The organism is Candidatus Villigracilis vicinus, from assembly GCF_016702885.1.
GTDB lineage: Bacteria > Chloroflexota > Anaerolineae > Anaerolineales > Villigracilaceae > Villigracilis > Villigracilis vicinus.
This window is the reverse complement of the sequence record NZ_JADJDD010000001.1, coordinates 346,029-461,371: the sequence shown is the minus strand read 5'-3', so window position 1 is coordinate 461,371 and position 115,343 is coordinate 346,029. Positions and strand designations below refer to the sequence as shown.

At 49.4% G+C, this 115,343-nt stretch carries 106 protein-coding genes, 2 tRNA genes and 3 pseudogenes (2 of these 111 cut by a window edge); 58 read left to right on the top strand and 53 right to left on the bottom strand.

Features of this window, described 5'->3' with window-relative positions:
* From IPG80_RS02285 to IPG80_RS02235, 11 genes are all read left to right on the top strand, one after another.
* Positions 1–862: the 3' portion of an amidase gene (locus tag IPG80_RS02285; RefSeq protein ID WP_345102235.1), read on the top strand. It extends 821 nt beyond the left edge of the window; 862 of the gene's 1,683 nt are visible here — the last part of the coding sequence; the start codon falls outside the window, past its left edge; it ends in the stop codon at positions 860–862.
* A 76-nt stretch (positions 863–938) separates the two neighbouring features.
* On the top strand, positions 939–1,367 hold the full coding sequence (locus IPG80_RS02280; protein ID WP_345102232.1) for a DUF1801 domain-containing protein: 429 nt from the start codon (positions 939–941) through the stop codon (positions 1,365–1,367).
* A gap of 32 nt (positions 1,368–1,399) precedes the next feature.
* A complete protein-coding gene (locus IPG80_RS02275) occupies positions 1,400–1,825 on the top strand; it encodes a DUF1801 domain-containing protein (RefSeq protein WP_345102230.1) in 426 nt (141 codons plus the stop codon).
* On the top strand, positions 1,825–2,121 hold the full coding sequence (locus IPG80_RS02270) for a class I SAM-dependent methyltransferase (RefSeq protein ID WP_345102228.1): 297 nt from the start codon (positions 1,825–1,827) through the stop codon (positions 2,119–2,121). Before IPG80_RS02275 ends, IPG80_RS02270 begins: the two co-directional genes overlap by 1 nt.
* 18 nt (positions 2,122–2,139) lie before the next feature.
* Complete coding sequence (locus tag IPG80_RS02265; protein ID WP_345102226.1) at positions 2,140–2,565, top strand: hypothetical protein; 426 nt, start codon at positions 2,140–2,142, stop codon at positions 2,563–2,565.
* A gap of 52 nt (positions 2,566–2,617) precedes the next feature.
* Positions 2,618–3,226 (top strand): SH3 domain-containing protein, encoded by a 609-nt coding sequence (locus tag IPG80_RS02260; protein WP_345102223.1) that lies wholly within the window; start codon positions 2,618–2,620, stop codon positions 3,224–3,226.
* 115 nt (positions 3,227–3,341) lie between these two features.
* Positions 3,342–4,667 carry a C69 family dipeptidase gene (locus tag IPG80_RS02255; protein WP_345102221.1) on the top strand — a complete coding sequence of 442 codons (1,326 nt, stop codon included), beginning with the start codon at positions 3,342–3,344 and terminating at the stop codon, positions 4,665–4,667.
* 261 nt (positions 4,668–4,928) lie between these two features.
* Positions 4,929–6,542, top strand: a complete 1,614-nt coding sequence (locus tag IPG80_RS02250) for a hypothetical protein (protein ID WP_345102219.1) — start codon at positions 4,929–4,931, stop codon at positions 6,540–6,542.
* A 30-nt stretch (positions 6,543–6,572) separates the two neighbouring features.
* Positions 6,573–7,412, top strand: a complete 840-nt coding sequence (locus IPG80_RS02245) for a pirin family protein (protein ID WP_345102217.1) — start codon at positions 6,573–6,575, stop codon at positions 7,410–7,412.
* A 55-nt stretch (positions 7,413–7,467) separates the two neighbouring features.
* The gene (locus tag IPG80_RS02240) at positions 7,468–7,932 is read left to right on the top strand and encodes an NUDIX domain-containing protein (protein ID WP_345102215.1); all 465 of its coding nucleotides are present in this window, start codon (positions 7,468–7,470) and stop codon (positions 7,930–7,932) included.
* An 86-nt stretch (positions 7,933–8,018) separates the two neighbouring features.
* On the top strand, positions 8,019–8,579 hold the full coding sequence (locus IPG80_RS02235; protein WP_345102212.1) for a hypothetical protein: 561 nt from the start codon (positions 8,019–8,021) through the stop codon (positions 8,577–8,579).
* Positions 8,580–8,625: 46 nt separating this feature from the next.
* On the opposite strand, the gene IPG80_RS02230 is transcribed toward IPG80_RS02235, so the two are convergent.
* Positions 8,626–9,318 (bottom strand): class I SAM-dependent methyltransferase, encoded by a 693-nt coding sequence (locus IPG80_RS02230; protein ID WP_345102209.1) that lies wholly within the window; start codon positions 9,316–9,318, stop codon positions 8,626–8,628.
* Positions 9,319–9,427: 109 nt separating this feature from the next.
* Between IPG80_RS02230 and IPG80_RS02225 the strand changes: the two genes are divergently transcribed.
* From IPG80_RS02225 to IPG80_RS02195, 7 genes are all read left to right on the top strand, one after another.
* Positions 9,428–9,904: a YbaK/EbsC family protein gene (locus IPG80_RS02225; protein WP_345102206.1), complete on the top strand. Its 477-nt coding sequence runs from the start codon at positions 9,428–9,430 to the stop codon at positions 9,902–9,904.
* Between the two features lie 25 nt (positions 9,905–9,929).
* Complete coding sequence (locus tag IPG80_RS02220; RefSeq protein ID WP_345102204.1) at positions 9,930–10,427, top strand: DUF3592 domain-containing protein; 498 nt, start codon at positions 9,930–9,932, stop codon at positions 10,425–10,427.
* A 24-nt stretch (positions 10,428–10,451) separates the two neighbouring features.
* Positions 10,452–11,195 carry a TIGR02206 family membrane protein gene (locus IPG80_RS02215; RefSeq protein ID WP_345102201.1) on the top strand — a complete coding sequence of 248 codons (744 nt, stop codon included), beginning with the start codon at positions 10,452–10,454 and terminating at the stop codon, positions 11,193–11,195.
* A 199-nt stretch (positions 11,196–11,394) separates the two neighbouring features.
* The gene (locus IPG80_RS02210) at positions 11,395–12,267 is read left to right on the top strand and encodes a hypothetical protein (protein ID WP_345102198.1); all 873 of its coding nucleotides are present in this window, start codon (positions 11,395–11,397) and stop codon (positions 12,265–12,267) included.
* Between the two features lie 25 nt (positions 12,268–12,292).
* Positions 12,293–13,162, top strand: coding sequence for a hypothetical protein (locus tag IPG80_RS02205; protein ID WP_345102196.1), 870 nt, complete (start codon positions 12,293–12,295; stop codon positions 13,160–13,162).
* A gap of 75 nt (positions 13,163–13,237) precedes the next feature.
* Positions 13,238–14,113 carry a hypothetical protein gene (locus IPG80_RS02200; protein ID WP_345102193.1) on the top strand — a complete coding sequence of 292 codons (876 nt, stop codon included), beginning with the start codon at positions 13,238–13,240 and terminating at the stop codon, positions 14,111–14,113.
* A gap of 36 nt (positions 14,114–14,149) precedes the next feature.
* Positions 14,150–14,860, top strand: coding sequence for an SH3 domain-containing protein (locus IPG80_RS02195; protein WP_345102190.1), 711 nt, complete (start codon positions 14,150–14,152; stop codon positions 14,858–14,860).
* A gap of 48 nt (positions 14,861–14,908) precedes the next feature.
* Here the strand turns inward: IPG80_RS02195 and typA are convergent, their stop codons facing one another.
* From typA to IPG80_RS02160, 7 genes are all read right to left on the bottom strand, one after another.
* The gene (typA, locus tag IPG80_RS02190; RefSeq protein ID WP_345102187.1) at positions 14,909–16,768 is read right to left on the bottom strand and encodes a translational GTPase TypA; all 1,860 of its coding nucleotides are present in this window, start codon (positions 16,766–16,768) and stop codon (positions 14,909–14,911) included.
* 149 nt (positions 16,769–16,917) lie between these two features.
* Positions 16,918–17,697 (bottom strand): hypothetical protein, encoded by a 780-nt coding sequence (locus tag IPG80_RS02185; RefSeq protein WP_345102184.1) that lies wholly within the window; start codon positions 17,695–17,697, stop codon positions 16,918–16,920.
* Positions 17,698–17,745: 48 nt separating this feature from the next.
* The gene (locus IPG80_RS02180; RefSeq protein WP_345102181.1) at positions 17,746–20,535 is read right to left on the bottom strand and encodes a hypothetical protein; all 2,790 of its coding nucleotides are present in this window, start codon (positions 20,533–20,535) and stop codon (positions 17,746–17,748) included.
* A 79-nt stretch (positions 20,536–20,614) separates the two neighbouring features.
* Positions 20,615–21,355 (bottom strand): polyprenol monophosphomannose synthase, encoded by a 741-nt coding sequence (locus tag IPG80_RS02175; RefSeq protein ID WP_345102178.1) that lies wholly within the window; start codon positions 21,353–21,355, stop codon positions 20,615–20,617.
* Positions 21,356–21,364: 9 nt separating this feature from the next.
* Positions 21,365–22,219, bottom strand: a complete 855-nt coding sequence (locus tag IPG80_RS02170) for a response regulator (RefSeq protein WP_345102174.1) — start codon at positions 22,217–22,219, stop codon at positions 21,365–21,367.
* A gap of 15 nt (positions 22,220–22,234) precedes the next feature.
* The gene (locus tag IPG80_RS02165) at positions 22,235–22,870 is read right to left on the bottom strand and encodes a 4-vinyl reductase (protein ID WP_345102171.1); all 636 of its coding nucleotides are present in this window, start codon (positions 22,868–22,870) and stop codon (positions 22,235–22,237) included.
* Between the two features lie 10 nt (positions 22,871–22,880).
* Positions 22,881–23,228, bottom strand: a complete 348-nt coding sequence (locus IPG80_RS02160; protein WP_345102350.1) for a roadblock/LC7 domain-containing protein — start codon at positions 23,226–23,228, stop codon at positions 22,881–22,883.
* Positions 23,229–23,516: 288 nt separating this feature from the next.
* On the opposite strand from IPG80_RS02160, the gene IPG80_RS02155 reads away from it, so the two are divergent.
* Positions 23,517–23,590 (top strand) — tRNA-Asp (locus IPG80_RS02155).
* 248 nt (positions 23,591–23,838) lie between these two features.
* Here the strand turns inward: IPG80_RS02155 and IPG80_RS02150 are convergent.
* From IPG80_RS02150 to IPG80_RS02080, 15 genes are all read right to left on the bottom strand, one after another.
* Positions 23,839–24,153, bottom strand: coding sequence for a DUF4190 domain-containing protein (locus IPG80_RS02150; protein WP_345102168.1), 315 nt, complete (start codon positions 24,151–24,153; stop codon positions 23,839–23,841).
* 9 nt (positions 24,154–24,162) lie between these two features.
* Positions 24,163–25,956: a DUF2779 domain-containing protein gene (locus IPG80_RS02145; protein ID WP_345102165.1), complete on the bottom strand. Its 1,794-nt coding sequence runs from the start codon at positions 25,954–25,956 to the stop codon at positions 24,163–24,165.
* A gap of 13 nt (positions 25,957–25,969) precedes the next feature.
* On the bottom strand, positions 25,970–26,674 hold the full coding sequence (locus tag IPG80_RS02140) for a DUF429 domain-containing protein (protein WP_345102162.1): 705 nt from the start codon (positions 26,672–26,674) through the stop codon (positions 25,970–25,972).
* A 475-nt stretch (positions 26,675–27,149) separates the two neighbouring features.
* Complete coding sequence (locus IPG80_RS02135; RefSeq protein WP_345102159.1) at positions 27,150–27,329, bottom strand: hypothetical protein; 180 nt, start codon at positions 27,327–27,329, stop codon at positions 27,150–27,152.
* 123 nt (positions 27,330–27,452) lie between these two features.
* Complete coding sequence (locus IPG80_RS02130) at positions 27,453–27,761, bottom strand: restriction endonuclease subunit S (RefSeq protein WP_345102156.1); 309 nt, start codon at positions 27,759–27,761, stop codon at positions 27,453–27,455.
* 47 nt (positions 27,762–27,808) lie between these two features.
* A complete protein-coding gene (locus tag IPG80_RS02125) occupies positions 27,809–28,411 on the bottom strand; it encodes a hypothetical protein (RefSeq protein ID WP_345102153.1) in 603 nt (200 codons plus the stop codon).
* A gap of 108 nt (positions 28,412–28,519) precedes the next feature.
* Complete coding sequence (locus IPG80_RS02120) at positions 28,520–29,047, bottom strand: N-6 DNA methylase (RefSeq protein WP_345102150.1); 528 nt, start codon at positions 29,045–29,047, stop codon at positions 28,520–28,522.
* Positions 29,034–29,345 (bottom strand): N-6 DNA methylase, encoded by a 312-nt coding sequence (locus IPG80_RS02115; RefSeq protein ID WP_345102148.1) that lies wholly within the window; start codon positions 29,343–29,345, stop codon positions 29,034–29,036. The genes IPG80_RS02120 and IPG80_RS02115 overlap by 14 nt, the downstream gene beginning before the upstream one ends.
* Positions 29,248–29,745: an N-6 DNA methylase gene (locus tag IPG80_RS02110; RefSeq protein ID WP_345102145.1), complete on the bottom strand. Its 498-nt coding sequence runs from the start codon at positions 29,743–29,745 to the stop codon at positions 29,248–29,250. The genes IPG80_RS02115 and IPG80_RS02110 overlap by 98 nt, the downstream gene beginning before the upstream one ends.
* Positions 29,742–29,981 (bottom strand): type I restriction-modification system subunit M N-terminal domain-containing protein, encoded by a 240-nt coding sequence (locus IPG80_RS02105; protein WP_345102142.1) that lies wholly within the window; start codon positions 29,979–29,981, stop codon positions 29,742–29,744. The genes IPG80_RS02110 and IPG80_RS02105 overlap by 4 nt, the downstream gene beginning before the upstream one ends.
* Positions 29,982–30,605: 624 nt before the next feature.
* Entirely contained in the window at positions 30,606–33,725 is a 3,120-nt protein-coding gene (gene hsdR, locus IPG80_RS02100; protein WP_345102139.1) for a type I restriction-modification system endonuclease, read from the bottom strand.
* 352 nt (positions 33,726–34,077) lie between these two features.
* Positions 34,078–34,833 carry an MBL fold metallo-hydrolase gene (locus IPG80_RS02095; RefSeq protein WP_345102136.1) on the bottom strand — a complete coding sequence of 252 codons (756 nt, stop codon included), beginning with the start codon at positions 34,831–34,833 and terminating at the stop codon, positions 34,078–34,080.
* Between the two features lie 107 nt (positions 34,834–34,940).
* Entirely contained in the window at positions 34,941–35,207 is a 267-nt protein-coding gene (locus IPG80_RS02090) for a hypothetical protein (protein ID WP_345102133.1), read from the bottom strand.
* A complete protein-coding gene (locus tag IPG80_RS02085) occupies positions 35,192–35,779 on the bottom strand; it encodes a hypothetical protein (protein ID WP_345102130.1) in 588 nt (195 codons plus the stop codon). Before IPG80_RS02085 ends, IPG80_RS02090 begins: the two co-directional genes overlap by 16 nt.
* A 288-nt stretch (positions 35,780–36,067) precedes the next feature.
* Complete coding sequence (locus tag IPG80_RS02080) at positions 36,068–36,529, bottom strand: hypothetical protein (protein ID WP_345102127.1); 462 nt, start codon at positions 36,527–36,529, stop codon at positions 36,068–36,070.
* A gap of 644 nt (positions 36,530–37,173) precedes the next feature.
* On the opposite strand from IPG80_RS02080, the gene IPG80_RS02075 reads away from it, so the two are divergent.
* Both IPG80_RS02075 and IPG80_RS02070 read left to right on the top strand, forming a co-directional pair.
* A complete protein-coding gene (locus IPG80_RS02075) occupies positions 37,174–38,727 on the top strand; it encodes a PD-(D/E)XK nuclease family protein (protein WP_345102125.1) in 1,554 nt (517 codons plus the stop codon).
* A 32-nt stretch (positions 38,728–38,759) separates the two neighbouring features.
* On the top strand, positions 38,760–39,578 hold the full coding sequence (locus IPG80_RS02070) for a helicase C-terminal domain-containing protein (RefSeq protein ID WP_345102123.1): 819 nt from the start codon (positions 38,760–38,762) through the stop codon (positions 39,576–39,578).
* 161 nt (positions 39,579–39,739) lie between these two features.
* Here the strand turns inward: IPG80_RS02070 and IPG80_RS02065 are convergent, their stop codons facing one another.
* Positions 39,740–40,141, bottom strand: a complete 402-nt coding sequence (locus tag IPG80_RS02065; RefSeq protein WP_345102121.1) for a hypothetical protein — start codon at positions 40,139–40,141, stop codon at positions 39,740–39,742.
* Positions 40,142–40,245: 104 nt separating this feature from the next.
* Here IPG80_RS02065 and IPG80_RS02060 point away from each other — a divergent pair, with 104 nt between their 5' ends.
* The 4 genes from IPG80_RS02060 to greA all read left to right on the top strand — a co-directional run bounded on the left by IPG80_RS02060 (position 40,246) and on the right by greA (position 44,292).
* Positions 40,246–42,369 (top strand): Tex family protein, encoded by a 2,124-nt coding sequence (locus IPG80_RS02060; RefSeq protein WP_345102119.1) that lies wholly within the window; start codon positions 40,246–40,248, stop codon positions 42,367–42,369.
* A gap of 70 nt (positions 42,370–42,439) precedes the next feature.
* Positions 42,440–42,523 (top strand) — tRNA-Leu (locus tag IPG80_RS02055).
* A gap of 65 nt (positions 42,524–42,588) precedes the next feature.
* Positions 42,589–43,740, top strand: coding sequence for a deoxyguanosinetriphosphate triphosphohydrolase (locus IPG80_RS02050; protein ID WP_345102117.1), 1,152 nt, complete (start codon positions 42,589–42,591; stop codon positions 43,738–43,740).
* Between the two features lie 90 nt (positions 43,741–43,830).
* Positions 43,831–44,292 carry a transcription elongation factor GreA gene (gene greA / locus IPG80_RS02045; RefSeq protein ID WP_345102115.1) on the top strand — a complete coding sequence of 154 codons (462 nt, stop codon included), beginning with the start codon at positions 43,831–43,833 and terminating at the stop codon, positions 44,290–44,292.
* Positions 44,293–44,335: 43 nt separating this feature from the next.
* Here the strand turns inward: greA and IPG80_RS02040 are convergent, their stop codons facing one another.
* The 8 genes from IPG80_RS02040 to ffh form a co-directional block, all read right to left on the bottom strand.
* Positions 44,336–45,334, bottom strand: a complete 999-nt coding sequence (locus tag IPG80_RS02040) for a hypothetical protein (protein ID WP_345102113.1) — start codon at positions 45,332–45,334, stop codon at positions 44,336–44,338.
* A 132-nt stretch (positions 45,335–45,466) separates the two neighbouring features.
* On the bottom strand, positions 45,467–47,755 hold the full coding sequence (topA, locus tag IPG80_RS02035) for a type I DNA topoisomerase (RefSeq protein ID WP_345102111.1): 2,289 nt from the start codon (positions 47,753–47,755) through the stop codon (positions 45,467–45,469).
* A gap of 204 nt (positions 47,756–47,959) precedes the next feature.
* A complete protein-coding gene (locus IPG80_RS02030; RefSeq protein ID WP_345102109.1) occupies positions 47,960–49,063 on the bottom strand; it encodes a mannose-1-phosphate guanylyltransferase in 1,104 nt (367 codons plus the stop codon).
* A 9-nt stretch (positions 49,064–49,072) separates the two neighbouring features.
* Positions 49,073–50,179, bottom strand: coding sequence for a DNA-processing protein DprA (dprA, locus tag IPG80_RS02025; RefSeq protein ID WP_345102107.1), 1,107 nt, complete (start codon positions 50,177–50,179; stop codon positions 49,073–49,075).
* Positions 50,180–50,221: 42 nt separating this feature from the next.
* A complete protein-coding gene (gene rimM, locus IPG80_RS02020) occupies positions 50,222–50,773 on the bottom strand; it encodes a ribosome maturation factor RimM (RefSeq protein ID WP_345102105.1) in 552 nt (183 codons plus the stop codon).
* Positions 50,773–51,006 (bottom strand): KH domain-containing protein, encoded by a 234-nt coding sequence (locus IPG80_RS02015; protein WP_345102103.1) that lies wholly within the window; start codon positions 51,004–51,006, stop codon positions 50,773–50,775. Before IPG80_RS02015 ends, rimM begins: the two co-directional genes overlap by 1 nt.
* Before the next feature lie 79 nt (positions 51,007–51,085).
* Positions 51,086–51,427, bottom strand: a complete 342-nt coding sequence (gene rpsP / locus IPG80_RS02010) for a 30S ribosomal protein S16 (RefSeq protein WP_345102101.1) — start codon at positions 51,425–51,427, stop codon at positions 51,086–51,088.
* Positions 51,428–51,531: 104 nt separating this feature from the next.
* Entirely contained in the window at positions 51,532–52,854 is a 1,323-nt protein-coding gene (gene ffh, locus IPG80_RS02005) for a signal recognition particle protein (RefSeq protein ID WP_345102098.1), read from the bottom strand.
* Positions 52,855–52,995: 141 nt separating this feature from the next.
* Between ffh and IPG80_RS02000 the strand changes: the two genes are divergently transcribed.
* Positions 52,996–54,423 carry an MFS transporter gene (locus IPG80_RS02000; RefSeq protein WP_345102096.1) on the top strand — a complete coding sequence of 476 codons (1,428 nt, stop codon included), beginning with the start codon at positions 52,996–52,998 and terminating at the stop codon, positions 54,421–54,423.
* A 56-nt stretch (positions 54,424–54,479) separates the two neighbouring features.
* Here IPG80_RS02000 and IPG80_RS01995 read toward each other — a convergent pair whose 3' ends face one another.
* The 3 genes from IPG80_RS01995 to IPG80_RS01985 all read right to left on the bottom strand — a co-directional run bounded on the left by IPG80_RS01995 (position 54,480) and on the right by IPG80_RS01985 (position 56,211).
* Positions 54,480–55,592, bottom strand: coding sequence for a hypothetical protein (locus IPG80_RS01995; protein ID WP_345102094.1), 1,113 nt, complete (start codon positions 55,590–55,592; stop codon positions 54,480–54,482).
* A 94-nt stretch (positions 55,593–55,686) separates the two neighbouring features.
* Entirely contained in the window at positions 55,687–55,902 is a 216-nt protein-coding gene (locus IPG80_RS01990) for a hypothetical protein (protein WP_345102092.1), read from the bottom strand.
* Between the two features lie 24 nt (positions 55,903–55,926).
* The gene (locus IPG80_RS01985) at positions 55,927–56,211 is read right to left on the bottom strand and encodes a hypothetical protein (protein WP_345102090.1); all 285 of its coding nucleotides are present in this window, start codon (positions 56,209–56,211) and stop codon (positions 55,927–55,929) included.
* 171 nt (positions 56,212–56,382) lie between these two features.
* Between IPG80_RS01985 and IPG80_RS01980 the strand changes: the two genes are divergently transcribed.
* Both IPG80_RS01980 and IPG80_RS01975 read left to right on the top strand, forming a co-directional pair.
* Positions 56,383–58,083: an aldehyde dehydrogenase family protein gene (locus tag IPG80_RS01980; RefSeq protein ID WP_345102088.1), complete on the top strand. Its 1,701-nt coding sequence runs from the start codon at positions 56,383–56,385 to the stop codon at positions 58,081–58,083.
* 266 nt (positions 58,084–58,349) lie between these two features.
* The gene (locus IPG80_RS01975) at positions 58,350–58,781 is read left to right on the top strand and encodes a hemerythrin family protein (protein ID WP_345102086.1); all 432 of its coding nucleotides are present in this window, start codon (positions 58,350–58,352) and stop codon (positions 58,779–58,781) included.
* A 50-nt stretch (positions 58,782–58,831) separates the two neighbouring features.
* On the opposite strand, the gene uvrB is transcribed toward IPG80_RS01975, so the two are convergent.
* On the bottom strand, positions 58,832–60,871 hold the full coding sequence (uvrB, locus tag IPG80_RS01970) for an excinuclease ABC subunit UvrB (protein ID WP_345102084.1): 2,040 nt from the start codon (positions 60,869–60,871) through the stop codon (positions 58,832–58,834).
* A gap of 160 nt (positions 60,872–61,031) precedes the next feature.
* Here uvrB and IPG80_RS01965 point away from each other — a divergent pair, with 160 nt between their 5' ends.
* Positions 61,032–63,092 carry a hypothetical protein gene (locus IPG80_RS01965; RefSeq protein ID WP_345102082.1) on the top strand — a complete coding sequence of 687 codons (2,061 nt, stop codon included), beginning with the start codon at positions 61,032–61,034 and terminating at the stop codon, positions 63,090–63,092.
* 6 nt (positions 63,093–63,098) lie between these two features.
* On the top strand, positions 63,099–63,542 hold the full coding sequence (locus IPG80_RS01960; protein WP_345102080.1) for a hypothetical protein: 444 nt from the start codon (positions 63,099–63,101) through the stop codon (positions 63,540–63,542).
* Positions 63,543–63,614: 72 nt separating this feature from the next.
* Here IPG80_RS01960 and IPG80_RS01955 read toward each other — a convergent pair whose 3' ends face one another.
* Genes IPG80_RS01955 through IPG80_RS01940 form a run of 4 tightly spaced genes read right to left on the bottom strand, consistent with a single transcriptional unit; the run spans position 63,615 to position 69,238 of the window.
* Complete coding sequence (locus IPG80_RS01955; protein ID WP_345102078.1) at positions 63,615–64,550, bottom strand: hypothetical protein; 936 nt, start codon at positions 64,548–64,550, stop codon at positions 63,615–63,617.
* Positions 64,551–64,590: 40 nt separating this feature from the next.
* Positions 64,591–67,986: a transcription-repair coupling factor gene (gene mfd / locus IPG80_RS01950; RefSeq protein WP_345102076.1), complete on the bottom strand. Its 3,396-nt coding sequence runs from the start codon at positions 67,984–67,986 to the stop codon at positions 64,591–64,593.
* 47 nt (positions 67,987–68,033) lie between these two features.
* Complete coding sequence (pth, locus tag IPG80_RS01945) at positions 68,034–68,615, bottom strand: aminoacyl-tRNA hydrolase (RefSeq protein ID WP_345102074.1); 582 nt, start codon at positions 68,613–68,615, stop codon at positions 68,034–68,036.
* 17 nt (positions 68,616–68,632) lie between these two features.
* Positions 68,633–69,238: a hypothetical protein gene (locus IPG80_RS01940; RefSeq protein ID WP_345102072.1), complete on the bottom strand. Its 606-nt coding sequence runs from the start codon at positions 69,236–69,238 to the stop codon at positions 68,633–68,635.
* A gap of 172 nt (positions 69,239–69,410) precedes the next feature.
* Between IPG80_RS01940 and IPG80_RS01935 the strand changes: the two genes are divergently transcribed.
* Entirely contained in the window at positions 69,411–69,785 is a 375-nt protein-coding gene (locus IPG80_RS01935) for a roadblock/LC7 domain-containing protein (RefSeq protein WP_345102070.1), read from the top strand.
* 127 nt (positions 69,786–69,912) lie between these two features.
* Complete coding sequence (locus IPG80_RS01930; RefSeq protein WP_345102068.1) at positions 69,913–71,523, top strand: CTP synthase; 1,611 nt, start codon at positions 69,913–69,915, stop codon at positions 71,521–71,523.
* Between the two features lie 58 nt (positions 71,524–71,581).
* Here the strand turns inward: IPG80_RS01930 and IPG80_RS01925 are convergent, their stop codons facing one another.
* On the bottom strand, positions 71,582–72,244 hold the full coding sequence (locus IPG80_RS01925; protein WP_345102066.1) for an NBR1-Ig-like domain-containing protein: 663 nt from the start codon (positions 72,242–72,244) through the stop codon (positions 71,582–71,584).
* A 207-nt stretch (positions 72,245–72,451) separates the two neighbouring features.
* Between IPG80_RS01925 and IPG80_RS01920 the strand changes: the two genes are divergently transcribed.
* Complete coding sequence (locus IPG80_RS01920) at positions 72,452–73,105, top strand: hypothetical protein (RefSeq protein WP_345102064.1); 654 nt, start codon at positions 72,452–72,454, stop codon at positions 73,103–73,105.
* Positions 73,106–73,210: 105 nt separating this feature from the next.
* On the opposite strand, the gene IPG80_RS01915 is transcribed toward IPG80_RS01920, so the two are convergent.
* Both IPG80_RS01915 and IPG80_RS01910 read right to left on the bottom strand, forming a co-directional pair.
* Entirely contained in the window at positions 73,211–73,711 is a 501-nt protein-coding gene (locus tag IPG80_RS01915) for a toll/interleukin-1 receptor domain-containing protein (RefSeq protein WP_345102062.1), read from the bottom strand.
* A gap of 45 nt (positions 73,712–73,756) precedes the next feature.
* Positions 73,757–74,437 carry a lysophospholipid acyltransferase family protein gene (locus IPG80_RS01910; RefSeq protein WP_345102060.1) on the bottom strand — a complete coding sequence of 227 codons (681 nt, stop codon included), beginning with the start codon at positions 74,435–74,437 and terminating at the stop codon, positions 73,757–73,759.
* 118 nt (positions 74,438–74,555) lie between these two features.
* Between IPG80_RS01910 and eno the strand changes: the two are divergent.
* The 18 genes and pseudogenes from eno (at position 74,556) to IPG80_RS01820 (ending at position 99,276) form a co-directional block, all read left to right on the top strand.
* Positions 74,556–75,855: pseudogene (eno, locus tag IPG80_RS01905) on the top strand (phosphopyruvate hydratase).
* 148 nt (positions 75,856–76,003) lie between these two features.
* Positions 76,004–77,239 carry an ROK family transcriptional regulator gene (locus IPG80_RS01900; protein ID WP_345102058.1) on the top strand — a complete coding sequence of 412 codons (1,236 nt, stop codon included), beginning with the start codon at positions 76,004–76,006 and terminating at the stop codon, positions 77,237–77,239.
* A 133-nt stretch (positions 77,240–77,372) separates the two neighbouring features.
* Positions 77,373–78,428, top strand: a pseudogene (locus IPG80_RS01895) (sugar-binding protein); the annotation flags it as partial.
* Positions 78,429–78,434: 6 nt separating this feature from the next.
* A pseudogene (locus IPG80_RS01890) lies at positions 78,435–79,451 on the top strand (sugar-binding protein); the annotation flags it as partial.
* A 135-nt stretch (positions 79,452–79,586) separates the two neighbouring features.
* Complete coding sequence (locus IPG80_RS01885) at positions 79,587–81,110, top strand: ATP-binding cassette domain-containing protein (RefSeq protein WP_345102056.1); 1,524 nt, start codon at positions 79,587–79,589, stop codon at positions 81,108–81,110.
* A 14-nt stretch (positions 81,111–81,124) separates the two neighbouring features.
* Positions 81,125–82,330, top strand: a complete 1,206-nt coding sequence (locus IPG80_RS01880; RefSeq protein ID WP_345102054.1) for a sugar ABC transporter permease — start codon at positions 81,125–81,127, stop codon at positions 82,328–82,330.
* 81 nt (positions 82,331–82,411) lie between these two features.
* The gene (locus IPG80_RS01875) at positions 82,412–83,578 is read left to right on the top strand and encodes an MFS transporter (protein WP_345102052.1); all 1,167 of its coding nucleotides are present in this window, start codon (positions 82,412–82,414) and stop codon (positions 83,576–83,578) included.
* A complete protein-coding gene (locus IPG80_RS01870; protein ID WP_345102050.1) occupies positions 83,562–84,545 on the top strand; it encodes a Gfo/Idh/MocA family oxidoreductase in 984 nt (327 codons plus the stop codon). The genes IPG80_RS01875 and IPG80_RS01870 overlap by 17 nt, the downstream gene beginning before the upstream one ends.
* A gap of 105 nt (positions 84,546–84,650) precedes the next feature.
* Complete coding sequence (gene ugpC, locus IPG80_RS01865) at positions 84,651–85,751, top strand: sn-glycerol-3-phosphate ABC transporter ATP-binding protein UgpC (RefSeq protein ID WP_345102048.1); 1,101 nt, start codon at positions 84,651–84,653, stop codon at positions 85,749–85,751.
* Positions 85,752–85,854: 103 nt separating this feature from the next.
* On the top strand, positions 85,855–87,150 hold the full coding sequence (locus IPG80_RS01860) for an extracellular solute-binding protein (protein WP_345102046.1): 1,296 nt from the start codon (positions 85,855–85,857) through the stop codon (positions 87,148–87,150).
* A 131-nt stretch (positions 87,151–87,281) separates the two neighbouring features.
* Positions 87,282–88,784 (top strand): sugar ABC transporter permease, encoded by a 1,503-nt coding sequence (locus tag IPG80_RS01855; RefSeq protein ID WP_345102044.1) that lies wholly within the window; start codon positions 87,282–87,284, stop codon positions 88,782–88,784.
* Between the two features lie 12 nt (positions 88,785–88,796).
* Positions 88,797–89,699: a sugar ABC transporter permease gene (locus IPG80_RS01850; RefSeq protein WP_345102042.1), complete on the top strand. Its 903-nt coding sequence runs from the start codon at positions 88,797–88,799 to the stop codon at positions 89,697–89,699.
* A gap of 213 nt (positions 89,700–89,912) precedes the next feature.
* Positions 89,913–91,415 carry an alpha-amylase family glycosyl hydrolase gene (locus IPG80_RS01845; protein WP_345102040.1) on the top strand — a complete coding sequence of 501 codons (1,503 nt, stop codon included), beginning with the start codon at positions 89,913–89,915 and terminating at the stop codon, positions 91,413–91,415.
* A 30-nt stretch (positions 91,416–91,445) separates the two neighbouring features.
* Positions 91,446–92,750: an alpha-amylase family glycosyl hydrolase gene (locus IPG80_RS01840; RefSeq protein ID WP_345102038.1), complete on the top strand. Its 1,305-nt coding sequence runs from the start codon at positions 91,446–91,448 to the stop codon at positions 92,748–92,750.
* A gap of 166 nt (positions 92,751–92,916) precedes the next feature.
* Positions 92,917–94,380 carry a glycoside hydrolase family 13 protein gene (locus IPG80_RS01835; protein WP_345102036.1) on the top strand — a complete coding sequence of 488 codons (1,464 nt, stop codon included), beginning with the start codon at positions 92,917–92,919 and terminating at the stop codon, positions 94,378–94,380.
* A gap of 51 nt (positions 94,381–94,431) precedes the next feature.
* Positions 94,432–95,241, top strand: a complete 810-nt coding sequence (locus IPG80_RS01830) for a hypothetical protein (RefSeq protein ID WP_345102034.1) — start codon at positions 94,432–94,434, stop codon at positions 95,239–95,241.
* 280 nt (positions 95,242–95,521) lie between these two features.
* A complete protein-coding gene (locus IPG80_RS01825) occupies positions 95,522–98,368 on the top strand; it encodes a hypothetical protein (RefSeq protein ID WP_345102032.1) in 2,847 nt (948 codons plus the stop codon).
* On the top strand, positions 98,326–99,276 hold the full coding sequence (locus IPG80_RS01820) for a hypothetical protein (protein WP_345102030.1): 951 nt from the start codon (positions 98,326–98,328) through the stop codon (positions 99,274–99,276). Before IPG80_RS01825 ends, IPG80_RS01820 begins: the two co-directional genes overlap by 43 nt.
* Before the next feature lie 120 nt (positions 99,277–99,396).
* Here the strand turns inward: IPG80_RS01820 and IPG80_RS01815 are convergent, their stop codons facing one another.
* The 6 genes from IPG80_RS01815 to IPG80_RS01790 all read right to left on the bottom strand — a co-directional run bounded on the left by IPG80_RS01815 (position 99,397) and on the right by IPG80_RS01790 (position 104,194).
* A complete protein-coding gene (locus IPG80_RS01815; RefSeq protein ID WP_345102028.1) occupies positions 99,397–100,179 on the bottom strand; it encodes an NAD-dependent deacylase in 783 nt (260 codons plus the stop codon).
* Positions 100,134–100,814, bottom strand: coding sequence for a hypothetical protein (locus tag IPG80_RS01810; protein ID WP_345102026.1), 681 nt, complete (start codon positions 100,812–100,814; stop codon positions 100,134–100,136). Before IPG80_RS01810 ends, IPG80_RS01815 begins: the two co-directional genes overlap by 46 nt.
* On the bottom strand, positions 100,811–101,533 hold the full coding sequence (locus IPG80_RS01805; RefSeq protein WP_345102024.1) for a hypothetical protein: 723 nt from the start codon (positions 101,531–101,533) through the stop codon (positions 100,811–100,813). Before IPG80_RS01805 ends, IPG80_RS01810 begins: the two co-directional genes overlap by 4 nt.
* Before the next feature lie 87 nt (positions 101,534–101,620).
* Positions 101,621–102,406, bottom strand: a complete 786-nt coding sequence (locus tag IPG80_RS01800; RefSeq protein WP_345102022.1) for an ABC-2 family transporter protein — start codon at positions 102,404–102,406, stop codon at positions 101,621–101,623.
* Position 102,407: 1 nt separating this feature from the next.
* Entirely contained in the window at positions 102,408–103,211 is an 804-nt protein-coding gene (locus tag IPG80_RS01795) for an ABC-2 family transporter protein (protein ID WP_345102020.1), read from the bottom strand.
* Positions 103,211–104,194, bottom strand: coding sequence for an ATP-binding cassette domain-containing protein (locus IPG80_RS01790; RefSeq protein ID WP_345102018.1), 984 nt, complete (start codon positions 104,192–104,194; stop codon positions 103,211–103,213). The genes IPG80_RS01795 and IPG80_RS01790 overlap by 1 nt, the downstream gene beginning before the upstream one ends.
* Positions 104,195–104,346: 152 nt before the next feature.
* On the opposite strand from IPG80_RS01790, the gene IPG80_RS01785 reads away from it, so the two are divergent.
* The 7 genes from IPG80_RS01785 to IPG80_RS01755 all read left to right on the top strand — a co-directional run bounded on the left by IPG80_RS01785 (position 104,347) and on the right by IPG80_RS01755 (position 112,151).
* Positions 104,347–104,850: a DinB family protein gene (locus IPG80_RS01785; protein WP_345102016.1), complete on the top strand. Its 504-nt coding sequence runs from the start codon at positions 104,347–104,349 to the stop codon at positions 104,848–104,850.
* A gap of 87 nt (positions 104,851–104,937) precedes the next feature.
* Positions 104,938–105,210 (top strand): 30S ribosomal protein S15, encoded by a 273-nt coding sequence (gene rpsO / locus IPG80_RS01780; protein WP_345102014.1) that lies wholly within the window; start codon positions 104,938–104,940, stop codon positions 105,208–105,210.
* Between the two features lie 175 nt (positions 105,211–105,385).
* On the top strand, positions 105,386–107,644 hold the full coding sequence (locus IPG80_RS01775; protein WP_345102012.1) for a polyribonucleotide nucleotidyltransferase: 2,259 nt from the start codon (positions 105,386–105,388) through the stop codon (positions 107,642–107,644).
* A 102-nt stretch (positions 107,645–107,746) separates the two neighbouring features.
* Complete coding sequence (locus IPG80_RS01770) at positions 107,747–109,351, top strand: peptide chain release factor 3 (protein WP_345102010.1); 1,605 nt, start codon at positions 107,747–107,749, stop codon at positions 109,349–109,351.
* 89 nt (positions 109,352–109,440) lie between these two features.
* Positions 109,441–109,815, top strand: a complete 375-nt coding sequence (locus IPG80_RS01765; RefSeq protein ID WP_345102008.1) for a hypothetical protein — start codon at positions 109,441–109,443, stop codon at positions 109,813–109,815.
* A 102-nt stretch (positions 109,816–109,917) separates the two neighbouring features.
* Entirely contained in the window at positions 109,918–110,847 is a 930-nt protein-coding gene (locus tag IPG80_RS01760; RefSeq protein ID WP_345102006.1) for an arginine deiminase-related protein, read from the top strand.
* A 32-nt stretch (positions 110,848–110,879) separates the two neighbouring features.
* Complete coding sequence (locus IPG80_RS01755) at positions 110,880–112,151, top strand: MFS transporter (protein ID WP_345102003.1); 1,272 nt, start codon at positions 110,880–110,882, stop codon at positions 112,149–112,151.
* Between the two features lie 42 nt (positions 112,152–112,193).
* Here the strand turns inward: IPG80_RS01755 and IPG80_RS01750 are convergent, their stop codons facing one another.
* The 4 genes from IPG80_RS01750 to atpE all read right to left on the bottom strand — a co-directional run.
* Positions 112,194–112,796: a GNAT family protein gene (locus IPG80_RS01750; RefSeq protein ID WP_345102001.1), complete on the bottom strand. Its 603-nt coding sequence runs from the start codon at positions 112,794–112,796 to the stop codon at positions 112,194–112,196.
* On the bottom strand, positions 112,793–114,364 hold the full coding sequence (locus IPG80_RS01745; protein ID WP_345101999.1) for a UDP-N-acetylmuramoyl-L-alanyl-D-glutamate--2,6-diaminopimelate ligase: 1,572 nt from the start codon (positions 114,362–114,364) through the stop codon (positions 112,793–112,795). The genes IPG80_RS01750 and IPG80_RS01745 overlap by 4 nt, the downstream gene beginning before the upstream one ends.
* Before the next feature lie 87 nt (positions 114,365–114,451).
* Positions 114,452–115,171: a F0F1 ATP synthase subunit B gene (atpF, locus tag IPG80_RS01740; RefSeq protein ID WP_345101997.1), complete on the bottom strand. Its 720-nt coding sequence runs from the start codon at positions 115,169–115,171 to the stop codon at positions 114,452–114,454.
* A gap of 18 nt (positions 115,172–115,189) precedes the next feature.
* Positions 115,190–115,343, bottom strand: the 3' portion of a protein-coding gene (atpE, locus tag IPG80_RS01735) for an ATP synthase F0 subunit C (RefSeq protein ID WP_345101994.1). 89 nt of this gene lie beyond the right edge of the window; the window shows 154 of its 243 coding nt (coding positions 90–243); its start codon lies off the right edge, out of view; its stop codon occupies positions 115,190–115,192.

The following is a 115,343-nucleotide window of genomic DNA, read 5'->3' as shown; positions in this document are numbered from 1 at the left end:
GGGATTTTGCGGCTTGGTCGGCTTGAAAGCCACGTACGGACGCGTCAGCGAATTCGGCGCATTCCCATTAGATTGGACCGTAGCGCATATCGGTCCGATTGCCGGGTCTGCAACAGATGCCGCCTTGACCTACGCCCTGATCGCAGGACCCGACCCCAAAGACGATATCTCGCTGCATCAACCGCTGCCATCGATTAAAGGTTGGGACGATACAAATCTCAAAGGTTTGCGCATCGGCATTTATCGTGAATGGTTCAACCATGCCGACAAAGAAGTGGTCGCCGCTTGTGAAGCCATGCTGAAACAATTTGAAGCGATGGGATGTGAAGTCAAAGAGATCGTCATCCCGAACCTTGAAGCCAATCGCATCGCACATACTGTGACCATCGTCAGTGAAATGGTGCAAGGTATGAGCCAGACCTATGATGAGCATCACAAAGAACATGGCTTGGACGTACGCATCAACCTCGCCCTCGGACGTCAATTCAGCGCCGACGATTACGTCAAAGCCCAACGCATTCGCACGCGGATGATCGCTCACTTCAACAAGGCGTTCAACGATGTGGATGTGATCCTGACCCCAACCACTGCGATTGCCGCGCCTGAGATCAAGAAAGGCGCTCTGCCCGACGGTGAGTCAGATTTGAGCGTGACGGTAGAGATCATGCGTTTCGCCACCGCCGCCAACCTGACCGGTCTGCCTGCTATCACCTTCCCTGCTGGATACACGCAAAAAGGCTTACCCATCGGCATGCAAGCCATGGGGCGCGCCTGGGATGAAGTCACTCTCTTGCGGTTGGCGTATGCAGCAGAAAAGGTTGTCGAACACAAAGCTCCGCAGGTGCATTTCAAGGTCTTGTAGAAAACGCTACTTTTATTTTTAGAACAAATAAGCTAAAATATCTCTACTTTAACCGTTCACCAAAAGGAGATATCCCATGGCAAAGAAAGCGGAACTGAAAACGAAAAAGAACGAAGCAAGCGTTGAAGATTTCATCGGTGCCATCAAGGAAGAAGCCCTGCGCGAAGATTGTTTGGAAATTGCGAAGTTGATGAAGCAAGTCACCAAAAGCGATGGCAAGATGTGGGGCTCGAGCATTATTGGATTTGGTGAGCAACATTTGATCTACGCCAGCGGACGTGAGTTGGATTGGATGTTGATGGGCTTCTCGCCACGCAAACAGAATATTACGCTGTATCTGCCGGGAGCCTTGGAGAGTTATAAGGGTCTGCTGGATAATCTTGGAAAGCACACCACCGGAAAAGGTTGTTTGTATATCAAAAAACTTGCAGATGTAGACAAGAAGGTCTTGAAAGAATTGGTCAGCACCTCTGCGAAAAATGCGCAAAAGGTCAAACACGTGTAACGTTGTTTCGGTAGCCAAGCGAGGAGTTTGTGATGGCGAAGAATGTGGAATTGAAAACCAAGTTAAACGACGCGAGCGTGGAAGATTTTATAAATGCTGTTGAAGATGAAACAATTCGCGCTGACTGTTTCGAGATCGCGAAGCTCATGAAGCAAGTCACCAAAGCGGAGCCTAAGATGTGGGGCTCCAGCATTGTCGGGTTTGGCAGTTACCACTACAAAGGCGCGAGCGGACGCGAAGGCGATTGGATGCTGGTGGGCTTCTCCCCTCGCAAACAAAACCTCACGCTGTACATCATGGCGGGGTTTGACGGTTATCCTGAATTGCTGAAAAAGCTTGGTAAGTTTTCCACGGGCAAGTCTTGTTTATATATCAAAAAATTGGCAGACGTGGATAAGAAAGTCTTGAAAGAGCTGGTCGGCGAATCCGTTCAGTACATGAAGAAGTTGAACAAGTAATGCCCCTACAAAAAGACCCTGAAAACATTGAACGCAAGACTTTACAGCGGTTGGTGGATTTTTCCAACGCGTGCGTCTTGGAAGTTGGTTGCGGTGAAGGGCGATTGACCTTCAAGTATGCCAACTCGGCAAAACAAGTTATCGCTTTCGACCCAGACCATGATGCCTTGCGGGTTGCAAAAGCCGATGCGCGCCTGAAGGGCATTTCAAAAATTCAATTCACTGAAGCCAGCGCAAGCCATATCCCCTTTTCTAAAGAAACATTTGATATCGCCATCCTCGCCTGGTCGCTCTGATGAATGGAGCATACGAGCATGGTGCATGCTCTCAGTGAAATTCACAGAACCCTCAAACCCAATGGGACTTTGCTTGATCTGCGTCCGTTAGAGGATTCGTGGTCAGTGGAGGTCGTTTCGTCGGCGGGCTGGCAGGCATCGGGTAGGTTGAGCGATATGCCCATAGGGGTGGCAGATGATGCGGCGGCGAATGAAGCCATGAGGGAAGTTGAATCTCGCGGGTGGTTCATCCAAAAAAAGATGGAGGAATTTCCGTTCTTTTATTATTGGGATACGCCTTCGGAGATGAAGGAATTTATGGAAGAGGAATGGGAGGATTTCGAAAAGTTGGAAGAGGATGTGTATCGCAAGACTGCTTCGCTTTGGGCATCGTCGGGTGCGGATGCGCGCGTGCGTGTACGTGTAAAGATGCTCTCAGTTGTTTGGGAAAAAAGAGGTATCTAGGTTTTATTGAAATGTCTGTAAAATATAGGTATTAATGAATTAGGAGAACCTCTTGTTTTCAAAAAACAAAAATTGGGTCGCTTCGATCCTGATGATCGTTCTGACGACTCTGGCTTGCAACCTACCGCAAGGCAACGCCGAATCGGCGAATACTCTTATACCTTCACCAACTTTATTAATTGCGTCTGATACGCCCACAGCAACAACAGCCCCTGCCATAGCAGATCCGAGTTCCTGCACACCTACAGTAACTGCCACAACACTTGTCAATATCCGCAACGGACCCGGGCAAGAGTACGCCATACTCGGCAACTTACAACAAGGCACGACAGCCAATGTCTCTGGAAAGAACCAGGATGGCAGTTGGTGGTATATTGAATTTCAAGGTAGCTATGCCTGGGTGTCTGCCGAAGTAACAACCCCTGCCTGTATTCCTGCCACGCTCGCGATCATCGTCTCTCCAGAAGTGGGAACTGCAGCTCCCACCAGCGCACAGGCGACTACGATTACTAATCCGCAGCCAATCGCCAGCGGATCAGTAACGCCAACGGTTTTCGTAGCAATCATTCCGCCTGGTGCTTTGAGGGGAAACCCAACCGCCACCCCGACCTATTTGATGGCTATCCCCCCGGGTGGGTTCCCCATCCTTCCTGGTCCATAATAAAATAGAGATATTTTTACAGCATTCCGCGCTATACTTGTTTCAAATAGCTACATCCAATACGATGAATTAATTACGATCTTCGCTTATCCGAGAAAATACTTCAGAGGTTTCAATGTGTGACACTCTCATCGCAACAAAACTCGCAACAACGAACGGGATCGCCGTTTTCGGAAAAAACTCAGACCGACCGCCAAACGAGGGGCAACACCTCGTTCACTTTCCAGCTGCGGACCATACTCCGGGTAGTAAAGTCAAATGCACATATATTGAAATACCACAAGCAGCACATACGCATGCAGTCTTTCTATCCAAGCCGTTTTGGATGTGGGGTGCAGAAATGGGCGCCAATGAACACGGGCTGGTGATCGGTAACGAAGCCATTTACTCCAAGGTTCCCGCCAACAAAGAACCAGCCCTGCTTGGTATGGACATGCTGCGTGCTGCCCTTGAACGCGCCATCACTCCCCGCGAGGCGATGCAGGTCATTATAGAATTGCTTGAACAATTCGGTCAGGGCGGCAATTGTGCTGCACATGGCGAAAGCATGTACTACCACAACAGTTTCCTTATCGCCAATGCCGACGATGCCTGGGTACTCGAAACGATCGACAAACAATGGGCAGCAAAACAGGTAAAAGATGTGTACACGATCTCAAACTGCCTGACCATTGGAAATCAATACGACCTTTCTTCAGAAAATCTGGTGGGGTTCGCCAAGCAAAAAGGGGTTTCAAAACCACAGAACGAACTTCACCTTGCCCGCGACTTTAACGATTTCCTCTACACAAATTTTGGTAAAGGGCTCACCCGCCGCGAAACTACCTTTAGCGCACTCGACAAGCAAAAAGGAAACGTCAGCATCGAAACCATGATGTCCACCCTGCGGCACCACAACGATGAGAATTTCGACCCGCGCACCAGTGTTGCAGATCAAGATGTTTGTATGCATGCGGGCTTTGGTCCGGTTCGCATCAGCCAGAGTACAGCCTCACTGGTGGCTTATATGGATAAGTCCAACCCGATCCTTTTCGCCACCGGGACCTCCGCCCCATGCACCAGTCTATTCAAACCCTTCTGGTTGGATTCCGCATCTTTCCTTACCGATGAGCCTGCCCCCACCAACCTGGCTGACTCCAACTCCCTGTTCTGGTCACATGAACGCTTGCATCGTGCCGTGCTCGATAATTATCACGAGCGACTTGCAGCCTACGCCCCCGAACGCGACGAAATGGAAAAGCGCTTCATCACCGGTGCGCTGAAGTTGCAGTCCGCTTCTGCACAGGAACGCGCAGAATTCAGCCGTGCATGTTTCGCCGAAGGACGCACCGCAGAAGCAGACTGGCTCAAGCGCGTTGAAGCGATCCCCGCCAGAAAATCCATCCTGCACTCGATGGCGTGGAATGGCTTCAGTCAAAAAGCTGGGCTGGCAGTTAAATAATCTCCAGTCGCATGTTTTATTAAATAACAAAATACCGGTCTTGTGACGTTCAATACAAGACCGGTATTTTGTTTGTATAGGTGATTACTAATTGGTTATCGTACATAAAAGGGAAAGCGGAATTCAGATAGTGATTTTTGTCAGTTGTAAAAACGCCATGAACATGCCAGAATAATATGAAATTTCAACAAAGAGGTTTTTAAAATCGAGAAGATGTTTACCTAATCATCGAGTATGCTGCCAACCAAAGGGAGAGTTTTTATGCATACAAAAGCTACAGTATCGGCTAATTCAGTCAATCAAGGAAATAGACACTATATTACAAAGGGCACCATCCTGATCATAGGGATGCTCCTTGTAATTCTTTTTACCCATCTGGTTTTTACTAATTCAATACCTGCCGGGCTTTATATTGATGAAACCTCTATTGGATACAATGCGGCACTGATCTCCTCCACAGGTGCTGATGAATATGGCAACAGACTCCCCATTTACTTTAAATCCGTCGGCGATTATAAAAACGCACCTTTCATATACGCTACAGCTATTATTTTCAAATTATTCGGGGTATCTGAATTCAACTTGCGCCTTACCAGCTTTATTTTCTTTGGTATCGCACTTGCATTTACATATATATTAACCATCCAAATATTTCCGAATAGCAATCCAATTAAAATATATCTTTTACTCTCGTTTGGGTTTCTTCCATCATTTTTCACCGTATCAAGAATCGCATTTGAGGTCATTACCCAACTTTCATGGATTTCAGGCTTTCTACTCCTCATTTGGAATAATTTTCATCAAGAAAATGCGTCCAAATACGAAAACCTAAAAGCAATAGCCTGCGGGATAGTCCTAGGGACCTCGATATACACTTATTCCACAGCACGGTTATTGACCTTTTTAACCTTCTTCGCAATGTGGGGAATATATATCAGTAAAAATAATCTCAGAAAATTGGTGCTGATCAGCTCTGCTTTCCTGGTTGGGCTGCTCCCTTTTATCATGTTTATCGTCAGGCAGCCGGGCGCAATCACTTCACGGTTCTCAAAACTAACATATGTGAACGCCCTTATTCCCATCCAGGAAAAATTTTCCATTTTCATTCAGAATTACCTTACATATCTTTCTCCAAATTATTTACTACTCCATGGAGACTCTAATTTTCGGCATGCAACCGGACATGGTGGTGCCATTTATTTTTCCGTTTCCGTTCTGTTTTTTGCAGGTCTGGCACAGGTAGCGTTCAAGGAAAAGTCAAGACAATTTTATTTTTTCCTTTTAATCAACCTGATCTTCTCGCCGATCGCCGCCTCCCTGACTTCAGAGGGGGTACCACACTCTTTGCGCAGCATCCTATTAGGGTATTATGTTTTATTAATCTCATGCTACGGTTTATATCGAATTTCTAAAATTCAACACCAAACGGTCCGTCGGTATTTATTAATTGGCATCACGATCCTTTTTGCAATTGAGGTAATTAATTATCAAATCGATTATTTTTTCAATTACCCAGCGAGAAGCATTGACGCAATGGCAAGTTTTGGTTTTAAAGAAAGTCTTCAATTTGCCCTTGACCAAAAACCAGATAAAATAATATTCTTAAATGAGCCCTACGTTACATACCCAAACATTCTGTTCTATTCCCTGTTAGTGAGCAACCCAAACAAGATACAGATCACGGCAAATGATGACCCGAAGTATGAGCCGGGAACATGCATTATTTACCACCAATCCAACGAGTCTCTCACCTTGCAGTCATCTTTCCCCTATACCGAATACAAATACATCAAAACAGACTCGGAACCAATTTGGGGACGAAAAGGAGCAGAATTACAGGGTGTTATAAAAGTTAAGTGTTACCACCCAAGGTAAGTCAGTTTGCTTTCACCTCGTCATTGTATTATGAAAACCCGAACCATATCTCACATTATCGAACCCAATCTTGTGATCGAGGGGGCAGGCGTTCTGTTGCGCCGTTCCTTTGGTCCACACGCCAGCAACAAATTTGACCCATTCCTGCTTTTCGACCATTTCGCTTTCAACAACCCGCTTGAAGGACCCATTCGCGGTTTTCCCACCCATCCGCACCGCGGTATCGAAACTGTCACGTATATGCTTGAGGGAACCGTCCGCCACAGAGACAGCCTGGGGAATATGGGCACGATCGCAGAAGGCGATGTGCAATGGATGACCAGTGGTCGTGGCATTCTACATGAAGAAATGCCACGGCGAAGTGCGAACGGCAACATATATGGATTTCAACTTTGGGTCAACCTGCCTGCCACGCAAAAGATGAGCGAACCCCGCTATCAGGAAGTGTTGTCGGGAGCCATTCCTGTCGTTGAAAAAGAAGGCGTCACAACACGCCTCGTCGCCGGTGAAATTGATGGTATCCGTGGTCCCGTGACCGAGATCGCCGCCTCACCTCTTTACATGGATGTGAAATTAGCACCCGGTTCCAGATTCGTTCATCCTGTTCCAACCGGTCACACCACGTTGATGTACGTCTTTGAAGGAATCGGTGAGTTTTCAGGTGAAGTTGTAGAATCTGTCAGCATGGCAGTATTCAATGATGATGGCGAGCAGGTCGAAGTCAAGAGTGAAGCGGGCGTCCGCTTTATGCTAATGACTGGCGCACCATTCAAAGAGCCGATCGTGCCATATGGCCCTTTTGTGATGAATACACGTGAAGAGATCGAACAAACGCTGCGCGACTTGAAAAACGGAACCTTTATCAAATAAAACAACGGCTGCGAAATTTTCGCAGCCGTTATAATTTACAGAAGGAAACTCAATAATGTCTCAAGTTCTTTTTGGACCCAGGCTCGGAAAGGAAGGCGTGCTGCGCGTTGGATGCAGTGCGGTTATATTCGACAAAGATCGCAGCAAAGTATTACTCACTCAACGCACAGACAATGGGCGTTGGTGCCTACCTGGCGGGCAAATGGAGGCTGGCGAAAGCGCCAGTGAAGCTTGCGAACGGGAAGTATGGGAAGAAACCGGGTTGAAGGTTCGCGCCACACGTTTACTCGGTGTATACAGCAATCCCGACCAACTGGTGATCTACAATGATGGAAGCAAGGCTTTTTTCGTGGTATTAAACTTTGAAGTAGAGGTTATTGAAGGCGAGTTGGGATTGAGCAATGAGACCACCGCTTTTGGATATTACTCTCTGGAAGAAATGGAATCCATGCCTATGCACGGAGAACATAAAAGCCGGGTGGAAGATTCACTACGCAACGGCGACACAGTGATGAAATAAGAAGCCCCCTACTAAAGTACGGGGCAAAACACGCTACCATTAACCGGGCGGCGTGTTTTCTTATTAACTTTACAAATGGAGGCTTTATGCTGCAAAATCTTTCAAATAAATTCTATCAATGGGCAAAAGGTTGGTTGGTACTTGTCCTGCTTCTTCTGGATGGTTTCTTTGGCGGGTTCCTGTTGCCGCTTATTCAAGGCATGATGCAAGGTGGTCAGGGTGGGATTATGCCTTTGGACCTAATGATATTCGCCACACCAGAAAAGGTCTTCGGCATGATCGAGCAATACGGCGAGTTTGGGCGCCCTTTTTATCGCAATGTAGAATTAACGGTGGATATTATTTATCCAATCGTATATTTATTCTTCTTTGGGCTGGCGATCTCCTGGTTATTCCAACGCGGATTTGCAACAAATAATGGTATACGAAAGCTCAACATCCTGCCGCTTGGCGCCTGGTTCTTCGACCTTCTGGAAAATATTGTGATTGTGATTCTGGTGTCGGTCTTCCCTGACACACCGATTGCACTTGCCTGGCTGCTGTTCCTGCTTACTACCATTAAATGGCTGTTCGCTGGTTCTAGTATTGCATTGATCCTGACAGGACTGGTGATGGCGCTAAAGAATGGCTTTAAGAAACAAGGTTAGACTAAAAGCATTAACAATAGACATTGGGCACACCCAATGTCTATTGTTAAATTTTCAACCACCACACGCCAGTGCATTCGGGCAGAATCATCCAGTTATTTTGCAGCACCTTATTCCCCAATTCATCACCAAAGAAAAAGCGGGAAAGTTCTTCGGCTTCTCCCAAAGATTCAAATTTATAATCGGTGCGGATCCATTTATTCTGAAAGCCGACTTCATCCAACCAGGGGTAGAAATTTTGCAAATGATCCAGCTTGATCGGTCTCTCGTTACCCGTTCCCAATGACTCAAACAGGACAATGTAACTACCCGGCTTCAACACTCGACGCATCTCGGCAAGCCACGCTTCCATTGCTTCCCGCCATGTATCAGGATTCCACACTGCGAGATAACTCACACTCCATCCAGAGACGACCAAGTCAGCAGATTGGTCAGGTACAGGCAATTTACGATGGTCAGCGATATCCACCTGCCAGTTCGAGAGTCCGCTTTTGCCGAATTTCTGTTTGCATACCCGTAACATCTCTTCTGAAATATCAAATGCATGGACGTTGCCTACATATGGAGCAAGCATGCAGGCCAATCGCCCAGTACCAGCCCCAAGGTCTAAAACGAGGCGGTTTTCAAGAGGTGTAATTTCGCGCAAGGTCTTGAGGATATTTCCCAGATGATCCTCCCGCGCGATCAGGGCTTCGTATTTATCCCCTTCGGTTTTGTATATTTCTTCTTGAGTTGTCATCCTGCAATTATACATACATCAGGTGTTGCCGATATCTCGATTTTGAATAACCTTTCAGGTATGTGAGGGAATGCACAACTTTAAGTCACGGGTATTTTATAATATTTGAATGTCCCCTCTTTCTTCATCTGCTCAAAAAATACAGAACATTCTCACAGAGTATGGCTACCCATATGAGGTAGTCGAACATACTGAATCAACGCGCACCGCGCAGGAAGCTGCAGATCAAGCCGGTTGTGCGCTGGGTCAAATCGTTAAATCGCTGATATTTCGCGGAAAAGCCAGCGGCAAACCGATCCTTGTGCTTGCCAGCGGTCCCAACCGGGTAAATGAAAAGCGGATCGGGGAATTTGCGGGTGAAGCCATCGGCAAAGCAGATGCTGATTTTGTCCGAGCAGTGACAGGTTTTGACATCGGCGGTGTGCCGCCTATCGGTCTTACTGAAAAAATGGAAACCTTCATTGACGAAGACTTCCAACAATATCCTTCAGTGTGGGCGGCGGCAGGCACACCCAACGCCATTTTTGAATTAAGAACAGAAGATCTGCAAAAAATGACCGGCGGAAGAATCGTATCAATCAAGTAACTTGTGCGTGCAACAAGGAGAATTTATGATCGGCAAACTAGACCCGGAAACCCTACGAGCAAACGAAACAAAGATGAATAAACGCGGAAAGCTCATCGGTGTCACAATGATGATCGGTTCCATAATATTGACGCTCGTCCTTGGAACAATCGCTTACTTCAGCACCATACAACGCCTCAATTGGCTGGAGACCAGCGGAAGAGTAACAAATTCATTTTTCACTAGAGATATCAACCGGAACGAAGAAAAATATTCTTATGATTATGAATATAGTGTGGACGGTATCACGTATTCCGGGAGCGACTCAGAAATAGGCGCACTGGTCAGCAAGTCACCAGCAGAGGGCGCATCCATCACCGTCTATTACGACCCAAACAACCCTGGCAAATCATTAACAGACACGAATAAAAGTGCCCCTCTCAGCGACTTTGTCGTTTGGACCGTTTGTTGCGGACCGATCTTCTTTGTATTTGGGGCAATTATTCTTTTCGTCTCTACACGTAAATCACAAATCGTTGGATAAAGAGCCAACAAACAGGGAGCGCACATGTTTGACGTGTTTTCAGTAGAGCCGACAATAACACAATTACAGATATTTGGTCCGAAACACTTGACCGTTATTGGGATCTTTGTGTTTATCTGGCTATCGTTTATTTACTTTCGAAACACTTGGGGAAAAACACAAAAGGACAACATACGAAAGGTACTTGCAATTGCACTAGCTCTCAACGAAATTGGTTTACATATCTGGTCGGCTTATTGGGGCATCTGGAATATTCAAACCATGCTGCCGCTTCACTTATGCAGTGTAATGGTCTGGGTTACCGTCTACACTGCATTGACCGATAATCGCAGTCTATATGATTTTACTTACTTCTTGGGTATCGGCGGTGCACTACAAGCGTTCCTTACACCCGCTGATGCCATTGTGTATGACATTCCGCATTACCGCATCATGCAGACTCTCATCGCGCATGGATTGATCATCACCATTCCGATCTTCATGACCGTTGTTGAAGGGTTACGCCCCACCCTGGCATCTTTCAAGCGTATCTTCATTTGGACGAATATCTATATGATATTTATTTTCTTTTTTAATTACGCCATTGGCAGTAATTACCTGTTCATAGCTCAAAAGCCGCCTTCGCCAACCCTCATGGATATTCTTTCACCCTGGCCTTGGTATATCCCTCAATTGGAATTGGTGGCATTTTTCATCTTCTTTATTTTATACATCCCATTCCTAATAAAAGACCGGCTGGAAAAATCGGCACAAATCAAAGTTATATAAATAAACCTCCAGTCTCAAAATTCAGGATATAACGCCTCGCCCACCCCGCCGCCTGCCCTACTTTCAGGTGGCGAATTTCACTCTCTCATTTATCTTCACCGAATACATCCAAATAGTATTTATGGGTCATGGGAGAACTCCTCTCAAGCAATTAAACTCAGTCTCAAATCAAATAAAGCTTTTCAACGGAGTTAATGCAATGAAAAAGGCAATCCCATGGTTAATTTTCGCGCTCATAGCAACAATGGCATGTGGGTTAAGTGCCCCCGCTACACAACCCTCTCAAACCAACCTTGAAACCGCAGTTGCTGAAACCGTACAAGCACTGACTGCGGCCGCACCTCTCAGCGCAGTTACCGAAATCCCTGCTACAGAAGCTGATGGGCAACTTACCCCTGACGGCACACCACTACAAACTGCCGAAATCTCTTTCCTCATTCCCAATAGTGTTGCCAACAATGCCACTTCATCCATGACCACCGAGGTTGAATACCCATACGTAAATCCCTCCCTCGGTGACATGCCACAGCACCTCAGCATCAAGTTCAACTTGTATGCCGTAAGTAACAGTGTATACACGCCCAGAATCATGATCTTTCGTGCCGACGAGTATTCTCAATACAGTGAAATGACCGCCAGTACTGTAAAAGTTCTTCAAACTACTCAATACATAGACGGGCAACCCTTACCTGATGAACTGGATACAAATTTCACCGTCCAAATCCATGCACTTGATTTCCAGAATGGGCATGGGGTGCGTTATCTGACCCAAGTCATGCAAAACTTCGGTCCGATCACCAATGACGCGCTGTTTTACTATTATCAAGGCGTAACATCAGACAATAAGTATTTTGTGCAAGCAATCCTGCCGATCAATGCTGCATTCCTGCCTGCGGATGGGAATATTGATACCCCTGTTCCAGCAGACGGAGTGCCATTCAACATGGATGATTTTCCAGGGTACCTGGATGCTGTAGCCCAAAAATTAAACTCCACCGAAACCTATAATTTCAACCCCTTCCTGGATGCCCTCGACGAGATGATCGCGTCCATGCAAGTTACAGGTTTTTAATTCTACGCATTAAATAGAGGAGAGAATGAAAAGAACATACTACATATCACTAGTGACCTTAATCTTCGTCACACTTGCCTGCGGTGGAACTGCCCCCGCCGGAGTCTCCGATCAGTCTGGGATTGAAACAATAGTGGCTGCCACGTTACAAGCGGTAACACAAACTGCAGAGAGCAAACAACCTTCCCAACCAACAGGAATAGAAATTACGTATCAAAATATCAGTTTTACTATTCCAGACGGGCTAGCCACTGGCGCGAAGAGTGAGACCGTTCCTTCCGTAGACGAATCGGGAGGTGGACCCTGGGGCGTCGCGCCAGAATATATCCAATTTACACTTGCAGACTACCCGGTAGTTTCTGAAGGTCTCTCACCCGTAATCCGCATTTATCCAGCGAAGGAATATGCTGACGTAAACCCGTGGGCAGCGAGCAGTTTAGAAAAATTACAGGCGATCCTCACAAATCCATCCACGCCATTGACGAATGAGAATCTTTCCAGCGTGCCTTTCAAGGGCGCAGCGGAACAACATTATGCAGCACAAGCAAAATTACTCATATTAAATAACGGCAATGGTGTCCGCATGCTCTCACAATATGGACAGTTCCCCGGTCGTGTAATTAATAATGCCAGTTTTTATCATTACGAAGGGCTTTCCAATGATGGGAAGTATATGATTACGATCGTCTTCCCCATCGTATTGCCGTTACAATCCACAGTAGAAAATCCTGAAGCAGACGGGGTGCCATATCCGAGTGACCCCATTCAGGATGAGACTGGCATAAACGCATACTATCAAGGCATCACGGATATCTTGAATGCCGCCAGCCCAGATTCTTTTCAGCCTAATCTGAACACTTTGGATATGCTTGTTCAATCTATCCAAATAAAATAGGAGCCGCATGACCAAAAAAGTGATTATTGAAGTTGCCTATAAGGACCCAAGCGAACAGGAAAGCGTTACATTGCTATGAGACGCACCTTTCGAAACGCAGCCATCCTATTGACCCTATCTATTCTCGTTGGGTGCAGACCTGCTCTGCCAACTGAAATTCCTTCTATACCAGAAGCCGAAGTACCAATCACAGAGTCTGTTGCAACAGAAGAGTCTGCTGCAACAGAAGTTTCTGCAGCGAGTCCAACCACTGAAACCGAGCCCGCTCCCCAATCCGAAATAGAAGCGGAAAATGTTTTCACATTCAGCGAAATGGGTATCATTGTCGGCTTTGATTTTCCGAATGGCATCGACAACACCGTCAACACTTCAGTTGAAGAAGTATACGAAGTATCTCTGCCATTCGAATTACCGTACCCGCAAAATGCCCGCATCTTGTTCAGCGCATATCCGGGAGACAGTGCTGAGATTCTCTCTCCTGCGATTCGTGTCTTCCGTTCTGATGATATCAATGCTCTTGAGGCAGGTGTGCTAGATAATTTAAAAGCAGTCCTTGATGGGCAAACTGACCATCACGTTGACTTTCCACGCCTAGCGGGTGCAGGCAGTGTCATTGACGCTCAGCTTATCCCGGTTGACTTTAAGAATGGTACCGGATACCGTTACCTCATCACCAAGTCTTTTTCCGCCGACCCTCTATCCAGTACGACCATGACCTATCTTTACCAGGGCATTACCAATGATGAGAAATACTTCGTCTCATTCATCATCAAGGTTGATGCGCCGTTTCTAGGTGAATATATTGGCAAGCCATTGACAAGCAATGAAGAGTTCGCATCCTTTTATGGAACAATCAATCAACTCATAGAAACCAGTAATGGAGACCAGTTCAGCCCTTCTCTCAATGCTTTAGATGAACTGATCCAATCTCTTGTTGTTATTGAAAAATAAAGAAGCAATCATGCTTTATCTCATAATGGAACAGCCATGAAAAAACTTTTCTATTTTCTAATCGCCGCAAGTTTTCTATTTTCCGCATGCAACCTTCCCGGCTCGGGATCTCCTTCGCCAAGCGTCGCCACTGCTGCCGCATTAACCGTTCAGGCAGCACTCGACGACCCATCGCCGCTTGCCAGCCCGACAGCAGCTAATAATTCATCAGGAGCTTCCACATCTGCAGCATCTTCGAATCCTTTCGCCAGCTTCGAAGACGTGACGAATTGCCGCACAGGTCCCGGCGTAAACTACGAACTTGTTACACAAATTCAACCCGGTTTTTCAGTGGAGATCGTTGGCTACTATCCACCAAGTCATTGGCTCGTTTCAACAGATGCGGGTCCATGCTGGGTGGCAGGCGAATTTGTAACACCATCCGGAAGCGTCAGCGCAATTCCAACTGTCACTGCGCCACCCACACCTAAGGCGAACGCGCCTGAAAATGTCAGTTTGCAAAAATGGGATATCTTCTGCGATTACGCCACGAATGAAGCGGATGTAACACTATCCTGGTCAGACAAAGAAGACGAGACTGGTTACCGTGTCGTTCGAAATGATGTGGTCATAGCAGAGCTTTCGGCGAACACCACCCAATTCAAGGAAAAGATCACTTTACTATCCGGGCAAACTGCAGGCTACAGCATAATCGCTTACAACACTGCAGGATCGAACAGCAGCAAGACCATCGTCCTGGGGTGTTAGCATTATCGATAAAAAAAGAGCCATGCTAAATTACATGGCTCTTGAGTTCTATTCGTCACCAAATTGTTCTTTTGACTTCTTCGTTTGCTTACCGCGCTCATCTGTATTTAAAATACGCTTACGGATTCTAAACGATTCGGGAGTCACTTCGAGCAACTCGTCATCAGAGAGATATTCGATCGCCTCGTCGAGGGACATCTGGCGCGGCGGGGTGAGGCGGATTTCCATGTCACCGCCGGAAGCGCGCATGTTGGTCAGATGCTTCTTTTTACAGACGTTGACAGAAAGGTCAGTTCCGCGAGAGTTTTCGCCGATCACCATGCCTTCGTACACCTCAACGCCAGGTCCAACAAATAATTCTCCACGCTCTTCTGCGCTCTTGAGTGAGTAAGCAGTAGTCGTGCCTGCCTCCCAGGCAACAAGTGAGCCTCTTGGACGCGAAGCCATTGCCCCGCCAATTTCATCATATCCATGAAAAATGGTATGCATAATACCAGCACCGCGTGTTGACGTAAGGAATTGATAGCGGAAACCAAGCAAACCGCGCGTTGGGACAATGTAAACCATGCGCGTCATTCCCTGACCCGTATCCTGCATATCCATCATTCTGCCGCGTCTACTTCCAAGCATCTCCACAACTACACCAACGGTTTCAGCACTGGTTTCAACATGGACTTCTTCGTACGGTTCTAGCAACACACCATCGTCGGCTTTGTGATAAATAACCTCAGGGCGGGAGACTTGAAATTCATAACCTTCGCGCCGCATGGTCTCGATCAGGATACCAAGATGTAACTCGCCGCGCCCGGAAACCAGGAAATTCTCTGCCGACTCAGTTTCTTCCACCCGCAAAGAAACGTTGGTGCGCAGCTCTTCAAACAAACGTTCGCGCAGTTTGCGTGAAGTTCCCCACTTCCCTTCTTTACCGGTAAACGGAGAGGTGTTTACACCAAAAGTCATACGGACGGTCGGCTCTTCCACTTTGATGGTCGGCAATGCAACAGGGTTCGCCGGGTCCGCTAGAGTTTCACCGATGGCTATGCCTTCCAAGCCTGCCAATGAGATAATGTCACCGGCTTTAACCTCGCCGATCTCAACCTTGTTCAAACCTTTGAAAGTATATAAGTAACGAGCACTCTCAGGTGCAACCGTCCCGTCCAACTTCATGCGCGCCATTTTTTGACCCGCTTTAATGGTGCCCGCAAAAACACGCCCAATGGCAGTCACACCACGGTAATCGTCATACCCCAACATGGTAACAAGCAACTGCAAAGGCGCGTCAGGGTCCACTTTAGGGGCAGGGATATGTTTGAGGATCACATCGAACAAGGGCTGCAGATCAGGGCTCAGTTCAGGAGTAAGCCCCGCCTTGCCCGCAGATCCTTGGGCATAAATGACCGGGAAATCAGCCTGCTCTTCCGTTGCACCCAACTCGATAAAAAGATCAAAAGTCTCATTCAATACGCGAGACGGCTCAGCGTCTCTGCGATCCACCTTATTGATCACAACGATGGCTTTATGCCCCATTTGAAGCGCTTTCTTCAATACAAAGCGCGTCTGCGGCATGGGTCCTTCTGCCGCATCGACAAGCAGGAGCACGCCGTCCACCATATTCATAACACGCTCCACCTCGCCACCAAAATCGGCATGTCCGGGAGTGTCTACAATATTGATCTTGATCGGCTGATTGGTAGTGGGGTCCATCAGGCTGATAGCTGTATTCTTGGCAAGGATGGTAATGCCACGCTCGCGTTCAAGGTCATTGGAGTCCATCACACGTTCTTCTACGTGCTGGTTCTCACGGAAGGTATGGGATTGACGCAGGAGCCCATCCACTAATGTGGTCTTGCCATGGTCAACGTGGGCAATAATAGCAATATTTCTGAGTTCGTTTCGTTCGATTATCATATTTATTCCATTTTGAAAGTGTCAATACTTGGGCACAATAAGTCCTCGACCAGGGTTGGCCGAGGACAAGGTCTTAGGCTTGAGGCAAGTATATTATCAGATTGGCTTGGTTTTGAGTAGGGGGAAGAATAAATCTCTTATTCTAAAAACTAGGGTGAAGGCAAGATCGTGACCCGGGATGCCTGTACCCACGCAGACTGACTACCATCACCAGGCAATGCTACTGACAACCATACGCTATCCGAACTTTGAGCCAGAATGTTTACCGAACCACCCGCCACAAGCACGGCCATTACAGATGATGTTTCAGACGGTTCTGAATAAAGTTGGACATCATCCGTACCAGAGTTGACCGCCACATAACCTGAAGGGCTGGGGGCTTGCGTCCCAGCTGCAGGGATCAAAGGAGTGCTGGTTGGCAATACAACCACGGTCAAACCCAGCAAGCGCGCATACTCGATCGCATATTGATTATGCTGCTGCCGCGAAAGGGCGATTCCTTCCCGCAATATTTCAGGGTCAGCGCCCCCCAAAAAGGCAACTGTAGTCTCGATGACAGTATTCATGTGAGCCAATTGAATTTTCTTTAAGTCTGTCAAACAGGCAGGAACAGACTGATCCTCCGTATCTCTGCGAATTCTCTGCATTTCCGAGATAACATCGGTTAATTGATTTATGGGCGCATTCGCTGCTATTAATGAAGCATCATCAAATTCCCGCATATGCTTGTGGATCTTCTCCACCTCGACAGGCAACCCTTCAGCGCTGCACGGATCTACTACCGTCGGGGACGCAGCAACAGCCGTACCATTTGGAGAAGTCTGCGAACTGCAAGCGGAGATCAGGAAGGTTAGAATTATAAAAAGCATGCCCGGTCTTTTTTTCAACATAAACCAGATTTCCTCACCATTTACAAAATTAAGCGGCATGTGGGGCGCATTTGGTGCGCCCCACATGCCGGAAAAACTTCAATAATCCTATTTTTTTACAAGCACAAAGATACCCGGGAAATTCGTTTCAAACTGAAATTTCCCATCCGGCGTAATGAAGCCGCTGTTATAAACAAGGCTGCCATCTGTGAACACTACCGTGGAAAGTTCCACCCACGCAGTCCCATTCCAAAATAAAACTGACAGGTTTGCGCCAAGTAGGTCAGCCGGTACAGGAAAGGACATCTGCAATCGTCCATCAACAAATGGAACAACACCATTCGTCAACAACGCATTTAATCCAACGACAAATGTACTCCCTTCAGGCAAAGCTCCGGGCAGCCCGTTGGAGTCTCCAATAATCGTCATACTTGCACTACCCGAAGCAGGGCAAATATAAGTAGCTGAAAACCCATTTACAAAAGATAGAACAACTCCGCTATTCGTGGAGCAATCCAGGAGTATGGGAGAACTCAACCCTTCATTACCAAAAGAGATAATATTGAAAGGAAGGGGAAAAGACGGCAAAAACGACTGGGAACTGATCGGCTGGGATGAATTTGAACCTCTGCCATCATTATCTCCATTTCCATTGCCGCCGCTAGCAGGAACTGGACACGGATAACCCGAATCGGTGTTTAGCACCGTATTCAACCCATAAACAACATAATCGCCAAAACCGTTATTGGAAAACGCTACACTATTCAAATTAACCGACGTTGGATCCAACGGATTCCCCGTCAACCAATCATTAAACCCGACCTCCAAGCCATACTCACTGTTATTCGCCGAATAACTACAATTGATGGTTACGTCGCCATTTGCTCCAAGCTTCATGCCATCCCCATTATCACCGCCCACACTGACTGTGTTCTCGATAAAAATATCATTGGAAGCCTGAATGAACACAACATGCCCTTGATAGATAGTGTTGTAAAAATAATTCGAGCCGGCAAGATAAACAGAGCCATTATGCGTCTCCAAATGCAACCCGCCTGTCATATTGGCGTATATATTTTCAGCATAAATCTCACCATTCGAAAGGATAATGAGCGCATCTCCGCCTGTATTTATAAAAGAATTATTTCCAGCAACAACAGCATCCCCTGTATCAAGACTGGCAGAAACTCCATTCCAGTCTGTATTATTAACATTCAGGTTTTCCAGGTATAAATTTCCGCCGTTCTGAACCTGAAAGCTGGCACCAGACACTGAATTGGCATAAAACTGATTAGTACCAGTTACAACAACATCACCAAAAGTCGATACCACTTCAAGCCCAGTTCCGCCTACGTACCCCCCGCCTAACTGGTTCCGGTCTGCGGTGATATTATTAAGTACAACATCGCCATTCGAATATATACCAAGCCCATTCCCACCAAAAGCGATACTCCCATTATCTGAAAAACTACTATTTGTTCCATCCACATACACAGACCCGGTACCTGCACCAAAACAACGCCAATACCAATTAGCAGGGTCCGGGTCACTATCGTCATAACCCCAGTCGCAATTGTCTAAAACTACGCCACCAAAGTCATTCCCTGTGGCAGATACATTATCCAAAACAATATCTCCCTGAGTATTGACTCCCAAGCCCAACTCAGTTGTATCATGGATAAGAATACGGCTGATCGAAACATTCCCGCCCCATCCGTATATATAAATAGGGTTCGCAAACGACGAAATACCAGGAGTGTTCGCACTACCAGAAATACCATCCCAACCACCCTGAAGTGCCAGCGAGTACGCCTCCCATCCGGAAGTAGCTGAGCCATCAAGGTCAACTGTTGCCCCGGTTAAATCAGCTCCTTGTTCTATCCAGATCGTGCCATCCTGTGCAGGCTCATTTAACAAAAGATGGGTTACCAAATCACCAAGTGTGGCAAAAGAATTTGTACATCCTAAAGCGCCTGGAGTAGGTGCATTCGCCCCCGGGCACCAAACTGGGTCGCGAATAACCGCCGGTTCAACAGGCGCTACTTCATCATTCAACACAACTTCAACTGGAGCATCCAAAGATGGAGCAGGTTCACTTAATACTTCTTCTGTTTCCGGCGCAACTTCAACCGCGACTGGGGCATCGGCTGGAACCTCCGCCACTGGATCAACATTGACCGCATAACTCGGGTCAGAATCAACGATATGCGCCTCAGCCACAGCGCCGACAACGGAGCCCGAACAATCGGCATTTTCCACCCCTGAAGCTTCACCTTCCACGCATGGCGCAACAGCGTTTGCTTGAACGTTTGGGTCAACATCAACAACATCGACCATCTCATCCCCCACTTGAATACCAACAACTGCATTCTCGCTTTCTTGAAGCAGATCGGACGCTTGATCAGCCGAAGGCATTTCTGCTACACCAGCTGCCTCAGCGCTTGTTGTCTGAATATAGATTGTTCCATCTTGAGAGGAATTCGAGGAGGAAACATCAACAAGCAGGTCCCCAATACTTCCATAAGACCCCGAGCACCCCGCTTCACCCAAACTTGAGCCATCAGGGCACCAAACCGGTTGCCCATTCAACAAGGCATTTTCGCCTTCAGGAGTTGACATTTGGACAGTCTGCCCTGCCTCATCAATAATAACCACATCCACCCCTTGACCCTCGCTGGCTGGCTCAGGCGGCAAAGCTTCTTCTTGACTCACCGGTTCTGATGGAGGAACATCATCAGCCGATGCGCGAGTGGGTACAAGCAAAGAAAACACCATTGAAACAATGATGGCAAGAATTGAAAAAGAATGCCGTTTTTGAGACATAACGTTCTCCTTGATATGAATAGACCAATTATAAGCCTGAATTTTAAACGAAAAAACTAGTGAAATAATGCGCAAACTTAATTATAAACCCACCAGGTTTGTCCTACTTTACAAAAACGCAAACTCAATACCCCCCAATACTCTGAGCCCAAAACTACACCCTTGCAGCCCTACCTGACTTGCGTATATCGCGATAATTCCACCAAACCTGCCACACTCGAATAGCTGCTTCAGCTTGAATCTTAAAGGACATTTTAGACTTTCCCCAGCGTCTATCCGCAAAATAGATTGGAGCCTCACCGATCTTAAATTCAAGACAATGTGCCAGATAGATCATTTCGACTAAAAAAATATAACCACTCGATTGAATACGTTCAAATGGAATTTGCTTCAATGTACCACTTCGCCACATTCGGTACCCCGTTGTAACATCATGAAGCGGCAACCCTAATATACTACGCGCATAAAAATTCCCAAAAGCAGAAAGCCCCTTACGCCAGATAGTCCATTTTTTATCTACTGAACCACCTTGCACATAACGCGACCCAAGGACTACATCATTCGTTTCGAGAAGCTTCACCATATCGACCAAAACGTTTGGGTCGTGAGAAAAGTCGGCATCCATTTGAACAATTGCTTGAGAATCACCCGCCAGTATTTTTTGGAAACCATTCAGGTACGCTGAACGTAATCCCATTTTTCCGGGGCGATGGAGAACCTCGATCCGGTTCGCGTGCTTTTCAGACAGCTTCTCTGCCAGTTGCCCTGTACCATCCGGGCTATTATCATCGACAATTAGAAGGGACAAATCAAGTGGAAGCGAAAATAAAGCGGAGACCAGGTTAGGAAGGTTCTCCGCTTCGTTATATGTAGGAATGACAACCGTAATTTGCAAACCATGCTCCTATGGTTTTGAGTTCATTAACTCAGCTTTAATCTGAGCCACATCCCCTGCTCGATTTTTCAATGAAGCCATCTCGACTATTCTAACCCCAAGACGGTTTGTCCGTTTGGCAACCTGATCACGGTCTTTAATAGGGTAAAAATATTCAACCGACTGATCCAAGCGAGAGCGGAGTTTGTCATTTAATGCCGCCAAGTTGGAAGGAGGAACCACTAAAATGAATTCAGTAGCGCTTAGATGTCCAAGAAAGTCTTCAGGGCGGCTAAATTCACGCATCGTATTGACGATCATCAAACTGACCGCCCGAAGCACATCGTCGGAAGCGACAAACCCATAAGATTCTCTGAATGCCCCCATGTTCTCGATTGAGATGTACAACAGGGAAGAGTTTTCCTTTCCAAGAACCTCGGAAAGTTTTTCGTCTACAAGCGTACCTTCAGGAAGCCCGGTAACAGGGTTGGTCAACGATCCCTGACTTACACGTTTTAGAGCATTTCGTACACGCAATCTTAGCTCTTGAACATCAAAAGGCTTGGTAATGTAATCATCAGCGCCAAGCTCCAGTCCTTGCAAGCGATCTGCGCGATCCCGTTTTTCGGTGAGAAAAATAATCGGAATAGTAGCAGTTCGTCGGTCAGTACGGAGGCGGCGAGCAACTTCATAACCATCAATATCCGGAAGGCGGATATCTAAAATAACCAAGTCGGGGTTAACTTGTAATGCAGAGCGCACACCATCCTCCCCCCAATTTACGGTGAACACATCGTAATCCTGGGTGCGAAAATACGCCGTCAACATCTCGGCAACATCAGGATCATCTTCAACTATGAGGATCTTCGGCTTTGCGTCTGCCATGCTCAGACCTTGTTATTATGAAATTGGTTCTTTTTGAACGATGAACTCACAAACCGGGTCGCCCATCGCAACGCATTTGGATTCGTTGACACGGAATTCGTTTCCGCCAGAAACCCATTTTAAACTTTCCTGCAATAAACCAGTGGAAATAAAACAAACTGGCTTATCAACCGCTGAACGTCCCCAACAACATGGGCATTTATGGATTGTCCACACCCATTCGGTATCTTTCTCTTCCACTGTGGTCTGTTGGTCGCTCAACTGGGAGAATATTTTGGCAAAGGCAGGCAAACCAATTCTGAGCTTGGATTGAAGCGGAAGAACAACGAACGCCAGATCTGCTGCACCAGCCAATGCTCCAAAGTTTCTAAGCGCGTCGGCAAACGTTGCTCGTCCAGCGCGCAAGGCAAGACCGCGCCCACCACGAGGACCATACATTTCTTCAAGAGCAGACCCGATGGCGGAAAGTTCGGCGAAGTCAAAACCTTTATCCAAATTATCAGGGGGATAGTTTTCTATATAGTGACTTAACCCAGCCAGGTTAAGAATAGCGTTCAAACCATTCTTGCCCATCACCTCTTCGAGAGATTTGATGGTGATCAAGCCAAATTTATTCGGGTAATACAGACCAGCATTTTGGACGGGGCTCATAATAACTCCATTAAATCAACTTCGCCAGATCTTCAGCGGCGCGTCGCATATCAAGGAAGATCAGGCCAAGCCTGGCCTGTTCACGTACCAAGGCGGTAAGAACTGCTTCTTCACCCACCGATATAAGGACAACATAGCCCTTCAACCCCTTAATATAAACCTGTTCGAGTGAACCACGGCCCAATTCGCCAGCGATTCTTTCACCCAACGAAAGCATCGCCGCGGACATGGCTGACACACGATCTTCTTCCACACCTTGTGGCAGGGCAGACGCAATGCTCAAGCCATCCACACTTACAATCGCGGATGCTTCAATGTCGGGAGATGATGCCTGTAGCTCACGCAAGCGATCTACCATTTGCTGTGTACGGTTCTTAGACAAGCCAGCCCTCCTTGAGGATTTTTTACACCCAAGGGAATAGATATAATAGAAAGTTGCCTTGGGGCATAACAAAACAATTTTAGAACATGGTATTCATTGTGTCAAGTTCGAGGGTGTCTAGTTTACAAAAAGGCAAGGCAAAACAGGCAAATCTCCGGGTAATTGAGGGTTTCATTCCATTTTGAAAACTGCCAAACTATTCACGCCTACTTTGTATTGACATGGATATAGCCTCATGGTAAACTACTGCCCGCTTAACTAATTGGTCTCGTGGTGTAGCGGCCTAACATGCGGCCCTGTCAAGGCCGAGATCGCGGGTTCGAATCCCGTCGGGACCGCAGAGCGTAACTCTGCGCAAAGAAACCCCGGTTTCTGATGAAGAAATTCATCGGAGCCGGGGTTTCTCGTTTTTCCTTCCCCACCGGCTCCAGGGAGATCTTATGACAACCGGAAAAATACCTTCAGACGAAGAAGCATTACTTAGTTTGGAATTTCTCACGGTCGCACAAGTTGCGAAATGGGTGCGCTCCGAACTCGTGAGCGGCAAAACATGCACCATCCCCTCGCATGAAAACATTATTGCTCTCTATTGTCCTGATGTGGCGAACATTGCAGCGAAGAAACCAAAGTAGGCAATGACACAACAGATCGAGACGACGGTCAGCCCGATCTGGATCCAGCCCATAATGATCCCCGCGGTTGCCATCCCGTCTCCTGAGGCTTTGGGAGGAACGGAACGGGTTTCTTTTCTCGCTTCGTGCCCTGCCCAGATCGCCACGATACTGGCAAGGAAGGGAAACAAAGTAAAGCCAAGTATCCCCGCGATCAAGCTGACGATCGCTAATGTGCTGCTGGGCAGCAAGGTCATATTGTTGCTTTGATTGTAGTTCGGTTCGTTCATAATGATCTCCTATTTTTTATTGAGCTTTTCCTGCCAATGCCAATAGATCATCACCATTGCCAGGGTGTCGAGCTTGCAGTATTCCAACAGCAGATGCTTCCATTGACTGCGCATCGCCTGCGGACCGTACAACATCGCCTGATACGCCGTGATCGCCCCGGTGCCCTCGTTCACCACAGCAGCCTGCCCGGCGATCTCCAACGGCGGCAGGGATTTGTGCGGACTGAGCAGCTTGCCATCTTTTTCCTTCACATATTGTGGATAGCGTTTTCTCAAACCCTCATTGGACTGCCAGACCGCATCCAGCGCCTTCTTGATCGAGGTCCTGCCTTTCATCACCGGGTGGAAGTAATGTTTGAGAGTCAGGTCGTTCATATCCACCAGACGACCATCCGTGATCCAGTCCAGCCAATCTTGCAGTTTAGCATTTTCATGGCGTCCATTCATCTGGGAGCGGATCTGCTTGAGAATGCTGTTCTCATGTGTCGCCCACATGTAGACCGTGCCGCTGCGCCCAAGCTGATGCATCAACGACTCGGCAAATGCGAAGTTAGGATAAGCATCTTCGAGGTTGATCCACTCCGTATGGATCGGTTCGGCGCCTGGTGTTTCAATAGAATGGCAGCTCCATTGAAAAGCCACATTCTCGAACGGTCGCATGCCTGCATGATAAGGGACTGCCAAACCGGAAGTCTCAAAGTCGATGAAGTGCAGCGGATAGGCATGCGAGGCAAGAATATCGCCCAGAGCAGGTTCGATCCATTCGGTCTTGGATTTGGAATTCCGCATCTGAATTAACTGACGCTGGGCACGCGGACCCATTGAACCGTCTTTCTTGCTGAGAGCGGATTCGGGCAGGTCGTACAGGCTGGTCTTGCCCGCCTCGATCAACGCCTGCACTTCTTTGACCTGGCTGCCATAATACAACTCAAGGATGTGCGGGTCTGGGTCCGCCAGCGCACCCCAACACTCATGAAAACCGTTCTTGAGTTCATCTTCCACGCGATACTCGCAATCTTTGCAGGCGAAGGAGATTGGTACGGGGAGTTTGGTGAGTGGATTGAGGCTCTTGATAAAGACCTCAGCGGCAGCAGAAACTTCGGGGAGCAGCTCGCCAACCTCACTGTCCACAGTGATGCGGGTTAGGAAGTGGCTGCGGCGCAGTTCGTCCACATCCCCGGTGAAGGTGAAGCGGGCACGCGGATATCCGCTGTCATCTTCGGCGATCTGATTGAGGGCAAAGAGTGAGTGCAGTTTATCGATGGCGGTGGTCTTGGTCTTGTCTGGCATCATCAGTTCGCAGGTGAGCGAGGATTGTGGGAAGAGTTCACGCAGGATGAGTGCCTGAAAGGTGATGTCTTCGAGGTAGGGCAGCCAGCCCGAAGCGATGCCGCCACGCTTTCCGCGCAGCGGATTTTCTTCACCGGAGTCGAAAGACTTGGCTTTGACCTCGATCAGGGTCAGGGCATCGCCTTGTTTGATGAGGATATCCGGGCGGGCGAACTTGCCTTTGCTCTCAAAGGCGGCTTCGAGCAGGACGATGTTTTCCTGCTTGCAATACTCCTGGGTCATTGCCACGGCTTTGTCGTGATCGGGTTCATCTACCAGAACCGCATCCGCGAAGAGCAGGCTGGCGATCGCGCCGATCATGTATCCGCCTTCGGCAAGCAGTTCGATGTACTCATCCTCTTCCTTGGTGGACGGGTATTTGTTCATGCGGTAGTAGAGCTTGGCAGCACAGGAGCGCGCAACCTTGTAGTCAGTCTTGGAGATGGAGAGTTTTTTATCCGGTTTTGTTTTCACTTGGGCTTCCTGGCTAATATACGATTTCCATGCGTAGCCCTTTAGAATCCACTTCAGGGAATTCTGGAAGCGGCCGAGCTACTCCTTGATATATTCGTTCAGCAGTCCACAGCGCAGCGAAGGCATCCAAAACATCATCGGGCTGAGAGGACAGCTCTCTCCTTGCTTCTAATGCTTGGAAAACGCCATCTCCAAATATCGGAGTGAGTAAAGCCAGCCTTTCCTGGCGTCCCGAAGCGGTTTTTTTACTTTGAAGCGGAGTTCTTGCTTCGTTCATAAAATGAAAACTCACTTCTGGATGCACTTCCCGAACTTGACTTTGAAGATTAGGGGCAGACGACATTACAGCGTCCACTTCCCGGATTTTCGGCAGAATGGCGTATGCCTGCCTGGACATTCTTTTTCCTTCAATACCTTCCCTGATGGAGCAGGCTTCCAAGTAGGAAGTTGATTTGAGTACCTGCTGAAGTGGAGCGGAGAAAACAGAACTGCTTCTGACTGGACCAAGAACCTTTCGCGCGGACTGATCGCACAATCTGCCACCTTTTTCTTTGAGTCCAATCGGTATATCAATGGCGAGAACTTCCGGGAAGTCTGTACCTTTGAGGATATCTTCAAAAGTGCGGCATAGACGCCAGGAGATATTTCCTGACTCTAGATCCTTTGAGACCACCACCCAGCCGCCCCTGCATCCGTCTGCACCTGAAATGATTTTCATTGGTTATTCTTTTTTCCTCACCACGCGGACAATTTCGCCAGGGAAATCATCACCGCAATAATATTCATCATTCATATTCCTGAGTAACCTATTCTAAATTTATATTTACCCATCCCTCACTAGCAGACATGTACAATCGCACAATCTTGCAAGTGTTTGAAGGTTTCACATTAAGCCCTTTTTCTCTCTATCTTCCTGCCACGCCCTACAATATCAACAAAAACCTAAACAGCATCTCTTTTGGGCGGCATAAGAGATTCCTTATATATTCTATACATCAAGTGCGCATGGGCATGGTCGGGATATTGCTCAAGCACTGCATCTAGCAACACAAATACCAATGGGCTTTTTCCACACGAAAAGATTTGGTGAGCAGCCTCCAGCAGTAGATTAGCCGGTACACGGCATTCGAGGTTATTTGAGTGATCAGACATCTAGATATCCTTTCTGAATATATAATTTTTTTATTCCGCCTTCATCCTTGCTCTTGACTCACCAACTCCCCGCGGAACGCCTTCGCCAGCAGGGACGGGGTCAGCCGCTCGACATGCTCGGACGCGGACGTGTAGCGGGCTTCGAGACGTTCGGCATAGGCAAACAGTTTTTCGACCCGCCGCACGATTTCGGCTTGTTCTTCAGAGGTGGCAAAATACAAGGCAGTTCACGCACTCTTTGGCAATTAAGCGCTTGCGGACCAGACCCACTACCAACTCGGCGATTGGCTTCATACACGCTCTGAAGCCAATACCAAAGATACTTTGAATTAACTAACCCGTGGTCAAGAACAATAGCCGCCATATTTTGATTTATCAGTAATATCTAATATAGCCGTTTGTCCTCTTGTCTTACCTTCACCTATCATAGCCAATAAAACAGTTCCCTTTGGCAAAAGCCTGACCGAACTGTTTTTATAACCTTCTTGTGTAATTTGTTCTCGGGATTCTTTGATAATAGAGTTTCGAACTTCACCAGAACTTATCCAAGGAATATCACCATTCCAATAACTGGGAACTTTGCGTGACGGTGTACTTCCATTGCAAACTAACCCAATGTAATCAATGGATGTAAAAGCCCAAGATTCAGGCAAGTCACCATTAGAAATAAAATTGGCAGATAAATTTTGTAACAAATCTTCTAAATGCTTTCGTTCCGTTTGGCGTTGCGCATTGGAAAGAGCTTCGCTAAAATTCTTTGCAATCTCCCCATTTCAACCTCTTTTTGCTCCTCCCTCCAATCCTCCGTCAAGCGACCTGACGCAGCCGCCCGCAAGCACGGACTGGCGGGAAGCGTTTGAGAATTTGCGGGACGCGCTCCAGATGAGTCTGGCACGAGTCCACGCGGGCGAGCAGGGATCGAGTTTTTCGGCAATGCGTTTTGTTCGTCGAGCGGGGGAAGTGGAATTTCATGTTCCAGAACATATTGCTTTGGAACTCTTTGCTGACCAACTGCGCCTTGCATTACTCGTGCGCCATCTTGAAGAAAATTATATGTTTTGAACAAAGCAAGTAAATATTTCGGATGGAGTAATTCTTTTCTAGGACGACAAACAAAATACTCGGTGCTTCCTGCGCCTATTCCATTTGGAAGACCTTGAACGATTCCACCTTTGCCATTTTCGAAACTTGGCGTAATTCTTGCAAGCAAAACATCACCATCCGCAAAATGGGTATATCCTTTTTTTATTTCAGACCAACGCTTCTTTTCAAATCCATGTTTGTCAAGATAGCGTTTTCCCATAAGAGATGAAGAGGAACAAAGCCAACTTCAGTATTGTCGGGAACATTATTTTTAGGAGAAAAATCAATAACATCGCCGATTAAAGCAGTTGTCCAATTCTCAGGCAAATCACTCACTGCCCACCTCACCGCCCAATTCAATCAAAATACTGCGGATTTCAGCCATCGCCGCTTCTAGTTCGCCCAAGGCTTCTTCTGCCAGGGCTTCGGGTTCGGGCAAATCTTCAGTGGCGGTTTCAGAGTCATCTTTCAGCCAGGCAATATCCAAATTGTCGCCGCGCTCCGCTATCCAGTCCCGTGTGAAGCGGCGGAAGTGTCCCTCTTCGCCAGTATCCTTGCGTTTCTTCAAATTCTCGCCCAGCGAATTATCGCCAAACGCCTTCTCGAAATCCCTGAAATACTCGCGTGTGAATTCAGTCCGCTTGCCAAAGTTCGGCATGTTGGCGCGCATGTCGTACACCCACACTTCCTTCGTGTTGCCCTTATCGCTTTCGCCGCGAGTAAAGAACAGTACGTTGGTCTTCACGCCCTGCGCGTAAAAGATTCCCGTCGGCAGGCGCAAAATGGTGTGCAGGTTGCACTTGTCCATCAAGTCGGCGCGGATCTGTCTGCCCGTGTTGGCTTCAAAACAAGACATTATCAGGCAGCACCACCGCGGCGCGTCCGCCCGCTTTCAGCCCGCGATAGATGTGCTGTAAAAAACGCAAACTGCTTGTTGCTGGTGGGGAAGGTGAAATCATCACGCGTGGGCAAGCCGCCGCCTTCTTCGTCCCAAACGGCGGATTGGTGAGGATGAGCGTGGCTTTGGGCAGGGCGGCTCCCTCAGGCGAGAGCGTGTCACCATAGCGGATACCTGCCGCGGCGGGGTCCGACTCGAGCCCGTGCAGCATCAGGTTCATCAACGCCAGACGGTGCGTATCCTGCACAAATTCCATCCCATAAAAAGTATTGTGACGATATTTCCTGCTGCGACTCCGTCCACGAATCGGGGTCGCTATTTTCTCGGATATGCCGATTGGCAGCGATCAGGAATCCGCCCGTGCCTGCTGCTGGATCTTGAACAGTATCCTCCAGCGACGGTTTCATCATCGCCACCATGCTGTCGATCAGCGGGCGCGGCGTGAAATACTGCCCCGCGCCAGATTTCTTCTCGTTGGCGTTCTTTTCAAGCAAGCCTTCATATAGATCGCCCATGCCTTCCTTGCGGGCGTTGTACCAATCCAGTTTATCAATCTCCGTCACCAAAATCGAAAGCGTGGTCGGCTTGATGAACGAACTGGCATTCGCGAAAATCTCACGCGTCAGCAAGGAACCGTGATCGCCCAAATGGATCAACAGCAGTTTATAAATCCCAGCCGCCCAGGCGCGCTCTTCGTCTCCAGATCATCCCAGCGATAGCCTGCAGGCAAATTCTTTTCGGTGTTGGTCTCTTTTGCCATTTTCAGGAACAGCAAATAGGTCAGCTCGGTGACATACTGGTGGTACGTCACGCCATCGTCTTTCAACACGTTGCACAAATTCCAAAGTTTGGCAACGATGTCTTGGGTTACGTTCTGGGTTGGGAGGGTCAAAGTGAGTTTCCTTTTTTTGACCACAAAGGGTCACGAAGGAAAAACCTTTGTGTACCTTTGTGTTTAACGTCTTTTAGATTTTGTCTTCCAGAGCGACTTATTGTATAATAAAAGTGCCAGTGGATACGTCCAATGGTCAAAAGCGTTTTGATCGCTCATCCTGTCTCGCGAAAAGTAGCCGACTGTGGCTGCCTGCCCTCCATCTATAAGTGATGGATCGGGCTAGCGAGGCGGGTTATTTTAATGATATTCAATCAACCTCACAATTTTTCCCGCAATCAAATCATAGGCTTCGCTCTGGTTACGCGAGTCGCGCCGCAAAATGGAACCCGCCACCAAATCAGCAATTTGAATCAGCGCTTCTTGCTTCGAGCGCCGGGTCGGGAGGAGTGGCAATGACGGTAAACACTACATAACGCGACGCGCCTGTTTCGAATTTGAAACTGAAAGCGCCCGATTAATCACCTGCAAAGGTAAACGTAATCATCCAATCATTCCTTCTTCCAGATCAAATCATTAAAACGTTTCGAGCGTATCCAGTAACTGCCCGTCAAACATTTCTATCCAGCCGCGCAAAACCGCCGCCATCGCGGGCAAAGATCAGGTCAGGGTCATCGAGGTGCGTCACGATCCACGATCACATTCGCTTTGGTTTGCGCTGCAATGCGTTTTAACCAATCCTTTTGTGGGGTCGTCCATGTTCGTGCCGCCAGCATTTTCTGGTGTGCCCACTCCACCACGCTCATCATACGGCACAAGCGGGTCACCCGTGGCAATGTGGCGAATAAACCCAACAATGTGCGCCGCGATCTCTTGATTAGTCATCTCGCGCCAGGCGATCGTCACATTCGTTTCGCTAAAGCCCGCCCTGTCCAACTCCATCGCCAATTCACGCAACTGCTTGCGAGTCAACTCACGCGGGCGGGTCAGCACCGTCAAAAGCGCGGGAATTTCATCACGATGGGTCTTGATAAACTCACCAAATGCCTTCAAATAATCTTCGGGCTTTTCGGCGCTGCCATAGCCGCGCTCCACGCCCAAAAACTGATCTGGATGTTCGGCAATCAAAATTGGTTGCTGGCTAGGGTTGATCCGGTCAAGGATTTCTCCCAATGCGGGATTTTCCGCAAACCAAGCCGCCACCTGATCGAGCGGCATTTGCCTCAACTCCCGACCAAACGCTTCTGGGCTCAAGCCTGCAACGGTTTCAAAATCCCGCGCATTTTCCTCACTCAGGCGGCGCTTCTTTCTCTGGAACTTGGCAAGAAATTGCTGTCTGAGAAGTTGCTGCGCTTTTTCATCGCTCTCACTGGTCAGTTCCGCCATCAACTGGCTGAAAGACAAGTTTGGGTCTACCACTACAGGCTTCATGGTAGTCACATCTTCCAACGCATCATACAATCGCACCGCATCGAACACCCGGAAGGTTTCCTTTTCCACTTCGGGGCACAGGCGGGTGGCGCGCCCCAACATCTGCTCGAATAAAATACGGCTGTTCACGCGGCGGAGAAAAACCAGGTTGCAGATTTCCGGCACATCCACGCCTGTAGTTAGTAAATCCACCGTCACGGCAATGGTCGGGTTATGTTCGTTCTTGTAACGTCGAATCAAGCTCAATGGCTTATCCGCCGTGCCTGTGATCTTCACCACTGCATCATCGTCCACGCTGCCATATTGGTCTTGAAAGGCTTTCTTCAACAAGTCTACGACCAGGTCCGCATGTTTGTCGTTCACACAAAAGATCAATGTCTTTTGCTTTGAATATGGGTCGATCTCCTGCGCCAGATACTTGCACACTACCGTATTGAACGGCTTGGTGATGACCTTGCGATTGAACTCATCCACCTCCAAATGAACTTCATCAGACATGGTATGCAGTTCGATCATCTGGGTGCGTGGGTCAAAGACCCTCACTTCTTCGCCTGCCTTCCATGTAATGCCATCTTCCAGTAACTTTGTCTTGATCTGAATCGGTGGCTCGTGGTCGATCAAATATCCGTCAATGACGGCTTCACGATACGTGTAAGTATAGATCGGCGCACCGAAGATCTGTGTGGTTTGCAGGGCAGGTGTCGCCGTTAGCCCCACTTTGACCGCATCAAAATACTCGATCACCCGCCGATACTTCGAGACGTAATCTTCATAACTGCGGAAGGTCATTTCCGTGTCTGAGAGTTCACGGTCAAGTAAATATCCGCGGTGGCATTCGTCCACCACAATACAATCATATTGATCCACTGTGGGAGTTGTCGCATTCTCAGAGGGATACAACACCCGCTTGACCATTCCCTGCACTGTGGCAATATGAACGGCTGTATCGCCATCAGGCGTGGTTTCGTTAAGTTCTTTGATACCAAAGATATCCGCAAAACTTTGAATGCTGTCCATGCGGGTATCTTTGAAAGCATTTGCCGCCTGTTCGCCCAAAGCTTCGCGGTCAACCAGGAACAGAATTCGCTTGAAACGCTGTGTCTTTAATAGGCGATATATTAATGCAATACAGGTCTTGGTCTTGCCTGTACCCGTTGCCATTGCCAGCAGCATTTCGCGGCGCCCTTCGGCAATGCCATTTTCCGCGGCGCGGATGGCTTTTCTTTGATAATCGCGCAGGGTGAAACCATAATCGAACGGCTCCGCCTGCAATTGCTGGTGTGCGGCAGCTTCATCACGTTTGAGAAGCTCCTTCAAACCTTCAGGCGTGTACCATCCATCTAATGCATGCCCCAAATTGGTTGAACGCCTCAAATCCACAAACCAGATTCCGCTTTGGGTTTCCAGTTGCTTCAAGTATGGTCTACCATTGGTGGAGAACGCAAACGGAACATGGTACTCGCCCCATGCGCCGCCTGGTGATTGCATTTCATTTGTCAAGGTAAAGCCGCGGCTATAGCGCTTGGATTGAACTAACTTTGAGGAAACATCCACATTTATACGCTTGGCTTCCACCGCCGCCACAGGCATCAAACCGATGAACAACACATAGTCCGCGGGTCCGCTGGCAGTGGGGTACTCCGCAATCGCCAAATTCCTGCCGCGCTCGGGGCGCGTCCCCTTGTTGTAGCGCAGGCGAACCGTGTCTGCTTCCCAGCCTGCCGCGCGCAATTGTGCATCAATGATCTGGCGTGTCTGCGCTTCATCCAGAAACATCAACTGGCTGGCGTTGACTGCCGCCTGACGATATTTCTCGAAAGTGGCAGATTTCTTCTTTGTCGCTTCTGTTTGCTGCTTTTGAAGCAAGGCTTCTACTTTGGCGTTTGCTGCTTCCACCTGTGTAGCGAGCTGTTTGCGTTCTTCTTGCAGTGCATCTGTTTCATTAATTACAGAAGGTGGAACAAACTCATCCGCCTTGAAGTCTGGCTTTACAAACGTGCGTTGAAACCAAACACCCAACTGCCATCCCATTTTCAGGATATTCAGCGCTGTTGCCTGATCTCCCTGATTGGCATGATTCGCGGTATTTCCAAAATACCGCAACTGGTCAAACAACTGAAAAATGTCGCTTGGTAGAACTTTCTCATCTCTCAAGCGACGCAACAATTCATATTGGCTTTCTTCTCGTTCTGTTGTATATACCCCCATCTGTGTAGCAACATGCTTTACAAGCAATTCCCCAAACTGCCGCATCTTGATCAGGCTGGTATTTGGGTCGTCAGCATAATATTTTTCGGCAAGCGAACCTAAACGGGCAAGTTGCTCGTTGGATTTATTAAGAAAATCAAAATTGGAACGATTTGCGAAATTCATATATTCACAGAAATTATTATGCAAAACAAAACCGCCCGCGCAAAATGGCTTGCGCAGGCTGTGGGTGATTAATCACATGCCATCCCCATCCGTTGCGCCATCGTGCGCAGCGTCCCTCTCTGTTTGAGGCTACTGTCCGTTGATGATATTCGACCGTAAGGGTTTTGTCAATTTACAATCGTCATCCCTTTGTGCGTCAGGGTTTGCGGCGTTATTTGCCAAAAAACACAACAGCTTAGGGAGATAAGCCCTCTTTTAAAAGATGACGTACAAGGTATTTGTACGTCAGCTTACGAAACGAGGAATTCAATCCATATTTACATACAAGTTCCAACCAATTCGAGCGACCCACTCACCAAGTCATCAGTTCCCCATCCGCCGGTATGCTTACCTGGTTGGCTACTTTGGCTTTTGCTAAATGGTCTGTCAGCGCCTGCCTTGTCAAACGACAGTGATTGATGGCTTCTAAATGAACAGCAACAATTTTTGCTTGCGGCGCTGCCTGACATACTTTGACTACATCATCGGCAGTCATCGTAATGGGGGCTCCCACATTGAGTTGTGCAGCCCCGGTGTTGAGGACGATCACATCGGGGTGATATTGCTCTAAAACCGCTTGTACCATTGGTTCCCAGATCGTGTCGCCAGCAATGTAGAGCAGCGGTTCCTGGTTCGCCTTGATAATGAAGCCAGACACGTGTCCCATTGCGCTCCCAAGAATGCCTTTACCATGTCTGCCTTCTGTTCGAAAGAATTGTAGATTTTCCACAGTGGCAGGCGAGGATGTAACAGGAATCACCTGGGTAAAACCATAGCCTGCAAATTGTGCTTGATCAGCAGGTTGACAAATGAGAGGGAGCTGTTTCGGCAAGCGGTCAATTGCAACGGGGTCGAAGTGATCAAAGTGAGAATGGGTGACCACAAGGATATCTGGTTGAAGCAATGTTTCTACGGCACAAGGCAAAGGCACCATGGGATTTCGTGCAGCAGTTTTTCCAAAGGTTTGGGAAGGATAAACCCTTGGCTCTGCCAAAAGAGGATCGATCAATAATTGTTGACCGGCAAATTCAACTTGAAGAGTTGCGTGGCGGATTAAGCGCAATTTCATTTACAGTCTCCAGGTGAAAACAATATCTCATTCCAATGCAATTATTGAGCGGGCTAACCGGTTTGCGGCTAGCCCTCAACGTTAGGCGCACGCTTTATTGGATTGCACTATTTAGGGGGAAAAATAATATCATCAACTAAGAGCTTGCTACCGTTTTCGTTTTTTGCACTTATATACTGCAAGTTTACTCCATGCAGTATATAAACATCAGCAAATTTGGCATTGTTAGGCGCTTTGATTTCTCCACTTTTTTGCTCCCAAAGATTTGTTCCCCATTCGTCACCAAATCCCCATACCATAACTCTATTGCCTAATTCTGCATGGCCTTCATCGTACCATTGTACAGAGATATGAGGATTTATAGCGCGTTCCATTTTAACCAAACCGAAAATATATAATTTTGATTTTCTGTAACTTCTATATGTTGACTTAACCCAGCCCATTGAAAGTTATCAGAGGGGGATAAACTTTGAATTGAATATAAAGCGTATTCTCCTGAGTGCCCAATTTGTAAAAACCCCATAGTGCCGTTTATTTTCCATAAATCGCTATCAAATTCTTTTTCAAAACCGTCATTTATCGAGGAATTAAGAGCGACATCTTGTGGCAATAAAGTAGCAGGAATTTGGTCAAGTGTTGGGGATGAAATAATTTCAACTGGTTGAACAGTATTTATGGGAGATATACTTGTGGCAGGCGTTTGCGGGGGAGTTGGAGGCGATTCAATAACACTAGTCCATAGTATGGCGACTCCACCGATAAGCATTCCCGATACGCCTATTATGGTGGTTTTTCTTCCTGATTCAATTTTGAAGCTTATGTCCTTTCCTTCGCCGCTTCTAATAACACCTAAACCGAAAAGTAAAAACAGAGTTCCACCTAAGAACATGAAGATACCGACGAAGGCGATTAGTGATGTTTGCGTTGTTATCTGAAATTCTGGCATAGTTTACGACCTTTTAGTTTTTGGATTTTCCATTTGTCTGCCCAACGGTTTGCGCCATCGTCCTAGTAGAGGATACCTCCACTGGGGCGGGGACGGCGAAGCCGTCCAGCCAGAAAAATGATAAGGGGTGTGAAACTGTTTGAGATTTGCGCACACCCTCCAGACAGCCCTCAACGTCAGATGCACGCTTTGTTGAGTTACCTGCCTGCCAACCAAAACCTTGCCTGAAAAAACTACATATGCCAAAAGACTCGATGCAATTTTTTCAGGCGTGATTCTTGGTGTAAATTAAGCCAAGATCTTTCGCCTACTACGCGATCGTTTCAAAATCTCGGCTTCGCGCTCTTTACGAAACTGAAGCGCTTCTTTCAAGGCTTGCTTGCGTTCTTGCGGGTCGTGAAAATAGAACTTTTTACTATTCAACTTATTGGGCGGGTTATACCAACTGACATTCCAGCATGATATTTTCTCGCCTTTTCTTGTACGACTAAACGTCTCACAGATGCCATTGTAGCCAGACGTATTATTTCGAAGAGGCGTTTCCCGAAAAGGTGGTTTTTCTATGGGCGGGAATTTTATTTGCGTCTGCCGATAATAAGCCTGCGCCGCTTTTAACGCTTTATCGGAATCGCTATAAACACCATCGCTAAAGAGTTTTGTAATTACTTTAGCATTTCGATACAACCTGACTAACCAGCCAGCCCCCTTTGAGTGTATCCTGCTGATACCCCTCAAAGAGTAATTACTCATTTGTTTTTCAAATTCCTTTCATAAATCGAGAGATGAAAGAAATTATATCTGACAATTGTTCAAGGTTCTTTATGTTTTTCTTGAGATTGCCGCACGCCCTCCGGGCAGTCCCCAGTGGTAGACGCACGCTTTGCTGGGCTGCTTTACTTTTCTAGAGCTTATATCATCGAGTCTTGGGCGTGGACTGTTGCAGGCTTCCATGTATCTCAGGTACGTTTAGTTTCTGCGTTTAGTAACCACATAGTCATTTATGGATGTTTTAACATTTCAGTGCCTGTATTCCGTGAACACTTATCCAATCCACTTGCTTTGATAACCACCCCTTTTCTGTCCAAGCTCATAAGTCAGGTTACCAAAGATATTTTCTGTAGAAAATGGACAAAATCTGTATAGGTGTAAAATTAAATAGGTATGCAGCAAAAATTATAAGAATATTTTGTGGTCTGCACAACGTTCTCGAATCATAAGAATGTCACCTAATTAATTGAAGAATATCCGTTCTGTATTCATGCGAATTTCACTGTTCAATACCAGAACTGCTCTCAATGCTCGTCCTATGCTGGGCAATCGGCAACAAGAAAAACTAAATATGGCAGCACAAGACCACGTCCACGCCCAAACCCATGCTAGAATTTCAATTGAAAATGGACACCAATACCGCCCCACAGATCGAAGTCAATCAGCCCCACAGCATCTCTGTCCGGAGTCTGGTGGAGTTTGTCATGCAATCGGGAGATCTGTCCATGGGCGGATTTCAAAGGCGTGATCGCGCCCAACTCGGAACTCAAGGGCATAAACGCGTACAACGCTCCCGCCCCGAGGAGTACCATACTGAAGTAGAGGTCACCTGTCAGGTCGAAGATACCGAGCCGCCTTTAGTAGTGCGGGGGCGAATCGACGGCTTGTATGCAAGCCATGAACCGGTCATCATCGAAGAGATCAAAACAACTACGCTGAGTCTGGAACTTGTGAATGAAGATCACAATCCGCTCCATTGGGCACAAGCGCAATGCTATGCTTATATGTACGCCCGGCAACAGCAGTTAAGTGAGATCCGTATCCATCTGACCTATTATCAATTGGATAGCCATGAAGAAAAAATCTTCGAGCGTCAATTTTCCTGGGAAGAATTGGAAAAGTTTTTCACCAATTTAATTACTCCTTATCTGAACTGGTTCAGGAAGGTTCAAGCGTGGCAGATCCGGCGCGACCGATCGATCGAACAGCTTGAATTTCCTTATGCAGAATACCGCCCGGGTCAACGGGATATGGCAGTCGCAGTTTACAAGACCATTCGAGAGAAGGATCGCGCTTATATCCAGTCACCCACTGGGGTTGGGAAGACAATCGCAACTCTTTTCCCGTCCGTCAAGGCTCTTGGTCTTGGCTTGGCAGAAAAGATCTTCTACCTGACAGCCAAAACTTCAGGGCGCTTGGTGGCAGAAAAAGCACTGGACGATATGCGCCGGTCCAATCTTTATCTTCGAAGCGTGACACTGACCGCCAAAGAAAAGATCTGTTTTTGCCCACCGGTCAACTGCGACCCGGACGTATGTATCTTTGCCCGCGGGTATTTTGATAAAGTAAAGCTGGCACTGGAAGAACTTGACCAACATCAAGCCTTTACCCGCCCGGTCATTGAAGAGCTCGCCCGAAAGTATGAGATCTGCCCCTTTGAGTTCTCGCTGGACCTGGCATTGTGGGTGGATTGCATTATTTGTGATTACAACTACGTTTTCGATCCACGTGTGTATCTTCATCGTTTTTTTGACTTAAACATTGATCCATATATCTTCCTGGTTGATGAGGCTCATAATCTTCCAGATCGAGCCAGAACCATGTATTCAGCAGAATTGGACAAAGAGGCAGTGCTACAGCTTCAACGCACATTGAAACCACATGTGCCCTCCCTGGCAAAACAGCTGGGCGAGATCAATAAGATCTTTCTGGAGAAACGCAAAGCGTGCGAAGAAAATGGCAAGGAAGCGCTGATCGAGCACGAGCTCCCTGAGGATCTACTCAAGGCGCTTCGAGAGTTTAGCCGCAAGGCAGAAGACTGGCTGGTCATGAATCAAACCGCCGAGTTCAGGCAAGAGCTTTTGGAATTTTATTTCCTATGCAGCAATTACCTCCGCACCGCCGAATATTTTGATACGTTCTATGTCTCTTATTTTGAACGGCGCGGAAGTCTGACCTGAGAGCCAAATTATTCTGCCTGGACCCAGCTCCCATGCTGGCTTTTCCGCTGGAGCGCAGTCAATCCACCATCTTTTTCTCGGCGACACTGCTACCCATGGATTATTTCATGAAGCTCCTGACGGGCATTGCTGACCACCCCAAGCGTATTTTTCAATCTCCCTTTCCGCAGGAAAATGTCTGTTTATTGATCCATAACAAGATATCCACCAAATATGCGCAGCGAGCTAACTCCTACGATGCCATTGCTGAGACAATTGAAACCGTCCTCGGCACCCACGCAGGAAATTATCTGGTGTATTTCCCATCCTATGTTTACCTAAATGAGGTGGTGGAGCGGCTAAAAGTAAAAATGCCTGAAAGACAGCTTCTCATTCAGGAACGAGGCATGACGGAAGAATCGCGCGACGCTTTCCTTTCGCGGTTTTCATCCGCTAATGAGGAAGTTCTGGTCGGGTTCGCTGTGATGGGCGGTGTCTTTGGTGAAGGGATCGATCTGGTTGGAGAACGATTGATCGGGGTGATAGTAGTTGGCGTGGGTGTACCCCAATTAGGCTTGGAAAGAGATCTGATCAAAGAGTATTTTGATCGTGACCTTGGCAGTGGCTATGCGTATGCCTACCAATATCCGGGCTTCAATCGGGTGTTGCAGGCAACCGGTCGCGTTATTCGTACGGACACAGACCAGGGAATTATCGTATTGATCGATGAACGCTTTACTCATGCGAATTATCGCCATTTATTCCCCTTTCACTGGCGTGGCAATCAGGTCGTGAAAAACATTCACGAATTGAAGGATAAACTAACAAACTTCTGGGAGCAGATGTCGCCCGGCAGTAATGCCGACAGCTAAGGAGGGCTTCTCCATTTTTAGTATGGACCGTATCAAGCACTTACGCCCACTAGATCGAGCACGGGGAGAATTTTTTATTTCTGCCGCCAATATTTCTAAAATATGCTGACTTATGGACTTTTTCCCGCACTAGTATGTCCAAAATCAAGACAATAACCTACTCAATCGCGATAATAATCGCGCGCCTCCTGGGTCAACAAATAAAGAGCAGGGATGCCAACCAATAAACTTAAGAATGGCGCAGGGTTTCCAAAACCCAATGAGATGATTTTTATTATGAGCCACCCGGCTACAATTGCCGCGCCGGAATACAAACCAGCCAAGCGCCCCCACTCCCTCGCAGACCAAGTTCCAAACGCTGACGCTATAAATCCCACTCCCCCAAAAATCCATAAAATGCCAGGAAATATGTAACGACGAAGGTCTTGGATCCAAAATTCAGGTGCATCGCCGACATCAATGCCTTGTAGAAAATAGCTCCATCCATCCAAAGCGATGAAGACGCCCATAATTCCCGCCCAAAGGGCGAAAAGAGTGATCGGTAAAGGTCTTTTATTTTCCATGAGATTCTCCGTATTCAAGGTTATGAAAAGTCATTATCGCTGGACATGAAATAGAGCGCAATGACCCAAATAACCTAATCAACTCTCATGATAAAATCGCGCCTATGACTCACGCAGAACTCATCGCATCTCAACTCCATGTAAAGCCTTCCCAAGTGGAAGCCACGATCAAGTTATTAGACGAAGGCAATACCGTCCCCTTTATTGCCCGCTACCGTAAAGAAACAACTAATTCACTGGACGATGAACAGATCCGCATCATTGCAGATGAGTTGACCCGTCTGCGCGGACTGGACGAACGCCGTACATCCATCCTGGCTTCGATCGAAGAGCAAGGCAAACTCACCGATGAACTTCGTGCAGCGATCAACGAAGCTCAAACCTTGACCGCGCTGGAAGACCTCTACGCACCTTATAAAAAGAAGCGCCGCACCCGCGCCATGGCTGCCCGCGAAAAAGGACTTGAGCCTTTGGCAGATTTGATCCTAAAACAAGGCAGCGGAACTCCTGAAAAATTGGCAGCAAAGTTCCTAAACGAACAAGTATCCAGCATTGAAGAAGCCCTGCAAGGCGCACGCGATATTGTCGCCGAAACCATCAACGAAAATGCAAATGTCCGCACCGTTTTGCGCGAAAAGGCGCTCAAATTCTCTACCGTGTATTCCAAAAAAATCGAAGATTCTGTAGACGAAAAACGGATCTATGAGAGTTATTATGAATTCACTTCACGGGTAGACCGCCTCCTCCCACACCAGATCCTTGCGATCACCCGCGGCGAAAAAGAAGGCGTTCTACGCGTACGAGTAGACATCCCCGAGCGTGATTGGCTGGATGCGATCCAATCAGAATATGAGCAGGATATTATCAGCCCCTTCGCAGATCAACTTGCACTTGCCATTCAAGACTCCGCCGAGCGACTGCTCCTGCCTGCCATTGAACGCGACGTGCGCCGCGAAAAAGGCGACAGCGCCGATAATCACGCCATTCAGGTCTTCGCGTCCAACTTGAGGGCATTGCTTAGCCAGCCGCCGCTTGCCAATCACGTAGTACTGGGCATAGACCCTGGTATTCGCACCGGCTGCAAAGTGGCAGTGGTAGATGCTACCGGCAAACTGCTCGACACCGGCACAATTTACCCACATGAACCTAAGAATGACTGGCAGGGCGCCATCAATACCCTGCAAGATATGATCAACCGCCATAAAGTTACCCTCATCACCATTGGTAACGGAACCGCTTCACGTGAGACCGAGAAATTAGTCTCAGAGCTGACACGCTCAAAGTCGCAGACCAAGTATCTGATCGTGAATGAGGCGGGAGCGTCCGTCTACTCAGCGTCAGCGCTTGCCCGTACAGAATTCCCCAACCTCGATGTATCCATTCGTGGAGCAGTATCGATTGCCCGCCGCGCCCAAGACCCACTGGCAGAATTGGTAAAGATCGACCCCAAATCCATTGGTGTGGGCATGTATCAGCACGACGTAGATCAAAGCGCATTAACGCATGCTCTCGATGGCGTAGTGGAAAGTGTCGTCAATCATGTTGGTGTGGACGTCAACACAGCCAGCCCCGCCTTGCTCACACATGTTGTAGGCATTGGTCCAAAACTCGCCGAAAACATCGTCTCACATCGCGACACCAACGGACCCTTCAAGTCCCGAGCCGCGCTTCGCAAAGTAAGCGGGCTTGGACCCAAAGCATTTGAACAAGCAGCCGGTTTCATGAGGATTCGAGACGGAGTCAACCCGCTGGACGAAACAGCGATACACCCCGAATCTTACACACTGGCAGAATCCATTCTCGCTCGCGCCGGGCTGAAAGTTGATTCGCCCCTTCAGGAAAAAATCCACGCTGTGGAAGTTCTCCTCCAAAAAACCAACGTTGAAGCCCTCGCAAAAGAATTGAAGTGCGGCGTCCCCACGTTACAAGACATACTCGAACAGCTGGTGCGCCCCGGGAGAGACCCGCGTACCGACACCCCCACTCCGATCCTCCGCTCAGATGTACTCAAAGCCGAAGATCTTTTGGTTGGCATGCAGGTCAAAGGGACAGTTCGCAATGTGGTGGACTTTGGCGCATTTATAGATATCGGCGTCAAGCAAGATGGACTCCTGCATCGCACACAGATTCCTCACGGCACGGTGCTGAAGGTAGGCGACATTCTGGATCTGGAAATCCAAAAAGTTGACCTCGAACGCGGTCGTATCGGGCTAGGTTGGGCGCCGTAGCCGAGGTGTACAATTTCGGAGCAGCCTTCGTTTGGCTTCAACAAGGAGTTATAGTAAAATAAACCCCGCCGGGGCGATGGCGGAATCGGCAGACGCAACAGACTTAAAATCTGTCGTTGGTAACAACGTGAGGGTTCGACCCCCTCTCGCCCCACTCCACCGTCATTGCAACACTGGTACAGTCCGTTGCAATGACGTTCGCATCTATAAAGGCAAACCATGTTCTTTACACGACAACAGTTGGAAGAGAACGAAGATCGCAGCCTTGCGCCCTATGGAATGCGCAGCAGGGACACGAAGGGGCGCGCCTATCTGGACGCAGAACCCGAGTATCGCACCTCGTTTCAACGCGACCGTGACCGCATCCTGCACACAACCGCATTTCGCCGCCTCGAATACAAAACCCAGGTTTTTATCAACTTTGAAGGTGATCACTTCCGCACCCGCCTTACACACACCCTTGAAGTTGCCCAGATCGGGCGGACGCTTGCCCGCGCCCTCGGCGGAAATGAAGACCTCGTGGAAGCGATTTGTCTGGCGCACGACCTGGGACACTCCCCATTTGGTCATTCTGGCGAAGTAGCATTAGCCCGCCTCATGAGAGACTTTGGCGGTTTCGACCATAATAAACAATCCCTGCGCATCGTAACAGAACTCGAACAGCGCTACCCGGAATTCCCCGGGTTGAATCTCAGCTGGGAAGTGCGCGAAGGAATGGTGAAGCACGAATCGGAATACGATATTTCTGACGCGCGTGATTTCAGCCCCGATCTACGCGGCAATCTCGAAACACAGATCGCCAATGTAGCCGACGAACTTGCCTACACCACACACGATCTGGATGACGGACTCCGCTCAGGAATGATCAACCCGCAAATCCTGGAAGGGGCAGCGCTCTGGGAGATCCTGCGAGAGACCTATAATTGGCGCGGAATGATCCTAAGCGATATGGAACGGCACCGCATGATCCGTCACCTGGTCGGATTACTGGTAACGGATATGGTCAAAGGAACAGATACGCGCCTGAAGGAAAGCAAGGTCAACTCCTTTACAGATATTCAAAAACTAAAACATAATGTTGTCGGGTACACAGAAGAAATGCAAAGGCGCAACCGCGAACTAAAAGACCTGCTTTATAAGAAACTATACAGACATTATCGTGTCGTCCGTATGCAGGTTAAAGCCGAGCGCATCATTTCCGATCTATTCACCGCTTATCACGCCGAACCTGCAACATTGCCCGACCATGTCCAATTCTTCATCGAAAAGCGCGGACTGGAACGCACCATTTGCGACCATATTGCCGGGATGACCGATCGATACGCCATCGAAGAACATCAAAAAATGTTCAACCCCACCGAGAAACCGTAATTAACTTTTGTTTCAACAGGGGGCATAAGAAAGTCTTTCAAAGCCCCCATCAACTCATTAAATTTCTGTCAACTCAGGAAAGGAGAAAACATGACTCAACCCAACTATCTTACTCCCGAGGGCGAAGCCAAATTAATAGCTGAGCTCGAAGAACTAAAAGGACCGCGCCGCGATGAACTGGCTCAACGGCTGCGCTCTGCCATTCAAATGGGCGACCTCTCTGAAAATGCCGATTACCACAAGGCGAAGGAAGACCAGGGCTTCCTCGAAGGTCGCATCCAGGAGATCGAAGCCATTCTGCGAAACTCCGTTCTCATCGAAAAACAGACTTCAGATGTGATCTCTATCGGCTCTCATGTCACCATCCAAGAGGAAGATTTCGACCCGGAGACCTACCACATCGTCGGTCCCACCGAAGCCGACCCGCGCAAAGGCAGGATCTCCCACGAATCCCCCATTGGCATAGCGCTGATGAATAAAAAAGTGGGTCAAGTTGCCGAAGCACAAACCCCCGGCGGCAAGATCAAGTTCAAGATCATCAAAGTGGAATAGGCAACAAAAAAGCCCGCTCAGTTGAGCGGGCTTTTGATTTCTTTTATCCCTGGCGGGGCCAGATCGCCAATTCCAGTGTTACACGTTCAAAGTAGCTATTATCGGGCAAAGGTCCCTTACCATATTCAATGTCAACGATGGTTGCAAGCAATTGGAGCGTGGCGGTTTCAAGCAACACCTGCGCCTGGGGTTCCACCACAACCAACTCACCTTTAGGCTCGAGGCGTGAACGAATGCCCGGGTCGGCAAAGGCATGACGTGACATCAACACCTTCGTTGCCGTCTTGATATCGTTCTTATCGAACAACCAGACCTCCAGCGCCGTAACCTTCTTCGGCTCACCCACGCCGATGATCTCAGAAACACCCACGCCGTACTCACCTAAAAACTCACCGGCACCGGTGTCGATGCTGAATGATTCGTCATACAGATCATCGCCCAACACGTACGTCGTCATGGTCTGCGTAATAGGCGGAGCCAGCCCCATATCCTCAAAATTCGTTTTGGCGGCAGAACGGCTGATCTCAGACGCCTGCATAACAGCCGTCACCTCTCCAGAGCCGCGCTTACCAAACAAACGGAAGAGGTACAAACCGCCAGCAGCCGCGACGCCCAACACAAGAATAACGCCAATGCCGATCAAAGCAGTTCGCAATAATGAAGAGTTTGTAGCAGGCTCAGTCACCAGCTGACCGCCGCCAGATGAAAGGACATCTGTGATCAACTGACCATACGCCTGAATGACCGCCGGGTCTTGATCGCCTGGGTTATTCTGAATATTCGTATATGCGTTTTGAGCCGCTACACCAAGTCCCTGCCAACGCTGCACGGCAAGATTTGGATTCTGGTTGATTCGGAAGGAATCGATCGCCATGCGCAGGTAATCTTCCTGTAAATCTGCGCGCAAATAAAACGGCGTGGCGTCTTTGAATTCCACAGGCGCAATCACCCAACCAATCAACAAGCCCAACACCAAGCCCCCAATAAAAAGGGCGATCGGCAGAATGGGTAGTTTTTTCAAAAATGCAACGACAAATTGCATATCAAACTCCTTCTTTAAGATGCGTTGGCTTGATTATACAACGTAAATACAGCCCTCTGCATGGCAGAATGATTGCCCGATGAAACGAATCGATTCAGACTGGATCGCTGCTTGGTCTAACAACCCGGAATATTAGGTGCCTTCTGGCACGATCTCTTCCAGAAGGAAGCTCTCGGAACAGTTCGTACATTGAGCTTCGCGTTTATTTGCTATCACCAATAATCCATTACATTTCGGACAGGGTTTGGCGAGCGGCTTCTTCCAGGTCGTGAAATCACAGTTCGGATAATTGGCGCAACCGTAAAAAGTGCGACCTTTGCGTGTTCGGCGCTCCACCATGTCACCGCCGTCTTTAGGACAGGACACACCGATCTTTTGCAGCCACGGCTCGGTATAACGACAGGTTGGGAAGTTGGCACATGAGATAAATTTACCGAAACGACCATACCGGATAACAAGTTCACCGCCATCATCCGGGCACTTCCGCCCAATGGGCTCCGGCTCCGATTTTGCAACCGGCATCTCTGCCTGGGCTTTCTTAACATCTTCAGCAAATGGCGTATAAAACTCACGAATGGCTTCCGTCCACACCATTTCACCTTCTGCGATCTTATCCAAGTCTTCTTCCATGTGGGCGGTAAAACTCAGATCTACTACTTCAGGAAAATATTGAGCCATCAGGTCATTTACCTGAATACCCATATCCGTGGGAACCAAACGCTTCTCTTCACGTAAGGCATATCCGCGCGCCTGAATGGTGGAAATGGTCGGTGCATAGGTAGAAGGACGCCCAATGCCATTTTCTTCCAATGCCTGCACCAGAGAGGCTTCAGAGAAACGCGGGGGCGGTTGGGTGAAATGCTGCTCAGGGATCAAACGCACTAATTCCTGCTTTTGACCTTCCGCCACACCAGCAGGGATTTTTACATCCTCTTCCTCTTCGACCTTCACATCTTCATTTTTGGCTTCCTCGTACACCACCATGAAGCCTGGGAATTTGATCGCCGAGCCAGAAGCACGCAGTAAATATTCGTGTTCACTCGTTTTACCAGTCACTTCAACTTGAAGCGTATCGTATACCGCCGCTTCCATTTGAGAGGCGAGAAAACGCTGCCAGATCAATCGGTACAGCTTGTACATGGCAGGTTCAAGGAATTCCTTCAGCTTTTCCGGGTCACGAGCCACCGATGTTGGACGTATGGCTTCATGCGCCTCCTGGGCATTGGCAGACTTGGTTTTGTACGTAGGCGGCTCAGCGGGAAGATAATCTGCACCGTACTTTCCTGTTACAAATTCACGCGCTTCGGTTTGAGCCAGCGTTGAAACATTCGTAGAGTCGGTACGCATGTAGGTGATGAGACCGGTCGTGCCGCCTTCACCAACATCCTGACCTTCGTAAAGTCCCTGTGCCAGCGCCATGGTGCGGCGCGCCGTATATCCCAATTTACGCGATGCTTCCTGTTGCAGTGTGGATGTGGTGAAGGGCGCAGAGGGTTTCCGTCTCCGTTCTCCGCGTTTGACCTTTGAAATGGCAAAAGCAGCAGTTTCGAGGTCGTAAAGAAACGGCTTGACCAATTCCTCGCTGGAAAGTACCGGCTCCTTGTCATCCACCCGGACGAGCTTGGCAATGAAGTTCGATTTCAATTTTTCCGGTTTGAACTCGGCATGGATCGTCCAATACTCAACCGGTTTAAAACTGTCAATTTCGCGCTCTCGGTCTACGATCAGGCGCAGGGCGACAGATTGCACACGCCCCGCAGAGAGACGACCACGAACCTTTTCCCACAAAATGGGGCTGATGCTATAGCCAACCAGACGGTCCAACACACGGCGCGCCTGCTGGGCGTTGACGAGGTTCATATCAATATTGCGCGGGTGCGAGAAAGCGTCTGAAACTGCCGGGGCGGTAATTTCATGGAACACCACACGCTTGGTACGTTCCGGTTCGATGCCAGCCGCTTCCATCAAATGCCATGAAATGGATTCACCTTCACGGTCGGGATCGGTAGCAAGGAAGATCTCTTCAGCTTTTTTTGCCAGCTGTTTGATCTCTTTAACCACATCCTTCTTTTCATTGGGGACGCGGTATTTGGGTTCGAAATTATTATCAACATCCACCGAAAGCTGTGATTTCAGCAAGTCACGTACGTGCCCCACCGAGGCGCGGACGGTGTATCCCTTGCCAAGAAAACGCCCAACCGTTTTTGCCTTGGCAGGCGATTCCACGATCACTAGCTTTCCTTCACGCACTTCCACCTTCTCAGGTTTAGGCGGCGGAATTAAACCAGCATGAGCCTCAGTCTTGCCCATACGAAAAAGTTTTGTGCCGCAAACAGGGCAGATACCGGTTGTCACCGCAGACGCCTTGGCATTAAAACCCGCCACAGGGTCTTGTATCTCCCGTTTGGTCTTGCACTTCATACAATAAGCTTCCATCGGTTTGTAGTCCTCCAACATGCTCCTCATTTGAACACAAACAAATGAGAGGTAACGATCTGGCACAAAAAATATCCCGCAAGGATAAACCTCACGGGATGGACATTCTACAACAATTTTCCGTTTTTTTGCAAACGCGAATTTTTTGGGGGATTTAAGCTGCCGCCTTTTTCGTGCAAACCGCCAGGATTATAGGTACTTTTCCTGTCTGTGTTTTTTCAAATGTTCGACTACATCCTTGACCTTCTGAGCCTGGTCTGTCTTGCAGATCAAGATCGCATCGCCTGTGTCCACGATGACCATATCATCCACACCGATCGTGACAACCAGCCGGTCTGAACCGCCGCCATAGATCAATGTGTTATTCGTTTCAAGCGCCAAATGCTGCGCGGCGCTCGTGGCAATATTTCCGTTCATATCCGGCAAAAGCACCTCGAACAAAGAAGACCACGAACCGACATCACTCCAGCCCAATCCGCCGGCAGGCAGAACAGCAACCTTATCAGCCTTCTCCATAATGCCATAATCGACGGTTTCATTTTTCAGTCCGGGCCAGATATTCTTCAGCGCTTCAATCCGCTTCGAAGATTCCCAAGCTGCACCGATCTCTTGCAAGGCTTTTCCGAGTGCCGGCATTTGCCGGTCAATTTCGCCTAGAATGGCGTCGGCGCGCCAGATGAACATGCCACTATTCCATGAGTGCCCGCCCATGCGAAGTAATTGCTGGGCAGTCTCCTCGTTCGGCTTTTCTCTAAAACTTTGCACTGTATAAACCGGGTATTTATATTCACCGTTCAATGCCGTTCCTTGTTGAATATAGCCATATGCCGTGGAAGGCATTGTAGGTGTGATGCCCAATGTGACCAGATACTTATCAGCAGCGACATCAAAGGCAGCCTTCAATAAGTAGTGAAATAGATCCACATTCCGAATGAAATGATCCGAAGGCAGGATCGCCATGGATGCCTGCGGGTCACGCTTCTGCAACACCATTGCCGCCAACCCAACCACCGAAGCCGTTCCACGTGGAGCAGGTTCGATCAGGTAATTTTCCTCAGGCAATTCAGGTGCCTGCAATTTCATCTCAAGAGCCTGCTCTTCAACCGTAACGACTAAAATCCGATCCGGCGGAAAGAGTTCCCTTAACCTGGCTACCGTGCTCTGAAACAAGGTCTCCTGCCCGATCAAAGGGAGGAGTTGTTTGGGTTTATCCTTGCGGGAAAGGGGCCACAACCGGGTCCCGCCGCCGCCTGCCATGATCACTGCATACGCATGTGAAAAATCCGATGCCATTCCAGCCTCCTAAACTGTGTAATCAGGTCGTTCTTCACGAACAGCTACATAATTCATACCACCAACCTGCCGAACCATACCTTTCAATTCCATCATAACTAAAGCCGCTGAAACCTGCTCGATCGGCAAGGTCGTCTGATTACGGATATCATCCACATGCAACGGCTCACTCCCGAGCACATTCAAGACCAGCGCTTCGGTTTCATCAGACGGCAGGATCTTGCGGGCGGTTTTTTGCTTATCCATCCGCGTCAGGTCCAAAGCTTGCATAAGGTCAGCCGGAGTCAATAAGGGCTGGGCGCCTTTCTGGATCAAGCGATTTGTGCCTTTACTCTGCGGTGCCAGGATACTGCCCGGTACGGCAAAAATTTCCCGTCCTTGTTCAGCCGCAAACTCAGCTGTAATGAGTGCGCCACTTGTCTCTGCTGCTTCGATGACCACCACCGCCAGCGATAACCCGGAGATAATGCGGTTGCGCGGCGGAAAGTTCGAAGCGTCTGGCGGCGTCCCGACGGCATAATCGCTCATCACCGCCCCACGCTGAATCATTTGTTCCGCAAGCCCACGATGCTCTGGCGGGTAGATCTTATCTACACCTGACCCGAGAATCGCGATCGTGCGCCCGCCAGCTTTGAGTGCGGTCTGATGCGCGATGGCATCCACTCCGCGGGCGAGTCCGCTTACGACGGTGATTCCATTTGCAGCAAGGAAAGCAGCGATCTCCTCAGTCACCTGCCTGCCGTAAGGCGTAACCTTACGTGTACCAACGATGGCAACCGCGAACAGGTCATCCATCAAATACTCACCGCGAATATATAATACCGGCGGCGGTTGATCGATCTCTTTTAATCGAGCTGGATAGTCTTCATCTGCCCAGGTAAGGATGTGAATTCCCTGCGCTTCGATCTTCGACCAAACCTGATTCAGATCTATTTGCTTTTTCGCCCCGAGAACTTTTTCCGCCAGTTTCGCCCCCAAACCAGCCTCCATGAGCTCAGCCGCGTTTGCATTCCAAGCAGACTCAAGGTCGCCAAAATAGGCGACCAGCCCCTGCATACGGACTGCGCCAATACCCTTGATTAAATTAAAACCGATCCAATATTTTTTATCATCCATTGAATATTGTGCGATTCTATCACTCCCCGCTATGTTTATTTATTATGGTTTTATATCGTCAAGCAATCCGTCGATGATATGAACTTTCATGACGCGGTCGGTCATGTTCACATCCAAGACCACATCCGGGATCGCAGGCAGGAGGACTTCTTTACCATTTTCTTTCTGGATCACATACACATCGTTCGCGCCGGTTTCAAGGACTTCATTTAGAACACCCAATGCACTGCCATCGTCGACCATTACAGTTAAGCCGATCAGCTCATGTTTGTAATATTTACCCTCCGGGAGCGCAGGGACCTCGTTCGATCTCACATAGACCCACTGGTTGCGAAAACGACCTGAGGACTCAGGAGTATCAAATCCGCGCATTTTGACCAACATACCATCTGCATGCGGGCGAACCGCACCAATGGTAAAAGCCTCATGTTTTTCGCCCACATACACTTTACGTCCCGGCTTGATGCGGTCCGGGAAGTCTGTGTGCAGATCCATGATCACCTCACCCTGCACCCCGTGTGGGCGGCGAAGAAACCCGATCGCTAAATAAATAGGCTCGCTTTGGGGCGAGCCTGAGTTCGTTTCAGTCGTCATTAGGAGGGTTCCGTAACATCCAATGTAGCCTGCTTGCCTTGTCTCTCTGCAGAAACGCGGAGCAAAGCGCGAATGGCATTTGCCACTTTACCACCTTTGCCAATCACACGTCCCATATCATCTTTGGCAACGCTCAATCCGATTCGCGGGCGGTTCCCATTGGTTTGGGTCACCACCACATCTTCAGGGTGATCCACAAGAGATTTTGCAATATATTCGATCAGGTCTTTCATGAGAGATTTCCTCTTTTACGCATTACGGATTACGCAATTGATGCGTAATCCGTAATGGTGGGTTCTTGCGATAACTGGCTTAATTGCGGGTCTTGGCGGGAGCGGCGCGCTTAACTTCAGCCGCAGCGGCTTCCTGCACAAGGGTTTCCACTGCTTCGCCCTTCTTGAAGCGCTCGAAGCGCTCGAGGGTTCCAGCAGATTTAAGAACCTGCGCAGCGGATTCGGTCGGCTGGGCGCCGTTCTTCATCCAGTGGTAGATGCGGTCTTCATTTAATTTGATCGTGGCAGGATTGGTGCGCGGGTTGTACACGCCCAGAATCTCCAAAAAGCGACCATCGCGGGGGGCTTCCTTATCCGCAGCGACGATGCGGTACGTGGGTTGGCCCTTGAGACCAATACGACGTAAACGAATTCGAACCATGTTAACTTGCTCCTTTAGTTTTTGATTACGTTTCAGACAGGCACTAGAGGGGTGTGCGGGCTGAAATCGCGGGCTGTATTTTACCAGATAAAAGGAGGTTTTCCCTACCCAAACATCCGTCCCAACCCCCTGCCACCGGTCTTTTGGATCATTTTCATCATCTTTTGGGTTTCGCGGAATTGCTTGATAAGGCGGTTTACATCCTGCACATCCATTCCGGCTCCGGCAGCGATGCGGCGCCGGCGGGAGGCGTTCAGAATATCTGGGTTGCGGCGTTCTTTCAACGTCATGGAATTGATAATGGCTTCTGATTGTTTAAAAGACTTTTCGACCAGGGTCGGATCTACATTACGAGCTGCCTGCCCCATTTGCCCAGGCAGCATCTCCATGATCTGCGAAAGCGGACCCATCTTCTTCATTTGATTCATCTGCTCCAGCCAATCCTCAAGCGAGAATTCACCCTTCATCATTTTTTGGGCTTGCTTCTCAGAGATTTGAGAATCAAAGGCGGCTTCCGCCTTTTCGATCAGACCGATCATATCGCCCATGCCGAGGATGCGGGAGGACAAACGCGATGGGTCGTAGGTTTCTAGCGCATCCAGTTTTTCGCCTGTACCGATGAATTTGATCGGCACACCTGTAACAGAGCGGATCGAGATCGCAGCGCCGCCGCGTGAGTCGCCATCCATTTTGGTGAGGACGAGTCCTGTGAGGTTGATCGTGTCTCTGAAGCCCTGGGCAATGTTCAAGGCTTCCTGACCGATCATGGAATCGATCACGAGCAAAGTATCCACCGGGCTGACATTGGCAGAGATGGCTTTCAATTCATCCATCAACTGCGCATCCATCTGTGAGCGCCCGGCTGTATCGACCAACACCAGGCTATAACCGCCTTTGTCGGCTTTGTCTAACGCGCGCCTGGCTAGTTCCGGCGGTGCAATGGAAGTATCCGCTTCCACATCCACACCGACACGTTCCCCAAGCTGCTGCAGCTGTTTGACCGCCGCCGGACGGTATGGGTCGCCCGCGACCATTAAGATGCGCTCGCCTTTGGATTTGAGCAAACGCGCCAATTTGCCGGTGACAGTGGTCTTTCCTGCACCTTGCAAACCAACCATCATAATGACGCGCGGCTTTGGGCCGGTGAGGTTCAAAGGAGCGGGTTCGCCCAGTGTTGCGATCAACTCTTCGTTGACGATCTTAATGACCTGCTGCCCCGGATTCAACGCTTTGGAAACTTCGGCGCCAATGGCGCGTTCGCGGACCTTGGCAATGAAGGTTTTGACCACGCTGAAATGCACATCGGCTTCGAGCAGGGCGAGGCGCACTTCCTTCATAGCAGCATCTACATCGGCTTCGGAGAGTTTGCCGCGTTTGCGCAGGTTATCGAATATCTGGTTGAGTCGTCCGGTGAGAGTTTCAAACATAATGATAAGTAGCCTCCGTTCTTAACGGGTGGCAGGATTCCTTTTCAGTGTAGGAAAGGCATTTTAGCGTGTAGCAGGTTGAGGGTCAAGCAATGAAGCGGGAGGTTTAACATCCTATTTACAATATCCTGCTTTACAAGGATGCCGAAACTTCTTATACTGGCTTGTGTTCTTGTTTACATCCCAACTGGCTCTGGAGGAGACATGGCAACGGAAGCGATCGTTAATGACCGCAAGGAAGTTTTTGGCTGGGCAATGTACGACTGGGCGAACTCCGCCTTTAGCACGACCGTGGGGACAGTATTTTTGGGTCCGTATGTGGCAAGTCTGGCACGCTCCGCAGCCGAGGCTGCGGGTTCATCAACGGTTTCGTTTTTAGGAATTCCCGTAGCGCCTGATTCCTTCCTGCCGTATTGCATTTCATTCTCTGTCGGCATGCAGGTTTTGTTCCTGCCGATTCTAGGGGCAATCGCGGATTACTCGCATTTGCGCAAACGCATGATGCAGATCTTCGCTACCATCGGCGCCATTGCAACGATCTTGATGTTCCTGCTGACTGGCGGGTTATGGTGGCTGGGCGGTGTTTTGTTCATTGTTGCCAACCTTGCCTTTGGGGCAGCCATGGTGTTTTACAACGCCTACCTGCCGGATATTGCCAGCGAGGAAGAACGAGACCGCGTCTCGTCGTACGGCTGGGCAATGGGGTACATGGGCGGCGGTATTCTTCTGGCATTGAATCTAGCGTTCTTTATTTTCAGTGAAGATATTGGCGTACCCAGTTCACTGGCAGTACGTATCAACCTTGCTTCTGCCGGCATTTGGTGGCTGGGGTTCGCATTCATCACCTGGTCGAGGCTGCGCCCGCGGCACGCGGCTCGCTCTCTGCCCGCCGGTGACACCTATGCAAGCATCGGTTTCAAGCAGTTGAAAAAGACCTTCAGCGAAGTAAAACACTTTCCTGAAACAATGAAATTTCTGCTGGCGTATTTCCTTTATAACGATGGCATCCAGACCGTGATCGCTGTTGCTGCCACCTTCGCTGCTGCACCGCTCATCCAGGGCGGGCTTGAGCAAGATCAAACCACGTTGACAGCCGTAATTCTGATGATCCAGTTTGTGGCGTTCTTTGGCGCTTTGTTCTGGGGCAAACTGGCGGGCTGGATCGGCGCCAAGCAATCGGTTGTAGTCAGCCTTATCATCTGGTCGGGTGTGGTCATCTACGCATACGGCGGCTTGAAAGGCGACAATGTGACAGCTCAGTTCTTTGTTCTGGGTGTTTTCATTGCGTTGGTGATGGGTGGTTCACAGGCGATCAGCCGCAGTCTGTTCGCACAGATGATCCCGAATGGCAAGGAAGCAGAGTTCTTTGCATTTTACGAGATCAGCGAGCGCGGCACTTCCTGGATCGGACCATTGGTATTCGGTCTGGCGAATCAGATCTTTGGCAACCTGCGTATTGCCATTCTGGCGTTGATCTTCTTCTTCATCATGGGCTTGATCATTTTGCCTTTTGTGAATGTGAACAAAGCCATCTCAGATGCCAAACAATACGGTAAAAACACTGCGTAACAAGTAATTCATTTATTAAATAAACACACCCCGGGTAAAATTCGGGGTGTGTTTATTTAATGATAATGAGCGTCTGTATGTTTTTTCTTCAATAAGAACAGTGGCGGCAATTTAAACTTCGGGGCACGGTCTGTGGACCAGGGCACATTGGGCGGCGCCATGACAAGACTGCATAAAATAAGCAACGTGCGATCGTAGTTGACACGCCAACCGGCGAAGTCTGTCCAGGCTTTTTCGCGGTCAGGCTTGATCGGCAACCCTGCTGCTTCCAGTTTAAGGATCAATTCATCATATTCTCCACGGGAGATGCTGATCGGTGTTTCGGGAAAGGACGGATTGTGCGGGTGGGGAATATCGAAGTAATCTGTGATGCGGTGAAAAGAGATGAACCCGGCACGAATGCACAATGCTGCAGACATTTCCTGTGGAATATCAATGGATGAGAGCGTGATAGCGGCAGAGTCTAAAACTGCACCCGCAGAAGTGACCCAGGAGTTTTCGGCGCGGGGAGAACGGAAGAAAACCAACGCAGGCAGGGTGGTGTGACTCTCTTCGACATCTGCGAACCAGACCTCCCATATCTTCCAAAGTTCTGCAAGTTTATCCAACCCATGAATACGATGGAAACGCGTGAGCATATCGTATGGATTAGGCGGGTCACCTGCACGGACTTCCAACATGTTGACGGCTTGCTCGCGGCGCGAAAAGGCTGAATACATGGTGGGCAAATATGCGATCAACAAACCAACCATGATCAGCCCCAACATCGCTTCAGAAAATACCAGCAGCGTGACGAGATACCCCTCCGAAGCAGTGAATCCAAGGGTAAACAAGGAGGAGCCGCTCAGACGAAGATCAAAAAAGTACTCCCCCGCCCGCAATGACCAATACATAAAAGAATATCCAAGCGCGATCAACACATACCATACCGGCACCAACGACATTAGCGCGATCGGCGCGTAATATGCCATGAGAGCATCGCGTTGTTCGTAGCTCTTGCCAAGGCTCATGATGAATTCAAAGAGTCGGCGCATCAAACCAAAGACCAAACGGTTCAATTGACTACGCGCACTACGCGGAAGGACAAAGGTTGAAACGGCTGAAAACAATGTAGCGATCACAATGCCTGCGCCAAGCAAAAACACTACAATATGAAAAAATGTATCCATGAGCCAGATTATATAGGAAGTTGTTTGCAGACCGAGCAAGATCGCGGATTAAATAAAAACTGCCTGCGAAACTATGTTATCGCAGGCAGCAGGTTTAATTAAGATATTCAGCAAACAAACTTCTAAAATTATCTTCGGAGATAAAGCCGACCAGTTTTTTCAAGACGACACCATTTGCATCCACCAGGTAAAACTCAGGCTGGTACACGAAACCAAGTTCGCGCTGGAAATTCACAGTGTTCGGATCGTCGGCATCAAGGTAACTAAATTTGACCCTGCCAAAATACTCTGCTTCGAGCCCATGAACCATGGGCGCCATTGCGCGGCAGGTACTTCAGGTAAAGCGGAAAAATTCGACCAGTTGCAATCCGCCAGAAGCAAGGCTGACCGTGGCTGGGTCGGTGGCTTCGAGGTTCGGTCCGCGCGAGGTGGCAACGGGCAGCACGACGGAAGCCGTCGCTTCAGCCGCAGGGACGGCTGTTTCAGCAGCCGAAGTTGGGACGACACTGGCAGTGGGCTCAACGGGCGGGGCACTTTCGGTGGGAGCCGCGGAGGCGCAGGCAACTGCCAGAAGTGCCAGCACCAAGCCCGAGCTCCAGATAGGGAAGCGGGGTCTCATCAGTAAATCTCCTTTTTCATGGTTAATGATACCCGGCAGAACTCCGATCATACAATATTCACACGAATTTCTCATGAGATACGTCACCTGCAAAAGCCGTCGCTTTACTTTGACGGAGGTTCATTCACCTGCTATACTTTATTTGCAAGAAACTACACAAGGAGAACTCCTATGGCAAATTTCAAGCTTACGTACGCGACCATGTTCAACCCACCTGAGGAACTGCACACCGGTTTCGATAAAGCGGTGGCGGCATTGAAAGCCAACATGGGGCAGGAATATGGCATGTTCATCAATGGCAAGGAAGTCTTTGCCGATGAAAAGTTCGAAGACCACTCTCCCATCAATACTGACTGGGTGCTTGCCAACATGCAAAAAGGTAATGCCAGCCACGCCCAAATGGCGATGGAAGCGGCGCGCAAAGCCTTCCCGATGTGGAGCCACACCCCCTGGCAGCAGCGTGTGAAATTGTTGCGCAAGGCGGCTTCGTTGATCGAGGACCGAATTTTCGAACTTGGCGCGGCGATGGCGATGGAAGTCGGCAAGAACCGCATGGAGTCTATGGGTGATGTGCAGGAAACTGCCGACTTGATCTATTACTCCTGCTATCAAATGGAAAAGAACAACGGCTATGTCGTTGAAATGGGACGCGACCCGCTGGTTGGATATGAAGCCCGCAATGTATCTGTGCTACGCCCTTATGGTGTATGGCTTGTGGTATCACCGTTCAATTTCCCGCACGCACTCACCGGTGGACCTTCGGGCGCGGCGTTAGTCGCTGGCAACACACTTGTCATCAAACCCGCCACCGATACCGCCTGGATCGTACGCCTGCTGGTGGACTGCTTCCGTGATGCGGGCATTCCTGATGGCGTGGTCAATTTTGTAACCGGACCCGGCTCCACCCTTGGTCAAGCTTTGGTCGACAGCCCCGAGGTGGATGGTGTCACCTTTACCGGTTCCTTCGATGTTGGTATGAAGATGTACCAGGATTATGCCAAGCGGGAGTATGCCCGTCCAATGATCCTCGAACTCGGCGGGAAGAATCCTGCCATCGTCTCCAAGAATGCAGACCTCGAAACTGCTGCCGTGGGTATTATTCGCTCCGCATTTGGTTTGCAAGGACAGAAATGCTCGGCGGCTTCCCGCGTCTTAATTGAAGAACCTGTGTACAACGAAATGGTCGCCCGCCTGAAAGATATGGCGAGCAAACTCGTTCTCGGCGACCCGACCGACCGAGCCACCTATAACGGACCGGTTATCAATAAGAATTCGTACCAGGACTTCAAAGATTTCAATGAAGAGATCAGCCAAGCTGGAGCCACCTTCCTCACCGGCGGCAAGGTCCGCACGGACGGCGATTATGGTAAGGGTTTCTTCTGCGAAAGCACCTTTGTCACCGATCTGCCTTTTGAACACCGCTTGTGGAAGCATGAAATGTTCCTGCCCATTACGACCATCGGCAAGGTGAAGAACCTCGATGAAGCCATGGCGATCGCGAACGATGTCAATTACGGTCTGACCGCCGGTTTCTACGGCAACCCTGCAGAAACTGAATGGTTCTTCGACAAGATCGAAGCAGGCGTCACATACGCCAACCGCCCACAGGGCGCTTCCACTGGCGCATGGCCTGGCTTCCAACCCTTCGGCGGCTGGAAAGGCTCCGGTTCCTCTGGCAAGAACGCTGGCGGACATTACTACTTGCCGCTTTACATGCATGAGCAGATCCACACTTCAGTGAAAGTTGCCAAAGCGGCGCCTGCGAAAAAGGCTGCTACCAAAAAGGTCGCGGCCAAGAAAGTGACCGCGAAGAAGACCGTCAAGAAGGCTGTTGCAAAGAAGGCAGTGAAGAAAGCAACGAAGAAGAAGTAACTAGAAGCACCCAATAAAAGAAGCCTCCCAAACTGATGACCGGGAGGCTTCTTTTATTGACTCCGTTTTATCCCATCATTAACTCACTTTATCCGAAATGGCATTTTTTCTTATGTGAATCCCAAGGCAAAAATGCATCAACAAATAGAGGGGATGATAATCGTCTATATAATTTATGACAAAAATGATACATTGCCAAAATTCAATATGGATATAATGACTCCAAGTTCATTAAAATATATTGTTGAATTTTTTGGAGAAAATAAATGTACACACCCAAACCCCTGCAATGGGACGACGCCCTCAGCACTGGCGACGAAACGTTGGATTCTCAACACAAGTATCTAGTGGAAACGCTCAACAGTCTTGGGGATTCGATCAACGAGGGGCATGGCATTGAAATAATTGCGAGGATCCTTGGCAGGCTGCGCTTCTACGCCGGGTGGCATTTTGGTCGCGAAGAGGAATGTTTTGATACCTATCACTGTCCTGCGGCTGAAAAGAACAAAAAAGCCCATGCCGTTTTCGTAGAGAAGTTCGACAGGTATTACAACCGGTTCCGCGAATCCGGCGGGTCGAACGAATTGGCGCTCAAGATCCATGAAGAGATCTCAGATTGGATCGTCAATCACATCATGATCATCGACGGCGAACTGTACCCTTGTATTCATCTCCGCCCCAAGCCAACTGCAAAATAATAAACAAAAAAAATCCCGCAGAAATTCTGCGGGATTTTTTTGTCTCAGCCTTATTCTTCTTCACCCGAGAGCAGTTTGATCCGTTCCCATGGCTTCAGGCTTTCATCCTCAGCCAGCAGACTCTTCAACTCGTATAGTTCATCACGCAACGCTGCCGCCCGTTCGAACTCAAGATTTTTCGCAGCTTCCTTCATCTGCTTTTCCATTTCATGGACGATCTGCCGCAGTTCATTGCGCGGCATGTCGCCCTTATTCTTAACCTTGTATTCGCCCCTCATTTCGCCCACCGCCTTGGCAGACATTTCCTCAGTGAGATCATGGATCGCCTTGGAAATACTGAAAGGAATAATGCCCTTCTCTTCGTTGTACTTCATTTGCTTGGCACGGCGGCGGGTAGTCTCGTCGATGGCGCGCTTCATCGAGTCGGTCATACGATCCGCATACATAATGACACGTCCGTTCACATTACGCGCTGCGCGCCCGATGGTCTGGATCAGTGCTGTATCCGAACGTAGGAAACCTTCCTTATCCGCATCGAGGATCGCAACCAGCGACACTTCCGGCAGATCCAGCCCTTCGCGCAGCAGGTTGATCCCCACCAACACATCGAAGTTCCCCAGGCGCAGGTCGCGCAGGATGGCAACCCGCTCAAGTGTCTCCACTTCGGAGTGTAAATAATTAACCTTGATGCCCAGCTCTTTCATGTACTTGGTTAAATCTTCCGCCATGCGCTTCGTCAGGGTTGTGACGAGGATACGCTCGCCTCTCTCCACCCGCTGCTTGATCTCTCCGACCAGGTCATCCACCTGCCCCTTGACCGGACGCACGATGACTTCAGGGTCTATCAACCCCGTCGGACGAATGATCTGCTCGACCACCTGCTCGGCTTGTTTCATTTCATAATCCGCCGGCGTTGCAGATGTATATATGGTCGCCCCCATCACTTGCTCAAACTCATCAAACTTAAGCGGACGGTTATCCATTGCAGAGGGCAGGCGAAACCCATACTCAACCAGTGTTTCCTTGCGCGCCCGATCACCGTTGTACATGCCCCGGATCTGCGGCACGGTCATATGGCTCTCGTCAATGATTAGTAGGTAATCACTCGGCAAAAAGTCGATCATCGTCCACGGATGTGACCCGGCAGGGCGCCCATCCAGATGGCGGGAATAGTTCTCAATACCCGAGCAATACCCCACTTCCTTCAACATTTCCAAGTCATAACGGGTACGCTGCTCAATACGCTGCGCCTCAAGGAACTTGCCCTGACTTTTATACAAGGCAAGCCGCTCTTCCAGTTCTGTCTCAATATTTTTGATCGAGTCCTTCAAACGGTCGGCATCTGTTAGGAACTGTTTGGCAGGGTAGATCGAAATTTCATTTGGTTCATCAAAGATCTCACCCGATACCGGGCTGAACTGCATGATGCGCTCGACTTCATCGCCAAAGAATGTGATCTTGTATCCTTTTTTATCTTCATACGCCGGGACGATCTCCAGCGTATCCCCGCGCACGCGAAAAGTGCCGGGCTTCAATTCCATATCATTGCGCTGATACTGACTCTCGATCAATTGACGCAACAGTGCATTCCGGCGGTAGATCTCACCAGTCTTGAACGTCACGGTCCCCTTGCCAAATTCCTCCGGCGACCCCAAACCGTAAATACAGGAAACCGAAGCAACGATGATCACATCGCGACGGGAGATCAGGGCAGTCGTTGCAGCGAGGCGCATGCGCTCGATCTCTTCATTGATCTGGGTCTCCTTCTCAATAAAAAGGTCATGCCGGGGTACATAGGCTTCCGGCTGGTAATAATCATAATAAGAAACGAAATACGAAACAGCGTTCTCTGGAAAGAACTCCTTGAACTCAGCATATAGCTGGGCGGCAAGTGTCTTGTTGTGCGCCATAATGAGAGCAGGTTTCTGCAACTGCTGAATGACCGATGCGATCGTGAAGGTTTTACCGGTGCCGGTCGCGCCGAGCAGAACCTGATGCTTCAGACCACGGTTCACGCCATCCACAAGTCCGCGGATGGCTTCGGGCTGGTCGCCCATCGGGATAAAAGGAGCTTGAAGTTTGAAATCCATTTGATTGTCTTTTCTGTGATTAGGGGAACGCGTGTTCTATTTTACACCAACACGGGCTCGGTGTGGAGAAAACGTCGCAATATCAAACTGCTTTCCACACACTTAAAAGATTTCCGTTCCACCAGAGGCGGAAATTGTCGAGGGTATAATCGCATTAACCATGAAGAACCTTCGCTCAACACTCGCTGCCATTAAATTCAACGAAAACCTCACCCCACTCGCCTTTTTATTGGTGTCCATTGCCGGGTTCGGTTTGCTCGCGAATCGACTTGGCTACTATCAAGATGACTGGCCATACATTTTCTACGCCTTCAACAAAGGCATCTCCAGCCTAACCATTGAAATGTATTATGACAGCCGCCCCAATGCCGCCTGGATGTATATTGGCTTATTCAAGCTTTTAGGCTTCAACCCAATGGCATGGCATATCACGGCGCTGGTCACTCGCTGGCTGACCGCCAGCATGTTATGGTACTTCTTAAAACGGGTTTGGAGCGGGCATTCGCGCGAAGTTACACTGGCGATCTTCATTTTTCTTATCCATCCATTCTTTTTGATCCAATCGTACGCCGTCAATTCCATGCTGTACTGGGGCGGATTTTTATTCTTCGCCCTGAGCTTGTATCTAATGGCACGTGCCATCCCAGATACAAAATACAGAATCGTCTTGACCGTTCTGGCGGTCTTCCTCGAAGGTTTGCACCTCTTCACCAGCGAATACTTTGTCGGCATGGTGCTCATCCGCCCGCTGATACTCTATTGGCTGCTAAGCGGGCAGGTTTCCGACATCCGTACACGCATCACAAAGACTGTCACAAACTGGCTTCCTTATCTGGCAGCGCTTGCCGCCTACATTATCTGGCGCATATTCCTCTACGTCCCGCCGCCCATCGGTGACCGAAACTCGCCCAAGATATTATTCGCATTGCTCGAATCGCCTTTCAACACCCTTGGGTATCTTATCCGTACCGCTGTGCAAGACTCGATGATCGTCACTTTCACCAGTTGGTACCGCACCTTCGCCCCGGAACTTTTTTCCTTTGCCACGATCTTCAACTCCTTTGTTCTGCTCGTGGCGGGATTAACCTTCATCGTAGTATTCTTCTATTTGATAAAAACCTACAATGCCGAACCTGTCGAAAACAAGCGCTGGTTCGCCTCGCCTCTCGTTCTGGGCTTGCTCATCGTTCTCTTTGGCATGGCGCCACTCTGGATCATCGGTCAGGATATCGTCACACACAAAAATGAATTTGCCGGGTCGCGGTTTGGCATTGGGGCAACCCTCGGCGCGTCGTTGATCCTGGCGGTCATTATCGAGAACGTACTTGATGACACAAAAAAGAAGATCGCTGTAGTTTCCCTATGCGTTGCACTGGCGGTCAGCATGCACCTGACGCTCGAAAGAGACTTTGCCTATTCCTGGGAAAAACAGGAACGCCTCGCGCGCGAACTGCTCTGGCGAGCCCCAGAGATCGAACCCGGCACCGCCATCGTGACCGACGAAGAGATCCTCGGTTACATGGGTAGTTACTCGGTATCATATTCGCTCATCACCACCTATCAACCCGGTGACATTTCCACGCCGCCCTACTGGTATTTTCCGTTCTATTACACCAACCCAAATGTAGGTGACTTTCTCTCAGGCATTCCGCTGGAAGGCAGTAAGTTGACGATGGATTTCAAAGGCAATAGCCAGAAAATGATCCTGTTATCGTTCAACCCGGAAATGCAGCGGTGCTTATGGGTACTGCAGCCGCAAGACGAGAACCTTCGCCTCGTTAACACAGACATGCGCCAACTCGCAGTCGGGTCTGATATTGAGCTCATTCGACCAGCAAACAGCGAAGAGCCTACGCCGCCCGAAGCCTTATACGGCAAAACAAATACCCAAACCTGGTGCTATTATTTTGAAAAAGCCGATCTCGCCCGGCAATATGGTCAATGGGATGAGGTTGTCCGCCTATGGAACCAAGCTCAAGCCACCGGTGAACGCCCCGATAACGGCTTCGAGTACATCCCATTCATTGAAGGGCTGGGGCAAACTGGTGATTGGGCACAGGTAAAAGAATTGACCAAGTTCTCCAAACGCATCACCTCCGGGTTGGAGCCCAGTCTATGCAGCGCCTTAGACCGCCTTGACAAAACAGCGCCTGCATCTCAGGAAAAGGATGATACGCTCAAAGGACTGAAAGAAGATCTGGATTGCGGCTCTTTCCAATAAAAGTTTATGCAAACTCAAGCACTTACACCTGAACAACAGAATTGGCTCAAGACAAATACGATCATGCCAACTCTTTTTGTGGTTATTATCCTGGGAGTATTCGGCGGGATCTTTACCTGTCTTTTCACAGGCTTAAAAGGAACGCTATTCTTCACGATCTTTACCGCAGCCGCAAGCCTGCTCATTTTTGCAGTTCTAGTTGCCGTGGGATTGCATGTTTATAACAATCTCATGGATTTGCATGACGGTGTTGCGCAGGTCCACACTGGCAAGCTAAACATAAAAAAGCAAACACATCGCTCCCCCAGAACCTTCTATGCAGAGTTTGATCACATTGGGTCTGTGACCATTATGGGAGATGTATACGAAAAGCTTGAAGAAGGAAAAACTTATCGCGTGACCTATAGTCCACGCACAAGGCGTGGATGGGAAGTGGATTTGCGGTCTTAAAACGATTTCGCCCCGGGAGTTTTTGCTCCCGGGGCGAATATTTTTCAGAAAACCGAATCAGCCGTCGGCTGGTTATGGAACCGGAGAAGCAGGGAATGACCCAGGCGGAGCGTAGAAGTCGCCGGGGTCGATCCCCGTCACAAGTTGACCATTCACATCCACCGGGATCAACGAATGGTCAGAACAAGACGCAGACAAACCGCAAGGAACCGCCTGCGAATATCCACCGGGGTAGGTTGAATCATTTGCCGGGTAAGCCACTACGTAATAAGAGCCGGGCGGAAGATTGTCGATTTGATAAGTCCCTGCATTTTCATTGGTGATCACAAAAAAGTATTCAGGTGTTTTGGCATTAAAGGCAACCACGGTCGTCGAAGGGATGAAACTTGAAGGGTAGCTCAACTTGCCAGTGATGCTGCCCAAGACAGGCATGGGCGCTGAATAGATGCCTTTACCGCTGGGTTGACCAGCCTCGTAACTTTGCATGGGCGGGTATAACTCCGCACCGCCATACCAATTACCGGGGTCAACATTTGGAGTGATCGCCCCAGCCTGAACTTGTACATCTACCCAACTATCGTCATTACAGCCTTGCGCCAAACCACACACGTAAAATTGATCATAACGTCCTGCGAGCTTGCCATCGGGTAAAACGTAAGCAACCACGTGATACGTCCCGGGCGGCAAACCATCCATTTGATACGTAGATTGGTCTTGAGCCGTTTGGACCCAGTAATAATCAACATTATTCAGATTGAATGCCACCACCAATAAAGGCGGGATCGCCGAGGATGGATACGACAATTTACCAGAGATCGAGCCGGTCTGATCGGAAGCCGCGGGAGTGGCTTGTGCCCCCGGCGTGGACTGTAACGCCTGCAAGGTCAGAGCTTGCAATGTAGATTGCACGATCAGGTCAACATTCTGGGTCGGAGCAGACAGACCCGGCACACAGGCAAACATAAAAACTAACACGAGCAACAAGCCAAATAAAGGTCTCTTTCGCATCTCAATTCTCCTATTTAATTGATTAACCCACACAACCGAATCAAGAGACATCCCCCAAGCGGGCTAATACATCGAGGAGTTTTGCCGTCCAGACTTCTTCTTTTGTGACTGTTACCCAGTATTGACCTTTACCGCCTCTGACACCATTCGGCAGGTCAGGCAGGCGCTTCGGCTCTGCACCTTCAGCAGGTGCCGGGTACTTGAGCAGGATCTGCCCCGCCTCCCAGCCGACGGCAGTAAGCCCAACCTCTTCAGCGCGCAACTTCACGCGGATCTGATAAAAAAGATTCTGTACCATCTCAGGCAGTTGACCGAAACGGTCGCGGAATTCAGAGCCAAGCGCATCAAGCTCGGTCTCATCGCGCAGGTCTGCAATGCGGCGATATAAGCGCAGGCGCAGGTCCTGGTCAGGAATGTAATTGGCTGGAATGCCCACCGCCAGCGGCAGATCCACATTGACCGGGATGGACAGCGGTAAGTTGAAGGTGGAAAAAGCGTTATCGAATTTATCCGTTTCCACCTTCAACACATCAGATGCGATCCGGCGCATACGGCGAACCGCATCTGCGAGCATGCGTGTGTAAAGATGAAAGCCGACCGATTGAATAAAGCCATGCTGGCGCGTCCCCAGCAATTCACCCGCGCCGCGGATCTCCAGATCGCGCATGGCGATGGAATACCCGGCACCAAGCTGGGTATTTTCTGCGATCACTTCCAAACGCTGCTGACCTTCCTGAGTCGGCGACATTTTGTTATGACGGAAGAAGTAGGCATACGCCCGCATGGCACCGCGCCCAACCCGCCCGCGAAGCTGGTAAAGCTGTGCCAAGCCAAACGTATCCGCGCGGTCCACAATCAGGGTGTTGGCGTTGGGAATATCCAACCCCGATTCGATGATGGTGGTGGAAAGCAGAATATCGATTTCGGCATTGGTAAAACGACGCATAACCGCCGAAAGCTGGGATTCATGCATCTGTCCGTGACCGATATCGATGCGTGCTTCAGGCACAAGCTTTTCCAGGTGCGCCTTCATGGCATCAATTGTTTGCACACGATTATGGACAAAAAAGATCTGCCCGCCGCGTTCCAACTCGCGCAGAATTGCCTGGCGAACCAGGCGTGGGGAATACGGTCCCACATGGGTGATGATGGGCAGGCGTTCTTCGGGCGGCGTATTGAGGTTGGATATATCGCGGACACCGGTCAGCGCCATATAGAGCGTGCGCGGAATAGGCGTAGCCGTAAGCGTAAGCACATCCACTTCAGTACGAAGTTTTTTGAGATGCTCCTTATGTGTCACACCGAAGCGTTGTTCTTCGTCAATGACCACCAAACCCAGGTCCTTGAAAACAACGTCAGAGGAGATGAGGCGGTGTGTCCCGATGATGATATCCACCTCACCAATGGAAAGCTGATGCAGGATCTCCGTCTGTTCACGCGGCGTGCGGAAGCGGGAAAGCATTTCCACTTTCACGGGGAATGCCGCCAACCGTTGAGAAAATGTTTCAAAATGCTGCTGTGCCAAAACGGTGGTCGGTACAAGCACTGCCACTTGTTTCCCGCCCATCACCGCTTTGAATGCAGCCCGTAATGCGACTTCGGTTTTGCCGTATCCAACGTCGCCGCACAAGAGGCGATCCATCGGACGGGCACGTTCCATATCCCGTTTAATGTCAGTAATGGCACGTTTCTGATCTTCGGTCTCAACGTATGGAAAACTGTCTTCCAATTCTTTCTGCCATTGTGTATCCCCTGAAAAAGAATACCCTGCCACCACCTGACGGCGGGCGTACAGGTCAAGCAGGTCTTCAGCGACTTTTTGGACTGCCTCTTTAACCTTTGCCTTGGTCTCTGCCCATACCTGCCCGCCAAGATTGTCCAGCGACGGCTTGCCGCCATCTGCGCCGACATACCGCGTGAGCCGATCCGCTTGATGGACGGGAACGTAGAGAATGTCACCGCGCTCATATTCAACCGTGAGATATTCGCGTTCATGCCCATCCAACTGGCGTTGGATAAGTCCCGCAAACCGACCAATGCCATGATCGACATGGACAACATAATCCCCGGTCTGCAAGTCTGCGTATAACGCCTCAGGTGTATCCGCAGTCTGGCGCTGACGTGTACGCGGCTGTGGACGTTCCCAACCAAAGACCTCCGAATCAGTGATCAGTCGAACAGTGTCCAATGATTCGGTCTTGAGTGTAAATCCCTCGGAAAGCGAAGCTTCAATAAACTCAAGGTTTGTATGTTCAGAGTCAGGGTAATGCTCGAACCACAATTCACGCAAGCGCTGCGCCTGACGGGAGATGATAAAGACCTGTCCGCCATTATCAACAATGGGAGCAAGGTAATCAATGAACGGTTTGAGTCGTCCGCCAAAGCGTTCATCATGACCAAAGTGTGAAGCCAGTGGAACTCCCTCTTCAGCTTCGGTGGAATGCCCCAATTCCAAATTAACGAACTCACTTAAGTTATCGTTCAATTCAGACCAGGGCACATAGGGCACAGGGAAATTCTCTGCCAGCGTACCTTCTTTAATGCTCTCCTGCCTAAACTTAACCGCCTGCTCCTCTACTTCATTTGCCATCACATCGATCAAACTCAAGTCATCCACCAGCACCAGGGTTTTTTGTGGAAGATAATCCATCAACGAAGCAGGTTGCCCATGCAGCAATGGAATATGAAATTCGGAGAGCGTTGTTTCTGATTCGGTCGTGTCTGCCAGAAATTCACGTGAAGGCGTGAGCAAGATCGATTCAAGTTTCTCGAGCGTCCGCTGCGTAGCGGGATCAAAACTACGAATGGTCTCGATCTCATCGCCAAAGAAATCAAGTCGCACTGGATTAAGTTCCGTGGGCGCCCACACATCTAAAATACCGCCGCGCCCGGAGAACTGCCCCGGTTCCAGAACCGTGTTAACGCGCTGGTAGCCGATCCGCGCCCACTCGCGCATCAGACCATCGGGTTGACTGCTCTGGTTTACTGTGAGTTTTTTACACGCTTTGAGAAAGTCCCGCCGTGGCAGGGTGCGAGTCATCAACGAGCGAACCGACGCAACGATGATCGGCGGCACCTCGGGTTTCTTTGCAAACGGCAGGTGATATGCAGATAGCGCCGTTAATACTTGCAGACGATCACGCCGAGTGGTTACCCCCCAGGCAGCCTCTTCATAAAAAAGTGGATTTGGTTCTGCAAACAAATAACGCGGTGACTTGACCCAAAAGCCCAATTCATCATACATTGCCAGCGCATGGTCAGCGCGGTCTGTGATAAACAGAATGGGCTGATTTACATCTGCGTGAAGCGCGGCAAGGATCGGCAAACGGGCAGAACGCGGCAAACCCAGCCCAGAGACCGGTTTACGCGCGTTAAGTTCGCTTAACAAGCGCTGATATGGAGAGAGAGTACGAAGAAGTTGAAGAAGAGGTTGCATTATAAAAAGAGTTCCACATTACGCAATGCGATTGTGGAAAACAAAGGTCAAGAACCCGTCCCGCCGTTGTATTTGTTCATTGCCGCATTCAAACCTTTCATCACGAATTCGATCGCGGCATCCGATGCGCGCGCAAGAAACTCCGGCATGAACTTAAGCTCGTCCTTCGAGAAATCCTGCAAGACATAATCCTTTGGGTCCATCCGCCCGGGCGGGCGCCCAATGCCAAGGCGCAAACGTGGAAAGTCTTTTGTACCCAGCATTTCAATAGTATTTGCCATACCGCGCTGCCCGCCGGGTCCACCGGTGGGACGGATACGAATGGTTCCGTAGGGAATATCCAGATCATCATGAGCAATAAGCAGGTTCTCAAGCGGGATCTTGTAAAAGTGCAGCAATCCCTGCACAGACTGACCGGAGAGGTTCATATACGTCTGCGGTTTGGCAAGGATGAGTTTTCGTTCCTCATACACTCCCGAAGTGACAATGGCTTTGGATTGCACCTTCATACCACGGGCACCGATCTTTTCAGCAAGATGGTCGATCAACATAAAGCCGATGTTATGGCGCGTATCTTTGTATTCGCGTCCCGGGTTGCCGAGACCGATAAGGAGATAGGGATCAGTCATGTTTCAAATTCCAGGTTTTAGATATTTTTTCGAAGCCGCAGAATGAAAGAAAAAACAGCAAAGAGCACCAGTACCACCAAAGCGCTTTTCCAGAAGATCGCAGTGATGGATGCTGTGGTTAATGAAGCAGGGTTCGGCGGCAAAGGTGTGGAGCTGGGGTATACAATCGCAGGCGTCGAGGTTGGTCCATTCGGCGCTTCAGGGGTGCCATTAAGAGGTTGGAAATTGAACACCGCCTCAGTCGGCGTGACCGTGGCTGTTGGGATCGGCACATTATTGCGGATCTTTAAACTTTTTACCACCACGTCTTGGGTTGTGCCATCCTGCAAAAGGATGCGCAGACGCAGTGCGTAATCGCCATCCGTTACAGCAGTTGTATCCCATATTGCAATGACGGGGTTTGTGAGCGGCTGTGTATAGGTTTGGATGGGAAACCAGCTCGCGGCAGGATCCGAGGCGTTTGCGTCAAAAGTGAATGCCAGTTCGGCAGAAGCAAAATTGGGGACATCCATTTGCCCTAGAATCTCGATCTGCCCACGCAAAGTATCACCAGTCTGCGGAGAGGTGATCGCAGCCGTGGCGCCTTGAAAAAGGAGAAAAAGGATCAAAGAAAACTTGAGCATGGCAATCGGTAAGTTTAACATGAAGAAAGAGCAAGGTCAAATTCCGCCTATTTTGCTTTCCTCATAGATTGAAAACGAATTGAAATGTGAGGGCAATTCTCGAATAATGCTTTTTCTGGTAAACTCTAGCCGTTCAATACAGCAAGTACATGTTAATTAGGAGATACTAGTTATGGCACCATCCCGCGCTGAACAACTCGTGGAACGACTTCGCAATATGCAAGCCGCCGCCCCCGATATCGAAGCCTCTGCCATTGTGTCGGTGGATGGGCTTATTATGGCATCTGCCCTGCAACAGGGCGTGGAAGAAGATCGTGTGTCCGCGATGTCTGCGGCGATGCTGAGCCTTGGCGAACGCATTTCCGGTGAACTGGGTCGTGGTGGTTTGGAACAGGTCTATATCAAAGGCGACAAAGGCTCGATCGTGCTCACCGCCATCGGCGACGAAGCCGTACTCACCGCAATGGCACGACAGGAAGCAAAACTTGGCATGGTCTTCCTCGAAATGAGGCGCGCCGCCGAAGACTTGGTAAAACTTGTCGGATGAAACGGAAACACCACTTTCCATCAAAATGAAGCAACCCCGAATGGGGAGGGCATAACGCCCTCCCCATTCTCTTTGTATAAACCCCATCCCCTCCCCGAATAAAGGGGGCATGCAGAAGGAGAAACGAATGGCAACAAAATATTTATTTTTTACCGGCGGTGTAGTTTCGTCGGTTGGCAAGGGTGTGACAGCGGCTGCGACGGGTTTGCTGTTGAAGGAACGCGGATTCAATGTAGCGGTTCAAAAACTGGATCCCTACATCAACGTAGACCCCGGCACGATGTCGCCGTACCAGCATGGCGAAGTGTACGTTCTCGATGACGGCGCAGAAACGGACCTCGACCTGGGTCACTACGAAAGATTCATTGACATCCGCCTGAGCCGCGTCAGCAACTTTACGACCGGGCAGGTATATGCTGAGACCATCGCCAAAGAGCGCCGCGGCGACTTTCTCGGCGGAACCATTCAGGTCATTCCGCACATCACCAACGAGATCAAGCGGCGCATCGGGCTGGCAGCCAAGGAAACCGGCGCAGAGATCATGATCCTTGAAGTGGGTGGAACGGTTGGCGATATCGAATCGCAGCCGTTCCTTGAAGCACTCCGCCAACTCCGCAACGAGGTTGGGCGCGAGAACTGCCTTTTCGTACATGTCACCTGGCTGCCGGTCATTGGTGCAACCGGCGAGATCAAGACCAAACCAACCCAGCACTCAGTAGCAGCGCTGCGCTCCATCGGTATTTCGCCCAACATAATCATCGCACGTGCCGATCAGGACATTGACCAGGGTCTGTGCGACAAGATCGCCCTGTTCTGTGATGTTGAAAAAGATGCTGTCATCCCGATGAAAACCGCCAGTGTGCTCTACGAAGTTCCGCTCTTGCTGGATGGGCTGGGTGTAGGTGAATTGATCATGAACAAGCTCAGCTTGAAAGCTACTCGCAAGCCCGATATGCATCCCTGGGAAAAACTGGTAACTGAAGTTAAAAAGGACAAGCCCACGGTCAACGTGGCGCTGGTTGGAAAATACGTCGAATTGCAAGATGCTTACATGTCTGTTCGTGAGGCGTTGAAACATGCTGCGCTCGCCAATGGTGTGGAAGTATCCATTAGCTGGGTTCACTCTGCTGATCTTGAAAAAGATAAAGGCTGGGACGTCGTCAAGGAGGCAGACGCCGTACTTGTGCCAGGTGGTTTTGGCTCACGCGGTGTGGAGGGCAAGATCCTGGCGGCGCGTTATGCCCGTGAACATAAAGTTCCATATCTCGGGCTGTGCCTGGGTATGCAAGTTATGTGCCTGGAATTTGCACGTGATGTGCTTGACCTTGAAGATGCCAACTCCTCGGAATTCGACCGCAGCACACCCCACCCCGTCATCGACTTGATGATCGATCAACGCTCCATCACGGATATGGGCGGGACAATGCGCCTCGGACTCTACCCGTGCCAGCTTCAGCCTGGGACGAAGGCAGCCAACGCCTATAATGTCCCCAATGTGGATGAACGCCACCGCCACCGCTGGGAGTTCAATAATTCCTATCGCCAACAGTTCGAAGAAAACGGCATGATATTCTCGGGTCTCTCGCCTGATGGGCGTTTGGTTGAGATCGTTGAGTTGAAAGATCATCCCTATATGGTAGCCAGCCAATTTCATCCTGAGTTCCTGTCCCGCCCGATGAAACCGCATCCCTTATTTGTAGGGTTGCTGAAGGCGGCAAAAGAAAAGGCGAAGAAATAAATTACCACAACAAAAAGACCTCCAAATTTTTGGAGGTCTTTTGTTGTAATTGTGATCCTTACTCTACAACAACAATAGACACGCTTAGGGTTGCACCAAAAGCGGCGCCGCCCGCATCTGCAAGCCGCCAGGATGCGTTGAATGTGCCATCATGATTGGGAACTTCCAAGACAACAGAAAGTTCCGCCCAATTCCCCGGGGGGACATTCTTCCCAAGCTTCCCCCAGGAAGAAAAGAAGTGCTCATCACTGACAGTTGCCAGAGCGTAATTGTATGCCCAGTCACACGAGCCGGTATTTTGAACCTTCCAAGTTTTCGTGATGACTTCGCCTGCTTTAACGGTTGTCCCGCTTGGGTAGTTTACGTCGCGAACCACGGCAAGGTTATTGCAGCCCACACCAGAAGCGCCTGTGTTCGGCGTGGCCGTGGGGGGCGTACCTGTTACAGATGGGATGAGAGCGATGTTCGGTGTAGAACTGTAATAGATCACCACTGGTGTCCACGTAGCTAACGGCAACGGTGTATTCATAAGGGTGGGCGTTGGCAGGAATGTATTGGTCGGTAAGGGCGTGTCTGAGACAGCGGGTGTCGGCGAAACCATGGCAGTTTGCGTTTCAAAGAAACTGGAAACCATCGTGCCAACAGAGTAGGTCATCATGATCTCTTCCTCGGTGATGGTCTGTTCAGGTGCCCCGCCACAGGCAGACAAGAGAATGGTCATTAAAATGGGTAGAAATTTTATTTTGGGGTTCATTTATCCTCATTCCGTCAATTAGAGTAAATTAGTATCAAATTTTGGCAAAAAGGGCTTATCCGTTATTTATTTTAAATTATAAGCTATCACGCTCAAATACCTATTTGTAGAGAAATTGAAAGCTCGAAAATCTCAACAAAATGTAGAATATAAAAAAAACTATCAGGAGGAATTATGATGAAAAAGAAAAACAGTAGTATTTTTCTGGTTGCGTTTGCTGGAGTATTTTTATTTTCCATGGCATGCCAGTCAGTACAGGTCCCATTTCTAAGCACCCCAACCCCATCCAGCACAATCACGCCAACTGCAACGAGTACACCAACGATCACGCCCAGCCCCACCGTGCCGCCAATCCCCAATATTTCAAACGCAGCGCTCGCATTGATGGATCTCCCTAAGGGGTTTGAGGTCATTCCAAATCCGCCTGCGGCTACAGAGACAGAGAAATTCTACGGCTATGTTGATACAAAGAGTTTCCAGATCATCATGGGCACTTCAATAGCAGTAATGACTGACGATGATCGAATCGGATTTGACTTGATGCTTAATAATCCAGACATGCTAATAGAGCTTTTTGCAGCAGAAGATATGGAATTTTCAAATGCCCGTCCGATCGAAGGTATGGATATATACGGCGATAAGTCTTCAGGATTCATGGCTGACACAAATATTGACGGCTTACAAATGGTCGCTGAATTCTTCGTTATGAGAGAAAAGAATGTAGGCGGCATTTTTATCAATCTGCATAGAGTCAACAAACCTGGTGCCGTTACAACAGAAGAAGTGGTGGCGATCCTGGTTCAAAAAATTGCTTCTGTTCTAAAATAATGTCGTATGCAAAATACAAAGGACGCCGGGCACAAAACCCGGCGTCCTTTGTATTTTGGTCAAGGGCAGATCGAATATCCACCTGTCAAGTACTTACGCAAGAATCTATAAAAACTTAATGTCCAGTGTCTCTGCGCGCACTTTCAAAGATGCGATCAAATTGGAATACATCCTATCTTTTTGATCCGTACTGCCAAAATAATCAACGTATTGATATTTTTGAAGCATTTCGGGTACATCGCAGTCATTTAATCGGATGGGGATGATAAAGATCGTTCCTTCGGGCTTTTCGGCAGCCGTATCCAGCGCAAGCCTGATCTCGTTTTGAAAAAATCCTTCTGATGCGACTGCTATCTTTGAGAGCAGGATGATGACAGCGTGCGAGTTCCGCACCCCGATGGTGACACTTTCCTGCCAGACTTGCCCCGGCAAAATGTCTTCTTCGTCAAACCATGGGTCGATCCACCCTTCGGCTTTTAATCTTTCAGCGAAGTCGCGCGCGGCATTTTTATTACTTTTGGAATAAGAAAGAAATGGGACAAGTTTGTCAACCGATGGTTCGCCACCGCGATTGCTATTTATCCCAGCTTTTGATTCTTGCGGCATGATGTTGGCTCCGTTTTACAAAGATGATGCGATTATATCGCAGCGTTATTCGAACCCTTTTGGTATATCGGCGTAAACTCCGCGCTTATCTTGAGGAAGTTCTTTGGCAAGGGCAAACATCACCCGATCCATAAGGGCGAGCGGGGTTTCGCCGGGTTTGGGAAGAATGGGCGGCAAAAGCTTGACGATTACATGGGTACGTTGCGGGAATCGCTTTAAAAAGCCGTCAGTGCCGATAATCGCCATGGGAACGATGGGACAGTTTGCGTTGAGGGCGAGGCGGGCGGAGCCGGTTTTAGCGACGCTAAGTCCCTTTCCTTTTGAGCGCGTCCCTTCCGGGAACATACCCAGGGTTTGTCCATGCTCCAGAATGCGAGCGGCATGGCGCAGTGCCCACTCGTCCTTTTCGCCGCGGTACACAGGAAAAGCCCCAAGATCACGAATGGCGGCTTCAAAGATCGGAATTTTGAATAGGCTGGCTTTGCCCATGAAAAAGATCGGACGGGGTATGCTTAATTGCATGGGAATCACGTCAAAATTGGTAACATGATTTGCCGCCAGAACAACCGCTCCGTCTGAAGGCAGGTTGTCGGTGCCTTGCACATCCAGTTTCATAATGAGTTTGAAAAAAGTACCCACCACGAACACAACGATTCGTCTGAAGGGTGTTGTATGAAATGAGAAGTGCAGTTTATCGCGTGTGTCTAGGAATGGAGTTTCGGACAAGATGACATCTCCCAATGTTTGGGATTATACTTGGGTCGAGATTAAAAATCAGGGGCGACCAGTCTTGGGTTATGAACACCGTCAAGCAAAATTCGTCGCCTTATCTTAGGAGCCTTAAATGGATACAACAATTGAAAGCATCTCCGCGTTGGAAGTTCTTGACTCGCGCGGAAACCCCACTGTGGAAGTGGAAGTTCTGTTAATGGATGGGTCATGGGGGCGCGCTGCCGTACCCTCCGGCGCCTCCACTGGTGAGCACGAAGCGCTGGAAATGCGCGATGGTGATAAGAAGCGCTACCTCGGCAAAGGCGTGGCAAATGCTGTGGCAAATGTCAACGGCGTTATCGCCGAATCGCTTTTCGGATGGGACGCTTCCGACCAGAAGGGCATCGACTCTGAAATGCTGGCAATGGATGGCACGCCGAACAAATCACACCTTGGTGCGAATGCCATTCTAGGGGTCAGCCTGGCTGTGGCAAAAGCAGCAGCGAATTCGTTCGGTATGCCGCTTTACCGCTATTTGGGCGGCGTGTATGCGCATGTTCTGCCTGTGCCTATGATGAACATCATGAATGGCGGCGCGCACACCAGCTGGCAAAGCACCGACATGCAGGAGTTCATGGTCATGCCGTTCGGCGCGCCGAGCTTCTCTGAAGGGCTGCGCTGGGGCGCGGAGATCTACCATGCGCTCAAGTCTGTTTTGAAGGAAAAGGGATACGGCGCTCTTGTTGGTGACGAAGGTGGTTACGCCCCCGCGCTCAAAGCCAAATAATGAGGCTTTGGAATTGATCCTTGCAGCGATCTCCAAGGCTGGCTTCAAAGCCGGTCGCGGCGAACAAGTTGCCATCGCGCTTGACCCGGCTGCATCTGAACTATACGACGAGAAAACCAAAAAATACAACCTTCGCAAAGAAGGCAAAGAACTCACCGGCGAACAGATGGTTGAGTTCTGGGCAAAGTGGGTCAAGGATTATCCGATCGTTTCGATTGAAGATGGTCTCGCACAGGATGATTGGGATTCTTGGAAACTTCTGGTCAAGACCATTGGCAACCAGTGCCAGATCGTTGGCGACGACTTGCTTGTGACCAATCCGGAGCGCGTCCGCAAGGCGATCAAGGAAGATGCCGCAAACGCGTTACTCGTCAAAGTGAATCAGATCGGTTCACTGACAGAAACAATCGAAGCTGTCGATCTTTGTCACCGGGCTGGCTGGAGAGCGGTCACTTCACATCGCTCCGGCGAGACGGAAGACGCCACCATTGCCGACCTCGCAGTCGCCTTGAATACCGGACAGATCAAGACTGGCGCCCCCGCCCGCTCAGACCGTGTTGCCAAGTACAACCAACTCCTGCGCATCGAAGCAGAGCTGGGCGATACCGCCAAGTACGCCGGTTGGGAAGCCTTAAGAGTGAAATAACGCCAAAATTACAGAAAACACTCCAAGGAATGGTACAGGCTCGAGATCCGTTTGAGGCGGATTTTGAGCCTGTATGTTTTTAAGTTGACAAAATACCTCAATTCATTATAATTAGTTTGTTGCTCCAACATACTAACAATTAAAACACATGAATCCAAAGAACACGGCTGATCAGGCGTTTGTTCGCGAGACAAATCTCTCGCTCGTACTCAGATTGATCCATAATCAATCTCCCTTATCGCGCGCGCAGTTGGCGGCAATTACCGGACTGAATAAATCCACCGTTTCGAGCATCATAGACGAACTTATCGAACGCGGTCTAGTGCATGAGACAGGAAGCAACACCGGCGGCACTGGGCGCCCTGCCACTCTGCTGGAAATCAATCCACAGGCAGGCAGCATTATTGGCGTAGAGCTTGGTGTGGACTTTGTTTCTGTAGCCGTCACCGATATTATGGGGAACATTCTCTGGCGCAGACGTGAAGACGCCAACCCGTCCGATGATCAGGAAAAAATGATCAACCAAACGTTGCAGATCGTAAAAGATGCAATGGCAGCAGGGAAGCGCAAGAACTATAAATTTTTAGGGTTGGGAATTTCCACACCAGGCACAGTAGATGTTAATAAAGGGGTTTTGATCTTTGCCCCCAACTTGCACTGGCACAACGTTCCTTTTGTAAGAATATTTTCAGAATACACAAAGCTCAAGGTCTTCGTTGAAAATGACGCCAATGCAGCCGCGATCGCTGAGCACTTGTTTGGCACAGCGCGCCACTCGCAGGACTTCCTCTTCGTCTTTGCAGGGGTCGGTATTGGCGGTGGACTATTCTTGAACGGAAAGCTATATCGTGGCAAGAACGGGTACGCAGGCGAGATCGGACACTCCCCCATCATGGCTGAGCCTTCTCAAAACGTATGTCATTGTGGGAACCGTGGCTGCTGGGAGACCTACGCCAATCAATATTCGATCATACAACGCGTGCAGGCACGTTTGGAAGTAAAGCGTAGCAGCATTATTCCAAAGCTAATGTTAGATCAAAGTGCGCCGCTCAGTATTCCATTAATTAAACAGGCAGCAGATGCTGGTGACAGAGAAGCGATCGATTCCTTTAGCGAAGCCGGGCATGCCATGGGGCAGGGACTTGCAGGATTGATCAACATTTTCAATCCAGAAAAGATCATTTTGGGAGGACCGCTCAGCGTTGCTGGAGAATACCTGTTGCCATCCATTAGAGAAACTGTAGATCTGCATGCTTTTCCTGAAATAAATAAACAAGTGGAGATCGTACTGTCCCCATTCGGACCCGACGCAAGCCTGATCGGCGCGATCGCCATTATTGTAGACGATATACTTTCTCACCCAATAGTCGTTGAAAGGAGGTGATTTCAGATCACGGATACCAATAACCTAAAAACATATCACTCTTATCAATCGTATTTCAAATCAAAATTCTCATAAGGAGAGAAGAATGAATAAAAAGCTTTTTGCTCTTTTGAGCATCCTCGTTCTGGCTTCCATGCTGCTCGCAGCATGCGGTGGCGCAGCCGAAGGACCCGCTGATGGTGAAAAACTCGCCGTCGGTATCGTACTCCCGACCAAAGATGAACCGCGCTGGGTGCAGGACGAAGCCCGCTTCAAGGAAGCCCTCACCGCTGCTGGTTATGATGTTGAGATCCTCTTCAGCCAGGGTGATTCCGCCAAGGAAAAAGCCAACGTTGAATCTCTCATCGCCAATGGCGTGAAGGTCATCATCCTCACTCCGCAGGATGGCGCTGCCGCCGCTGCCGCCGCTGAAGTTGCGCGCGAAGCTGGTGTAAAGGTCATTTCTTATGACCGCCTCATCCGCGACACCGATGCCGTTGACTTCTATGTCACCTTCGACAGCATTTCCGTCGGCGCTGCCCAGGCTCAGTACCTGGTCGACAATGCCTCCGGAACCGGCAATCCCCTTTATCTGTATGCCGGTGCTGCTTCCGACAACAACGCTTTCCTCTTCTTCGAAGGTGCTTGGAATGTCCTCCAGCCCAAGATCGCTGACGGCACTTTCGTCATCGCGAACTCCTCCGAAGCTGTTGCCCTCCAGGACAAGGCGACCTTGACCCGCGACGAACAATCCGCGATCATCAACCAGGTCACCACCAACTGGGACTTCAACACCGCCAAGACCCTGGCTGAGTCCAACCTCACCGCCAATGGCGCTGATGCCAAGGGTAATGTTTTCATCCTCGCCCCGAACGACGGCACCGCCCGCGCGATCGCCGATGCGTTCTCCGCTGACGCTGATGTTGCAAGCTATGCTGTCACCGGTCAGGATGCTGAAAAGGCTTCCGTCCAGTACATCATCGATGGCAAGCAGTCCATGACCGTTTTCAAGGACGTTCGCACCCTCGTTGACGATGCCATCAAGGCAGCTACCACCTTCCTCGAAGGCGGCACTCCTGAGGCAACCAACAGCTACAACAACGGCAAGATCGATGTCCCTGCCAACCCGACCGTGGTTATCACCGTCGACAAGAACAATGTTCAATCCGCTTTGATCGACTCTGGTTACTATGCTGCGGAAGACTTCACTTTTGAGAAGCTCTCTGTCGGTATCGTACTCCCGACCAAAGATGAACCGCGCTGGGTGCAGGACGAAGCCCGCTTCAAGGAAGCCCTCACCGCTGCTGGTTATGATGTTGAGATCCTCTTCAGCCAGGGTGATTCCGCCAAGGAAAAAGCCAACGTTGAAGCCCTCATCGCCAATGGCGTGAAGGTCATCATCCTCACTCCGCAGGATGGTGCCGCTGCCGCTTCGACCGCTGAAGCCGCTCGTGCAGCTGGTGTAAAGGTCATTTCTTATGACCGCCTCATCCGCGACACCGATGCCGTTGACTTCTACGTCACCTTCGACAGCATTTCCGTCGGCGCTGCCCAGGCTCAATACCTGGTCGACAATGCCACTGGAACCGGTCTGCCCCTCTATCTGTATGCCGGTGCTGCTTCCGACAACAACGCCTTCCTCTTCTTCGAAGGTGCTTGGAGCGTCCTCCAGCCCAAGATCGCTGACGGCACCTTCGTCATCGCGAACTCCTCTGAAGCTGTTGCCCTCCAGGACAAGGCGACCTTGACCCGCGACGAACAGTCTGCGATCATCAACCAGGTCACCACCAACTGGGACTTCAACACCGCCAAGACCCTGGCTGAGTCCAACCTCACTGCCAATGGCGCTGACGGCAAGGGTGATGTCTTCATCCTCGCCCCGAACGACGGCACCGCCCGCGCGATCGCCGATGCGTTCTCCGCTGACGCCGCTGTGACCAGCTACCTCGTCACCGGTCAGGATGCTGAAAAGGCTTCCGTCCAGTACATCATCGATGGCAAGCAGTCCATGACCGTTTTCAAGGACGTTCGCACCCTCGTTGACGATGCCATCTCCGCAGCTGTCACCTTCCTCGAAGGCGGCACTCCTGAGGCAACCAACAGCTACAACAACGGCGCCTTTGATGTTCCTGCCAACCCGACCGTGGTTATCACCGTCGACAAGAACAACGTCAAGGAAGCCCTCATCGACTCTGGCTACTATGCCGCGAGCGACTTCACGGGTCTCCCGTAATCTGTAAGGCAATATTTGTTCGTAGCAAGAATTACGTGTAAGTAGTATTACAGGAATAGCGGTGAGGTTTTGATTTTCATCGCTATTCCTGTATAATCTGGCAGTATTACAGCAAACCAGCAGGAGTTACAAATAATGAATGCTCCAATTTTGGAAATGAGAAACATCTCCAAGGAATTCCCTGGGGTCAAAGCGCTGGACAACGTCAGTTTTACGGTATCAAAAGGAGAGATCCATTGTCTCGTCGGCGAAAACGGCGCGGGAAAATCTACTCTTATGAAGGTTTTAAGCGGGGTCTATTCACACGGAAATTACGCCGGTGATATTCTGCTCAACGGCGAAGTTCAACAGTTTCGAAATATTAGCGATAGCGAAAAAGCAGGCATCGCCATCATCTACCAAGAACTGGCGCTTGTCCCTGAAATGACCGTGTACGATAACATTTTTCTGGGTCACGAGATCAAAAACGCTCTTACTGTGGAATGGAACGAGACGATCAAACAAGCTGGAGTCATGCTCCAAAAAGTAAAGTTGGATATCAACCCTGCAACGAAGATCAAAGAGCTTGGTATCGGTAAACAGCAGTTGGTTGAGATCGCAAAAGCGCTAAGCAAAAATGTAAAACTCCTTATTTTGGACGAGCCAACCTCCTCCCTTAACGAGAAAGACAGCGAAAACCTACTTCAGTTGTTACGCGACTTGAAAGAACAAGGCGTAACCTGCATCATGATCAGCCACAAGTTAAAGGAAGTAATTTCCATTGCAGATACTGTCACTGTATTGCGAGATGGGAAGACCATCTGCACATTGAGTGCAAAAGCTGGTGAAGTCTCCGAACATGTGCTTATCAAAAACATGGTGGGACGCGAGATCAACAATATCTACCCTCCCAAAAAGCACACACCTAAACAGGAAGTAGTCCTGGAGGTAAAGAATTGGAGTGCCAGAAACCCCGCGCTTGGCAAAGATGTATTAAAGGAAGTCAATTTCAAAGTGAACCGTGGCGAGATCATCGGGCTGGCAGGGTTGATCGGGTCTGGGCGCACCGAACTTGCCCTCAGCGTATTTGGGAATCCAGATAAATATCAGATCAGCGGTGAGCTGTACCTTGAGGGTACAAAACGCAATTTTCGCAGCCCAAAAGAGGCGATCGATTCGGGGATTTCCTATGTATCCGAAGACCGCAAAGGGAACGGACTTATTCTTATTCAGGATGTCAAACAGAACATATCCCTTGCAAACTTAAAGGAACTTGTCACGCAAGGTGTAGTCGTAGATAACAATGCCGAGATCAAGGTTGCCAATAGATATAAATCTGAGCTCAACATCAAGACCCCCACTGTGGAACAAAAAGTATCTAATCTAAGCGGAGGCAACCAGCAAAAGGTTTGCCTCGGAAAATGGCTATTCGTCAAACCAAATGTTCTCATCCTTGACGAGCCAACGCGCGGCATTGATGTTGGCGCAAAATACGAGATCTACACCATCATGAGGGACCTCGTCCAGCAGGGCATGAGTATCATCATGATCTCTTCCGAATTACCCGAAGTGCTGGGTATGAGCGACAGGATCTACATCGTTGCATCTGGAAAGATTGCCGGTGAACTGTCTGCACAGGAAGCCACGCAGGAAAAAATCATGCATCTGGCGACGAACTAGGAGAATATAAGAATATGAATTTCTTCAGTACTGCACGAAAACTTCTGCAGCAAAATATCCGTGAATACGGCATGTATATTGCGCTTTTCGTGATCATGATCTACTTCACCATCATGACCGAAGGTACCTTTATTTCATCACGCAACATCGTGAACCTTGTCAATCAGACCGGGTACATCGCTGTACTTGCGGTCGGAATGACCCTCGTCATTATCATTCGTCATATCGACCTTTCCGTAGGCTTCCTAGCCGGTTTCCTGGGTGCCATTGCCGCGATCGCCATGGCAGACCCCAAAGTAGTTGCTGCTGGAATGAGCCTGCCTATATACGTGGTAATCCCCATGACACTTGGGCTTGGCATCATCGCCGGGTTGCTCACAGCTTTCCTTGTAGCGCAAATGAAAATCCCCTCCTTCGTCGCTTCGCTGACAGGGTGGTTGATCTATCGCGGCGCAATTTTGGTTGTCACTGAAAGCACCGGCACGATCATCATCGCCGATGACGCCTTCAATGCCATCGGGAACGGATTTATCCCGGATATTCCAGATATCGGCATTCTTCCCGGGGTTCATAAACTCACATTAATCCTTGGTCTCTTTGCGATCGTCATAATGATCTTTGGTGAATTCAATGAACGCAGAAAGAAACAAGCCTACGACTTCGAAACCCTGCCCATCGAAATGTTCATCATAAAGATTGTTTTTATTTCAGTGATCATTGGAGCCATCACCTGGATCCTGGCTGGCTATCAAGGTCTTTCGTGGACAGCCGTCGTTGTGTTGATCGTCGCCCTTCTCTACCATTTCATCATGTCTCAGACCGTGCTCGGCAGGCACATTTACGCCGTTGGCGGCAACCCTGACGCAGCCGAATTAAGCGGTATCAGTGTAAAGCGACTGATCTACATCGTCTTTGGCTCCATGGGCATGCTCTCGGCTCTATCAGGAATTTTATTCGCCTCCCGCCTTCAATCTGCCACCACCACTGCAGGGAATCTCTTCGAACTGGACGCCATTGCCGCCGCGTATGTTGGCGGTGTTTCAGCCGCAGGCGGCGTCGGAAAAGTCATCGGCTCCATCATCGGAGCCCTGGTCATGACATCCCTTACCAGCGGCATGAACCTGATGGGTATCGGTATTTCGTATCAATACATGGTTCGTGGTGCAGTGCTTGCTGCTGCCGTTATTTTCGACGTCGCCACTCGCAACACGGGTAAATAATCGACCTGCAAGACTAATATTTATTATGAATAGGAAAAACGAAACAGGGTCTGATATCAGACCCTGTTTCGTTTGAACAACATGAAAAAACACCCTCACGTAACAAACCCATTCCTCCTAACCGCCATATGCTTCTTTGCCTTCTTCATTTTTGGCGTCACCGATAATCTCAAAGGCTCCACCCTGCCCGCCCTGATGGCGGAAATGAATATCAACTACGGCACGGGCGGCAATATCTTTTTCGGTGAATACATTGGCTTTCTCATTGCCACTCTCATAGCAGGCATCCTCGCCGACCGCTTTGGACTCAAACTGGTTATCGTACTAGCTGGAATATCGCTGGCGATCGGCGTTAGCGGCTACAGTTCGGCACAAACCGCCTTTTTACTTTCCAGTTCATTATTCATCGTAGGTTTGGGCTTGGGCGCATTCGAACTGGGACCCAACGCCGTTATCGTCAGCCTGTACCATGAGCAAAAAGGGCTATACCTTAACCTTATGTCTGTCATGCACGGACTCGGCTCCATGCTCGCCCCATTGTTCGCGGGGCTATTGATCAACATGGGCACCAGCTGGCGCACGGTATATCGCTGGGACCTGCTGCTGATCTTGATATTCATTCTCGCCAGTGTATTCGTGCGCTTTCCAAAATCAGAAGAAAAAAACGCCCTCAATTTCAGCGGTATTACCAAGATCGCATTCAAACACCAATTACCTTATTTTTATGCAGCGATGCTCTTTTATGTGGCATCCGAGATCGGTCTGGCATCCTGGTTGGTGGTGTATCTACAAGACGAGCGCAATTTAAGTACGGTAACGAGCAACAATTATCTGGCGCTATTTTTTGGGTTACTTATGACAGGAAGGCTGCTTGGAAGTTTCATCGTCAAACGCCTTGGGTATCTTCGTGCAACTCTGATCGTATCCATTCTGGCTGTGTTAAGCATGGCGCTTGGCATCTTTACCAATAGCGTATTCCTGCCGCTCACCGGCTTGTTCTTTTCGATCATCTTCCCCACGCTAACCGCGGCCGCATCAGACGCAACACATGAAAACGTTAACACCATTCTTGGCGTGTTATTTACCTTCTCCGGTTTGGGTGGTGTAGTCGGTCCATGGCTGGTTGCATGGAGCAGTCAATATTTTGGCTTGCAGGTTGGCTTCATTGCCATCCTGCTGCTAACCGTCCTGACATCTGTATTTATTTTCATACTCAACCAAAGGAGTACGTATGAATCAAATTCTTAACTGGGGATTGCTCTCCACTGCGAAGATCAACCGAGCTTTGATCAAACCCCTGCGCGCATCCAAACGGACCCGGTTACTGGGTGTCGCTTCGCGAAGCCGTTCCGCCGCCGATGCCTACGCCAGTGAATGGGACATTCCGCGCGCATACGAAAGTTACGAAGCCATGCTCGCCGACCCTGAGATCGATGTGGTTTACAACCCATTACCCAATCACCTGCATGCAGAGTGGACGGTCAAAGCGCTGCGAGCCGGCAAACATGTCCTATGCGAGAAACCGCTTGCTCTCACCCTCGCCGAAGTGGACGCAATGATCTCCGCCTCAAACGAAACGGGCAAGATCGTGGCGGAAGCCTTTATGTATATACACCATGCCCAAACCTTAAAGGTAAAAGAGTTAGTGGATGGTGGAATAATAGGTAGACTGCAACTCATCAAAAGTGCTTTTACATTCACTCTTACACGCGAAGGGAATTACCGCTTTATCAAGGAATATGGTGGCGGCAGCTTATGGGATGTAGGGTGTTACCCCATCTCGTTTGCGCGAATGCTTGTCGGGGCAGAACCGGCTGAAGTGTTTGGCTGGCAGGTTTCGGGTCCGGGTGGAAGCGATGATTCTTTCTACGGGCAGCTTCACTTTGCCAATAATGTCTATGCGCAGTTTGATTGCGGGTTCAGTTCCCCTTTCCGCTCGTACATGGAAATTATTGGCACGGAAGGTATCATCAATATCCCCGCCCCTTTCAAGCCGGGATTAAAAAACGAGATTTACATCACAAAAGAGGGCGAACAGAAAACCTTAAAAATAAAGGGGCAGGAACTCTATCTTGGCGAAGTTGAAGATCTTTGCGACGCTATTCAGGTTGGTAAAACTCCGCGGGTTTCACTTACTGATAGCCGCGGCACCATTGCAACGATTTTGAAGTTATACGAGTCTGCGCAATATGGAAAACCCCTCACAATTCGATAGACTTTGTTTAACCCCGCAACTAAATCGAGGGCAAAAATCATAGGGCAAAAGCCTCCACCTGATTATAATAAAGCCACTATATTCTTTCAGATTGGAGGCAATACCATGTCAAGTGTAACGTACAACAATGTAATCAAAAGCTTCGGTGACGTCAGCGTCATCAAGCAACTCAACTTCAAAGTTGAGGATAAGGAATTTCTCGTTCTCGTAGGACCATCCGGGTGCGGTAAAACAACCGCTCTGCGTATGTTGGCAGGATTGGAAGAGATCACCGCAGGTGACATCATGATCGGCGATCGTGTAGTGAACGATGTTGCTCCGAAGGATCGCGACATTGCCATGGTATTCCAATCATATGCGTTGTATCCGCACATGTCGGTGTACGACAACATGGCGTTTGGATTGAAACTTCGCAAGACGCCAAAAGATGAAATCAAGAAACGCGTGAACGAAGCGGCGGAAATTCTCGACATCACCCACCTCCTTGACCGCAAACCCCGCCAGCTTTCTGGTGGTCAGCGCCAGCGTGTGGCGGTTGGGCGTGCCATCGTCCGTGAACCGAAGGTCTTCCTCTTCGACGAACCGCTTTCCAACCTTGATGCAAAATTACGCGTGCAGATGCGTGCCGAGATCAGCAAGTTGCACCAGCGCCTGCAAACCACATTTATTTACGTAACCCATGACCAGACCGAAGCCATGACCATGGCTTCTCGTATTGCGGTAATGAACAAGGGCATTCTCCAGCAATTGGACACCCCGCAGGCGTTGTACGACCGCCCTTCCAATCTGTTCGTTGCCGGGTTCATCGGTTCCCCCTCCATGAACTTCTTCCCCGCAAAGATTTCCGTCAACGGCGGCAAGGTGACCGTTGATATGGAAAACTTCAAAGTCCAGGTGCCGGACGCGCTTGCCGCACCGTACAAGAACATGGATGGCAAGAAGGTTGTTTTCGGCATCCGCCCGGAAAATATCCACGATCCTGAATTTGCCCCCGTGAATATTCATGGCGAAAAAGTTTCAGCCAAGGTAGACGTGACTGAACTGATGGGCAATGAAACATTCCTTTATCTCGTCAGCGGCAAGAACACCTTTATTGCTCGTGTGGATCCGCGCTCGCAAAAACGTGTTGGCGATGAAGTGCAGGTGATTTTTGATATGGACAAACTCCACATCTTCGATGTGGAAACTGAAGAGGCAGTTCGATAATTACATCAAAGGAGGTGGTTGCCACGCTGTAAATGCTCAGTTGCGTACGTCCTAATGGAAAATTTCTAAACGATTTCTAAAATATTTCAAGGAGAATTAGAGAATGAAAAAGCACTTGCTCGTGTTACTGAGCTTACTGGTGGTCGCCTCCATGGCTCTCGCTGCCTGTGGCGCCCCCGCTGAAGAAGTCCCCGCCACCGAAGCTGCTGCAACTGAAGCCGCCACCGAAGTTGCAACTGAAGCCCCCGCCGAACCCGTTACCATTACTTTCTGGGAACAGGAAGGCGAAGAAGTGGATGTCTTTATCGATCAGTTGATCGCCGACTTCCAGGCTGCGAACCCGAATATCACCGTTGAGCGCACTCACTATGAGAATGAAGCTCTTCGTGACCAGTTCCAGACCGCTTCCTTGGCTGAAGCTGCCCCGGATGTTGTTCGAGTACCTAGCGATTTCGCCGGTCCTTTCAGCACCCTCCAGATCGTTGCCCCAGTCGATCAACTCTTCGATCAGGCTTTTATTGAACAGTCCTTTGAAGGCGCTCTCGAAAACAGCAAAGTTGCCGGTACTTATTGGGGTATCCCCGATGGCTATGGCAACCACCTGATGTTGATTTACAACAAGTCCTTGATCGCTGAGCCCCCCGCCACCTTCGAAGACCTCATTGCCACCGCCAAAGAACTCACCACCGGTGATGTTCAGGGCTTCGCCTACAACCTCAATGAACCCTATTGGGGCGCTGGCTTCTACGGTTCATTTGGTGGCTGGCCTCTTGATGCCGAAGATAAACCTCAGTTCAACAACCAGGCATTCATTGACTACCTGACCTTCGTTGCCGCGCTCAAGACCGACGGCGTTGTCCCTCAGGAATGTGATTATGCCTGCGCAGACGCCATGATGAAGGAAGGCAAAGCTGCCATGATCATCAATGGTGACTGGTCCCTCGGCGAATACCAGACCGCTCTCGGTGAAAACTTCGGCGTTGCCCCCGTCCCCAGCATCAACGGCAATGCTTATACCGAAATGACCGGTAACAAGGCGTTCATGTTCTCAACCGCCGTGCTTGACGATGCTGCCAAGAAGGATGCTGTTGTCAAGTTCGTGACCTTCATGACCTCGGCAGAAGTGCAGAAGCGCTGGTTGGATGAATTCAAGCGCCTGCCCTCCAACAAGGAAGTTGCCAACGATCCCGCGATCTCCAGCGACCCGATCCTGGTTGCCTCCATGGCTGCTCTTTCGAACGGACGCGGTCAGCCTGCCGCCCCCCAGATGCGCTGCGCATGGGATGCCTGGCGCCCGAACCTCGAAGGTGTAATGGCTGGAACACTTACTCCTGAAGATGCCGCCGCCGCCGCTCAAGAAGCTGCTGACGCCTGCGTTGCCACCCTTGGCACCAACTAATTTGATCCAAGCTTGAACAAAAAGATGGGGAGCGGCAACGCTCCCCATCTTTGTATAAAACCCTACTTTCTAATTGCTAAGATATCGGGTATGTATTTTTTCACCTGCGAATGAGGGACCCAGAGGCTAACATGGAAAACGAAAATTTCTTAAAACGAAACCTCCCAACTATCCTATGGATAGCAGCTTTTGCATCAATATATTATGTTTTTTCTTCGTTGATCTCGCCATTTTCCGATGGGATTACCCTAAACACTACCATTATCCTAGACCGGCTGAAGGAAATAGGGAGTTTTCTGTTCGGCATTTTGGGCGGTCTTGCAATCATCGAAATTTATTTTTACCAGATCTTTTTCAGCGAACCTGTAAATCGAACGACAGCAATTATCACACGTACGATTCAAGCAGCTATGGGTTTTCTAACCCTGATTGTCATTCTTTATTTTTTCAACCTCACCGACCTTATCAAACTTGGAGATGGGTCTGTAAGCAAGTTTATTAGCGGACCCTTTGAGTGGTTAAGCAACCTGCAAAAATCGCTGATCGAAGCAAAAGTTGCGACTAAAGATTCGGCAGGCATGATCGCCGGGATTATTGCCGGGCTCGGATTTCTAGTTCTGTTCGGTGTGATCCAGCTCACCAGCAAGCCGCGAAACAGCCGTGTTGGACTCGCTTATCTGCTTATTCTCCCGGCATTGATTGGCGTCCTCTTTTTGATCGTGTACCCGTTTCTTTTTGAGATCAAACTTGCGTTTTCAAATGCATCACTTGGTACGCAGGCAACAAAAAATGCAGAATATGGTCTTATATATGGCTGGGAAAACTTAAAAACGCTCTTTACCGGACCTGTGGCAAAAGACGCGAAGTTTTTCGAGGTTTTTTGGCGCACAATTTTGTGGACCGGGATCAATGTGACCTTTCATGTTCTAGGCGGAATGGGGCTGGCCATATTACTCAATCGCCCACTCAAGTTCAAAGGCATCTACCGCACTTTACTGGTCATCCCCTGGGCTATGCCTGCCACGATCGCCGCAATGGCTCTGCGAAATGAATTTGACAATCAATACGGATTGTTCAACATTCTATTAGGAAATCTCAACACATGGCTGACGGCAGTTAGTCTCAATACTGAAAATATTATAGGTATCGGAAATACCTTTGCATGGCTGGCAGCGACCATTGGACCTGTCAGTTGGAAACAGGATCCATTTTGGGCATTTGTTTCCATCCTTATCGCGAATATCTGGCTTGGCATCCCTTTCATGTCCGTCATCATTCTCGGCGGCTTGCAAAGTATTTCGCAGGAATATTATGAAGCAGCCGAAATTGATGGCGCCACACGCTGGCAGCAATTTAGGAACATTACCCTGCCGCTTTTGCGCCCAGTGCTCACCCCGGCCATTATCCTAGGTGTGGTTTGGACCTTCAATAAGTTCGATATCATTTATCTGATCACGCAGGGAGGACCTCAGGAAAAAACGGATATTCTCGTATCCTCCATGTATAAGGCGGCGTTCCAGTTTTATAGATACGGTTTCACCGCCATGTTCGCACTTGTCATTTTCGCCATCTTGTTCGCTTTCACCCTTTTCTATCTCAGGGTCAGTGACGGACTTAAGTCCGCATCAGAATAAGGAGCAACCATCATGTCACCAAATCCCATTATTCGCTTCTATCGTTGGTTTTTCTTCCGCTCCCGCGGCGACAGCCCATTTAAAACTTTGATGATCCATGCCGCATTGATCGCTTCTTGCGTCATCGCTGTCTACCCTGCTTTGCGCGTTATCACCATATCCCTGCGCCCTGACGATTCGTTGCTTACGACTGACCTACGAATTGTTCCTGAAAATGCCACCCTGGATAATTACAAGGAAGTCCTTTTCGGAGCGCCGGAGAAAAACCGACAATCTGATTTCTTTCTGTGGATATGGAATTCTTTTTCAGTGGTTGCTGTCACTTCGATCATCAGCGTTATCCTTGCCGCGATCAGTGCCTACGCCTTTTCCCGCTTCAGGTTTCCCGGTCGCTCGGCTGGGTTGATATTCTTATTAACCACACAAATGATCCCGGCAGGCATGTTGCTGCTCCCTTTATTTATCATGATCGCCAAGTTGAAAATGATCAACACTTCACTGGGGCTCATAATTGCCTATGCAGTAACATCGGTCCCTCTCACGATCTGGACCCTCAAAGGGTACTATGACACGATCCCAGTCGACCTGGAAGAGGCTGCGCTGATTGACGGCGCAAGTCGCTTTACTGTTTTCACAAACATTATCCTACCGCTTTCCACCCCCGCCCTCGCGATCGCATTTCTCTTCTCCTTCATGGGCGGTTGGAGTGAGTATCTTGTTGCCCGTGTTGTTTTACAGAAGAACGAAATCTACACCTGGCCGCTTGGTATTTTTACTTTTGCACAGCAATTCACTGTCTCGTGGGGGCAGTTTGCAGCAGCATCTGTTCTGATCGCAATACCGGTCATGGCACTGTTCCTGTACTCCTCAAAGTGGTTGATCTCTGGATTAACGCTTGGAAGCGTAAAGGGATAAAGCAATTCGCACCCAATATTGGGCGGTCTTTTGACCGCCCTTTTTATACCCCGAGTCTTTGAATGTATCAAAAATTAATCAAATTATTTCTAACCATATCGATAATAATTGGATGCGTTCCCGCCTCTTCCTCAGCGGAAACGCATCCGGCGCCAACGATCACCACATCCTCCCAGGCTGGTACTGCCAACTGGTTGGGCAACACAGTTTTTTATGAAATCTTTGTGCGTTCCTTCTACGACTCCGGACGGGAATGGAGTCGGAGACTTCAACGGAATCACAGCGAAACTCGATTATCTCAACGATGGTGATCCGCAAACAAAGACCGATTTAGGCATTACCGGCATCTGGCTTATGCCCATCTTCCCCTCCCCTTCCTATCACGGATATGATGTCACAGATTATTATGGCGTCAATCCACAATACGGGACTATGGACGACTTCAAACACCTTGTAGAAGAGGCTCACAAACGAGGCATCCATATAGTCATCGATATGGTGCTTAACCACACCTCCGACCAACACCCATGGTTCAAAGAAGCAAAAAAAGATATTAATTCGCCCTACAGGGATTGGTACATTTGGAGTGAAACGAACCCGGGTTACAAAGGTCCCTGGAGCCAGGATGTCTGGCACCCATCGCTCACAGGGTATTACTACGGTATTTTTGAAGCCTTCATGCCTGACCTAAATTACACCAACCCGGAAGTCACTGCAGAAATACAAAAAATATATTCTTTCTGGCTCAATGATGTTGGCATAGACGGATTTCGGCTGGATGCAGCAAAACATTTGATCGAAGAAAATGCAATCCAACAAAACACCAATGCAACACATGAGTGGTATCAAAATATGTATCCTGCTTACAAAGAGATGAAGCCAGACTCTATGACCGTTGGCGAGCTATTTGGAGACAACATATCGGTAGCGTCTCGTTATGTGATCAAAAAGGAATTCGACCTCGTCTTCAATTTTCAACTTTCCAGCACGATCCTTCAGGCGGCGCAAACAGGGCGAGGTAAGAATGTCACTCGGGTACTCGAAACCAGTAATGCATTTTTACCCGAATATCAATACGCGCCTTTCCTAACCAATCATGATCAAAACCGGGTGATGAGTCAATTGCAAAACGACGTCCATAAAGCAAGGATCGCCGCTGCCATGATGTTGACCGCACCCGGTACGCCGTTTATTTATTACGGTGAAGAGATCGGCATGACAGGCGCAAAACCCGATGAAAACATCCGCCGTCCTCTGCAGTGGAGCAGCGATACAAATGCCGGTTTTACAACCGGACAGCCGTGGAGAACACCAGACTCTAACTTCAAAGAGGTCAATGTTGCCGGTCAAATAAACGACCCGGACTCTCTTCTTTCACTGTATCGCGATTTGGTACAACTTCGGGGAGCCCACTCTTCTTTGAGAACCGGTGATTATATTGTTCTAGATTGTAACAATCCGGCAGTTTATGCGGTGTTGCGTCACGATGACAGCGAAACCACCCTGGTGCTCATCAATCTGGACGATACTCCAATATCTGACTATATCCTTTCAGGTAAAGGGATTGAAATGGCAGATCTCGCTTACAGCGCATCTGCATTATACGGGGATGCGCAGGTACAAGGTCCGGTTGTGAAGCGTGGCGGGTTTGAGGATTATCACCCCGTCGATGTTTTGTCTCCATATTCCATTCATATTATAAAGCTCGAGCCTTAATTAAAAAATCCTAGACAACAAAGGTTTCTCATGAAAAACAGCCATCAGTTAATTCCTTCCGTCAAATTGATCCACCCTGAGTGGAGCAAGAATGCAACGATCTACCAGATCAATACACGGCAATTCACGCAAGAGGGTACGTTTCAGGCTGCTGAAAAGCATTTACCGCGTTTGAAAGAACTGGGTGTTGATATCCTTTGGCTCATGCCTATTCATGAGATTGGAAAAAAGAATCGCAAAGGTTCATTGGGCAGCCCGTATGCGGTGAAAGATTACTATAGTGTAAATTCAGAATTTGGCACGTTGGAAGACTTAAAACAATTTATTCGAGCGGCACATCAGCTGGATATGCGTGTGATCCTGGATTGGGTAGCCAATCATACTGCCTGGGACAACCTGCTTGTGGAAGAGCATCCTGAGTGGTATCACCGTGATTGGAAGGGTGAATTTCACCCTTCTCCCTGGCGTGATTGGGATGACATTATTGACCTGGATTATCAGCAGCCAGCGTTGCGCGAATATATGATTGATGCACTGAAATATTGGGTGCGTGATGTGGATGTTGACGGGTATCGTTGCGATGTGGCAGGATTTTTACCGACCGATTTTTGGAATCAGGCACGCCGCGAATTGGACGCCATCAAGCCGGTTTTTATGCTGGCTGAATGGGAATCGCGCGACCTGCACGTAGAAGCCTTCGATATGACGTACGGCTGGAGTTGGTACGACACCATGCACGCCATCGCCATGGGAAGAGCCAATCTAGATCCGCTTTTCACATACTATTCCCATAACGAGAAAGAATACCCTGCCGACGTAATGCGCATGTTGTTCGTAACCAACCATGATAAAAATTCATGGGAGGGAACCATGCATGAGGCGTTTGGCGATGCCCTCGAAGCGGTTATCGCCTTATCATTCACCAGTGAAGGGATGCCCATGATGTATAACGGACAGGAAGCAGGGGAACCCCGGCGGCTCGCCTTCTTTGAAAAAGACCCGATCACCTGGACAGAGCACCCCATTGGCTCGTTGTATAAAAAACTCCTGGCGATGCGCAAAAAGAACACCTCGCTTTGGAATGCAAAATGGGGCGCACGGATGATTCAGGTGATGAATTCTGCGCCAACCCAAGTCTTAAGCTTCGTGCGCCAGAACAGTTCAGATAAGGTGTTTGCTGTCTTTAATTTTTCAGCGAAAGCACAGAGCGTTACATTTAAGGACATGTTATTTCACGGCAACTATGTTGATTTCATAAGCGACAAGAATGTCCTAATGAACGAGACGAGTCATCTGGACCTCGCGCCCTGGGAATATCATATCTTTATCAAATAATCTTTCAGTACTGTGGCAGGGCAGTTTTCACTGAAACACAATAAATTACGAGTACATTTTGCCGATATAATTGCAGTTCGCTTTACGCCCCCCGAACGGATTAAGCGACAATTTTTCAAGATTGGCACGCAAAGTGCATTATCTAATCAAAATCAGAGGAACATACATGACCACACCCGAATGGGTAAAAGACGCTGTCTTTTACCAAATCTTTCCCGATCGTTTTGCTAAGAGCAACGAACTTCCCGATCTTGGCTTCGAAGCCTGGGATAGCGCCCCAACGTACCATGGTTTCAAAGGCGGAGACTTATATGGTGTAATTGAGAAACTAGATTATCTTCAAGATCTTGGAATCAACGCGATCTATTTCAACCCGATCTTTGCATCGGCATCCAATCACAGATATCACACTTATGACTATTATCAAGTGGATCCGCTGTTGGGTGGAAATGAAGCGTTCAAAAAACTATTAAATGCCGCTCACAAGCGCGGCATTCGGGTGGTACTGGACGGCGTATTCAACCATGCATCACGCGGCTTCTGGCAATTCAATCACGTCCTGGAAACCGGTGCAGATTCGCCATACAAAGACTGGTTTCACTTTGATGAAGAGCGCCTGAAAGGGCACAAACATTGGGGAACCTTCCCATCTCACCATGAACAGAAATTACTACAACATGAAGACAGCCTGACCGCCATTGGCTATCGCGCCTGGTGGAACCTGCCTGCCCTGCCAAAATTCAACACCAATACGCGTGCTGTGCGCGAGTTTCTGTTCGATGTGGCTGAATACTGGATCAAGTTCGGCATCGATGGCTGGCGGCTGGACGTCCCCGGCGAGATCGATGACGACGATTTCTGGCGCGAATTCCGCCGCCGGGTGCGAGCCATCAACCCAGATGCGTATATAGTCGGTGAGATCTGGCACGAGGCACAACGCTGGCTGCAAGGCGACCAGTTCGATGCAGTAATGAATTATCTCTTCACCGCCGCCTCATTGAACTTTTTCGCCGGGTCGCATTTAAACATGGATGTCATCCGCCATGCGGGCGGGATCAAGGATCGTGTCCATCCAATGCATGCAAAACAGTTTGCCGATGAAGTAGAACGTATACTTAATTTATATCCAGAAGACATCACCTATTCCCAACTTAACCTTCTGGACAGCCACGATATGCCACGCTTCCTTTCTTGCGCCAGCGGCGATAAAGACTCTCTCAAAATGGCATGGCTATTTCTGATGACCATGCCCGGCGCTCCCTGCATTTACTACGGCGACGAAGTCGGTGTAGACGGCGGGCATGACCCGGATTGCCGCAAGGCGTTTCCCTGGGATGAATCAAAATGGGATAATAACCTGCGCGAAAATGCCAAGGCATGTATTGCTCTACGTAACAGCCAAAAGGCATTGCGTCGCGGCGCATACAAATGTCTGTATGCAGATGATGACACCATGGCGTACGCTCGCACACTCAATGATGAAACGATTGTCGTGGCATTCAACGCGTCCAATACGTCAAAGTCTTTTGAATACCACTTTGAAAAGAACCCTCGAACACTGTATGGAAACCCGGAAATTTCTGGAAACCAGATAACACTTCCACCACGTAGCGGGGTTGCCCTAAAGTAAGAAAATGTAAAAAACAACAGCAGAACGGAATTTGGATAATCCGTTCTGCTATTGAAAATTCGTAACAAGTTTATTATCAAGAAATCAATAGCCGCATACATAGCACATTTCAAATGTGCTCAAAAAATAATCTATTATGCCTGCAAAATGGGAGGACAACTACGACCTGCAATACTAAAAATATTTTCATTTCCCAAAAGCTCAAATCCAGTATCAAAAATAAAAATCTCAGGAGGAATCAATATGAAAACGACCCATTCTAGGTTATGGCTGGCGAACACATCGTTGTTCGTCCTCAGCCTTGCTTGTTCAACATTTGCACCCGAGCCCACAGCCACACCACTTGCCACCATAACCAATACCGCCTTGCCAACCCAAACATCCACACCACGCCCAACAAAAATCCCAAAAACACCAACAGTAACAGCTGTGCCATTTGGAACAGCTGTACTTAACGATGAATATGAAGTTGATATCGTTAAAGTCCGTAAACTCGGAAGCGTATATGCGGATAATAGTCATCAATGGTTTGCGAACGATGGCTACCTTTTCCTGGAATTAGGCGTAAAAGTTACCAACAAACGAGGAACGCCCGTCAGCATCACTTGGAGTGATATCTATACATTTCAAGGAAGGGGGACTAAATACTACCCCAATTGGGGCGGGTACAAAGAGGCAGAAATGGGCGCAAATCTCAATCCAGCCGATATCTCCTTCAAAGAAATAACAGATGGGGATGAAAAAATAAAATATTCTGAGGTTCTATTCTTGCGAGTGATCTGGACCGTTAAAGATAGCAACCCATCAAAAGTGTTTTTCGGCTTTGGCACTTCGCCATTAATTCAAGTGATTGTTGATTAAATTGCTTCAGCTATTGTATGTCTAGGCATCCTGGTGGTTATTTCGTCAGAGGTAATTCAAAAGTAAAAATTCGCACTTGGATTGCTCAAGAAACACTTTCTCAAGCAGGAAATAATAGAAGAAAAGCCAGGTGAAAACGCCTGGCTTTTGATTTTTAACACCAGTACATTTGGGCGTCAAAAATCTATCGATTTTGGCACGTTTTATGCAATAATAAGGCGAAATAAGTCCTGAATTCCTCACAATTACTTTATAGATTGGAAAAAGAAACCTCAACCCTATGGACAGGCACACCGAAACTCGACTCGCTAAAGCCGCATATAGATGGCTTACCGTTTCGCCAATTCTCACTATTAGCACACTACTCCTTATTACTTCTCTTGATTTTGGCAGTGCCATTTGTGAGAATAGCCCACTCATCTGCGACTCTAATGCCCGCACTTATATCGGGATTGCGATCGGTATAATCGTTTCCGCCTGTTGGCATCTCATCCTTCTTCAGTATGTAAATAATCAAGAAAGCGAATTCGTCCGCAGACATGGTGGCAGGGCACTAACTCATGCCGGCATTCGCACAGGCATCGCCTTAATTGGACTCGGGTTGGATTGGTCAACGTCTGCAGATGGTTCTTTTTCTTGCGTTACCGTCATTGCTTTAATGATCGCCTGGGTAATAAATTTTTCCCAATCCAAAAAATGGATCGAAGCAGACTTTGCCCAGGACGACCCAAGTGAGTCCGAACAGCTTGAAAACCAGGAATACACAGACGACGTATCCACCGAAGCCGTCGCGATGGAGAATTCGAATATGAACGAGATCGATCCGCACAAACCCGAAGACATCCTCAATGATCTATTGGAAAAACTACGCAGCATTGATGATGTAAACATCTTCCATGCCATCGCCTCTTTAAAAGAATTAAACTACAGCAGCGAGGCGATTCGCAACCAGCTGGAAACGCTTGCCGCTCGAAGCGACAACGAAGATATTCGCAACGATGCACTGGCTTTACTCAACTTACCGTCAAATCGCGCTGTGCAAAAGCACTTTAGCTCAAGTAAACTGGACCGTGGTTTTCGATTCACCTTGCTGCAAGAGATTGACGAATGGGAAAAGAAGCATCTCATATCGAAGCCCAACGCAGACCTTATTCGCCGCCGCTATGATTTCGACTTCAACCCTGCCCCGACCGAAAAGCCTCAGACTCAGCCAAAATCTGTAACCGCCCAACAAAGCACACCAACACCGCAAGCCCCTGCCTCTCCCCCTGCCCCGGCAGAGCCGCGCCTATCCCTGCTGCAAACACTGACCAGTGAAGCCAGCATTAAGATATACCTCTATCTTGGTGCGTTCTTTGTCATTGCGGCAGCCTCCATTCTGGGTGCCGTTGTACCTGAGCTGCGGCTTCCCATCCTGATCATTGGAACCGTCATTTTTGGCGGGCTCGCCGTTGCCATCAAAAAACGACTTCCTCAACCAAGCTTTGCTCTTTTCATTGTTTTCTCCTTCCTTCTACCCATCACTGCAAACAGCCTTGAAGAAACCCTGCGGCAAGCCTTCAATCTCACAACTGATTTTACAGATGCATACTGGGGCGTCATTTTTGTTTTGATGGCGGTTGTTTGGGTCGGCAGCACCTGGTTGTACGAGTCACGTCTCTTTTCCCTTACCGCACTCGGTTCATTGATCCTTGCCTGTTTCCGCGTCGGTGACTTATTCGAAGCAGAAGCTGCCTACTACACTCTGTTGACAGGTCTAACCACCCTCACTGGTTTGGCAGGAACCTGGCTTCTCAAAAAATGGAAAGACGATAAGTTCGCACTACCCCTTTTTCTTGCATCACAACTTCTTCAAGGTATAACTCTGGCAGTTGCGCTTGGAGTTTTTGGAGTAAACACGTTCGAGCCCTCTAGTAACAATCTGTTAAATCTTGTGACCCTTGCCACATGGATGGTTGGAACGGTTTTCTACCTTTTTTCTGAATTTTTATATCCATTCTTTGCCTTCCCCTGGCTGACAGCCGCAACGTTCATTCCGATGCCCTGGTTGGCAGCGACCGCCTTCGATCTTGAAAGCCTTGGATCTTCCTTGCTGTTATTTAGTTGGGGCAATATCCTGGCAGTAACCAGCGAACCGGTCAACAAGCTGGAAAAAATAAAAAAATATGGGCTGCCCATCTTAATGGCAGCCATGCCAAGCCTTGCACTGGGAATTTTCACCGGTTTCGTCCATGCAACCTGGATGGGGTTGATTGCAGCCCTCGGAGTTGCCATTCTCTTTGCGGTTCTTCACGTCCTGCAAAATCGCTGGTGGCTATGGACATTGGCTCTGATCAATTTTGTTATTGCATATTTCGCCTTCTTCCAATTGGAATTGATTCAGAAGCTTGATATCTTCTTTGGCTACCAACTGGTTGGGATCACCCTCCTGCTCCTCATCCCAGACCTGCTCCTGAAAAAAGACTGGTCTCTCGCCCTTCAATGGCGGTTACCCCTGCGGACTATTGGTGCCGCATTCCTGTTCATAGCAAGCACAGTTCTATTTACTCAAGAAAACAGCGGACATATCGCCATAAACTACTTTGTGCTTGCAGTTTTCGTTGCAACATATGCGCTCGCCTATCGAAATTCATACCTGGCATATCTACCTGCAACCTACCTGGCATTAACCATCGTGTACGCTCTTAATGCTTTTGATATCGATGCCTGGCTTCCAGCTTTAACGTTGTTGGCTTTTATTTACTACGTCATTGGCATCGCGCTTCGCAACCATTACAAATGGGGCGATGTGCTTCGAACCAGCGGAATGGCTCTCGGTACACTCATGTCGTTTGTCGTATTGAGTATGACAAAAGAAACCGGCGGCTGGTACGTTTTGGGCTTGGGCTTGCTGTTCATATCGGAAACCTATTTGCGAGGCAACGGCTGGTTCGAAATAGGAGCACCTGCTCATTTCACCATTGGTATTTATCTCATCCTGCATGACTTCAAAGTTGAGCAAGTCTCTTATCATTTACTGGCTTACTCTCTTATTTGGCTAATATCAGATTTACTTACTCACCTTACGTTTAGAATCCCAGACCCATGCGGGTCATCGTTCGCTTTGTTGGCGGAATTCTTTCGCTGATCAACTTCGCCTTTCTCTTCGTTGAAACAGATATTTGGGTCCCCGTTATTGGATTTGGAATTTACACGCTTCTTTTCCTAACGATCAGTCTGCTCTATCGCCAACCAAACCTGCTTTACACTTTCACTGCTTCTTTGCCGCTTTTCGTTGCATTCCTCTTCCGTGCAGTTAACATCACCCAATGGATCCACCCTGTCATTATTGTGGCAGTCATGTATTACACCCTTGGAACGATTTTTCGGGCAAAAAACCGCGCTACAGGCTGGGATCTATCTCTGCTATACAGCGGTCTTGGTGTAGGTGTCATAGTTTCGATAAGCGCACCCATTCTCGGCGGGTTGGATGCGTCCATTCCCGTGGCGATTGCCGCCACACTCTGGGCAGCCGAGGCATATATGCGCCGAAATGCCTGGTTGGCATTCCCTGCTAACAGTTTGTATCTGCTCGCGTACTTTATCATCCTTTTTGAGTTGAACGTGGATGAGCCGCAATTCTTCTCCATCGGCACTGCTCTCCTTGGGTTGATGCAACATTATTTATTAACACGTGCCAAAAGCACAACCGGCGCCTTCCTGACGGGTATGTTCTCGCAACTCGTCCTGTTGGGTACAACCTATATTCAAATGATTGGCAGGAACGACTTAAGCTACTTCTTCCTGCTCTTTATCCAGTCCCTTGTGGTTTTGGTTTATGGCATTGTCATCCGCTCGCGCAGTCTTACCTTCTTCCCGATCGGATTCGTAGCTCTGGGGGTAGTGACAGTGGTTTATAGCGCGCTGAAAGATATCGGCACCATTTTTGTCATTGGCTGCACAGGCATTCTTCTTCTCATGCTTGGTATAACTGCTGTTTTACTGCGAGAACGCATTTCCAAACTTGGCGAAAAACTAAGTGACTGGCAATCCTAGAAACGAGATCTAAAACAATTCAAAGCGAGTTAAACGTATGTCTGAATCAAATTATCGCACCATGGAACGAATGCTCGCCCATGGTGCGATAATTACTTTACTCCAAACAAAAGAAAATTACTAAACTCCCCAGACTGCCTTTGCCAAATCCGGCAGGATCTCACCGGATTTTCCGTGAAAAGCGAAATCAACCTTGGACGTAAGCGGAGTTGGCTCGGCGTTGATCTCAACGACCACGGAGCCATTGTTTCTAGCTGCATAAGCCAGAGAGGCAGCCGGTTGCACCACACCAGAGGTACCGATCGAAAAGTAAACATGACAGGATCGTGAGGCTTTTACAGCCGCTTCCAGTTCAGCCCGCGGCAGGGCTTCTCCAAACCAGATCACATCCGGTCGTAACATCCCCCCACAAACCACACATAAAGGAACTGATTCCGTATCATCGCCCCAGGTTTCGGTGAAGGTTCCACACTCGGCACAGCGAACGCGCTGAATATTCCCATGAAGCTCAAGTACATTTCGACTCCCCGCAAAACGATGCAATCCATCCACGTTTTGAGTGATGAGTGTAAATGCCGGAATTCGGTTTTCCATCTCGACCAGCGCATAATGCCCGGGGTTGGGGCGCACACCTTTGATAGCTTCACGCCGCCAGGCATACCAATCCCAAACAAGTTTGGGGTCACGAGCGAATGCTTCTGGAGAAGCAAGGTCTTCCGGTTTATATTGAGCCCAAAGCGCATCCTGCGCATCACGGAAGGTACGAAGTCCGCTTTCCTGTGAAACGCCTGCGCCCGTCAAAACGACCACACGGGTTGCAGAAGTTAGGAAGCGAATAAAGTCAACGGGAAATTCCATCAAGGTTTTACTGTAGCTGAAGTTGGTGTTGGTGATGGGACACATTGCAGCATTTTGAGACGCTCTTTAAAGATATCGGTACGCCCAAGTTCTGCTCCAGATTTGGTGGTGGAAACAATTTGATACTCGATCCAGGAAGTATCGAAGTACTTGTCTTCAAGCATTTGAATTGACGACAAGTCATGGATAAATGTACCGGCACCAAGCGGGATCATGTCTATTTTTGTCCATTTGGCAGCACGTGCCGCTTTGAGGCTCTTAAACCGCACGAATAACAACACATATTCAGCCTTGGTGGGGTTATCCACCTGCGCCATGATGCGGACAACTGACGGTTCACAATTCCCTGTTTTGTAGATCTCGGTTAATGATAAAGTAACCGATGAAAAACCTTCCATCTTTACAGGAGGAGGTAGTGTATTTAAAGTGACTACTGGCGGAGGGGCAGTAAAAGTAGCCAAAGGGGTGTCTGTGCCTTGCGGGGTGGCGGTCTTATAACCGATCAAAGTTGGAGTAAGGGTAAAGGTTAGGGTTGGCAAAACCGGCGTCTCCGTAGGAAGAGGCGTGGCTGTATCAGTTTGGGTTGGCGCGGGGGTGGGTGTCTCCGCTGGGGCAAAGGAGCTCAACGAACAAGCCAATGAGAAAAGAGCGAAGAAGAGCAGGGAGGTTATTTTTTTCATGGTTTTTTTGTTTTAGGGGTCGGGGTGGTTTTTGGTTTTGGGGTGGTTACAGGGCAGCCCTTAAGTGGTGTCAGGCAGGGACAAGGGTACATTTCAAATGCTTTTTCAAAGATTTTGGATCGACCGATCTCTTCCCCTTCAATGTTGGTTGCAACAAGTTGAAAATATACCCACGAACGTAAATAATGATCGTGCCCATCAAGCTCACTTCCGATGATCTTGTGGGTAAACTCACCTTGACCACGATCCAGCATAACATTGCCATTCGTCCAGGGGGTGTAATCTTCATCTTTGATATCTTTTACACGCGTAAAGATCAGAACACTAAAGACTTCTTCAGGGTCTTCCACTCTGGCTGTAATGCTTACGAAGTTTGGGGTGCAGCCGCCCCAGTAGATCTTCTTTGGCGAATACGTTATAGATAAAAACCCCGCACCAGGGCTTGAAGAAGTAGGCGTACGAAATGGCGTAATGGTCTTGCCATCCACATAGATCACGAACGGTGTAAACGTAGGCTGGTTCAGATCCTGGGTCGAAATACGCACGATCGTAGCGGAGGGACGCGGAGTTGGCGTAAACGTGTTCGTCGGCGTATCGATCGGGGTGAGAGTGACGGTCCGTGTGGGAGTCGGCTCTGGCGTTTCTGCAGCAGGAAGACAAGCCGAAAGAATAAGGCACAAAACCACGAACGTGAACCATGCGCGTATTGAAGGCATCATCCCGCTATAATACTATGAAATCCATTCCTGTGATTTTCGATTATGAAATTAATAGAAGCTTATTCCTGAACGCATTAATAAAAAGGCTTATGCGGAAGCACCAGAGTAATTCCGCAGCCCAATTACCCAGACCGTTCTTGCCAAAGCGAACAACAGCATGGTCAAAGCAAGCGCTCCCAGCCAGGTTTGAAGGGTCAGCCGCCCAGTGAGCGCTTCGGCAGGAACAGTAACTGCGAAAGCCACGGGGACGAGAAAGGTCAAGCCATAGCGCAACCAGTTGGGGTAAATATCCACGGGCCAGCGCCCGGCAGCATACAATCCGGTGAAAAGGTCGGCAATCTCATTGATGCGCACGAACCAAAAAGCGGTGGAGGTGATGATAAGCCAGAAACAATACAGCATTACAGCACCCATGATCAATGCGGTAACAAATCCTAGCAGTGTCCAGATATTTACTGGCAGGCTTAATTGCACCAGCGCAACAATTATCACGATCATACCTGTAACCACATCCACCAATTGCCATAAGCGAAATTCGCGCACACTGACGAACAATTGCGCGTCGGCGGGCTTGGTCAAGGCGAAATCAAGCGTCCCTTCCTGAATGTCTTCCATCAACCGCTCCATATTCGGTTGGATCGCCGCCCGGATCACTCCCCCCATCATGACAAAAATTCCCATTACCGCAAGCAACTCCGGCTTACTCCACCCGCCCAATTCAGAAGTCTGTGTAAAGATGAGTCCAAGTCCAATGAGTCCGGTTGCAAGAGCAATAAAAGTCTGCAAGACCTGAATAAACAGATTGGCGCGATATTGAAATTCATTCATGATCTCAATTCGCAGGTAATTGAATGCGATCCGCAAGCCGCGCATATCAACCTCCTACCGCGGAAAAGCGGTGAATCCCAGCTTTCCACATGATATTAACGGCACCCAATCCCAGCACAACCCATAGCAATTGCATTCCCAGCCCGCCAAATAACTCATTGACAGACATGGAGCCGACCAGGGTTTCGATCGGGAAACCAAATGTCCAACGGAAGGGAAAATACCAGGCTAGTTTCTGTACCCATTCCGGCATGAGCGAGAGCGGCACCAACCGCCCGGAAAGGATCAACTCGGCGGCAAAATATAGCTCATACAAAGCGCTAACTCGTGTGGTCCAAAACGTAATCATACCCAACAGTGACAAGGTCATAGTGCGAATTAAATAAGCCAGCCAGATCGCCACAAAGAAAACCACACACTCCAGCAAAGTGGGATGCAGGTCGGGTTTGAAGATGAACGAAAGGATAACGGCAAGCGGCAGCCACAGTAAAATTTCGATCACTTTTGCACCAGCAAAATAGGCAACATCCTCGTGTAACGGGTGGATCGGTCGCAGCAGATTTATGACCAGCCTGCCATTGCGGATCCGGCGCTCCCAACCGTAAGGTGTGTAAACCAGATTCATGTTGCGAACCAATGTCCAGACGATGTAATACGCGGCAAAAGCGCCGGGAGTATAACCGCCGACACTACCGCCTTGCTGCCGCGCCACCGTGGACCATACCACCATGTAAATAACAGGCTCGGCGATCATGCCAATGATGAAAAAATAATTGGCGATTGGGTATTGAAGCTGTATCAACACCGCATTCCTTATCTTTGCAATATAAAATTCAAAGTATCTCTTCATTACCCCTCTTCTGATTTTGTTGCAAAGACAGATTCTATGACATCTTCAATAGGTGCAGCTTCAACCGTCAAGTCATCTACAGACAGGTCGTTTAGCAAGCGGGTTGTGACGGCAGATGTTTTTTCTCTGGGCACCCGCATCACCACCCGCGCGCCATCGGTAGAAATAACCTCACCATACTCGCTCAGGTCAATCGTGTGATCTTCAAGAGTAAACCCTACCGTTTTAAAAGCGGAAAATTTTTCAACAAGCGCAGAAAGTTCACCGTCGAACAATAATTGACCGTGATGGATGACAATAACACGCTTACACAAAGCCTCCACATCTGCCATGTAATGACTGGTCAACAGAACTGTCGCACCATAACGCTGGTTATATTCAGCAATGAAAGAACGGATGCGTTTTTGCATGACCACATCCAAACCAAGAGTGGGTTCATCCAGAAAGAGGACTTTGGGTTTATGCAGCAGTGCCCCCACGATCTCCATTTTCATCCTTTCACCCAATGAGAGGTTCCGGATGGGCTTTTGCATGAGGTCCTTCAGGTCGAGCAATTCAACGAACTCATCCTTGGTGCGCTGGAACTCTGACATGGGAAGGCTGTACACAGCGCGATGAAGATCGAACGAATCAACTGCAGGCAGGTCCCAGGCAAGTTGATTGCGATTTCCCATCACCAATGTGATCTGACGCAAAAAATCATGGTCGCGCCGAGAAGGCTCATACCCAAGCACTGAAGCCTTGCCTGCGGTCGGGTAAAGAAGCCCGCTAAGCATTTTGAGTGTAGTGGTTTTACCAGCTCCGTTCGGACCGAGAAAACCGACCACTTCGCCGGGTTGGATATCAAAGGAAATTCCATCCACGGCTTTGACGGTCTTAAAAGTTCGGTTGAACAATCCTTTCACTGCGGCTTTTAAGCCCGCATCACGCTCGGGGACCTGATAATGTTTGGAAAGACCAGCAATCGAAACAACTGAAGGCATATAGTTTCTCCGTGTCAAAATAATTGAAAATTCTTTTTACCTACCAGTAAAATCACAACCCACCCATAAGAATATTGAAAAAAAGTGTATCATACTAAAAAACGAGCTGCAAGTTGATATCTCTGCGAACGCAGAATTTCTACAAGGAGTCCATGAATAAATTGGAAATTGAGGCTGAATTGGATGAAACACATCGCCGCTTTATTGCGCTGGTTGAATCCATTCCTGAGGTAAATTACCCACTCCCAACAGATAACCCGGTATGGACAGTGGGCGATATCCTTTTTCACATTACACTGGGTCCACGGGCAATTGCCCTGGAAGTGTGGATGATCGTCCACGCGCGCGGATTATTTGGGGTTATTATGCGGCATTTCCCCTCCCGTCTGTTTAACTCGGTCAACGCCTGGTTCGGGCGCGGGCGGAATCAACGAGTCAGCCGTCAGGGTTTGCTCAAGGCATATGGGAAGGCGCATACAGCCATAAAGTCCGGGTTGAGGCGGACGCGGGAGGAGGATCTGGGTAAATCGGTGGTGTATCCGTCCGATTTTGTGTCAGATCTGGCTGGCGAGGTCACACCGGAGCGTCTTTTTCGGTATGTAAAAGGGCATTTTGAGGCTCATGAGGGGCAATTACGGCGGGATTTTCTGGTATAATTTTCGCCCGTGACTGGTCCTGCCCTGTGGTTTATCGCTACGGACATGGAGACCTGCATAGTCTATTAGAAAGGAGACGCATACGTCATGCCCCTCGCAAAGGAAGTTAAAACGAAGGCGATCGACGATTTTCATCGTCATGAGAAGGACACCGGTTCACCCGAGGTTCAGATCGCCATCCTTACCAACCGCATCACCCAGCTGACCGAGCACCTACGCAACAACAAGCAGGATCAATCCTGCCGCCGTGGTTTGCTCAAGATGGTCGGACAGCGCCGTCGCTTGCTCACCTACCTGCGCCAAAGCAATTATCAGGCGTACCTTAGTGTGACCGAACGATTGAACTTGCGCCGCAAGTAATAGTAAAACCAGACCTGACAGGTTTTCGAAACCTGTCAGGTCTTATGTTATAAAACCCGCCGTCAGGAATTGAATAGCGCGAACAACTCGTTTGTTCCCACTCTTCAGTCCCTGACCCGCAGGCGGAATTTTTTAGGGGCGGATCGTCATCTGCCCAATTAGGAGACAACTAAATATGAACCCCGAAGGTAAACGTTATTCAGCCGTCGTTGGAAACAAGACGGTCACCATCGAAACGGGTCGCCTCGCCGGACAAGCTGGCGGCGCGTTAACCATTGCGATCGAAGATTCGATCGTGTTCGCATCCGCCACCATGGGCGGCGTGCGCGACGGCATTGACTTTTTCCCATTAAGCGTGGAATTTGAAGAGAGATTGTATGCGGGAGGAAAGATCCCCGGCTCTTTCTTCCGCCGTGAAGGGCGCGCCTCTACGGAGTCGATCCTCACTGCAAGATTGACCGACCGACCTCTGCGCCCGTTGTTCCAGGATGGCATGCGCAACGAAGTGCAGGTCATTATGTACTCGTTCTCAGCCGACGGTATTAACCCGCTTGACATCCTCGCCATCAACGCGGCTTCTGCTGCGATCATGATCTCAGACATCCCCTGGGGCGGACCCGTGGGCGCCGTCCGCATCGGACGTGTAAACGGCGAATTCGTCGTCAACCCGACCTTTGCTGAGATCGAAGCCTCTGACCTCGACCTGAGAATCGCCGGTACCAAAGATGCCATCCTCATGGTGGAATGCGGCGCGAACGAGATCCCCGAAGATGTGATGGTTCAGGCATTGGAGCTTGGACACAAGTCCATTCAGCCGATCATTGACTTGCAACTGCAAATGGCTGCCGAGATCGGCAAGCCCAAGCGCGAAGTAAAACTGCACCTGCCCAGCGACGAAGTCAAAAACAAAGTTTTCGCCCGCGTCAGCGGACCGATGAACGAATTGCTCGACAAGCCGCTCTCCAAGGTTGAGTTCTACACCGGCATGTCCACCATCAAGGAAGCCGCCGAAGCCGAATTATGCACCGTTCCCGAAGGTGGCAATGCCGCCGACTATATGAAGGTCAACGAATTCCGCGAAGGCTTTGAAATGGCGGAGCAAGCTGTTGTCCGCGAGCGCATTTTGAGCATGGGCAAACGCCCCGATGGACGCAAGCCGACCGACATCCGCCCGATCTGGTGTGACGTGAACGTCTCACCCCGCGCGCATGGAACGGGTCTGTTCACCCGCGGCGAGACGCAGATCCTCTCCTTTGCCACCCTCGGCACTCTCGGCGAAGCACAGGAACTGGACAACCTCTCCCCGATCAAGACCAAACGCTACATGCACCATTACAACTTCCCGCCCTTCTCCACCGGCGAGGCAAAGCCCCTTCGTGGTCAGAGCAGGCGCGAGGTCGGGCACGGAGCGCTGGCAGAACGCGCACTGGAACCTGTGCTGCCCATCGAAGAATCCTTCCCGTACACCATCCGCGTCGTGTCTGAGGCGTTGTCTTCCAACGGCTCAACCTCGATGGGTTCGGTCTGCGGTTCGACCCTGGCGCTCATGGATGCAGGCGTGCCGATCAAGGCTCCCGTCTCTGGCGTGGCGATGGGTCTCATTACCGACGACTCTGGTCGTTACCAAATTTTGACCGACATTCAGGGCACCGAAGATCACCTCGGCGACATGGACTTCAAGGTCGCTGGAACGTCTGCGGGCATCACGGCTTTGCAGATGGACATCAAGATCAGCGGTCTGAGCACTCAGATGATGAAAGAAGCACTCGAACAGGCTCGTGTTGCCCGCATGTCCATCATGGATAAGATGCTGGCTGTCCTCGCTGAACCGCGCAAGGAACTCAAGCCGCATGCTCCACGCATCATCACCGTCAAGATTCCGATCGATAAGATCGGCGCATTGATCGGCCCCGGCGGCAAGAACATCCGCGCCCTGCAGGAAGAGACCGGCGTTAAGATCGACATCGAAGAAGATGGTACTGTTTACATCGCTTCGACCAACAGCGCTGGCGCAAAGATCGCACAGGAACGCATTGAAGGACTGGGCGAATCGGCTGTGGCTGGCAACATCTACACCGGCAAAGTCGTGCGCGTGGAAGCCTTCGGCGCCTTCGTGAACATTATGCCCGGCGTGGACGGACTCGTTCACATCTCTCAACTTGACAGCGAACGCGTCGAAAAGGTTGAAGATGTTTGTGTAGTCGGCGACGAGCTGACCGTAATGGTCACCGATGTGGATGCAGGCGGCAAGGTGCGCCTCTCCCGTCAGGCTGTGCTCGAAGGCTGGACACTTGAAGAAGCCCGCGAAAAGGATAAGGGCGGTGGAAGTCGTGGCGGCGGTGGACGCGGTGGTCCACGCGGCGGCGGTGACCGAGGCGGTCGTGGCGGCGGAGATCGTCGCGGCGGCGGTGGCGGTGGACGAGATCGCCGCTAACCAACGTTGAACCCCAGACTTCCGAGGTCTAACCGGCTTCGGAAGTCTTTTTGTCGATTATGTACTCTGTTGGAGTATCACCAAACAGAGCGGTTGAAGAATATGCAAAACGAAACAACACCTGAACCTACCTCCCCCATTTCCGCGCGGCGGACTTTTGCGGTCATCTCGCATCCCGATGCCGGGAAAACCACATTGACCGAAAAATTACTTCTCTATGGAAACGCCATCGAATTGGCAGGCAACGTCCGTGCGAGAAAGAATCAACGCGCCACCACATCCGATTGGATGGAGATGGAACGTGAACGCGGAATTTCCATCACCTCGACCGTATTGCAATTCCCCTATCGCGGTCACATCATCAATCTGCTCGACACGCCCGGACATCAAGACTTCTCTGAAGACACGTACCGCACCCTCTCTGCTGTAGACTGTGCCGTGATGGTCATCGATGGCGCAAAAGGCATTGAGCCGCAAACCCTGAAACTTTTTGAAGTCTGTCGCAAACGCGGCATCCCCATCTTCACCTTCATCAACAAGATGGACCGCCCCGCCCGCGATCCGCTCGACCTGCTGGATGAGATCCGCAAAGTGTTGGGCATGGAGCCGGTGCCCATGAACTGGCCCATCGGCGATGGTCCGCAATTCGTGGGCGTATACGACCGTGCGGAAGATGGCGTCTATCTCTATGAACGCACCGAGCGCAATGAGAAGATCGCGCCTGAAGTTTTCGTTCGAGTGGATGACCTTGAAAAACAAGGTTTACTTTCAAGCGAAAAAGTAAAGCATCTCAAAGAAAGCATTGAATTGCTAGATCTGGCAGGCGGTGCTTTCGACCATGCCGCTGTGCTCAAAGAAAAACAGACACCCGTCTTCTTCGGCAGCGCGCTGACCAACTTTGGCGTACGCATGTTCCTCGACTCGTTCATTCAATTTGCCCCGCCGCCCCAGCCATACCTCAGCGATACAGGCTTGGTTTCGCCGGAAGATGCAGATTTCACCGGCTTCATTTTCAAAATCCAAGCCAACATGAATCCCAAGCATCGTGACAGTGTCGCCTTCCTGCGCATCTGTTCCGGAAAATTCGAGCGCGGCATGGACTTGCTCCATACTCCGAGCGGCAAGACACTCAAGTTAATGCGCCCGTACAAAGCCTTTGCCAACGAACGTGAGATCATCGACGAAGCCTACCCCGGCGACGTGCTCGGACTTCCCAATAACGGCATCTTTGCCATTGGAGATACGCTCTGCTCTGGAAAAGCGCTTCATTTCGCGCCGATCCCTAGATTCCAACCCGAGCATTTTGCCCTGCTGAGAAATCTGGATGTAAGCAAGCAGAAGCAGTTCGCCAAAGGGTTGCAACAACTTGAGAGCGAAGGCGCAGTACAGATCCTTTACAACGTCAATGCCTTCAAGCGTGAGCCTATTCTCGCCGTGGTTGGTCAACTTCAATTCGACGTGGTGCAAGCCCGCCTTCAGTCCGAGTACAATGTTGCTACCGAGTTGGAGCGGATGACCCACGTCCTCCTGCGTTGGATCAAGGGTGAAGACAAAGACATCGAAGCATTGGCAAACCGCAGCGATGCCATTCTCGCCCGCGACTCGCGCAATGCCTGGGCAATGCTCTTTCAAACGCCTTTCCTGCTTAAGTATTATTCAGAGAAAAATCCCAGCCTGAAATTCGTAGAACTAACAGACCTCCAGTAAAAAAATAGGTGTTACATAACAAAAAGCGGACGGGAATGTAAATTCCGTCCGCTTTTACTGTAAGATGTAAGTGAAATACAGGAGTAACCATGCCTTGGAAGATTTCCTACCTTGAAAACCAGAAGATAATTCGTACGGAATACACAGACCCTTTTATGCCCGAAGATTTCCTTAAGGTCATTGCAGAGAATATTTCAATTGCCAAAGAAAAACAGACAAATCTCTTCCTGGCAGATTGTACCGACTTGACTCGAAGTGGAAATGTTATTGATATTTATCAGCTTGGGAACATGCTTCAGGCAATGAATGCCGAAATCCACATCAAGGAAGCCATCGTGGTCATGAAACAAAAAGGGAATGTGGTTAGCGACCTGCAATTTTTCGAAACAGTTGCCAACAATCGTTTGATCAATGTACGCCTCTTTTTTGATCTTGAGACCGCACTCGCCTGGCTGGTCGGGTAATCCTCGTTATCTCACAACATATTAACTTCAAAAACGGACGGAAACTCTCCATCCGTTTTTTGTTACAATTGTCAGACAAATCCCTCGCCACATGGAGACTTTATGAACTATCAACACGTACAAGCCCCCACAGCCGGAGTCATGATCCGCCCGCATAGGTTTACATCCAACATCGAAACAGCGACAGATAATGCTTTTCAGTCCATTCACTCAGACCTGGCAGCCGAAGTGATCGCAGCAAAGGCGCGGGACGAATTCGATCATGCGGTTGAAAAACTGGGACACGAAGGTGTAAAGATCCACGTCTTCGAAGACTACGGTGAACATGAAACTCCTGACTCTGTATTTCCGAACAATTGGTTCTCCACCCATCAGGGCGGAAGGGTTGCCATCTTCCCTATGCATGCCCCCAGCCGCAGGCGCGAACGAAGACACGATGTGATCGAAATGCTCAAGTCTGACTATCGTGTTCAAGAAGTGGTGGATTATTCAGGCTTGGAATACGATAATCTTTTTCTAGAAGGCACGGGAGCCATGGTCTTCGACCATCTGGAGCGCGTTGCCTACGTAGGGCGCTCCAACCGCGCCGACCCTATCATTTTGGAACGCTTCTGCACAACATTCGGTTATGAACCGATGGCATTTGACACAACCGATCACAATGGCAGACCGATCTACCATACGAATGTCATCATGAGTATCGCAACAGAGTATGCCCTCATCTGTTTGGATGTGATCGCCGACCCCGCCCGCCGCAAAGAAATCGAGGAGCGCCTCACTGCCAGCGGAAGGACGGTCATCAATCTAAACCGTGAACAGGTAATCGAATACGCTGGGAATGCCTTCGAAATGACAGGCACCAAACACCGTGTACTTGCCATTTCAGAACGCGCAGTAAAAGCGCTGACAAAAGAACAGACCAAGATCATAGAAAAAAGCGCCAAACTACTTCCACTGCACATCCCAACAATTGAGCTTGCAGGAGGCTCTGTCCGCTGCATGATCGCAGGCATCCACTTAACAGCAAGATAATCCTCGCAAAAGTCATATCACCAGGTACTTCATTGAAATTAAAGATCAAAACCCTGTACAGCCAGTACCCCCAGCAATACTGGCTGATGATTCTTGGAATTATCATCAGCACCGCTGGGGGCGGCATGGTATGGCCTTTTCTGCTCATCTATGCAGGAGGAAAGCTACATCTGCCGCTGAGCGCCGTGGCTTCGCTGATCTCCATCAATGCGGGCGTGGGGTTATTTGCTTCCTTCCTGGCAGGCACCCTGGCAGACCGTATCGGTCGAAAGGCGGTCATGGTCGTAAGCCTTGCCATGATCGGCATCGCTTATTTTTTTCTGGTAGGTGCCGAAACCTACCTTCAATTTGCATTGATGATGGCGCTGGTGGGTCTCTCCAACCCACTTTATCAAGTAGGTGCCGATGCCATGCTGGCAGATATGATCCCCGCCGAAAACCGCACCGATGCCTACGCCATTAGCCGCATTGCGCTCAATGCCGCATTTGGCATCGGACCTGCGATTGGTGGGTTCCTTGCCTCAACCTCGTATAGCCTGGCATTTTATGGAGCGTCGGCAGGGTTCATTATCTACGCGATCATCTGGCTACTTTTTGCACACGAAACACTGGGAAAAACCCTCAGTGAAGAAAACACATCCGCTTTAGCTGGGCAGGCAGAGGCAGAGAAAGAAGCGCAGCAGTCCAACGGTTATTTGCATGTCTTCAAAGATAAGGCATACATGGCATTTGTCGCCTTGATCGCACTGGGTCTCATTGCCCCTTCCATGTTGTGGATCTTGATGCCAGTCTATACAAAGGTCAATTTCAACGTCCCCGAAGTACTGTATGGCTGGATCCCGACCACGAATGCCGCCATGTGTGTTTTCCTGCAATACGCCGTCACGAACCAAACACGCAAATTTAAAACCCTGCCGGTTACTGCAATGGGAATGCTGATGTACGCTTTTGGCACCGGCAGCGTGGCACTAATGACCGGCTTTTCAGGCTTTTGGCTCAGCATGGTCATGCTCACTTTTGGCGAGCTGATCGTAATTCCAACTGCAAGTAAATACGTGGCAGATATCGCGCCAGCCGACCTGCGTGGTCGTTACATGTCGCTATATTGGTTTGGGTGGGGTTTTTCACGCACACTTGCCCCTCTCCTTGGCGGCTACCTGAATGACAATATATCCCCGCAAGCAATTTGGATAGGAGGACTGCTCCTTGGGCTGACCAGCACCGTTGGGCTTGTCTTACTCAACAAACTGACCAACGCCCGCGCCGCGCTTCACACCCAACCCGAGACGTTTACCAACCATTGAGGTTTTCACCCAACTGAATCAGCAGGAACGTCAAAATTCATTTTACTTTTCATACGCTGCCAGCATTACTTCCAGGTTATTTTTCACCACACTCCATTCTGTATCCAAAATGGAATAGAACACGGAGTGCCGAATGCGTCCATCCGGGAGGATCATATGATTACGCAGCACCCCCTCTTTCACCGCGCCAATGCGCTCTATCGCTGCTTGTGAACGGACATTAAGAGAATCTGTTTTGATCTGCACCCGAATGCACTTCAAGGTTTCAAAGGCATGCATCAGCAAAAGGTATTTACATTCTGTATTCACTGCAGTGCGCTGAAAATCCAATCCGTACCAGGTGCCGCCCACTTCAAGTCCGCGGTCTTTGGGCATGATATTCAAATAACGAGTTGAGCCCGCCACCCGCCCGGTGGCAAGGTGGATGACCGCAAAAGGCAGGTCGGTTCCATTTTTTTCACGTGAAAGCAGGTCAGTCACAAAATGGTGAAAATCTGCTTCTGTCTTCATATCACCGTAGAGCATATATTTCCAGAAATCATGTCCTTTGCCGATCTCTGCCAGTCCGGCAACATGCTGGTCGCCCAGCGGCTCCAGCCGCACATGTTTTCCTTGCAAGGTCACACGCTGGATCCACGCACTCATCCTTTTAGCCACTCCGCTTCGTTTTTATCTTGAGACGGCAAATAAGGCATTACAGGTCCATCCACACCAAGGAATTCCGCCAGCGCCGCACGCATTGCGGTTCGGTCATCCCAAAGGAATTCCGTCTTCCCAAAACACATCGATTGTTCATGCCCTTTTCCGCAGGACAGCACAATATCGCCTTCCTCAGCCAGACGTAGTGCAAATTTAATGGCTTCTCCGCGGTCAGGTACGCGCCAAAAATTCTCTCCTTCTCGTCCGCCCTTAGCCCGCATACCCTCCGCCATTTCTTCAAGGATTCCGTCCAATGATTCGACGCGCGGATCCTCAGCGGTCAGCACGGTTAGATCCGCCAGTTCAGCAGAGGTTTCCGCCATCATACGGCGTTTTTCCTTGTCACGTAAACCAGCAGAGCCAAAAACGGCTATGACACGCTTATTCGTCATTGTCCTGCCAGCCTCCAGGGCAACTTTTAAAGCATTCGGCGTATGTGCAAAATCCACGATCGCGGTGAAATTTTGCCCCATATCAATGCGCTCCATACGACCGGGAATACCTGCTAATGCCGCAATCCCCTGCGCCGCCACTTGCGGATCAATACCCAATCCACGCACCGCAACGGTCAGCGCGGCAAGGCAATTCGAAACATTATAAGCACCAACCAAATCACTCTTTATGGCTACGCGAAAATCTTTTGCGACGGCAGTAAATCGGATACCTTCCGGGCTGTAGTCCACGTTCATGCCACGAACATCTGCCCCCTCTTCCAAACCATAGCTGACTTTGTTAGTCTTTATAAAGCCAGTTAAAAAGTTGTATGACTTCTTATCGTCAAAATTGATCACACCCAAACGCGGGTTTCCCGTAGGCTTTACTTGTGTCCACTCAAGACTGCTAAACAATCTTGCTTTGGCTGCGCGATAATTCTCGTATCCGCCGTGTTCATCCATATGTTCATGCGTGATGTTCGTCACTGCAGCAATATCAAATTCGCAAGCATCCACGCGGTGTTGCGACCACCCATGCGATGTGGTCTCCAACACCACGTGGGTCAAGCCTGCCTCCACCATCCTCGCGAGATAGCGCTGAACATCATGAGCATCTGGTGTAGTAACGTGAAACCCGGTATCGAGGACTTCATTGCCGATCACAGCATTCACGGTGGAGATCATGCCTGCTTTGAGTCCAGCCGCAATGAGGATTTTGTACAACAAGTTGCTTGTCGTTGTTTTGCCATCGGTGCCAGTTACGCCGATGACAGTCAGCTTACGGGCAGGAAAGCCATGAAATGCCGCAGCAAGCCAGGTCAAAGAATGACGCGCATCTTCAAGCTGAACATATGGGGCGACAATCCCGCTTATGTCCTTGTCTCCTATAACCGCCACCGCGCCATTATCGATCGCTTTGGAGATATAGTTATGCCCATCTGCGTCCCGTCCGCGCATGGCTACGAAAAGGTCGCCGGGTTTTACTGTACGGCTATCTATGGTAATTCCGGAAATTTCAACATCGGGAATGCTTGGCGGGTACGAAAAGGGAAAATCAATGAACAAGTTTTTTAGAAGCATTTATATCCGTTTATCTCCATTCAGGCTGGATTAAACAAAAAAGGCTTTGGTAATTTTACCAAAGCCTTTTCCACGTTCGTTCAAGCCTTACTTGAGCGCAGAGCGCAATCCTTCGAGTTTTCCGGCAACGGAGGCGTCAAGCACCTTTTCGTCCACCTTGATGACCAATCCACCGAGGATGGAGGGGTCAACTTTGAAGGAATAATCCTTCGCAGAAACGCTCTTCTTGACAGCAGCCTGCTCATCGCTTGTAAGCGGGAGTGCGCTGGTGACGACGGCGGCATCGCCCTTAAGGTCTTCGCCAACCACAACCACCTTGCCAGACTTCACGCCGGAGAAGAATTCATCGAGCAATGCGCGCTGTTTCTTCTCATCAAGTGCGTCGCCAACAAGTTTATTGGCAGCAGCAATGGCGAGGGCGGCAACCTGTCCGCGCAGGTCGCCGAGAATGCGACCACGTTCAAGTTCAGCTTCCGCCATGGCGGCTTCACGAGCCTTGGTTGATTCCGCTTCGGCAGAGGCACGCACATCCTTGGAGGCAACTTCAGCGCGTTCGGTGGCTTCGCGAACGACCTTGCTGGCTTCCGCCTGAGCATCCGCGATGATCTTGGCAGCGTCTTTTTCTGCATTGGCGCGGGCTTCAGCTGCAACACGGGCGTCTTCCAAACCCTGACCAATCTTCTTCTTGCGGGTCTCCATCATATCCAGCATGGGCTTGTAAACCCAGGCGTTCAATGTGAGAAACACAATGGTAAACGCGATGAGCTGAATAATGAGTAGACCGAGATTAATACCTAAAGCTTCCATGTTTCAATGCTCCTTGGGTTACACGACTTTGAAGAGCATCAGGAACGCGATGACCAGACAGTAAATAGCGATGGATTCGGAGAACGCCACGCCGAGGATCATGTTGGTCAACAAGTTACCGTAGGTGTCGGGGTTGCGAGCCATGCCGCCGAGGGCACCCTGCACGCTCAAA

What these genes read in the sequence shown, in the direction of transcription:
- IPG80_RS02280 (WP_345102232.1), top strand. Translation starts at nt 939, where the DNA reads ATGGCAAAGAAAGCGGAACTGAAAACGAAAAAGAACGAAGCAAGCGTT.
- IPG80_RS02275 (WP_345102230.1), top strand. Translation starts at nt 1,400, where the DNA reads ATGGCGAAGAATGTGGAATTGAAAACCAAGTTAAACGACGCGAGCGTG.
- IPG80_RS02270 (WP_345102228.1), top strand. Translation starts at nt 1,825, where the DNA reads ATGCCCCTACAAAAAGACCCTGAAAACATTGAACGCAAGACTTTACAG.
- IPG80_RS02265 (WP_345102226.1), top strand. Translation starts at nt 2,140, where the DNA reads ATGGTGCATGCTCTCAGTGAAATTCACAGAACCCTCAAACCCAATGGG.
- IPG80_RS02255 (WP_345102221.1), top strand. Translation starts at nt 3,342, where the DNA reads ATGTGTGACACTCTCATCGCAACAAAACTCGCAACAACGAACGGGATC.
- IPG80_RS02250 (WP_345102219.1), top strand. Translation starts at nt 4,929, where the DNA reads ATGCATACAAAAGCTACAGTATCGGCTAATTCAGTCAATCAAGGAAAT.
- IPG80_RS02245 (WP_345102217.1), top strand. Translation starts at nt 6,573, where the DNA reads ATGAAAACCCGAACCATATCTCACATTATCGAACCCAATCTTGTGATC.
- IPG80_RS02240 (WP_345102215.1), top strand. Translation starts at nt 7,468, where the DNA reads ATGTCTCAAGTTCTTTTTGGACCCAGGCTCGGAAAGGAAGGCGTGCTG.
- IPG80_RS02235 (WP_345102212.1), top strand. Translation starts at nt 8,019, where the DNA reads ATGCTGCAAAATCTTTCAAATAAATTCTATCAATGGGCAAAAGGTTGG.
- IPG80_RS02230 (WP_345102209.1), bottom strand. Translation starts at nt 9,318, where the DNA reads ATGACAACTCAAGAAGAAATATACAAAACCGAAGGGGATAAATACGAA.
- IPG80_RS02225 (WP_345102206.1), top strand. Translation starts at nt 9,428, where the DNA reads ATGTCCCCTCTTTCTTCATCTGCTCAAAAAATACAGAACATTCTCACA.
- IPG80_RS02220 (WP_345102204.1), top strand. Translation starts at nt 9,930, where the DNA reads ATGATCGGCAAACTAGACCCGGAAACCCTACGAGCAAACGAAACAAAG.
- IPG80_RS02215 (WP_345102201.1), top strand. Translation starts at nt 10,452, where the DNA reads ATGTTTGACGTGTTTTCAGTAGAGCCGACAATAACACAATTACAGATA.
- IPG80_RS02210 (WP_345102198.1), top strand. Translation starts at nt 11,395, where the DNA reads ATGAAAAAGGCAATCCCATGGTTAATTTTCGCGCTCATAGCAACAATG.
- IPG80_RS02205 (WP_345102196.1), top strand. Translation starts at nt 12,293, where the DNA reads ATGAAAAGAACATACTACATATCACTAGTGACCTTAATCTTCGTCACA.
- IPG80_RS02200 (WP_345102193.1), top strand. Translation starts at nt 13,238, where the DNA reads ATGAGACGCACCTTTCGAAACGCAGCCATCCTATTGACCCTATCTATT.
- IPG80_RS02195 (WP_345102190.1), top strand. Translation starts at nt 14,150, where the DNA reads ATGAAAAAACTTTTCTATTTTCTAATCGCCGCAAGTTTTCTATTTTCC.
- typA (WP_345102187.1), bottom strand. Translation starts at nt 16,768, where the DNA reads ATGATAATCGAACGAAACGAACTCAGAAATATTGCTATTATTGCCCAC.
- IPG80_RS02185 (WP_345102184.1), bottom strand. Translation starts at nt 17,697, where the DNA reads ATGCCGCTTAATTTTGTAAATGGTGAGGAAATCTGGTTTATGTTGAAA.
- IPG80_RS02170 (WP_345102174.1), bottom strand. Translation starts at nt 22,219, where the DNA reads ATGGCAGACGCAAAGCCGAAGATCCTCATAGTTGAAGATGATCCTGAT.
- IPG80_RS02165 (WP_345102171.1), bottom strand. Translation starts at nt 22,870, where the DNA reads ATGAGCCCCGTCCAAAATGCTGGTCTGTATTACCCGAATAAATTTGGC.
- IPG80_RS02160 (WP_345102350.1), bottom strand. Translation starts at nt 23,228, where the DNA reads ATGGTAGATCGCTTGCGTGAGCTACAGGCATCATCTCCCGACATTGAA.
- IPG80_RS02150 (WP_345102168.1), bottom strand. Translation starts at nt 24,153, where the DNA reads ATGAACGAACCGAACTACAATCAAAGCAACAATATGACCTTGCTGCCC.
- IPG80_RS02140 (WP_345102162.1), bottom strand. Translation starts at nt 26,674, where the DNA reads ATGAAAATCATTTCAGGTGCAGACGGATGCAGGGGCGGCTGGGTGGTG.
- IPG80_RS02125 (WP_345102153.1), bottom strand. Translation starts at nt 28,411, where the DNA reads ATGGGAAAACGCTATCTTGACAAACATGGATTTGAAAAGAAGCGTTGG.
- IPG80_RS02120 (WP_345102150.1), bottom strand. Translation starts at nt 29,047, where the DNA reads ATGTCTTGTTTTGAAGCCAACACGGGCAGACAGATCCGCGCCGACTTG.
- IPG80_RS02115 (WP_345102148.1), bottom strand. Translation starts at nt 29,345, where the DNA reads ATGGAATTTGTGCAGGATACGCACCGTCTGGCGTTGATGAACCTGATG.
- hsdR (WP_345102139.1), bottom strand. Translation starts at nt 33,725, where the DNA reads ATGAATTTCGCAAATCGTTCCAATTTTGATTTTCTTAATAAATCCAAC.
- IPG80_RS02095 (WP_345102136.1), bottom strand. Translation starts at nt 34,833, where the DNA reads ATGAAATTGCGCTTAATCCGCCACGCAACTCTTCAAGTTGAATTTGCC.
- IPG80_RS02090 (WP_345102133.1), bottom strand. Translation starts at nt 35,207, where the DNA reads ATGGAACGCGCTATAAATCCTCATATCTCTGTACAATGGTACGATGAA.
- IPG80_RS02085 (WP_345102130.1), bottom strand. Translation starts at nt 35,779, where the DNA reads ATGCCAGAATTTCAGATAACAACGCAAACATCACTAATCGCCTTCGTC.
- IPG80_RS02080 (WP_345102127.1), bottom strand. Translation starts at nt 36,529, where the DNA reads ATGAGTAATTACTCTTTGAGGGGTATCAGCAGGATACACTCAAAGGGG.
- IPG80_RS02075 (WP_345102125.1), top strand. Translation starts at nt 37,174, where the DNA reads ATGGACACCAATACCGCCCCACAGATCGAAGTCAATCAGCCCCACAGC.
- IPG80_RS02070 (WP_345102123.1), top strand. Translation starts at nt 38,760, where the DNA reads ATGCTGGCTTTTCCGCTGGAGCGCAGTCAATCCACCATCTTTTTCTCG.
- IPG80_RS02065 (WP_345102121.1), bottom strand. Translation starts at nt 40,141, where the DNA reads ATGGAAAATAAAAGACCTTTACCGATCACTCTTTTCGCCCTTTGGGCG.
- IPG80_RS02060 (WP_345102119.1), top strand. Translation starts at nt 40,246, where the DNA reads ATGACTCACGCAGAACTCATCGCATCTCAACTCCATGTAAAGCCTTCC.
- IPG80_RS02050 (WP_345102117.1), top strand. Translation starts at nt 42,589, where the DNA reads ATGTTCTTTACACGACAACAGTTGGAAGAGAACGAAGATCGCAGCCTT.
- greA (WP_345102115.1), top strand. Translation starts at nt 43,831, where the DNA reads ATGACTCAACCCAACTATCTTACTCCCGAGGGCGAAGCCAAATTAATA.
- IPG80_RS02040 (WP_345102113.1), bottom strand. Translation starts at nt 45,334, where the DNA reads ATGCAATTTGTCGTTGCATTTTTGAAAAAACTACCCATTCTGCCGATC.
- topA (WP_345102111.1), bottom strand. Translation starts at nt 47,755, where the DNA reads ATGAAGTGCAAGACCAAACGGGAGATACAAGACCCTGTGGCGGGTTTT.
- IPG80_RS02030 (WP_345102109.1), bottom strand. Translation starts at nt 49,063, where the DNA reads ATGGCATCGGATTTTTCACATGCGTATGCAGTGATCATGGCAGGCGGC.
- dprA (WP_345102107.1), bottom strand. Translation starts at nt 50,179, where the DNA reads ATGGATGATAAAAAATATTGGATCGGTTTTAATTTAATCAAGGGTATT.
- rimM (WP_345102105.1), bottom strand. Translation starts at nt 50,773, where the DNA reads ATGACGACTGAAACGAACTCAGGCTCGCCCCAAAGCGAGCCTATTTAT.
- IPG80_RS02015 (WP_345102103.1), bottom strand. Translation starts at nt 51,006, where the DNA reads ATGAAAGACCTGATCGAATATATTGCAAAATCTCTTGTGGATCACCCT.
- rpsP (WP_345102101.1), bottom strand. Translation starts at nt 51,427, where the DNA reads ATGGTTCGAATTCGTTTACGTCGTATTGGTCTCAAGGGCCAACCCACG.
- ffh (WP_345102098.1), bottom strand. Translation starts at nt 52,854, where the DNA reads ATGTTTGAAACTCTCACCGGACGACTCAACCAGATATTCGATAACCTG.
- IPG80_RS02000 (WP_345102096.1), top strand. Translation starts at nt 52,996, where the DNA reads ATGCCGAAACTTCTTATACTGGCTTGTGTTCTTGTTTACATCCCAACT.
- IPG80_RS01995 (WP_345102094.1), bottom strand. Translation starts at nt 55,592, where the DNA reads ATGGATACATTTTTTCATATTGTAGTGTTTTTGCTTGGCGCAGGCATT.
- IPG80_RS01990 (WP_345102092.1), bottom strand. Translation starts at nt 55,902, where the DNA reads ATGGTTCATGGGCTCGAAGCAGAGTATTTTGGCAGGGTCAAATTTAGT.
- IPG80_RS01985 (WP_345102090.1), bottom strand. Translation starts at nt 56,211, where the DNA reads ATGAGACCCCGCTTCCCTATCTGGAGCTCGGGCTTGGTGCTGGCACTT.
- IPG80_RS01980 (WP_345102088.1), top strand. Translation starts at nt 56,383, where the DNA reads ATGGCAAATTTCAAGCTTACGTACGCGACCATGTTCAACCCACCTGAG.
- IPG80_RS01975 (WP_345102086.1), top strand. Translation starts at nt 58,350, where the DNA reads ATGTACACACCCAAACCCCTGCAATGGGACGACGCCCTCAGCACTGGC.
- uvrB (WP_345102084.1), bottom strand. Translation starts at nt 60,871, where the DNA reads ATGGATTTCAAACTTCAAGCTCCTTTTATCCCGATGGGCGACCAGCCC.
- IPG80_RS01965 (WP_345102082.1), top strand. Translation starts at nt 61,032, where the DNA reads ATGAAGAACCTTCGCTCAACACTCGCTGCCATTAAATTCAACGAAAAC.
- IPG80_RS01960 (WP_345102080.1), top strand. Translation starts at nt 63,099, where the DNA reads ATGCAAACTCAAGCACTTACACCTGAACAACAGAATTGGCTCAAGACA.
- IPG80_RS01955 (WP_345102078.1), bottom strand. Translation starts at nt 64,550, where the DNA reads ATGCGAAAGAGACCTTTATTTGGCTTGTTGCTCGTGTTAGTTTTTATG.
- mfd (WP_345102076.1), bottom strand. Translation starts at nt 67,986, where the DNA reads ATGCAACCTCTTCTTCAACTTCTTCGTACTCTCTCTCCATATCAGCGC.
- pth (WP_345102074.1), bottom strand. Translation starts at nt 68,615, where the DNA reads ATGACTGATCCCTATCTCCTTATCGGTCTCGGCAACCCGGGACGCGAA.
- IPG80_RS01940 (WP_345102072.1), bottom strand. Translation starts at nt 69,238, where the DNA reads ATGCTCAAGTTTTCTTTGATCCTTTTTCTCCTTTTTCAAGGCGCCACG.
- IPG80_RS01935 (WP_345102070.1), top strand. Translation starts at nt 69,411, where the DNA reads ATGGCACCATCCCGCGCTGAACAACTCGTGGAACGACTTCGCAATATG.
- IPG80_RS01930 (WP_345102068.1), top strand. Translation starts at nt 69,913, where the DNA reads ATGGCAACAAAATATTTATTTTTTACCGGCGGTGTAGTTTCGTCGGTT.
- IPG80_RS01925 (WP_345102066.1), bottom strand. Translation starts at nt 72,244, where the DNA reads ATGACCATTCTCTTGTCTGCCTGTGGCGGGGCACCTGAACAGACCATC.
- IPG80_RS01920 (WP_345102064.1), top strand. Translation starts at nt 72,452, where the DNA reads ATGATGAAAAAGAAAAACAGTAGTATTTTTCTGGTTGCGTTTGCTGGA.
- IPG80_RS01915 (WP_345102062.1), bottom strand. Translation starts at nt 73,711, where the DNA reads ATGCCGCAAGAATCAAAAGCTGGGATAAATAGCAATCGCGGTGGCGAA.
- IPG80_RS01900 (WP_345102058.1), top strand. Translation starts at nt 76,004, where the DNA reads ATGAATCCAAAGAACACGGCTGATCAGGCGTTTGTTCGCGAGACAAAT.
- IPG80_RS01885 (WP_345102056.1), top strand. Translation starts at nt 79,587, where the DNA reads ATGAATGCTCCAATTTTGGAAATGAGAAACATCTCCAAGGAATTCCCT.
- IPG80_RS01880 (WP_345102054.1), top strand. Translation starts at nt 81,125, where the DNA reads ATGAATTTCTTCAGTACTGCACGAAAACTTCTGCAGCAAAATATCCGT.
- IPG80_RS01875 (WP_345102052.1), top strand. Translation starts at nt 82,412, where the DNA reads ATGAAAAAACACCCTCACGTAACAAACCCATTCCTCCTAACCGCCATA.
- IPG80_RS01870 (WP_345102050.1), top strand. Translation starts at nt 83,562, where the DNA reads ATGAATCAAATTCTTAACTGGGGATTGCTCTCCACTGCGAAGATCAAC.
- ugpC (WP_345102048.1), top strand. Translation starts at nt 84,651, where the DNA reads ATGTCAAGTGTAACGTACAACAATGTAATCAAAAGCTTCGGTGACGTC.
- IPG80_RS01860 (WP_345102046.1), top strand. Translation starts at nt 85,855, where the DNA reads ATGAAAAAGCACTTGCTCGTGTTACTGAGCTTACTGGTGGTCGCCTCC.
- IPG80_RS01855 (WP_345102044.1), top strand. Translation starts at nt 87,282, where the DNA reads ATGGAAAACGAAAATTTCTTAAAACGAAACCTCCCAACTATCCTATGG.
- IPG80_RS01850 (WP_345102042.1), top strand. Translation starts at nt 88,797, where the DNA reads ATGTCACCAAATCCCATTATTCGCTTCTATCGTTGGTTTTTCTTCCGC.
- IPG80_RS01845 (WP_345102040.1), top strand. Translation starts at nt 89,913, where the DNA reads ATGAAATCTTTGTGCGTTCCTTCTACGACTCCGGACGGGAATGGAGTC.
- IPG80_RS01840 (WP_345102038.1), top strand. Translation starts at nt 91,446, where the DNA reads ATGAAAAACAGCCATCAGTTAATTCCTTCCGTCAAATTGATCCACCCT.
- IPG80_RS01835 (WP_345102036.1), top strand. Translation starts at nt 92,917, where the DNA reads ATGACCACACCCGAATGGGTAAAAGACGCTGTCTTTTACCAAATCTTT.
- IPG80_RS01825 (WP_345102032.1), top strand. Translation starts at nt 95,522, where the DNA reads ATGGACAGGCACACCGAAACTCGACTCGCTAAAGCCGCATATAGATGG.
- IPG80_RS01820 (WP_345102030.1), top strand. Translation starts at nt 98,326, where the DNA reads ATGCGGGTCATCGTTCGCTTTGTTGGCGGAATTCTTTCGCTGATCAAC.
- IPG80_RS01815 (WP_345102028.1), bottom strand. Translation starts at nt 100,179, where the DNA reads ATGTGTCCCATCACCAACACCAACTTCAGCTACAGTAAAACCTTGATG.
- IPG80_RS01810 (WP_345102026.1), bottom strand. Translation starts at nt 100,814, where the DNA reads ATGAAAAAAATAACCTCCCTGCTCTTCTTCGCTCTTTTCTCATTGGCT.
- IPG80_RS01805 (WP_345102024.1), bottom strand. Translation starts at nt 101,533, where the DNA reads ATGATGCCTTCAATACGCGCATGGTTCACGTTCGTGGTTTTGTGCCTT.
- IPG80_RS01800 (WP_345102022.1), bottom strand. Translation starts at nt 102,406, where the DNA reads ATGCGCGGCTTGCGGATCGCATTCAATTACCTGCGAATTGAGATCATG.
- IPG80_RS01795 (WP_345102020.1), bottom strand. Translation starts at nt 103,211, where the DNA reads ATGAAGAGATACTTTGAATTTTATATTGCAAAGATAAGGAATGCGGTG.
- IPG80_RS01790 (WP_345102018.1), bottom strand. Translation starts at nt 104,194, where the DNA reads ATGCCTTCAGTTGTTTCGATTGCTGGTCTTTCCAAACATTATCAGGTC.
- IPG80_RS01785 (WP_345102016.1), top strand. Translation starts at nt 104,347, where the DNA reads ATGAATAAATTGGAAATTGAGGCTGAATTGGATGAAACACATCGCCGC.
- rpsO (WP_345102014.1), top strand. Translation starts at nt 104,938, where the DNA reads ATGCCCCTCGCAAAGGAAGTTAAAACGAAGGCGATCGACGATTTTCAT.
- IPG80_RS01775 (WP_345102012.1), top strand. Translation starts at nt 105,386, where the DNA reads ATGAACCCCGAAGGTAAACGTTATTCAGCCGTCGTTGGAAACAAGACG.
- IPG80_RS01770 (WP_345102010.1), top strand. Translation starts at nt 107,747, where the DNA reads ATGCAAAACGAAACAACACCTGAACCTACCTCCCCCATTTCCGCGCGG.
- IPG80_RS01765 (WP_345102008.1), top strand. Translation starts at nt 109,441, where the DNA reads ATGCCTTGGAAGATTTCCTACCTTGAAAACCAGAAGATAATTCGTACG.
- IPG80_RS01760 (WP_345102006.1), top strand. Translation starts at nt 109,918, where the DNA reads ATGAACTATCAACACGTACAAGCCCCCACAGCCGGAGTCATGATCCGC.
- IPG80_RS01750 (WP_345102001.1), bottom strand. Translation starts at nt 112,796, where the DNA reads ATGAGTGCGTGGATCCAGCGTGTGACCTTGCAAGGAAAACATGTGCGG.
- IPG80_RS01745 (WP_345101999.1), bottom strand. Translation starts at nt 114,364, where the DNA reads ATGCTTCTAAAAAACTTGTTCATTGATTTTCCCTTTTCGTACCCGCCA.
- atpF (WP_345101997.1), bottom strand. Translation starts at nt 115,171, where the DNA reads ATGGAAGCTTTAGGTATTAATCTCGGTCTACTCATTATTCAGCTCATC.